This window comes from Paenibacillus sp. JT31N17 (assembly GCF_056269255.1).
The window spans coordinates 57,672-173,014 of the sequence record NZ_JBWDNP010000009.1 but is presented as its reverse complement, the minus strand read 5'-3'; the positions used below and the strand labels follow the sequence as shown (position 1 = coordinate 173,014).

Genomic DNA, 115,343 nt, shown 5'->3' with positions numbered 1-115,343 from the left:
TACTCGGCTGTAATCGTCGCCACATAGGTACCGGGAGAGGCAAATACGGACATGTCGGACACGAGCTGGCCATCCTCGATCCTATAGTAGACGACCGCTCCGATTCCTAGTTTGTCGAACCACATACCCGCATCGTCGTCATCGTACGTCTTCTCGATAGTCTTTCCGCCGATATCCAGTTTAACTTCCACCTTGTCACTGCTCCGTTTTATTTCCGCCGCTTGAGCCGCAGCTCTTGCCACCACCACCGGATCGGCCACCGGAATTTCGGTCATATGCCGCCGGAGAGCGTGAACCTCCGATTGCACGACCCCGGTTCCGGTGCCGATAACAAGCGCAACGACCGCTTCGTCCTCCCCGTCGCCGTCCAGATCGGTCATCGTCACCGCCGGAGAATAGCTCGGATTTGTCGATCCCGTCCAATAGAACTCCTTGCTCTCGCCGCCCCATTCCACCAGGTAACGCAGATAGATACCGCTATCCGAACGCGCCGCTTTTATCGTCAGACTTCCTTCCCGATACAGCTCGGTCCAGTCGGTATGCCGCACGTCCGGCGGGCTGTAGTAGCCGATCACTTTGCCCATTATCGCCTCCATGGCAAAAGCCCCGCGCAGTTGGCTGTCGTTATAGCTTCTCCACCATACGTCTCCAAGCAAATAATACTGCTCCGGCCCCAGCTTAACCTCCTGATCCGTCCCGGCAATCCTCTTCACGTCTTCGCGGCCTCTGTTCTCCGTGCCGTAGAAAGCTTCCAGCGGATGGCCGTCAATGTAAATTCGCCCTTTCACGATGCGAACCGTTTCTCCCGGCAGACCGATGATCCGCGCGATGTCATGAGGCTCCCGCGCCGCCGTTTCCGCATCTTCCGCGGCCGTCTCGTAATACACGATATCGCCGCGAGCGACCGGACGGTCGGAGGATTCAGAGCGGGTCCTGTAATAATCGCGATCGACGACAACCGGCTGGCCGAGGCCGAAATGGGCGCTCCATGCCATCGCGTCATTGGCAATCGTATGGACCAGCTGCAGCGCACCGATCGAAAAGACGGCCGGCAGCTCTTTCGGCGTCACGGTATCCGTAACGGGAGCCCTCGATTCAAACAGACCAGTGATTTTCTCCCCGGCAGAGCGCAGAAGTCCCGGCTCGAATCGAATCGCCGCCAACGAACCGGCGAGCAAAGCGGCGAGCATGACCAGAACGACGGTCGGGCGGTGGAAGAGGCGTTTTTCCGAACGTTGCGGCTCAGAAGCGACTCTCTTTTCCCACCGCTCCCACATGTCGGCCGTAAACATTGGCTTGCGAAACGGTTTTCCCTTCAGCCTCTTCTCCCAATCCGTCTCAATACTCATACCGTTCGCTCCCTTCATGGCCGCCGCTCTTCATCAGCTGCGACATCTTCCGTCTTGCCTTGTACAATCTGGACTTGACGGCCGATACGGACAGCCCGAGCGTTTGCCCGATCTCTTCCATCGACAGAACGTAATGGGCGCGCAACACCAGCACTTCGCGGTATTTGACGGGAAGCCGCAGCACCGTATTCCATATATCGTCCGTCATCAGGCTCCGCATGAACGCCTCCTCCGCGGATTCCGCCCTGCCGCCGGCGGGCTGCAGACCGACAAGCGCGATTTTGCGCATAAAGGCCGATCTGCGCCACGTATACCAGCTGTTTCGGGCGATAACCAGCAGCCACGTTTTCACCGAGCTTTCGCCGCGATAGGAGGTAAGCCGCCTGAACGCTTTAACGAATGTCTCCTGGGCAAGCTCGTCGGCGGTATCCTTGTTCCCGGTCAAAAAGTAGGCGTAGCTCCACACATCGTCTCCGTATTCCTCCATCACTCGCCGGAAATCGGCGGAGCAGAGCGAAGACACATATTTCAGCGTATCGCTATCTTCCGGCAAAACGTCCCCTCCCTCTTCCTCTACCTAATAGACTGCGCAGGACGACGAAAGTTGCCACTTTCCGAATCATGCCGGGCATAAAGGAAATACGGCGGAAACACGGCAGGAACAGGAATACGTTGCGGAGACTATGCGGAAAACAAGCGGAGAAAGCGAAGGCTAAACAGCCGATCCTCGGGGCACAGCAAAGAAGGTGTACCATGTATTTCAACTATTTTGCCAGTTCGTATTATAGCTCACGCCCCATTAGTACCTATAGATCAATTTTGCGAAGAAGCAAAGGAACTGCCGCGGCAGCTCCTTCGTCACATGACTTTTGTTAAGCTAGCGTAATCCGTTGGCTTAATCGACTTTCTGATCAATTTTAAATAAGCAATGAATCCTTTTCCCGCTAATATTTCGTCAGCATAACAGAGAATTACATGTAATGTGAATGAAAAATATGTTTCCCTCCTACATGGCCACAATTCCATCCAACGTTATAGCGATCTGGTTTGTAATTCCGATCCAAATACAACTTAACTTCTAAACGGCACCAAGACGCCATCGTTAAACTGACCGTTCGAAAGCTAGAGAACCTTGGATTTTCCGTAACACTGGCCACTCCAGAAGCATCCTGATTCAATCGCTGATTGGACAAGACGCAGCTTTTTTAAGCCCGTTAAAGCTGCGCCTAATTTTGGACCTACGCTATGGATAGCGGGGAGTCTGCCTGACATTCAAACGAAACAATTAACAGTCGGCGGATTGCTTCTCCAGAAACGCTCGAATGGATGGATCCATGCACAATCCGATGGCTCGGCTGTATGCAGCGCGAGCCTCCTCGAATCTCTTCATCTTTTTGAACAAATGGGCGCGCAGCGCCCAATAAGGCTGATAGCTCTTAACCGCTTCTGCCGGTATTTCATCCAACAGCGCCATCCCGGATTCAGCGCCGCGCGCTTCGGCAACAGCTGCCGCGCGGCCGACGATTGCGCCGATCGTTGGAGCGATGCCCACCAGCCCCTCGTACAGAAGAGCAATCTCTTCCCATTCCGTACGGCTAGTCCAGGCACGCTGAGCATGTACGGATTGAATCGCCGCTTCAAGCTGGAACCGCCCGATGTGCTTCCCTTGAGCGGCAGTGCGAAGGCAATGCTCCGCTTCCTCGATCATCCCGAACGACCAACGTGAATGATCCTGTTCGGATATTGGCACATAGCCGCCTGCCTCCCCGCGCCGCACATGGCGGCGCGCTTCGCAGTGCAACATCAGAGCCAGCAATCCGAGCGCTTCGGGTTCCCCCGGCATGAATCGCACAATCAGCCTTCCCATGAATATCGCTTCTTCGGCCAGACCCTTCCGGCGCGGATCTATGCCGGCTATATCATCCCAGCCGCTTCCATAGGCTGCATAGATGGCTTCAAGCACGGCATCAAGTCGCTCCGGCCATTCATCCTTACCGGGCAAGTCGAATCTAATGCCATCGCTCTTCAGTTTAGCTTTAGCCCGGGTAAGGCGCTGCCCCATCGTTGCAGGCTTAACGACAAAAGCCGAAGCAATGCGAGCCGCATCAAGGCCAAGCACGGACTGGAGCATAAGCGGCGTGCGCACAGCAGGATCGATTCCGGGATGAGCGCAAATAAACAGCATCTTGATCCGTTCATCCGGGAAAGATGTCCCGGTTCCAGCCCATTGCTGTGCGTCTTCTGTCATTGTGATCAAAGCTTGCTCCGCACCGGCTTGCACGCGGGCATGCCGGGTGCCGTCGATCAGCCGGCGCTGCGCAGCGGTGAGCAGCCATGCCTCTGGTTTGTCCGGCACTCCGGTCGCGGGCCATTTTTCCAGCGCGGCCAGAAAGGCGTCGGCAAGCGCATCCTCCGCCGCGGCCAGGTCGCGCCAACGAACGGCCAGAAATGCAACCAGACGGCCGTAGGATTCACGGGCCGTCTGTTCGATTATTTGACGAGTTTGCATGGCGCTCATTTCGAAATCGGATGCAAGTTGAGGCGGACCTCAACCGAGCTGCCGGGACAACGAGCCGCCCATTCCAATGCGGTGTCCAAATCTGGCACGTCGATGATCATCAAACCGCCAATTTGCTCCTTGGTTTCGGTGATCGGGCCATCCTGAACCAGCAGTTCACCACCCCTGAGGCTAAGCGTGGTCGCGGTCTCCGGGGGCTGGAGACCTGCACCGCTTACAACAATGCCGGAATCGAGCAGCGCTGTGACATAATGGGCCCAGCTTGCGGTATACGCCTCCTTGTGAACCGGATCGGTTCGTTTGGCGAAATCCTCTGTCGTTTCATACATTAACAATGTGTAATTCATGGTTATTGCTCCTCTCAACGTTCAAAGTGGGTTGTTTCACGATGTCTTCACAATAATGACGAGCCAGATTAATGGATTTCTACATCATGTGAAAATATTATTTTTTGAACGACGGGTAAAGCAATTCAAGGCCATCTCAAAACCCATGCTATCCAGGTAATAGCAGCCGGCAACTTGCTCCTTGGTTCGTTAAGCTATTTCTAAAAGAACACTTATAAAAGATTCTCAATCACCAGGGTTGATGAATTGCATGCGTTTAACATCCCGCTCAAACAATTCCTGTAATTGTCCAAGAGGAGTATACTATATCATATTAACGCGAAGACGTGTTAAATTAGATGGACATAGAAACGGCTGTCGAGACTTTCTCGACAGCCTGACAAGCAGAAACTGCTTGACTTTTACTTGTTTGAAAAAAAAGTATGACCGCAATTTCGTTAGCGTCCATTTATTATGGGTATTCATAAAATTAAAGATGAGGACACTTAGTCCGGGTCGTTACTCGCTCTGAAGATTCAGCTGTTTCCGGTACACGACCTTGGAAATCGCGATGCTGATTTCGTACAGCAAGAACAATGGTACCGTTACAACCAGATCGGATAAAATATCCGGAGGTGTAATCGCAACAGCGACGATTAGGAGCAAGAAGTAAGCGAGTTTACGCGCTTTGGCAAGGCGATTCGGATTCAGAATGCCAAGACGGGTCAGAAACATAACGACCGCAGGCATTTCAAACAGCAAACCAAACGGCACGGTCATATGAATCATGAACGTAAAGTACTTATCCGCTGTATACATCGCATTAAAATCAGCCGCTGCCATCTGATTCATGAAGGAGAGCACCATTGGAAATAAAATAAGATAACCGAAGCTGATGCCAATCATGAACAATATTGTCAATCCTGGAATGAACAAGAGAGTTGCTCGCCGAGCTTGCTCGGAAAGAGCCGGCTTCACAAACTTCCAGATTTGATAAGCGGCTATCGGGATGGTTACTGCGAGTGCAAACACGCCCGCTATCATAAAATAGACCCACATCACATCAGACGGTCCAAGAATAACCAGCTTCTTATCCATTCCGCGCACGAGCCATTGATAGATATCCCGCACATAGAGGAAAGAGGCAACCATTGCGACAAGAAACGCAAGCAAGGTTCGAATAAGCCTCTTCCGCATCTCTTCAAGGTGTTCCATTACATTCATCTGTTTATTGCTGTCCGTACCCATGCTACTTGCCAACCTCAATAGATGACTTCGAAGACTCAGTATCGCTCTTTCCTTCATCAGCAGTATCGCCATTAACGAGTCCGCGCGTAGCACCTTTAAACTCGTTTAGCGTTCTGCCGACAGCTCGTCCAAGCTCAGGAAGCTTGGAAGGCCCGAATATAATAAGCGCTATAACCAATATCAAGACAAGACCGCCAATTCCAATGTTTCCAAACGGCATAACCATTCATCTCCTCAGACTATTATAGGTCAGCCACAGCTTTTTTGGATGCTGTGGCTGACGGTTTTCTTTTCGGGCTTAAATCCAGTCGTTCTCTATACTGTGACCGCAGCATCGTAAATTTTCTGCAATCCCGGTTTGCCTTTTTCCATCAGGAAGGAAGCACGGGTGAAAATCCCGGCACCGGGACGGGTAACAAACGGAACAATCTGGTAATCCGCCTGAAAACTTTCATGCGTAGCGGTGCAGCGTACATAACCACGCTGGTTATTATAGAACTTGATATGCGGATTTTCCGCAAGTATGGCTTTTTGGGCATCGGTAATATCGGTACCGTCTCCTCCGGAGGTTATGGAAGTGCCGACAAATTCGGCTCCAAGGATGCCGGAATCCGGGTTGTTGAAATCCGCCTTGATATCGCAAGCCCAGTTTGAGTGAACATCCCCGGTCAGGACAACAAGATTGGAAAGGTTCTTCTGTTTGGCGAAGTTAAGAATCCGGTCACGATTGGCGGAATAGCCATCCCATCCGTCCATGCTGAACTCTTCCCCCTCTCCAATCAGGTAGTCCCTCTTACAGAAAAACACCTGCTGCGGAATAATGTTCCACTGCGCTTGCGATTGATTGAGCCCTGAAAGCAGCCATTGCTCCTGCTCTTCGCCCATAATCGAGCGTTCCACACTCGTGGATTCGGGTGTTGGGGGCTTGAGTCCGTCGCCACTCGCCTGATCATCACGGAATTGGCGGGTGTCAAGTACATGAACATTAGCCAGGTCACCGTAATTAAAATGTCTGTACAACTGCATGGTGAATCCGCTTGGCAGGGAAGCGCTTCTTAAAGGCATATTTTCATAATAAGCCTGGAATGCCGCAGCCTTGCGGGCCAGGAAAGGTTCGATCGGCTGATTGGCCTCAGGGATCAGACCGGCGTGGTTGTTCTCGACTTCATGGTCGTCCATCGCAACCACCCATGGGAACTTGGCGTGTGCAGCTTGCAGGTCGCTATCACTTTTGTACAACGCGTAGCGGTTGCGGTAATCGTCAAGTGTAATGATTTCGGGACCGTTATGGTACCGTGGGCTTGGAGTATTCTGGTTGGGGCCGGGACCCTCATAAATGTAATCGCCCAGATGAAAGACGAGGTCCAATTCATCCGCCGCCATATGCCGGTAAGGGGTAAAGTATCCCGTTGGGTAGTTTTGGCAGGAAGCAAAAGCAAATGTCATTTTCGAAACGTGAGATCCGTATGCCGGCAGCGTTTTCGTCCGGCCTGTGGGACTGATTTCCTTTCCGGCTTGAAAGCGGTAGTAATAGACTTGGTTCGGTTTCAGTCCATCCACCTCGACATGGACAGAATGCCCGAGCTGGGCTCTGGCAAAGCCTGCTCCTTCACGCACGACCTTGCGGAATTTGTCGTCGATGGCCACTTCCCATTTGACAGGAACGTCGCTGCCTGTCATGCCTCCGCCATTCAGCGGGTCTGGTGCAAGGCGGGTCCACAGCACAACGCTATCCTGCCAAGGGTCACCGGACGCCACCCCTAAAGTAAATGGATACGCTGAAAATTTCGGCGCTGCATCGACAAAACCCCCTTGAAGTGAAGCGGCGATCGTCAATCCAAGCGATGCGATTGCGACCTTTCCTGTTGCCTGGAGAAAATCGCGGCGATCCATCTTGCCTTCCCGAAAGCGTTGTTCCAGATCCTTGAATAGTTTATCCTTGCTCATTACATCGGCCCCTTTTCATTTGTATTCAATCTTCTTCCCTTGTCCACAACATCGACTCCTTGTGATTTCTTTTATCTGCTTCAAAAATATCGGTCACGCGTGTTGAACCTCTTTGGCGGTTTCTGCATGACGTATTTTGCCAATCTTTAGTACACGGTCCGGTTCCCGTCCATATCCTTTAATCTCTAACCTGTCTGGATATACCCTGACCATTGAATACGCATTAGTGTTGGCGGTCTCTACCATACCTTTGAAGTTTACGAAATAGATTCCGTTCTGCTCCGCATAGTTGCCTTCATGATTATGACCATTGAAGTAGGCAACTACATTTCCGGAGGACCCCAGCACCTTGACCAGAGCTTCGTAATTCCAAGCGTTGTGAACATTCAGTGGAGCGATCGGGTGATGACCGATAACGATTACCTTTTCTCCAGCCTTGACAGACTTTGCAAGTATATCCTGCAGCCAAGTCATTTGAACCGAATCCACACCACCGTTCCAAGTCTGGGCGTTTTCCGCCCCACTCCAGGTCAATACATCTAACACCGTCTTGGCCTGTTGGTGTTTCTCAGAATTTACAGGATTTGCGTATAAGCTGAGGTCATTCGTGTCAAGCACCACAAATCGCCAACCCTCATAGCTGAAATCATAATAAAAATTAGGCATGCCTAGCAGGTCGGCCACCTTTTTGGCATCCATTGCATAGTCATGATTTCCAAGCAAATGGTACTTTGGCCCTTTAGCCTGATTGTAGACAGGTAGAATTTTTGCAAAACTGGAAGCGTTTTGGTCAATGATGTCGCCAAGATGGATGGTGAAAGTGACATCGTTTTCGTTGAAGGTTCTAACCGCTTCCGCAAGCTTGCCAAGTGAAGCCCGGTAATAACGTGTTGAACCGGACGGCGTATCGATATCGGCATATTGAGCGTCCGCCACGAGACCAAACTGAAAAATAAACTTCTTTTGGGAAAGAGTATTGGAATGATCGGGATCGTCCGAAGCTGCCAATACACTTCCAATCGGGTTCAACATGGTTAAAGCGAAAGCAGCTCCAGCCAGCTTGGTTGTCTTTTGCAAAAAGGTACGGCGATCTATTTCTTGATCAAAGACAAAGATATTTTCAAGCTTTTGCTTTTTCTCTTCTTGTACTTCTCTATCATTTTTCATTTGTTCTCAACACTTCCTGTTCATCGTATTTTCAACAGACTCCCAGGACAAAAGAATAGAATATGCCATTTTATGGGCTCCTCGCCTATTCCGATTAAGCTATAAATTCCTCCCTTTCAATTATTTTGGTCATAAAAAATCAAGGCGAGTACAAAAAATACGCCCCCCTCCTTCCATCTGGGTAATATGGCTATTCTTTCCTGAGTCGGCTTAATAATAACGTCTGTTTATTTGTACAATTTCAACTCAACTTGTAGATTTTGTAAATATATGCACCAACCGCTTTTCATTTTTCTTTGCATCTATCAATTTCTGCCTGCCTTTTGAACATATGCAAGGACCGATTGTTTTTTTCACCGAACATTTGTCATGAAATAATTGATAGATTTCTGAAACAATTGTTATAGAGAGGCATCTCCGAACAAAATATAATGAATTTAATACAACGTTGTATGTTTCCAATTGACAAGGAGGGTGGTATTTTTGAAAACGTTATCACTATTAATTGTAACAATTGCTATGACGTTGGCTCTGGCGGCTTGCAGCAAAAATGGCAACAAGCCGGTAGACCAGCCTTCGGCAGCATCGGACGGCTCGGCGGTGGACGCGGACAACACGGCCTGGGATCCCTACACACCTTATAAAGAAACCGTTTCCTTTACGAAGGGGGTCATCAAAGGCTCGGAAAACTTCCCGGAAGGCGACGATTTCGCCAACAACGACTTCACCCGTTACGTCAAAGATCAGATGAACATTGAAACGAAGATCGCCTGGGAAGTGGATGCAAACAATTACGCTCAGAAGATCGCACTTTCGATCGCCTCGCAGAATATTCCCGACATGATGGTGGTGGATCGAAAAATATTCAAGCAGCTCATCGACAACGACCTGATTTGGGATATGACGAAAGCGTACAACACCAGCATTTCTCCATTTCTGAAGGAGCAATACGATACCTACGGCGACCGTCTGTTCGATGAAGTGACGGTAGACGGCAAGCTGATGGGCATACCGGCGACGAATATCGGCTATTGTCAAAATGTGCTCTGGATACGCAAGGACTGGCTGGACAAATTGCATCTCGACGCTCCCAGGACGCTGGATGACGTCATCAATGTTGCCAAACAGTTCGTAGAGCAGGATCCCGGGGGCAACGGGCCGGGCAAAACGATCGGCCTGTCCGCGGCAGGCAACGTTTACAGTGGCTACAATTCAAGGTTCGGCCTTGATACGGTCTTCTCCGTTTTCGGCGCTTATCCCGGTTCCTGGGTGAACGTGGACGGCAAGCCGGTTTACGGCTCGGTCATGGACGGCATGAAGCCGGCGCTGTCGCTGATGCGCGATCTGTACGCGCAAGGCATTCTGGACAAAGAATTCGCTATCCGCAAAGACAGCGATCGCGACGCCCTGCTCGCTTCCGGACAGCTTGGCATGTATTTCGGTGTCTGGTGGCCGGCGGGCGGGCAGACCGATGCGGTCAAGAACAATCCCGATGCGGATTGGATTGCGGTCTCCGCACCCGTCAACAACGATGGGAAGCTGACGACAATCGAGAACGATCCGCTGGCCGGCATAGTTGTCGTAAGCAAGAAGTTCGCTCATCCGGAAGCGATCGTGAAGGCGCTTAACGCCGGCTACGACAGTCTACGGGGCAACGGCGAGGCCGGCGCTGCATCCTATAAGCAATGGAACGAGCATTCTCCTGGCATGGGCTGGGGCACGATGTTGATTCCGATTGCTGTCGATTATCATAATTCCATCGGTATATTGCTGGCCGATTTGAACAAGGCGCTTAAAGCGGATGATCCCAGCCTCATTTCGCTCAAAGGCTTCGAGGGCGCCTTCGAACGGATCAAGGCAAATAGGGAACATCCGAAGAAGGATATTAACGCCTATATGGAAGAGCAGGCGCGCATTGTCGGCACGACGGCTGCGGTTGACAGTAACCTGGAAGTTATACCAGCGGCATTTTTCGGCCAAACGGAGACAATGGCAACCAAATGGTCCAACCTTCAGAAGATGGAAACTGAAATGCTGATCAAAATTATTATGGGTGAGCGGCCGGTCGAAGATTTTGACAGCTTTGTCGATCAATGGTACGCAGCGGGCGGCCGGGAAATTACAAACGAGGTCGCCTCCGAGATGAAGCCATAGGGAATGACCGAAGGAGGACCGTTATGACGAGACCGAATCGAAAAGCAAGAAATACAGAGGTGCTCAACTACAATTTGATGGTGCTTCCCGGAGTCGTCCTGCTGATCATCTTCAGCATCATTCCCTTGTTCGGGCTTGTTATCGCCTTTCAAAATTATATTCCCGCCAAGGGCATACTCGATTCGAGGTGGGTCGGTCTGGACAATATCCGGTACATGTTTCAAATTCCCGACGGCATACGCGTATTGAGAAATACCAGCATTATCGCCGCGGCGAAAATCGCAGCTGGCATTATCGTTCCCGTGGGCTTCGCGCTGCTGCTTAACGAGGTGCGGAACCGCACCTATAAGAAAACGATACAAACCATTGTCTATATGCCGCATTTTCTGTCTTGGGTCATTGTGGGAAGCATCTTCGTCTCGATGTTTTCGATGGACGGCGTCATCAATTCGGCTGTTGCCGCATTCGGCGCCGAGCCAGTTATGTTCATGGCTAGCAACTTCTGGTTCCGCCCCATTCTTGTGGCGACGGACGTCTGGAAGGAATTCGGCTACGGCGCGATTATTTATCTGGCGGCCCTGACTGCCGTCGATGCGAACCTGTACGAGGCTGCCGCCATGGACGGCGCCTCGCGGCTCAGGCAGCTAATGCATATTACGCTGCCCGCGCTTGTTCCGACCGTTATTCTGATGTCGGCACTCAGTCTCGGGAACATATTGAATGCCGGCTTCGACCAGGTATTCAATATGTACAACCCGCTCGTCTATGAGACCAGTGATATTATCGACACGTACGTCTACCGGATGGGACTGGTCGATATGCAGTTCAGCCTCGGTACGGCCGTCGGTTTACTGAAGTCGGTCGTCAGCTTCGTACTGATCTCCGTATCCTATTTTCTGGCAAACAGATTCGCTGGCTATAAAATCTTCTGAGGACAAGGGGGCCGTTCATATGGTGCATTCGGAATCGCTGTCAGAGAAGCTGATGAACGCCGTCGTCTATATCGTGCTGACGATTGTAACGGTGGCTTGCCTCTTCCCGATCGTTCATACGATAGCCGTTTCGTTCTCGGACAAGGCGGCGGCCGTTGCAGGCATGGTTACGGTCTGGCCGGTCCGGTTTACGACTGCCTCCTATCATGCCATCCTGGAGGACGAGCAGTTCTTTCGCTCGTTCGGCGTCTCAATCTTCCGGGTTTTGCTTGGAGGAAGCATCAATCTCATCCTGAGCATACTGATGGCTTATCCATTATCCCGAAGCAAGCGTTATTTTCCGCAGCGTAACCTTTATATCTGGTTTCTGGTGTTTGTCATGCTGTTTAATGGCGGCATCATTCCGAATTATTTGCTCATCGACAAGCTGAATATGCTGGACACGATCTGGGCGCTCGTTCTGCCTGGCGCCGTGCCGGTGTTCAGCGTCATTATCCTGATGAATTTCTTCAAAGGATTGCCCGGCGAGCTGGAAGAAGCGGGCCGCATCGATGGCGCCGGCCCGTGGAACATGATGATGAAGATTTTCGTTCCGTTGGCCGCGCCTTCGATCGCCACAATTACGCTGTTTTCCATCGTGGGGCATTGGAACGCCTTTTTCGACGGGATCATTTATATCAACACGTCGGCCAATTTGCCACTCCAGTCGTATATGCAGCAGCTCGTTGTCGAGCTCAGGGAAACGAGCATGCTGTCGATGGAAGAGCTGCAGCGCATGAATGAAATTTCCAACAAAACGTTTAATGCCGCCAAGGTGTTCGTGTCCATAATTCCGATCCTGCTCGTCTATCCGTTCCTGCAAAAATATTTTGTTACAGGCCTTGTAATGGGTGCTGTAAAAGGGTAGCGTTTCCCGACCGACCTGCCGGTCCAGCACCGCACCGCTTGCGGTTTGCGCAAAGCCGGCTGGATCCGGGAAAGCACGTCCCGGCGTTGGACGCTGCCCGCTATCTGTTTCATTTTTACAACAACCTTTAGCTGCAAAAAAAATGCAACTGCCGCGAAATTGCAGTACGCTGGTCTTGAGCGGATTTCGTCATTTTCTCCCGCTGTATGAAAGCGACTTCATTTTTGATTATGAAGTTAAACTATTTTCACAAGGGAGGATGTCTATGTATCGTGTTCTGGTTGTGGACGATGAATGGACGGAACGGGAAGGACTGGCATTTCTGATTAAGCAGCAGGAGCTTTGCTTCGAGATTGACAAGGCGTGCAACGGGCAGGAAGCGTTTGAGCTGCTGCAGCGGTGGCCGGCGGATGTCCTCATTACGGACATTCAAATGCCGCTGATGAACGGGCTGGAGCTGTCGGAGAGAATAAAGGAATTGTACCCGCAAATGATCATCCTGATCTCCAGCGCATACGACGAATTCGAATATATGCACAGAGCGATCAAGGTGAAGGTTGAAGATTATATTTTGAAGCCAGTTGACGTCAATCAATTTGTACCCATCATTTCCCGTGTACGCTCGAAGCTGGACGAACGCAGCCGGGAGCGCGAAAATCGGCGCAAGCTGTTCGAAGATTATAACGGCGCATCCTTCTTCATAAAAGAGAAGCTGATGCTGCAGCTGCTAGACGATCTCCCCCTATCGCAGCCATTCAATGATTCCGATACAGGAAAAAGCGAGAAAAAAGCGATTTCCCAGGCTGTTGCCTTAATCGAAAGTCACTATTGCGAAGAAATCGGCCTGGAATGGGTTGCTGGGCGAATTTACCTCTCCCCCGGCTATTTAAGCGGTCTGTTTAAGAAGGAAACCGGCAAAAGCATTATCCAATACATCACACTTTGCCGCATGGAGAACGCGAAGAAGCTGCTTCTGGAAACGAATATGAAGATTGTCGATGTGTGCCAGAAGGTCGGCTATAACAACCCCTCCTATTTTACGCTGATCTTTCGTAAATATTTTGGTGTTACGCCCAATCATATGAGAGAAAAAGGGGAACGGGCATGAATCCGTTTGTTCGTTTCTTCCTTAATCTCCGCTTCAAAAACAAATTGCTGCTGTCCTACCTCGTCGTTGTGCTCATTCCGGTCGTGACCTGGGTCATCTATTCGTTTATCCAGACGAATCGATTTATTATCGATCAGTCAGAAACAACCTTCCAGAATATTTCGGTCACGACCCGAAGCAATTTGGAGCAAAAGCTGAAAAAAATTGAAAACGCCTTCGAACTGATGACGTCGGACACGACGATGATGAGAATCATCAACGGGAAATATGCCAGTAATTACGATAAATATTATGATATCAACTTTAAATTCGATCCGATGGTCAACGCCTTGAAAATGATGAACAGCGAGATCTTGCAAATCAGCATCTTTACTAACGGCGACATTAAAAATGCCAGGGAAAACTTTATCGATCTGGAGGAATCGATCGACGAATTCGAGTTTTTGTCCGTCGTTGATACGATTGATGCCGTCTGGATTTTCAAGGACGGCCATCTGAGCGTGGCGCAGCAGGTGCTGTCGCTGGACGAGCCGGGCCAATCTGCCATCGTCTCTCTGGACATCGACGCGAACTATATTCTCAGCAACAATGTTTCTTCCGAGCTGAAAAATTACGGTATGCTGATTATGGACAGCGACAATGAGGTCGTCTATCGGGAAGACCGTCTGGAGCGTCCCGTCGCAAACGGCAATGCCACAGTTGCAGAATTAGAGAAAATGAGCCAACGCAATGATGATTTCCTTCTCTTTCATGAAAAGGTATATCCGGAAGGCTGGGAATTGTATATGTACACCGATACCCGCTCGTCGATGATCTCCTTCGGCAGCGCCTTCCGCTCCACCCTATCTATTACAATTGTTGTTGTTGCGCTGATCTTTATCGTCATCATGCTGTTCTCCCGTACGTTCGTCAGGCGCATCGCACGGCTCAACCGTCTGCTTGCCGGAGTCGTATCGGGCGGATTCGAAGCGAGTATCGCTTCCGGCTACCGGGATGAGATCGGAGAGATGACCAATAATATCGGCGCGATGGTGAAGCAGACGAGACAATTGATTGACGAATTGCACGTCAGCCATGCGCAGCAGCGGGAAGCCGAAATCAAAGCGCTGCAATCACAGATCAATCCTCATTTTTTATATAATACGTTGTCAACAATCAATTGGAAGGCGATACAAAGCGGAAACGAGGATATTTCCAAAATAGCCGTCTCGCTCTCGGCCTTTTACCGTTCGACGTTAAACCGCGGGCACATGGTGACAACGGTCGAGAACGAGCTGGCCCATGTCCGGGCTTATCTTGATATCCAGTTAAGTTCGTCTCACCATTCTTTCGATGTAGCTTACACCATCGAAGACAAGATACTGGAATATCACATGCCCGGCATTATCCTGCAGCCCATCGTCGAGAATGCCATCGAGCACGGTCTCGCGTCCAGGATCAGCAAGGGTGACCAGGGCGCTATCCTTATCAACATTTACGAGCAGGGAAACGATATTTTGCTCGAGGTGATCGACAACGGCAGCGGCATGAGTGACGAAACCGTGAGTGACGTGCTGGTGAACGGCAAAAAGGGGTACGGCCTCCAAAATGTCGATCATCGGTTGAAGCTGTTTTTTGACCGGCAATACGGTCTGACGTTCCATAGCTTGAAGCCGTACGGCACAAAGGCTGTCATTCGCATTCCGAAATATGTCCATTTCTAGAGAGATGCGGCAAGCCCGGCACGCAAAGAAATCCAATTATAACCCGAATACGAAAGGAATGGATCATTATGAACCCTCTATTGGCAGGAAACTCACTGGACACGCTGTTTCAATTGAAAGACTGCAAGAGCAAAAGAATTTCAAGCCATGACAAATCGGGCGGGAACAAGGACTGGATCGATATCGCTCCAGGTGAAACGCGAATCTTCGCCGAAATTGATGAGACAGCCATCATTCGTCATCTATGGTGCACAGTAGGAACGAGTGATCCGCTGTATACACGGAAAACGGTTTTGCGAATGTATTGGGATGATGAAGCCGCTCCCAGTGTTGAGGCTCCCTTGGGTGATTTCTTTGGAATCGGTCACGGTCTGATTAAAAATTTCGTCTCCGAGCCGCTGATGATGAGCCCCCAAGGAGGTAAAGGATTTAATTGCTTTTTCCCGATGCCGTTTAAAACATCCGCGCGGCTGGAATTGACGAACGAATGCAAATCATCCGTCAGCCTCTACTTCTATGTAGATTACGAAACTTACGACGACCTGAGCGGAGATGTGGGGTATTTCCATGCCCAGTGGCGTAGAGAGCGGGACACGCAGGGCTGGGCTGATCCCGGCGTCAATATTCTTACCCGGAAAGCGAACAAGCCCGGTTATCCGGACTGGTTCCCCGAGGCGTGGCTGACGCCGAATCTGGATGGCAAGGACAATTACGTCATTCTGGAAGCTGTGGGCAGAGGCCATTATGTCGGCTGCAATTTGAATATAGACTGTACCGAAATGCAGGCTAATGACTGGTACGGTGAAGGGGACGACATGATTTTTATCGACGGCGATTCGTATCCCACTATTGTCGGCACAGGGACGGAAGACTATTTCAATACGGCATTCGGTCCCAGCGAGGAATATAACGCTCCCTGGCATGGCATCACGGTAAACCAGGGCGATGCCGAATGGCGCTGGAGGGGAAAAAACGCCATGTACCGGTTTCATATCAAAGATCCCATCCGCTTCTCCTCATCCATTCGCGTCACCATAGAGCATGGACATGCCAACAAGCTTTCCCATGATTATTCCAGCACGGCTTACTGGTATCAGACGGAGCCGCATAAGCCTTTCGCTGCGTTCCCTCCCGCGGCACTACGGCTTCCCAAAGATGCGGAAGAAAAGTGAGAAGATTTCAGGAATGTGAAATCCTTAGCAGACTGGTATAGATACAATAAGCGGGAGTTGCGGTTCCCAGGGCCGCAGCAGCTAATTTATTCGAAACGTCGGCAAGTATGTGGGTCAGTTTGATTCACGAATCCTTTGGGTCGTTCGAAAAAGTAAAAGGAGCTGCCGCAGCAGCTCCTTCGTCAAATATCTTTTAACAAGCTATCGTGCTCGTTCGTGTTGCATTCCTGAGTCTTACGGCAAATTATTCCTGTATTTTCGCTGATTCGTAATCATCTACTATTTTATTAATTATTTTATATGATTCTTCTGCTATTGCCTTGCTTGTATTTTTATTGCCATTGTAGGTTATTAAAGCCTTCCATAAAGCCCATCCTCTTGCTCTGTTCCAGGTTTCTTCATCCATATTTAATACATTCTTGAATATTCTTCTACTATTAGCGTCAAAAAATGTCCATGCCATTGCCGCATCGCAAGCAGGGTCCCCTGCACCCAATATTCCAAAATCAATAACTGCACAGAGTTTCCCGTCCTTAACCAGCAGATTTCCCGGTGCTATATCGCCATGAACCCAAACTGGAGCTGATTCCCATTTAGAATCTAATGCCAGCTGCCATATTTCGTTCAATACGTGTTCATCAAAAATATCTCTATTATTCTCAATTGCATTTCCAGACTCTTCATCGTATACAGCTATAGCTCCACCTCTATAAAAATTATGCTGCCCGGCTAATGGACCTCCACTAGCATCAATAGATTGTAATTCAATTAAAAATGCCCCTAAGTCTCTGGCAAATTGATTTAAATCATTAATATTCTTTTGAGCTGCTGTCTCTCCCTCCAACCACTTGTTGATAGACCAAGGGTATGGATATTCTTCACTTGGATTACCTTTGGCTAAAGGTACAGGAATGGGTAAAGAGAGTTTTTCAGATAATATTGGCAGCCATATTTGTTCTTTCTCCACTTGAGGAACATAGGATACTGCACTTGGTAACCTTACACTCATATGTTCGCCCAAATGAAAAGTTCTATTATCATTCCCGCTAACTTTTACAGGCCTGATATCTAAACCAGCCCATTCCGGAAATTGATCATTAATTAATCTTACAACCAAATCAACGTTTATATTATTCATTGAACACCTCTCAACCCACCTGAAATTTGGTAAGAGTATAAAATTCTATGGAAAAACATCGTTTAATACATCCAATTAATTTGAAGGACAGACATATAGGAATGAGGCGCTACCGGTGATCCTTGTAACGGTTCGGTCTCGTCGCAGCCTGTATTGCTTCTCGTTCGTCGACGGACAGCGGCACAGCAGCGGCCGATACATTGTGCCGCAGCTGCTCCAGACTACTTGCGCCGGGAATTACCACACTCACCGCGGGATCGCTCAGCACATACCGAATGGCGGTCTGCGCCAGCGTTCGTGTATCGCCAGCGAGCCCTAGGAGACTCCTGCGCAGGGCGGGCAATTCCTCACGGCTGTAATCGAGATAATCCCGGTCCGCCTTGCCCTCCCCGCCCGCCGCGAGGATGCCGCCAGCGAGTGGTCCGCGTGCGATCAAGCCGATCCCGTGCCCTGCAAGCAGCGGAAGAACCTCCTCCTCGGCACGCCTGTCAAGCATGCTGTACTGGTTCATTACGCTTGCAATTCCGCTTCTCCGGACGTATTCCCTTATTACATTCGGACGTATGGACGATATCCCGTAGTGGCGGATCAGCCCGTCCCGCTTAAGCTCCTCAAACGCTTCAATCGTTTCCCCGATCGGATCCTCAATCGTTCCTCCATGCAGCTGGTACAGATCGATATAGTCAGTTCCAAGCCTTCTTAGGCTCTCTTTGACCGCTGATTGAATGTAAGCTTTGGAAGGGTCCCAGGACCAGCCCTCTTTGCCCGGCTCCCGCCGGTTGCCGACTTTGGTCGCCACGATGACATCGGCGCGGCGGTGCCGGATCGCCCTGCCAACAATCTCCTCATTGCGCCCCTCATCATAGAGGTCGGCGGTGTCAAGGAAATTCACGCCATGCTCCAATGCTTCGTGGATGATGGTGACGGCCTTGGCCTCGTCCGAACCCAGCGACATGCACCCGAGACCGATCTCACTAACGTATAGATCCGACTTTCCCAAGCGATTTCGTTTCATCTGCTTCCCCTCCTGTGTGCGGATATTTCAAGTATACCCATTCAATAGGCTTAACGCCGCTGCCTGGCTGAAATAATATTAAAAAATAGTCGGTACCATTCCCCCATCCATACGGATCGGAGAACCCTTGAACGCGGATGCATATGGACTACATACAAATGCAGCCAGTCTGCCTACTTCAACAGGCTTGATAAATCGCTGTATTTCAGATTGAGGCAGGTTTGCAGCCATAAAATGTTTTTCTTTTTCTGCAAAAGTCATATCTTTATCAGGGTATATACCCTCGATTATTTGATGCACATTTTCAGAGAGTGTTGGTCCCGGCATGATCGTATTGACTGTGACCTCTGTTCCTGTCGTTAATTTGGATAAGCTTTTTGACAATGATAACAGCATTGATTTTGTCATACCATACTGAGGCATTTGTCCTGAAGGCATAACTGCTTCTTCACTCGCAATAAAGATAATGCGGCCATAATCATTTTTCAACATTTTAGGCAAATAAAATTTAGATAATCCATTTGCAGCAAGAACATTGGTACGAAAGTATTTTTCCCATATCTCATCATCAACGTCCTCATATTTCATCATTTCATAAATCCCCATATTATTAACTAAAATATCGATATTGGGATATTTTTCAAATAATGCTTCTCTTTGCCCAATATCCACAATATCGGCTGCGGCATTTTGAGGAAAGGTAGCCGGAAAATCTGACTTCATTTCTTGTACAATTCGTTCTGTCTCTTCATAATTCCGTCCATTTATGAGTACATTAACGCCTTCTTTGGCAAGTTCAATGGCAATTGCTTTGCCTATCCCTTTTGTTGATCCTGTAACTAAAGCAGTTTTATTGGTTAATCCCATATCCATAATAGATTTCTCCTTTATTTGGTATTTACTGCTTTATTGCCCTTATTTTAATATAGGGTTAATACATTTACGTTGGACAGTGATTATATTACCTTCTCCGGATTGTTCAGTAACTAGCATACTGCGCCAAAGTTCTTGTTTGACCCGCCAAATGATAAAACTCAGTAAATACGGGTTCTCTGCCGTTTTGGTTAGGTTGTGAATTCTATATTAATGAATGGGCGGCCTTCCTTGCCGTCCTTCTGATATTGAGTTTGTACCCGAATGTTCAGTGCGATAATTTGAAGGAGTGTCACCTTCCCAAAGGCGGAAGGCGCGGTAGAACGAGTTCTGGTCTTCATATCCAATCAAGAAAGCCACTTCTTTAATATCGAGCGAGGGGTCTGCCAAGTACTCTCGTGCCTGCTCATGTCTGGCTTGTGTCAACAGCTGCTTGAAGCTCGTGTTTTCGTCAGCAAGCCGGCGCTGCAAGGTACGATCGCTCATATTGAGCTCCTTCGCAACAGCCTGAATGTCGGGGCACCCTCCTGTGAAGCTGCGTTTCATGATCCATTTGACCATCTCGGCAATTGAGCGGCTGCTCTGCTGTTCATTGAGCGACCGGTCCAGAACGGGAGTCAGGATCTCCAGCAGCTCTTCGTTGTACGAGACAAAAGGGCGGTCCAGATCTCTTCGATGCAGAGTCAACCGGTTACATTTTGCACCAATCCGGATTCGGCAGCCGAAGTAAGCTTCAAGAGCCTGCACATCGCCCATGGAGTGCGAAAATTCGACGGACTGAGCCGTCAAAGGCTGACCTGTGCCCCGGCGCCCAAGCTCCAGTAGATATGCCAGCGTGATACCAATCAGCATCGGTGGACCGGGTTGTCCGGTATGCAGCCATTCCAGTTCAATTGTACAGTGCTCGCCCTCCTCGGTGATACGCAAGCTTTCGGGGGGACATAGTTGTTTGTACCGGACCATTCGGTTTAGAGCGTCGCGGTAGTCACGAGCATGGTAAGTCGCCAAGACGGACGGCGGGTACTTTGCTGTTTCAAAGACAGTCGCAAGCTTGATAATTCCTTTGGCAGTGTCGCCGATAAGATCGGAATATGCCTGCCAGATCGCGAAATATTGGGCGGTGGTGACCAGCGGTTCAGTAATAATAGTGAGCGGCAGTCGTGCTTTGCGAGCTACGTCGTGCGCGGAAATCCCTAATTGTGATAATCCTGCCCAAAATCCCGGCGGGAATTTAATACGGTCAGAGGTATGAGACTTCATATATACGGCCCTCCTTTAGCTAGTCATTAGTCTTGCCCTTAAAATGAAAAAGCCGCGATTTCCGCGGCAATTAATAAGATAATGTTCTTGTTTCTTGCGGCGAAGCAACTTAACATCTTACATATTTGCGTTTGAAGCCAAGCTGTCCTTTATCAACTGCCTTTTGAATATTTTCGGAAGCGAGCAAAAACTTGCTTTTGGTCTTGTCCCGTTTTACTTCTACCGGACCTACTGCCTTTGCGGTCTCGAGCGCCTTATCATGAAGCGGCAAATAGGATACCCCGACTGTATAAATAAAATTATTCATAGCGTATTTTGTTCGTTCGGGAGAATCTTGAATCGCAGTTTGCGCGATTTCAAGCATATTGGCAAGCTTGCTCTCGGAAAATTCACCATCGGGTCGATTACCCAAAAGCCAGCAGTAACAGCTCCAGCCCGCTGACATTCTCAGCTCTTCGCCGCTTGCAATCCATTTATCGGCAACTTCTTGCGCAATATCTGTTTCCGCCAAGGTTACGGCCACCACGTAATCGGAAAGCATATAAAAATATGCCGCATCTATCCAACGCTCAAAGTCAGCTTCAGTCATTCCTTTTGGATCGGAAATTACGCCGGCGAAGTACATGGCGTCGTAATTCCCCGTGGCGTAAAGCTGCTCAGCCAAAGGTTGATTTTTTTTAATTTTCTTGGCGATGGGCTTCATTTCGCCTGTAGCCACACCAAAAAGCGGTTCGTGCGCGCCATTGGATACGTATATTTTCTTGGTTCGTTCCTTGCCGAGAGCTTCAAGCTCCTGCATAACCATTTCGATATTCATTGTTTGACACTTCCTTATTTTGAAGGATTTCATCAAGTTTATCATATTCACATACTGCACAGCTATAGTGAAGCACAACCGGTTGAATCCAATCCGATGAAGCAGGGAATAATTAGATTGGGTTAACGAAGATCTGTCTGCCTTATTTTGGACAGAAAGTAATATTTGGAAGAAGGGGATGATGTCAGTGCCAAATTATGTTTGGTACCTCTCTCTCGTCATTATAAGCATCATCATAGACGTATTTATGGTGATAAAAACAAAGAAAATCCAATTAATCAGTTTACTTTTCGGGATGATTGGAGTGGGTTTTTCAATCGAATTTTTTATCTGCATACTTTTTGACAGCTATCGTTACATCCCCGACATTCTAGATAATTCTTATGACGATAACATTCTTGGCGCAATTGTATCCAATGCGTTTTCTTTGCCTTCTGCTTCGATTGTAATAGCCGGTTTTTATTTAAACTTTGGATGGATTCTGCTGTTCTCCGGAATATTTTTTGGAATAGAGTGTCTTTTCCTCAAGCTGGGTATTTATGAGCATCACTGGTGGAAATCTATATATACACTTATTGGCCTCCCGTTTTATTTCGGGTTCGCAAAAATTTGGTTTCGTAAAATAGAAAAGTTCCTCCACCCTCCTCTATACTTTGCAACGCTATTCTTCATCATTTTCAGCCTTCGCGTATCAATGGATTATGTAATCTATGCAATCATAAAGAGTCACCTTTTTTTAACCGGATGGTTTGAGGACCCTTATCGCGATAATACCGTATTCGCTGCTGTTCAGTGTTTTTTCATTAGTATTTTAATCGTTATCCTATTTACCCTTAAACTGCATCTATCCGTTAAAATAGTCCTCCTCTGCCTGATAACTGGCCTTAATTCTTTAATATTGATTTCGTTGGGTATTTTACATATAAAGTCTTGGGATGTGTATTTTACATTTTCGGAGAACCTGATTGCATTCCTCATCCTGTTTCCGTTTAGTCGGTTATTATCATATTCTAAAAAAAAAGCTCCCGTAATCCGGCATCGGAAGACAAGAACCTGATGTCATTATTGAAATAAAGTGCATGCTCCCTGATCCAGAGAACGGACAATAAGACACTTTCTCACATAATGAGATTGTGTCTTATTCGGGTGTGCCGTCAGTTTCCCTTTGATTCTGCTAAGGCAGCTTCTCAAATCTATTTTCCTGGGCGTCAATCAACGCCATTTTATAGTTCAGCTTTTCTAATGTTTTCATTAACTTTTGTATTTGTTCTTCTACCTTGTGTTTCTGGTGAGCCAGCATGCTTTTCCTTTGCTGCAGCGTACTGTCCCCAGCCCTATATAACTCGTTATATTGTTTGATTTCCGCTAAAGGCAAACCTGTTGAACGCAGAGCTTGCACCGTTTCGATCCAATCGATGTTCGTGTCATTATATACCCGCCCCCCGTTCACATCCCGGTCAACATGGGGCAGCACGCCTTCTTTCTCATAAAAACGCAAGGTATGCGGAGTGATACCCGTTTTTTCTGAAACCTCTTTAACTGTATAGAGCATGCAATATTTTCACCATCCACATTAGAGTTACTTTAATGTATTTTACATTATGAAGGTCGTTTTTTCAACTAAATACCTGTAATTTATAGGGTTCAAAAAAAAGGTTGACTTAGAGTCACTTCTACCTAGTAAGCTTATATAGAGTTAAGACAAACGCTGCAGCGTTTTAACAAGGCGGGGTGATTTTAGTTTTCAATTGACACTTCCTTCATGGGAATTGAAGTTCTATTGTTTCGTCACATCATAACGATATTATACTGTTCTTGACAAGGAGATGCTTCAATGACAAAAACTGTATTCATCACGGGCTGCTCGACTGGATTGGGAAAAACAACGGCCAGGAAGTTTGCTTCCGAGGGATGGAATGTAATTGCGACCATGCGTAAGCCGGATGAAAGTATTGCGGCAGAAAATCCCGATCGGATTTTCGTAACAGCGCTGGACGTCACCGATCCTGTCAGCATTGAGACGGCAATTGCGGCGGGAGTCGCCCGGTTTGGGCGGATAGACGCCGTTGTGAACAACGCCGGTATCAGCGTTGTTTCGATTTTTGAAGCGACACCTATGAAGATGGTGCGCGACATTTTCGAAACCAACGTATTCGGCGTCATGAACGTGATTCAGGCGATCATACCGCATTTTCGCAAGCAGGGCGGCGGAGCTGTCGTCAATATCAGCTCCGGTGTGGGCTACGCGGCGAGCCCTCTGCTGACGGTCTATACGGCGAGCAAGCATGCGATCGAGGGGTTGTCGGAATCGCTGTCCTACGAGCTTGAATCGCAAAACATCACGGTAAAACTTGTTGAGCCGGGAGCCATTAGAACCACAAACTTTACCCCAAGCACTCTGTCCGCCTCCCAAGATGCTCCCACTCCTCCTGAATATAAGGTGTACGTTGACCGGATGATGAACGCAATGATGAATTATCCGTTCGAAGATGCGAATGAGGAACATGTTGCCGCCATTGTCTATGAAGCAGCAGGAGACGAGTCTGACCGGCTCCGGTATGTCTCAGGTCCCGACGCGGAAGAGATGGCGAGGCTGAGATGGTCGACGTCGGAAGAAAATTACATGACGGTCATGCGCGACTTGATGGGCCAGACCGCATGGCGCAACAGTCTTGGCAAGCAAAGCCTTGAACAGCCAAATACTTGAAAGATGTCTCTTAGATGATTTGGACCATTGCCCGATACAAACGCAATGTCCCATAACCAATTACAAGAATAAAGCTGAATCCAATTACAGGATTCAGCTTTATTACATAGAGCGCTTTGAGCTTTACAACAAATATTTCATATCCTTCCAATTATAAACCTTAACTTTTTCCAGTTGATTTTTAGCGGCATTACTCATGCTTTGGCAATGTTTTTTCCTTCGGTACCTTTATAACGATTCAGTTTCCCAAAGAAAAACGGATCAATTATCGCCAAAGGCATCGACAGCAAGCTGCACCGCAGTTTGAGCGGCTGTCGGATCTGTCACATCAAGCGTTGCCAGCTGGATGCGGTTTCCATAGCTTTCCTTAAGGTCGGCAAGTCGCTCGACATTTCTCGCTGTTGCCACCAGGCGGTCCCCATTCTCAAGAACCCTTTCCGCTATTGAACGTCCCAATCCACGATTAGCTCCCGTTACCAACCAAATCTTTTCCATATACATCTAACTCCTTTATTTTTAAGTGTGTTCTCACTCATTTAACGCGCTAAATTAGTTGTCAAGAATGTTGATGAGGCAAATAAAAAAACCGGCCCATTCAGGCCGGTTCATGAAAAGTTTTCTACCTGGCATGCCTTCCGGATTACCGGCGGTCGATCAGGACGCTTTGCTGCAGCAGCTGCTGCACGAAAGTCGCGGCTTCCGCTCTCTTCAAATCGCTCTGCGGCCTGAACATGCCGTCCGCTCCTTCTGCAAGACCACTGAGGACGACGGTGGCGACCGCTTGTCTGGCCCAGCCGCTGATCTGCGCGCTGTCCCCGAAGTCTGTAAGCGCAAAATCCCCGTCGGCTCCCGCTGAGTCCGTCTCCAGGCCAGTGAGCTTCATCGCTCTGGCCAGCGCTGTAACGGCTTCCTCGCGCGTTATCGTCTCTTCCGGCCGAAACAATCCGTCCAGGCCACCCTCCATGAGGCCGTACTGCCGCGCCATACTGACCGCCTCCGCGAACCAGTCGCTCTCTTGTACATCCTTGAAGCCGGGCGCGCCGGCCTGCCCGGTCAGCCCCAGCGCCCGGACGAGCATCTCCACATACTGGACGCGGGTTACGGCGGCTTCTGGATGAAACAATCCATCCGACATTCCGTTTACGACAAGACGCGAGCCTAGATCGCTGACGGCCAATTCGGCCCAATGCCCCGCCATATCGGGGAATGCGGCATCATGATGAATCAACGAATACGTGCTGCCCGTCATGCTGCTCACTACGGCGAAGGGTTGCCCATCGCGGATGATCTTGCGCGTTGGCGCAGGATGCGCGGAGCCGTCCGCAGCCAGTACGACAGCCGTCGACAGCAGGCTTGGATTCATCCAACCCGGCAGGGCGATTTCCCGCTCTACATAAGCGTCAAAGCTGTCCGCATCGACCGTTTTGCCGCCGTAGGAGGCGGTGACGCGGAAATCAAGCGGCTGGGCGATCGTCATAAAGTTCGCTTCCCCGCCCGCAGCGTTCAAGGCCGCGATTTTATCCGCGCTGCTTCTGATAATATCCAGCCGCAGGGCGAATTCCTCCGGCGGCGGCGTTTCCCCGAGCAGAGCGGTCAGCCGCTTGAATGACAGCTGCGCCGCCGGCAGCCGATAGCTGCCTTCCTGCGCCCGCAGTTCAAGGTCCGCCGCTTTGTCCTCCAACGCCTTAAGCCCTTCTCCCGACAGCTGCAAGGACGCTTGATCCGCTGCCGAATCCAACTCGACGGCCACGAGCGGATTCGCAGCCGTTTCTTTCGCCAAATCGGCGATGAGCTTGGCCGCGTCCAGCTTCACGGTGATGATCGCGCGGCCTTCCGAATCCTCGTTCGTTACGGTCGCCGCCCCGCTTGGCCGGCCGTTCACAGTCAGATACGGGAAGTCAGCGGAATTGTCCCCGTCCCTGCTCTCACCTCCTGCGCCTGCAGTATCCGGGCTTGCATCTTCAGGCGGCGGCTCTGCCGCTGGAACATCGTACACCGGTGCTCTTGTCACCGTGATGTTGTACGCTCGCGCCGTACCGTCCTCAGCCACGACGGTCAGCTCGATCCGGCTGCGGCCGACATCGACCGGCAGCGCTCCGCTTGCCTGCCCGTCGGCCAGCGGGAACGGGCCGCTGACAAGTCTGCTGGAATCGTCATACATACTGACGGTCATATCTGCACGACTCTCATACACCAATGCCGTAACCGTCAATCCGGCGACGGAATTCGGCAGGGAAACTGTATAATCCGTCGTATTTCGCCCAAACGCCGGGCTGATCGGCAGGAGTTCCGCTCCCGCGTAGACATCCAGCCCCTTGAGCGTGGCGTCGGCGCCAGGAACCGGGTCTACGGCTTCCCGGGCTGTCGTGAATGTCCACGCTCCCGGGCTGGTTATGCCCGCATAATCGTTGCCCGCCGCGTCCTTGAATGCTCCGGGAGCCACCTTAACGTTATAGGCCGTTCCGTAGGAGAGCCCGGAAGAGAGCCTTATCGTTGCCGTTAGGCCGGTTATTGTTACCCGGTCCGGGTTGGAGGCGTCAACGGCTTCCACTGGACTGCCGTCCTCTGCTCTGCTGACGACAATCGTCCTGCCCGCCACGGCGGAGATCGGCTCGTCGAATGTCAGCGACAGCTTTGTCCCGGCGCTTACTCCTTCGGCACTGCTGCCAGGCACCGTGGAGATCACCTTCGGCGGCTCCGTGTCGGCCGCAGTATTGGGCGTCCACTGCGCGTACAGAGTAATATCAACGGCTTCGAACGTCAGTTGGGCACCTGGCATATAGGGCGTGCCGCTGCCGTCCGCAGCTGTATTCCAGCCGGCAAACATATACCCGCTCCGGTACAGCAATCCCATATTTCCCTGTATGGTTGTCGACATGCCCTGCTCATAGCTGCTTCCGTCCGAAGGAGCGGCGCCCCCGGTATTCCCGTTGCCGTCATACGTCAGCGTATAGGCCGGAATAGAAGCGGTTTTCACTCGCAGCATCTTATAGGCGCTTTTGTTCCCTGCAAGATCCTCGGCAATGACATTGAAATAATAGGCCGTATCCGGCTGCAGGCCCGCCATCTCGAAGGAGCCGCTGTCTATTAGATAGGGGCCGGCCGCTTTTCCGTTGCTCTGGACATGGCTTGCGGTATCGATGTTGCCGCTGGCGGAGATGTAAGGGATATAGCGGATGCCGATCTGCTTCGTCATATTGTCGGCGGCTTTCGTCCAGCTCAGCGTCACTCCGGACGTACTAACTCCGGTTGCGGCAAGCATGCCGTCCGAAGGAGTCGGCGCCGTAAGGTCAAAATTGGCTTTGTTCTTGACGGGATAGGTTTTGGACGCAGAGGTTCCGTCGCCAAGCATCCCGCCGTCGTTGTAACCCCAGGCCCATCCCGATCCGCCACTGTCCATGGCGATGCTGTGAAATTGCCCCGCTGCTACCGCCGTTATACTGCTTAACCCGGGTATCTGGGTCGGGGCATTGCGCTTGACATTATCTCCGCCGCCAAGGCCGAGCTGATAGTAATTGTTCAGCCCCCAGCCCCACACCGTGCCGTCCGCTTTCAGCACAAGGTTGTGAAAGAAACCGGCGGAGATGGAGACGACGCCGTTTACTCCGGCGATTTTCACCGGACTTCTCCGTTCCGTATAGGTACCGTCGCCGACCGCGCCGTTCGTGTTCTGTCCCCAGGCCCACACGAAGCCGTCGGCATCGAGCGCAAGCGCATGGTTGTATCCGGCGGAAATCGCCACGATGCCGCTCAAGCCCGGGACCGCCGCAGGAGTCTCCCGCTGCTGGTCCGATGTCCCATTGCCCAGCTGGCCCTGCTTGTTCCAGCCCCATGACCATACTTTGCCATCCTCGGTTAACGCCAGACTGAAGGAGCCGCCCGTCGCAGCGGCTTTGATGCCGCTTAAGCCGGAAACCTGAACCGGCGTATTGCGCTGGTCTGTCGTACCGTCACCCAGCTGACCGCCGTCGTTCGCGCCCCAGGCCCATACGCTGCCGTCGGTACCGACGGCAAGCCCATGAAGACCCGGGCCTCCCGCCACCGCCTTGATATTTTGCAGTCCAGGCACCGTAACGGGCACAAGCCGGTTATTGGTTGTGCCGTCGCCCATCTGGCCGGTGTCGCCCATTCCCCAGGCGCGCACCGTTCCGTCGTTCATGACCGCATACGAGCTGTCGTACGTGGAGCCGATCGATTTGGCGGCGGATATGCCGGCGACCTGTACGGGAGAAGCATTGTTTTTGTCCTCTCCATTGCCGAGCTGGCCATCGGCGCCCCTGCCCCAGGACCACACCGTTCCATCGCTGGCAATACCTGCGCTGAAATAATCCCCTGCCGTCAGTTGGGGAATGACCGTCCCCGCTTCCGCTGCGGCCGCTTTTTCGCCGTAATACTCGAATGCGCCCGATAGCAGCAGCAACACGAGCAATAGGCTGACTCTCCGTTTCATCGTACACTTCCTTCCATATTGCCGATCTCACCTGCATCTTACCAAACCGGTGCAGTGCGATAAATTAACTAAAGTTAATCGGCGGCAAAATTTACGCAAGGACTTCAATGGTATACAACAAACAGTGAATCCTGCCCATTATTCGAATCAGCCTCAGTCTGACGGATTAACGAATTTATAATCGAGTCTGCGGCATCTGGGTACGAAAAATAAAAAAGCCGCAGAAGATATGCGGCTTTCGGCGTCTGCGGAGTCTGAGTCCTATCCCCTGATTGCATAGAACGACGATACCCCTGGTTCTTGCAGGCATCCTTAGGCTGAGGCTTGTCTATCGGCCAAAGCTTACCGACGGCAAAGACATGCTGTTATCCAGAAGTCAGGTATCAATTAATGTTGAATGTGACTGGAAGCAGAATGGTTATGCTCAGATATATTGCTCAGTGCCTCTCCGGCCTCGTTTACGAATATTTCGCGTATGGCCATGTCTCCCAATGAAATGACACCCAATAAATCTCCATTGGAAACGACCGGCAGCCGGCGAATTTGCTCAGCAGCCATAATCTCGGCTGCTTCATCGACAGTTGCGTCGGGCTTAATCGTTACAAAGTCTTTCGTCAACACTTCTGTAACCGGGATGGTACCGTCTTTTTTGGCTGCATAGCCGCGGATTACCAGGTCGCGGTCCGTAATGACCCCGATCAGTTTATTTTGATCAACGACCGGCAAGAAGCCGATATTATGTTGATCCATTAACCCGGCTGCTTCATAAATCGTATTATCCTTGGAAACGGTTATACAGCTTGTTGACATGATTTCGTTTATTTTGCGCATGTTAAACTCTCCTTTGAGATGTGGTGGAAAATGCGATATAATGCCGCCTTCTATCTGCTCATATCGATTAATCCTGGCATCGACGTCTCCCGCCCCATTCAGCAGTTGATTAATCGTAGTTTGGACAAGCTCGACATGCACGATTTCTTCAAGGAACACGCCCCGCAGCAAATCGCGAAGGAATGTTATCTCTCACGGTCGATATCGATTGACTGACCTAGTATTGCCTTGGACGGATTCATTATGTAAAAAAGCCCTTGAAATGAATAAGAAAAACTTGTCTGCTTCATAATACATGAGGAAGGTAGTTGTACATTGACAGGGATTTTGAGAATTTAAGGAAATTAGGGTCATTTGGCGGTTCCAACGCATGGACAGATAAGCTGCCGGACCGCAAAGGAGGCACAGGCATGAACGAACATCGTTCACACGATAAATATTCACGCAAGCAATCTCAAGCTCCCGGCAAGCTGCCGATTGGCAAGAACGAGGATGTCGAGTTCTCCGAGACACTTGCAGACGAGAACGACAAGGAAGCCCAGCAGCGTGCGGCAGAGGCGGATAAGAGGGCTGAACAGGAGTAGCTGGCGTCAACTGCATGACTTTTGTTGGGCACTACGGAAGGTTGGGGCGAAGTTTCCATTAATCCGCCTGTATTCCGGAAATGCCGATCGATCGAGATACTCCAAAGCGGCAGCAAAAAGGGCCGTTATTCTGCAGCCTGGCAGAATAACGGCCCTTTTCCAACTACGGATTGTTTGTATGCTGCACGTTCTGCAGCTTCTGTGAAGGCTTGCCTTTACCATTGTGTTCCTTGTTCTTCTGCTGCTTGGACTGCGTATCCTTGACCTTGTTTACGAATTCATTCGTCGATTCCATTCGCGCTTCAATCCTCCTTCGACTCTGTCTCCCTCAGATAGGCTTTCCCCACTTCTAACGCGTTATGCAGCCTGCGACCTCACAGTGGCTGGTCAGATGTTAAGTGATGAGCACACCATTCTATTATTTCATCGCCGAAACCACTTCTTCCGTTGTCCGGATCTTGCCCATTCTGGGGAAAATGGTCTTGACTACATAATCGTGTTCCTCTTGTGCCGCAGCTGTCATGGCTTCTTCCACAAAAACCTGGTTATATCCATGTTGAAAAGCTTCTCTTGCTGTTGTATCCACACCGATGGAAGTGGAAATTCCGCATAACACGACGGTGTCGATACCTCGGCGGCGCAGCTGCAGATCCAGGTCCGTACCGAAGAAGGCTCCCCACTGCCGTTTCGTCACCACATGGGCATTTTTAAAATCCGACAGTTCAGGGATCAGATTATCCCAGCCTTCCGGCCACTGCATGGCATTCGGTTTGGCGTCCGTTTTTGGCATTAGCATATCTTTGCCGTCGAAGGTGGAGACTCTGACGAGCACAACGAAAGCCCCTTTTTCCGTGAAAGCTTCAACCAGCTTTCTTGCCTTTCCGATCACCTGCTCAACCGGATTGGGAGCGCACTGGCGACCCGGGGCTGCAATTCCATTTTGCAGGTCTATAACGACCAGCGCTGTTTTCTCCGCATCCAGCACTTCAGTTTCCGCTGTTTTTACGTCTGTCATGTTTTTCTCTCCCATTCTGCTTAATTTTTGTATAAGGCCATGTTTATGTTAAGTTTCTTATACACTTTGAAATAAACCCACACCGCATTGAGCAATAACAGGGCGCTCGTAATAAAAAATACATAACGGATTCCGAGCCACGCAGCGACTTGTCCTCCAAACACCGAGCCTCCAAAGGCACCTAAATATAAGGCTGATATGTTAAACCCGAACACCCGCCCCGTTAGGGAATCCGGGGTGATTTTCTTAAGCAGGATGTTGATCGACGGGCTAAGCCCGGCCGCAGCAAGTCCAAACAAGAAACGCAGTCCTGTCAGCTGCCAGGGATTAGTAACGAAAGCTTGGGGAATAAAGACGATGCCAGCCACGATGAGTGCGACCAGTACGACCTTGTGAGCCCCCACTTTATCTGACAGTTTTCCAAGTCCGGGAGCGGCGAGAATATTGGCCAGACCCGAGGCGGAGAATGCGATCCCGGCGATGAGAGCCACATGGCTGGTGCTCCTGGACAGCTGGGTCACATAGACGGTGATGATCGGTTCAACGGAATACAACGCGACAGTCAGGACAAAAAAGGTGATGAAAAGAGTAATCGTCAAACTTTTTTCAGGTACGCTGGCCCAGATCTCTTTCATACGGAGTATTTTTTTATCTTGTCGGGTGAACGATTCCTTGACAAACAGAGCCGTTGTAACAAAGGCAATCAGCATCAGTCCGCCGGTTAAAAAAAATGAATTCTCCAAACCGAAATTTTCGGCTATAAAACCGCCGATTGTTGGCCCGATTAAAGAACCCGAAATATTGGCGGTCGAAAGGGTTCCCAGCGCCCAACCCGAATGCTCCTTATCTGTCTGGGTTGCAATCAAGGTCGTACAAGCGGTGCTGTAGCCCGTGATCACCCCCTGCAGCAGCCGAAGGCCGATCAATACGTAAACATTGTGCGCAAAACCCATGCAGCCTACAACGACCGCCATTCCCAGGCTCGCCCGGAGCAGCATCGGTTTGCGTCCATATTTATCTGCGGCGATCCCCCATATCGGTGAGAAGATAGCTGAGACGATAAAGGTAATCCCGAATGCAAGTCCTGCAAATTGGGCAATAGATCCGGAATCGTGCACGCCAAGCTGCTTGATGTAAAGCGGAAGGATCGGGGCGATCTGGCTCATCCCAATACCGGTGACGAACATTCCAAACCAGCAAAAGAACAAATTCCGTTTCCACATGGGCATAAAAATAGCCTTCCTTCTGTCATGGTTCCATTACTGTGTTTGTACAAAAGCACTTCACAATAACATCCTCATCATAGCTGCCGGAAAGGCTATATACCATGGAACATATTAATCTCCATGGACATTTTTGCTGTAGAATTCCGAGGGGCTGAGTCCCTCCGTTTTTTTAAATATGCGGCTAAAATAAAATTCATCCGTAAATCCAAGTGCTCCGGCAACTTCTTTGATTTTCCAGTTCCCTTCCAGAATCATCTCTTTGGCTTTGTCCGTCTTCATCTTATTAAAGAACTCGATAATGGAATAACCGGTAATTTCTTTAAATGCTCTGGATAAATAAGCTGGTGACAACTGCACAAGGTCAGACAATTTCGTCAGGGTGATCTTATCATGTACATGTTCATGCATATATTGAATAATTTTCTCTACTTTCAGCGAAGTTGAGAAATTTTGGTTTTCTTTTTTTATGTTTTGGGCAATGGCAATGAGCAGTTGCTGGAACAAGGTTTTGGACATAAACTCATAGCCCGGCAATTTTGCATCCCAGCTCTCCGCCAGTTTTTTGAACACATCCTCAATTTGATAATAATCCTTTAATCCTTGCGCAGCCTGGAGGGGGAGAATTTGCCGTTCCTCTTTAATATTCCATTGGCCTTCCTCTATATTCACACGCGCATAGCTGAAATGGACGGTAAAGCAGCTAACGGGAACCTCAGGATCCGTTTCGATTTCATGCAGCATGTCAGGCCCAATGTAGAGCAGCATGCCATCCTTCAGCTCATATTTCTTTTTATCCATTGTAAAGCTGCCCCTTGCATGGGCAATAAAAATAAGCTCATGATGCTGAAGGGTTCTCTTGATTTTTACGGGAAGGATTTCCGCTTTGTTGGACAGCCTGAAATTGCAGTAGTGTATGTGAAAGAAGAGATTTTTAAATTTCATGAGCGCCTCCAAGGTTTATATTGGGTTAATTATCTTCCAGGAAGGGCCAAAACTCAAATTTTGTGATGCAGGGGTTGTATGGGATAAGCTGCGAGGGGCAATAACAACCAAAAAAAGACCACATGGAGTGGTTTTACTCTCATGTGGCCAACATTTAAATATCAAGATCTCTTTGCCAACAGTCACAGATGTGGAAGCGTCAAATTTGAGCGGAACCGCCGTCTACCTGAATGTCGGCACCATTGATGAAGCTGGCTGCATCTGAAGCCAGGAAGGCGACCACCGCGGCGATTTCCGCCGGTTGGCCGTTCCTGCCGAGGGGAATCTGACTGCTGAGGAATTCGTAAAACCCGCTGACGTCTGCGTCAGAGCCCGCCAGGGTGGCAAGGCCCGGTGTTTCGGTAGATCCGGGGCTGATCGCATTCACCCGAATCTTCCTGCCCTTGAGATCAAGCACCCAGCTTCTTGCCAAATTACGGATAGCCGCTTTCGTAGCGGAGTAAATGCTTAGACCTGCCGTTCCCTTGATCCCGGATACAGAGGCCGTGAGGATAATGGTCGATCCCTCACCCATCAGAGGCAAAGCCTTCTGGACGGTGAACACCATCCCCTTCACATTAATGTCAAAATGGCGATCGAAGTGAGCTTCCGTGATTGCCTCCAGCGGAGTTCCTTCTGCGATGGCGGCGTTCGCAAAGAGAATATCAAGTTTGCCTTTCTCCTGCTTCACCACGGCATAGAGCCGGTCCAAATCGGCAAGGTTCGTAACGTCACCCTGGACTGCAATAACGTTCTTGCCAATCTCGGATATCGCCTGATCGAGCTCAGCCTTTCGCCGACCGGTGATATAAACAAACGCACCCTCAGCGACAAATTTCCTGGCGGTTGCCAGGCCGATGCCCGAACTCCCCCCAGTAATAACGGCGATTTTACCTTCCAATTGTTTTAGCATGTTTGGATGCTCCTTTCTCATTTCCGATCGGTCTAAACGATCCAGGATTACCCCCTTAAATCGTGAATATTTCTCTTGTTTGTAAAATCTTCAAGTTAACACGATTCCCGGCGCTATGGGTTAATCGATTCATCATCTCCGGTGTCTGCGTATAGATAGGCGGTTGATGCGCAGCCTTATAATGGATCGGAATAAGCGTTTTGGCCCCAAGGATCTCGGCTGCCGTAACCGCCTGTTCAGGCGTAAGACAAATAGGCTGGTCACTGTGCGGCGAAACTCCCGGAAATTGCGTTACGGCCCCATTCACAGGCAGACAGGCGGCATCAAACGTGCCGAAGGCTTTAACCAGCTTCCACCAATACCCATGCCATAACGTATCTCCGGCGTGAATCATCTGCTTGCCGCCGCCGCGTACGATCCAGGATACTTGCGGGTCACCCGAGCCGTCAACCGATTGTGCCGCAATAATCGTGAATGGTCCGATGGTGAAGGTGCTGCCGACCGCAGCGCCGGTTACGCGGCTTAATCCGTTGGAAGCCGCAAGATCAACGATTTCCTCGGGGACATATACCGGAACGTCAGAGCCGTAAGCCGAGATGATCGCTTCCGGGTCATAATGGTCCGCATGTTGGTGCGTGATCAGCACGGCTGCGACAGGCCCGTACGATTCTAAAGGAAAGAAAGGCTCATTAGGCTCACCTAATTTGGCAGGAAAATGATAAAGAGGGTCGATGACAATAGCGGAACTTTCTAATTCGACTCGAATGCCGGCCCAAGGAAGCTTCTGAATTTCCAAGAATATCAATCCCTTTCTCTTTTCAAATGACTTAACAATCTCCATCGCAATACCTGCGATTTAGCTGTGATTCCGAATTATACTCTTTGGACGAACTCGATCCATTCCTTCTCAGGTCCATAGATGAAAAAGTAGCGAATTCCGTTCGGCATGGTCGCGATCTCTTGATCGATGAACTCGACACCTTTTTGCTTGAGCCGGTCCCATTCTGCTTGAATATCAGTTACTGAGAGCGCAACGTGATGCACTTTACCTTCGGCTGGCAATTGATCCTTGAAGCCATGTATCAATTCAATTTCCGTCTCGCCCTCAAGGCCGTAGCCCAGAAAAGCCACTTCAAGTCCATTGTCATGCATGGTTCGATTTTTCACCACGAGTCCAGCCACCTCCGTGTAGAAGCGGATGGATGTGTCCATATCATTCACCATGATGCCCACATGATCGACCATTCTTTTCATGGTTATTTACGCCTCCTATATACTCAAGAAATCAATTGCCCGGCTTCAACGGGTACCATCAGGAGATGAAATCTCTAACGGATATTACAAATTCATTCGGTTTCTCGATATGGCTCATATGTCCGCTTTGTTCGAAGACAACAAGCCGCGATCCAGGAATCGCTGCCCGCATTTCCGCTGCCCATCTCGGACCGCAGATAAAATCGTACTCGCCGACAAGGACCAGCGTCGGAATGCCGATGGAATTCATAACATTCCGAATATCCCACAACTCGGGCTTTCGGTGTGGATCGATGGTTGCGTCCAAATTGGCTTTCCAGACCTCGAATTCCGCCGGAAGATTCTTATAGTCCCCGAAATAAGCAGGCAGCAACCGCTTCAGGACGGCAAGAAACGATTCTCTATCCCGAAGTGAGACGGCTCCCGTCGCCACATCCATCCAGGCTTGTCCGGCTTCCTGGGCTTCCGGCCGTTCAGGCCAGCGCTGTGTGAATCGCTCTATGCCCCGTGTTGCTTCCATCCCATGATCGGGTCCTGTGCATGGCGCGCCGTCATAGACGATCAGTCCTCCAAGTTCATCGGGGTAATCCAAAGCATACTGAAGTCCAACGAAGGCTCCGTGCGAGTGTCCCAGAAAATAAGGGCGCTCGGCTCCAATGTGCTGAAGCACCTTTCGGGCAAAGCCCGCATACCGCGAGACGCTATAATCTCCATCGGGCAGCATCCCCGATTGGCCAGTGCCAACCGGTTCCAGATAGACAGCAGTCATGAACTTTTCCAACAACGGCATGCGCAAATATTCCCAGTTAAATCCCGGGCCTCCGGGATGAATAAGGCAAATCGGTCCGCTGCCGGCAACGTGATAAATCTGCCGAACACCGTCGATCGTCATTTCATGCGCGCCTGGCGCAACCGGACCGAGAGTGTCAGCGCTTGGAAGCTTGGAGGATTTCTCGTTCAAGGTGGGTATGCCTTCTTCCTGTGTTCATAATAGTATTGCTGACAAAATGTTTTCCATCGGATGATCGTCCGATGATGCTCATGTTAAATCGAAAATTTCAGTCCGACCAGCTGCTCGGTTGCATGCCACAAACGCTGAGCCTGCCCGGAATTAACGGCCCACTCAAACACGCCTGGCGCAAACCTGGTATCCGTCAAGCCCGCGATATCCCCATTCTCGCAATAAACGCCGCCTTTGTCGTTCAGCTGAGGGCTAGTTGCGCACCATACGATCGTAGCTGCTCCTTCCGGGATAGTTTTGAACTCATCGTTGAATTCGGGAAAAACAAGTTCCCCTTGCTCGTTGAGCACACCCATGGCGCGCTTATCATCATCGGTCAGATAACGCGACAAATCCGTCAAGATCGATCCCGGATGAACCGAGAACGCACGTACGCCATACGCTCGGCCGCGCTTGTCCATCTCGACGGCGAATAAGACGTTGGCTGTCTTAGATTGTCCATAAGCGACAAATTTGTCATAGGGACGGTTATTGAAGTTGAGATCTTCGAAATCGATACCGCTCATTTGATGAGCGCGCGATGATACCGAAACGATCCTTGCCCCTTTTGCCTTCTCAAGCGCCGGCCACAGTCTGGCGGTCAACTGAAAATGCCCCAGATGATTTGTTGCCAGTTGGGATTCGTAACCGCGGTGGTCTCGGACGAGCGGATTCGCCATAATACCGGCAGCGTTAATCAGCATATGCAAGGGCCGATTCGACGCAAGGAACTTCTCGGCGAAGGCGTCGATCGACGCAGAATCCATGAGATCCATCCTTTCAAGCTCGACACCTGGAATTTCACTTAGTGCAGCTTGGGCTTTCTCCGCTGTCCGAACCGGCACAATGACCGTTGCTCCTGCAGCGGCCAGTACCCTCGTCGCTTCCAGGCCGAGTCCGGAGTATCCGCCTGTGATGATGGCAATTTTCCCGGTCAAATTTTGACCACCCAATACCTCCTGAGCTGTTGTACGCGGTCCGAAACCGGACAAAATAGGTTCTTGTGGCGTTGCATGGTTGTTCGTATTCATGATGAACCTCCGTCATAGTTGTGATTGTTTAATTGCTGCCCGAACAAGTCGTTCGTTAACTTTTAAGCCCTTCAAGGATATATGTTCTTGTCTTCCGACATAATGAGAAGAAGAAACATCAACAAACCGACAGCCATATAGATAAGACTGTTTGTATCATCTTTACAAACATCCCACATTATTGAGTGGACCTTGTTCATTTGTTATAATCCATTTATTGTTGCAGCCAATAGTTATGACTTCTGAAAAGCGAGGCGTTTAAATGATACATTTTAACAACAACACTTACCGCTGCACCTCTGAAATTTTCCTGCACTTGATTAGCGGAAAATGGAAGATACCGATCCTTAATCTGTTATCGAGCGGCACCTTGCGGTTTAATGAGCTGCAAAGACAGCTGCCCGAAGCCACCCAAAGAATGCTGACCATGCATTTAAGAGATCTCGAACGCGATGGCCTGATCATCCGTAAAGTCTATCCGGTTGCGCCTCCCAAGGTAGAGTATTACCTTTCTGATTTGGGGAATGAAACGATTCCCATATTGAAGATGCTCTATGATTTTGGCGCGACCTATGTGGAGCAATTCCAACCAGAAGAACAGGATTCGAAAATATAAGCGCCGATAATTTTCCTGAATTTCGTTATTGTCGTTACCCGGACCGGATACCAGTCTTAAAATACTTGTATGCCGACATATTCATTGCACCTCACTTTCTTCTTGTATAGACTAGCAATTCCTGATTGTTCTGAATAGTACGCACATTTATGTGCTGACGGATGCATTTTGTGCGATAGGATCAATTATGATCCTATATAAACCCGTCAAATTATCCAGCCTTTCCGTCCAATTCTTACATCGGGAATGGACCATGCTTTTGTCCCTAGATCCCATAAAAAAGAAAAAAGCCGCTATGCAAGCGGCTTTAAAGGGTACAAAGTTCTCGTTCATTAACGGATGAATGATGACAAATTGACAAAGAACATATAATTCCTATTTCGACCAGTTCACCGGTTTATCCAGAATGACACCATCAGTCATCACCCATTGGCGGAGACTGTCCGCCTGGACTTGAATAACAATGAAATACAAATCCCCAGGGCGGAGCGTGCGTTCGCCTTCTGGTCCTGCGCGAATTGCTGATCCTTCCTTGACTTCAAAAATCTGCCCATCCACTTGAAACTGACCGCTGCCGCCAATGAAAAGGTACAGCTCCTCATTCTCGCGATGTGTGTGGAGGAACGGAACTGCCCCTCCCTCCGGCATTTGGTTAAGAGAAACTTCCATGCCAGTCAGCCCAAGACTTGTCTTTCAGGAAGTACTTGCCTGCGGCAGGACCCTCCGTCACACTCAGAAGACCGCCAAAAGACCCCGCTTCCACAACACTGAAATTTGTTCCATCAACATAATTAAACAGCTCCTCTTGACTTTCTGTGGTCCATTTTAATTCAACATACAGAGGATGCTGCCGTTTCTTCCCGATTGCTAACATTCCGATAGTGGAAGGATGCCTCCCTCGTAACAACAGCTAGCTCTGATCAACTGCATTAGTCCGCCCTCCCGGTTGAGGCGCTGCCGGCCTACGCGCCATACTTCCCCTTTATGCGATCGATAAATGGCATTATTTCCGGACGAATTCTTAAAGTCCATTAAATTACAACTACGGAACAACATACTGTAACAGGAAAAACAGACGCCTCGTACTGAGCCGGCGTCTGTTTTGATTATCCCCGCTGTATCATAGGGTTATTTAGGGGATCATCTACTGCGGTCAAGCTGCTCATATTCCAGAAAAGGATCAGGAATCTCGATCTGATAGGCTTCGGCGTCGCTTGCCCCTGCATAGAAGTCGGCCAAACCATTGGCTTTGCGGATCAGCCCCCCGCTAAAGATCACATCCGTCAAATCGATCCTCTTGCTGGCTCCCTCAGGGAAATTACTGCGCAGCGCAATGATTTTCACCGGCGTCCGCTCCATGGTATCCGGATTGAAGGCAAATCCCATGGCATGATAGTGACGCAGCCCGTTCTCATCGAAAGAAGCAATATGGCCGAGTACGCCGACAAGACCGTTGGCAAGCAAATGCGGCTCGTTGGCCCCACCCCACTCCTCTTTGATGAACATGTCCGGAAATAGCGGAGCAAACGCGATATCTTTCACATTAATCTCTTCCAGGGACCTGACTTTATAAAATCCGATTTGGCCCCTTCCGCCTATAAATCCTTGCGGCCGCGTAAGCACGCCGATCTCGCCGCTTGCCAATTCTATCAACCGCAAATCCTTCATATGATAGGGTCCCATGAGAAATAACTCCAAGCTGGCAATATCCTTGCCGCGATAGAGCTGGGTAACCCACGACACGATATTCTCCGGGTAGAGAGGATCGGGAATAACCCGTACTCCTCCAAAAATAAGCTCCCCATTTATCCATGTAAAGAATGGATCCTGCATATCATATACCTGGTATTCGGGATGAGGAACCCACACGTCATCTTCCTGACGGAAAAACATGACTTGCGAAAATTCAGTATGGCGGACTTCCACGCGTCCGGCAATAATGAGTTCGCCCCGGTCCATGAAAGGAGCCGTAATATTATAAACGTCTCTGCCGTTCGTCCCTTCAAACCGGATACGCTGACCAGTTTGAAGGCTCTGACTATCAAATTGCTGCAATAATTCCGAAGAAGTTTGGATATGAGTTCGATCTAATAGCATAATATGCCTCCGTTACAGGTTTCTGACGAAACCCTTATTGTTGCCTCAGGACTGCCGGCATTCCGCTCATAGACAGATCATACCGGCTCCAGGCTGTCGAGAATATCCTGCAGGCTGAGCTCAGCACAGGCCATCGACGTATCGGACACGCCGTAATACATGGCTATCGTATCTCCGCGCACGAGGGCGCCGCAGGAGAATACAACCTCGCCGAAGAATCCCTTCTTTTCGTATTCCGCCTCCGGTTCGAGAACCGGCTGGCCGGATCGGGCAATAACCCTCGAAGGATCGTGCAGATCCAGCAGCACCGCTCCCATGCAGTAGCGGTGGTCTTTCGTCGCCCCGTGATACAGCTCCAGCCAGCCGCGTTCGGTCTTGATCGGCACGGCCCCGCCGCCGATTCTCCCGCTGTCCCACATATCTGGGCGCAATCCCATCAGATGCTTGTGGTTTCCCCAGTACAACAGATTGTCCGACTCGGCCAACCAGACTTCGGGACGGCCGCAGCTTTTTGTTGTCGGGCGGTGCAGCGCATAATATTTGCCGTCTATTTTTTCCGGGAAAATAAGCACGTCCTTGTTGTCGGGACCAAAAATCATGCCGTGATGCGTCAGGCTCCTGAAATCCGTCGTCGATACCAGCGATTCCCCGATGCCGACCGGGGATACCGCGGAGTAATAGATATAATACGTCTCCCCGATCTGCGTGATGCGGGGATCTTCGATGCCGAAGGTCTCCAGGCTTTGTGACGGATAAACAAACGGCTGCTCGTCCACCGTAAAATGATGGCCGTCCCGGCTGCGCGCAATTCGCAAATAAGACAGGCTTGTCAGGTATTCGAATGCCGGCGCGTTCTCTTTGCGTATAATGACGCGGGGATCGGAAAGATCGTAGCGGTCATCATCCCTGCGGATTTCGATCAGATCGAGATCGGCGTTTTCGACGTTGTAGACCGGAGCCAGCACGATGTCCGGATCGGGACTTATGGGGCGCTCCGCCACACGCAGCAGCATGATGACCTCGCCTTTGTATTCGGCAATGCCGGCGTTGAATGCGCCAATGACTTCAAATCCATCCCGGTGCGGCGTTACGTCAGCCGGTGTAATGAGCGGATTCTGTTCATATCGGTCTATCTTCATCTGAGCAGCTCCTTGCTTGTGTGAGTTTAGCATGATGTCATCCGTTATTTCAGGCTGAACTGCATGCCCTCCTGGAATTTTTTACTGAAAATCAGAAACACGATAATGATCGGCAGCGTCAGAATCGTCGAGGCCGCATAGAGCGGACCAGGATATGATCCATAAGGCCCGAACATTTGCGATAACAGCACGTTCAGCGTCAGCATGCCGTCGCTTTTGACTACGATCATATCCCAGAGCAGCTCCGTCCACCGTTCCATCAGCAGGAACAGGAAGATGACTGTCGTGATCGATCTGGACATTGGCAGCATAATCCGATACATGATCTTCAGGTCGCTCGCTCCATCCAGCCGCGCCGCTTCGATAAATACGGACGGCACGGCCTTGAAGAAGTTCGTATACATGAAGATCGCCCACAGGCTGACCGCCTTGGGGATGATCATCCCCAGATACGTATCGTACAGTCCCACCCGCTGAACGATCAGAAACGTCGGAATCAGCAATATAATCGCGGGAAAAAACATATGAAACAGCACGAAGTTATTCATGGCATTGCGTCCGAAGAAATTCAGCTTGGAGAGCGCGTACGCCACCATTATGCCGAAAATCATCATAAGCGCCGTAGAAGCCACCGATACGATAATGCTGTTCATAAACGCGTGCAGCCAGGGCCGCGTCACGCCGGTTTCGCCTCCGGTGAACAGCCATTGGTACGATTTTGCCGAAAACTTGGTTGGAAACAGGCTTTTATCAATTTGCGCCCAATCCGCGAACGAGCTGAGCACCATGTAAAGATAGGGATAAACCATAACCAGCAGCAGCGCAAGAGCCAGAACATAGCGGATCGCAATTCGCAGACGACGGTTCTGTTTAGACCCAACCATAGCGCTTCCCCCACAATTCCAGTAGTTTTCGAATAATAAAGATGGAGATGAACGTGGCAACCGATGCCAGCAGCGCTACCGCGGATGCATAACCCGCCTGCAGATTGGTGAAGGCCTGTTTGAAAATCTCCATCTGCCACGTATTCGTTGCGTTCTGGGGCCCTCCGCCCGTCAGCTGGTAGACCTCGGTGAAGATGCCGAACGTCACGCCGAACGCCAGAATAAGCGTCGTATAAAGCGCCGGATACAGCAGCGGCAGCGTCACGCGCCAGAAGCGCTGGCTGTCTCTGACGCCATCGATGGCTGCTGCTTCATATACTTCCTTGTCGATGCTGGCAAGGCCCGAGGTCAGAATAAGCGCATAATAGCCCGTAAATTTCCAGGCCAGTATCAGTCCCACAATGAACAGCGCCGAGAATGGCGTACCCAGCCAATCGATGTTAATGCCGATTCCCCGCAGGGAAGTATTGATCGGACTGTTGTAGGACAGAAGCCCCTTCACGATCAGCGAGGAGACGACGCCTGAAGACAGATACGGCAGAAAGAAGCCGATCAGAAACAAACTCTTGAAGCGTTTCAGTCCATTCACCAGCACGGCTACCGCTATCGCGAGCACGGTGACAAGCGGTACGAAGATCAGCATAAATTTGTATGTCACCCAGAATGCGGCATGCACCCCGGGCGAACGGATAGCATCCATAAAATTCTCTAATCCGACAAAGTTGAACGTAGGCGCAATCAGATTCCAGTCCGTTATGGACAGGAAGAACGACCAGATCAGCGGCCCGAAGAAGAAGATCAGCGAATATATCAGGTAAGGGCTGGTGAACAGCCAGCCCAGCTTGTTGTTTCTTTGATCCATAGGGGATAAGCCTCCCTTGCTGCGATTTTCCCGGCTATGGCTCCCTTATTTCAGGGCGCTCTCTATAGCCTTTTTCATATTGGCCCATCCTGCGTCGGGAGTAATGCCCCCCTTGACAACCTTGTTAAACGCCTGTTCCCCGATAATCGTCTGCAGATCATTGTACTTCGCGTTATCCATGGGAGGAATCGCGTTGGGTACATTTTCAGCATAGGGCTTCAACTCCGGATGCTGGTCCAAAATCGATGTGAAGGCCTCGTTGCTTGTCAGATCGTCGCGTGCCGGAGGCAGCATCGTTTGCTCGAACCAGGCCGCATCGTTCTTCGCGTCCGAATACACCCACTTGATAAAATCGACGGCCGCCGCCTGCTGCTCCTTCGTGGCGGAGGCGTAGATGACAAGCCCCTTTGTATCGGCAAATGTCTTGCTGTCCGCCGGGTTGACATCATCCGGTACAGGCGGCATCGTCAGCGTATAGTTGACATTGTACTTCAGCTCCGGATATTTCTCCGCCCAGGTTGTGAAGGTCCATGGTCCCACATCGACGAACGTACCAACTCCGTTCTCGAACGGATCCGTTACCTGACGGGCCAGCAGCCCGTTCTCTTTTCGTAGACTATCGACAAAGGTCAATACATCCAGACCTGCTTTATCATCGCCTGTAAACTTGTCGCCTTCAATGAATTTATTGCCGTTTGAGGCGGCGTCATACAGCATATAAAAGTCAAACCAACGTTTCCAGGCCGTCGGATCGGCCAGATCGGCCTTCGCCCACAGAAACTTCTTGTCCCCGTATTTGGCTTTCAGCTTCTTGGTCAGCTCCAGAATCTCGCTGTATGTCTTCGGAGGCTCGCTGTAGCCGAGCTCCTTCAGCGTATCCAGACGCCATCCGAACAGCATCGCATTGGAGTAGATGGGCAGCACATATTGATGGCTGTCAGCAAATCTCCATGGCTCTATCGTATTGGTCATACTGCGGCTTTTCACGATATCCTGAAAGCCGTCCAGTGTATCAAGAGGTACGAGCGCTTTACTGTCTGACAGCTGCGCCGCAAAGCCCCGGTTAATGTTCTCCGACATGGTCGGCGCGCTTTTGGCAGCGATCGCTGCCTGGATGCCCGCTTCGGAAGTCGGTGATTCCTTCATCGCACTGACGTTAACCTTAACCTTCGAATTAACCGCTTCGTAATCCTTGGCCATTGTCTGCCAGAACGCCTGCTGCGTCGGATTCGGCGCTGCCCAGAATTCGATTGTTGTAACGCCGCCGGCACCAGCGTTCGGGGCATTGTCGCCATTTTGTGTCGAGCTTTGGCCTGTCGAGCAAGCGGTGAGCACTCCTGCTGCCATGACAGCAGTCAGCAGCACCGAAATCATTTTCTTTTTCTTCATGATAAGCATGACCTCCAACTTGTATTGTAATCCCAATGAATCCGACAAATAGCTTTTTGTAACGTTACTTTGAACCAAAATCATAATTTGTAAGCGCTAGCTTCCTCATTATGCTCCTAATTCTTGTTTACTGTCAAGTGATCATTCAATACAATTTACAAGGTTTGCATTACAAAAATATTAGTTTATAATGTTTGTAACGTTACAATAATAGAAAAGATGGTTGTAAGCCCTATCCCGTCAAGGATTACTTGACAATGATAAGGGAAACATTAAAAATGAAGACAGTCCCATGTTTCGGGTATTTATAGGCCTGATCGTCTTCAAGCAATGACCGGAGGTTGAATGTTTATGAAAAATAAAGTGACGATGCAGGATATCGCCGACATGCTGAATGTATCCAAAAACTCCGTTTCCCAGGCACTAACGGGCAAGGATGGCGTCAGTGAGGAAACCCGCAGGTTGATTGCCGAAACGGCTGAACGTATGGGTTATGTATACGGAAATGGACGAAGGACCAGGATTGGCGAGACCTCAGGCTTCGGCACCATCGCCCTTATCGCTTCTGACTATGCCTTCTCGATGAAAAGCTTTTTTGGCGAAATCTATTTGAGTATTGAGAAAGAAGTAAAGAACCGCGGCTGCGAGCTGATTATCCAACCCATCGGCAGGGAGAATGCCCAGGCTCTCTATTTACCGCCTTTCTTACAGAAACAATCGGTTGATGGCGTTCTTATTCTTTCCCATATCACGACAAATTATATAAATGCTGTGATAGATACCGGTATCCCTACAGTGCTGATCGATCACCACGATCCCGCCATTCAGGCCGACAGCATATTGACCAACAACCGTTTCGCCACTTATGAAGCGGTGCGGCATTTAGCGGAGCTGGGCCACCTTTACATCGGCTTCATCGGAAATATCGATGTCTCACCCAGCTATTACGAGCGGTTGGAAGGCTTCCGGATGGCGGCTCGCCGGTTCGGCCTGGAGATAAGAGAGGAATGGATGCTGACCGATGCTCTGGAGGAAAGCGGCTTTGTCTTAGAGAAGATGACAAGCTTGAAGCAGCAGCCAACCGCTTGGCTCTGTGTCAATGATGGACTTGGTTTCATGGTCAATTCCGCACTTCAGCAGCTGGGTTTGAAGGTGCCGGACGACGCCTCGGTTGTCAGCTTTGACAACGGCTACCTCTCGCGTCTGGCAACCCCGCAAATAACCACGGTCGATATCGACCTGCGCCTGTTCGGCGTATACGCAGTCGAGCAGTTATTCAAGCGCATTGCCCAGCCGGAGCAGCTTTGTAAGGAGACGCTGCTGCCGACAAGGCTGCTCGTGCGGGATTCGTCAGCCCCGCCGAAGACTGCCGATAGAGCCGAAGCAGAGGATGAATCCATAGAAGCCGGAGTTGCGGATGATAGGAGCCGGCCTTGAGAAATTACAGGCTAAATGAGAGTGGATAAACTCCGAAAAAAGGTTAGGAGCGCCCCCTTTGGAACAGACAATGGTTAACCCCCAGGGACCCAGATGAATGTAGTCCAAACCCCTTTTAACGGACATTGGAAAAACACCCAGGCAGCAGCAAACTACTGACGCCGGTCATGAGCCGGCGTCAGGTTGCATGTTCTCTGGGTGTTAATTATGGTTATAAAATTCCACTGGTTAGAATACCCGATTCCGCCATCCGAGCAGTTTGCAGATCGTCTCTACATAAAAATAATCCCCATAAATCAGCGAGACATTGACATTCTGGTTGGCCGGCTTATTTCCGGTGCCTTCGCGCAGCAGCCCCTGATAGACAGGCTCATCCAAGGATGTGTAATGCTGCGTTAGCGATTTCAAGATATTCTCAGCCGCTTGGCGGTAGATCCTGCCCTCTTCGGCGGACAGAAGACCGGCGATTTCCAACAATCCGGAGGCGGCGCAGCTGGCGGCTGAGGTATCCCTCGGCTGGCTCTGCGGGTCCGGCGTGCGGAAGTCCCAATGCGGCACATGATCCTCCGGCAGGCAGCTGAGAAAATAATGCGCCGCCCGCTGTGCGGCGCGAAGATAACGGATATCGCCCGTGTACCGGCAGGCTATGGCCATGCCGTATAGTGCCCATGCCTGGCCTCTGCTCCATGAAGAATACGGCGCATACCCTTGACCGCCCAAATACTCGTCTACCTCACCGGACTCCGGATCGAAAGCCACGATATGATGGACAGAGCCGTCCTCGCGGATGAAATGCTTCAGCACGGTATCCGCGTGAGCGCAGGCGATTTGTCTGAACCGGGGATCGGCGATCTCCTCGGACGCCCAGAAGAGCAGGGATAAATTCATCATCGAATCGATAATGGCCCAACCGGTTTTTTCCTGGTTCCAGGCGCGGAGAAACCTTCCGTTCAGATTAAAGCGTCCCGCGAGAAAGTTGGCAGCGGCCAATGCCCTCCTGCGGGCGTCTTCATCTCCGGTCAATTTATGCTTGATTACCGCTGTGGGCAGGAACTGAAAGCCGACGTCATGATGGAGATTATTGTCAGCAACGAAACATTGCTCAATCCGAGCGTCCCATCCCCAAGCCGTATGGCGGTACCGGTCATTTCCGGTCATGTCGTGCAATACCCACAGCATTCCCGGCCAGAAGCCGGATGTCCACCAATCCACCCGCATATCGTCATATACGCCTGCCGCCGACACATGCGGCGATTTATCGCCGATCTCATAAATCATCCGGTCTACCTTGCTTACGGCCTTATTCAGCCATAATGTCAATTGTTCCTGCTGCAAATTAACGGAATCCGTCATTCGAATCTCCTCCTTTTTGCCCTGCGCGGCCGATAACGCGGTAAGACTTGCCGGGTTCCAGCCGGAATCCCGCCAACTCGGAGCGGGACGCTTCGGCGATCATTTCCTCTCCGGCGACAATAACGACCGGGACATTGCCGCATCTCAGAAGGCAGTCGACTTGTTTCTTCGCCGTGATGCGCGCCTCCTTCAGCAGTCCCTCCTCCCATTCGAGCTCGAAGGTTAGTCCCCCCCTCGCCCGCAGCCCCGTCACCTTCCCTCCGCTCCAGGCGGAAGGCAGCGCCGGAAGCAGGGCGATCTCCCCTCCATGAGACTGAAGCAGCATTTCGGTGATGCCGGCAGCGCCGCCAAAGTTGCCGTCGATCTGGAACGGCGGATGTGCGTCCAGCAGATTCGGATAGGTCGAGTGCGTAAGCAGCTGCTGAAGATGCGAATAGGCTTCATCCCCATCCTCAAGCCGTGCCCAGAAGTTTATGATCCATGCCCGGCTCCAGCCGGTATGCCCTCCGCCGTTTTCCAATCTGCGCACGATCGTCCGTCTCGCCGCTTCTGCGAGCTCCGGTGTCCGCCGCGCATGTATCCGTTCTCCGGGATGCAGAGCGAACAACTGCGAGATGTGACGATGCCCGGGATCGGCTTCGTCCCAATCCTCCAGCCACTCCATAATCTGCCCGTGCATGCCGATCTCTGGACGTGGCAGTTTGGCAAGCGCCTTCTCCAGCTCTTGACGGAACTCCTCTTCCCGCTCTAACGTCAGCAGCGCCTCGATGCAGGCGCTCCATAGGGCGTGAACAATCTGGCTATCAATCGACGGCCCCATGCACAGCGTGCCGGTTTCGCCGTTAGGTCGAACGAAACGGTTCTCCGGCGAGATTGACGGTCCGGATATCAAACGGCCGGAGTCGTCTTCTGTCATGTAGTCGAGTAAAAACAAGGCCGCCTCCTTCATAATCGGATATGCCCGCCTCTCCAGGAACTCCTCGTCCAGACTATACCGGTAATGCTCCCACAGATGCAGGCACAGCCATGCAGCCCCCATCGGCCATATGGAGGAAGAGAGCAGAATACCTTCAATGTTTGTATCGCCCCAAAGATTCGTATTGTGATGGGCCACGAATCCGCGGCAGCCGTATACCTGACGGGCTGTTGCGCGGCCTGCGGGAAGCATGCTCTCAACAAGACCGAACAGCGGCTCATGGCATTCCGGCAGGCTTCCTGTCTCAGCCGGCCAGTAATTCATCTGCGTATTAATATTGATCGTATACTTCGACTCCCATGGAGGCGTGAAGCTGGCGTTCCAGATGCCTTGCAGGTTGGCGGCAAGCGTGCCCGGCCGCGAGCACGACAGCAGCAAATATCGTCCGAATTGATAATACAGCGAGAATAACCCCGCATCCTCCGCGCCTTCCTCCAGCTTCCGCAAGCGGACGTCGGTCGGGAGCTTCACGGCTTCCGCCTCCTGCGCAGGGCCGCCTGATCCATGAAGCTCCAGATCTACTCTGCGGTAATAAACCGCATAATCGCTAATATGGCGTTCCCGAAGCGAGGCATAGGATAGTCGGCTTGCGGCTTGCAGCTGCTCCAGGGATGCCTGCTCCGGATCGGAATGTCTGAATGACGTATTGGCGGCCAGCAGCAAGGTCACCGCGTCGGCTCCTTCGATCGAGAGGAAATCCCCGATAATCCGTACGCTTCCTCCCTCGGCAACCGCTTGTATTCCGGCGGCGAATCGTACGCCCCCGGGGCCGCATTGCCCGCGCATCATGATCGTATGTTCTCCGGCAGCCGTTGTCCCCTCATCGAAAGGACGCCGCATCAGGTTCACGCCGACCGTAATCGCTCCGGGCGAGCCGGCCGTCAGGCGGACCGCCAGAACCTGATCGGCGGCGCTGCTGAAGTACTCTCTTTCATACATCGTATGATCCCGGACATAACGGACACGGGCAACGGCTTCTTCCAGACACAGCTCCCGCTCATACTCTTCGACCGCGCCTTCATGCTTTTGCATCCACAGCAGCATTTCGCCCAGGGGCTGATAGGGATGAAAGTACTTCGGGCTGGACATGAGCCCCATCCTGGCCAGATGTTCGGCCTCGGCCTGCCTGCCCTGCTGCAGCAGCCTCCGAATTTCCGGCATATAAGTCAGCGCGTCCGGATTATCCCCCCGGATTGGACCGCCGTACCAGAGCGAATCCTCGTTGAGCTGGATCGTCTCCTTCGCCACGCCGCCGAACACCATGCCGCCAATACGGCCGTTGCCAATGGGCAGCGCCTCCTCCCATTTGCTTGCGGGCGCTTCATACCACAGCCTGCGGTTCATTTTGTCGTTCTCCCTTCGGGTGCTGCCTGTTTTGTCGAACTCTCTTCCGATGCGGCTTGGCTACTTGTCATGGAGATTAACCCCCATTCTGGCAAAGCTCCAGCTCACGCTGCCATAAGAAGCCGGAAGCGCCGCAGGACCTGATAATTCGCCCTTATAGATGCCATCCTCCGACTTCGTCACGACTGCCTTCCACCACCCGCAGGCACCATGTTCATGATCCAGGCTTACCCCGTCGTCATCGTATAGCTCGCACTCCCCGGCGGCGGTGCCGAAATGAACAAATTCGAGAGGAGCCTGTTCGCCGGGACGAAGCGCATGCGGCAATGCGGCCGTCATCGGAATGACCGCTCCATCCCGCACGAATACCGGAATCGTCTCGATGCCCGCGCGTACCCGTATAATGCCTCCTACTTCGTACCGTTCTCCAGTCTCGAAGCCGATCCATGAGCCTGCTGGCAGCAGAACCTCCCGCTCCTCTTCGCCCTCTACGAGCGGGGCGACAAGCAGCTGATCCCCGATCATGAATTGATCGTCCCATTGCGGAATGCTCCGCTTACCATATGCGCCGTCCGTTGTGTTCAACGTCATCTCAGCCGACCGCCGCTCCTCGGCGCGGACAAGCTCTTCCGGCGAGACGACGAACGGCATTGCCCGGAAGGGAGGAACACCCGTCTCCCTATAGCGGGCGAAGGCCGTGTATAGATAGGGCAGCAATCGCATTCGCAGCTTGATGTAGCGGCGAATGACAGGCTCCGCTTCCGGGAACGACCAAGGCTTTGTCCCGTCTCCCCAAGCGTTCAGCATCGCCAGGGGAGAGAAGCAGACGGTCTGCATCCTTCTGATCCAGTCCTCGGCGCTGCGTGCCCGGCGCACCTCCGGCGACCATAGAAGCCCGCTGAACGAAGAATTGCACAGTGCCCTAATGAAATGCTTATGCTCGTACAGGTCCGAATAGAGCACATACGGAAGCGAAGAAGCCGCGGCATTGGACGCCCGCACCAGTCCGTAAGTTCTCCGATTGTCCGCGCGGTACAGGTCATTCGTCATCTTCTGAAACATCAGTCCGTACAGCTGTCTCATCTGCTCGCCGTCCAGCCCGGACGGGAAGCTCGCATGCTCGGGGAAAATCCAGGCGTTGTTCGTCAGCTCGCTGCCGTCGCATTCGTCCAGCTTATAGCCGGATATGCCGATATCAATATGCTTCTCCTTATGCTGCTTTGCGTACAGCTCGCGGGCTTCGGGCAGCGAATAGTCGGGGACGAGTCCGCCCCATACCGAATAATCGCCGGATAATGGCTTGAGCGGCGCATAAAGCCCGCTCTCGGGCGATACATATGGATGCTCCCACAAATTAACGCGGAAGCCGTTGTCCAACATCCCGCTTACGAAGCCCTCAGGATCCGGGAAGCGCTCCCGGTCCCATTCATATGTTGCCGGATAACTGCGGGTGTGCCAGCCGGGCTCAAGACCGATCACGTCGCAGGGGTAATCCCTATGGCGGAACTCCAGGGCTTCCGCCATCGCCTCCTCCGCACTGAACAAGGCCGGCACGCGATGCCAGAACCCAAGACCCCACTTCGGCGGAAGAACGCCTCCGCCGCAGAAGAGATTGTACCGGCTTACCGCATCGGCGAGCGCAGGACCGCCGAAGACATAGACGTCGGCGCCTTCCTCAGGCAGGCGGATCTCTACCCTTGACGAAGGAAGCGTCGCCTTCCAGCCTGCATCGCGATTGCGATCCCGCACATCTGCCTGGCATGTCTCATCCAGGCGCACGGCCGATCCGAGATGCATCGTAATCGCGCGCGCCGAATCAATGAGCACGCCATATCCGCGGTCACTGACATAGAAAGGAACCGGCGCGTGCGTCTCGCCGGTATCCTGCTTCGGATCGCTGTTTACGCGGAGATACCGGGTCCTTCCCCGCTGGTTCATGCGCATGAACTGCAACCCCGTACCGTGAAGCTTCTCGTCGGCCGCCAGCGGCAGCACGAGCAGGCGCCGTCCTCCTCCCGCCGCTTCCACGCGAATGTCATTCCACTGGAAGGGCGGAGCGGCCTGCGCCATTCGTTCCAATGCTTTCATCCGTGGAACAGCGCCAACCAGGGCCAGCGGCGAAAGCGCCTGCGGATCTCCAATTCTGGCGTGCCATACACCGGGCGTTGCTTCCGTCCATGTCAATGTCGTCATTAGCTGCTCCTTTCATCTTGAACATCATGTGACTTTACCCAAGTCCGGCAGTTCGACGGGCATTCTCCCGCCTGACTCACCAGACAGATTCGTATAATGCACCAGCGCCTGCGTCAGCAGGTAGTCGCTGCCGCTCGATTCGGCCTCGCGCCCCGTCTCAAGCGATATCAGGAAATCGGTCAGCGTATCCCGTTCAATCACATCGGCGCAGCTAGCGATCAAGCGTTCACCGTCATCATCATATAAACGTATTTCCTTTCCCGTCAATACCATCGCGCCGCGCGTGCCCTCGATACGCCAATCCCCGCTCCATAGCGTCTGCGGACCTCTTGACGCAATCGTCGCGGCATAGCCGGCGATTACCCCGCCATCCATCTCTATTATCGCGTTTGCGCTTTGAACTGCCCCTTCCTCTTCCCAGCAGCCAAGCGGATTATACAGCTTCGCCTGAACAGCCCTGCCTTCTTGTCCGGTCAAATAGCGCAGCATATCGAAGTGATGGACGCCGATATCGTCCAGAATCCGCACGGCATATTTTCGCTGCACCCGATGGTAGCGGCGGAACGAAATGTCTATCGACGAGATTGCGCCGATTGAGTCCTCATCGAGCAATTGCTTCATCTTGCGGACATAGGGAAAACGCCGGTAATTCTCGGCGATCATGAATGGGATGTTCTCCTTCGCCGCCCTTGCCACAATCCCGATTGATTCCGGATAGTCGAACGAAATCGGCTTCTCGCAGAGAACGGGAAGCCCTCTGTCGAACGCCGCATGGTTGACCTGCGTATGCGAGGCCGGCGACGTTACGTTAACGAGGAAGCCAACCTCCTCATGCGCGAGCGCCTCCTCCAAAGAAGTATAGAACGGAAAAGAATCGCCATCCATCTTGTCCTTCATCGCCGGATCCGCCTCAACGACAGCCGCGAGCAGTCCTCTGTCCCTCAGCCTTTTGTACCAGCTGTAACCCGCGCTTCCAAGGCCAACCAGTATCGCCTTCATCGCATTATTTTCCTCCCGTCTGTTCCAAAGGAATGACCATATTCCATGTATGGGCGGCATTGCGGAAGCCACCCGGCCCATCTGCTGCCGCCATGAAGAGATGCGTCGGCTTCCCGTCCTGGAACAGCAGAAATGGCCGTTCGAGGCTTCCCATCGTCTGCACCGTTCCATCGTCCCAGAGGATGGTGCGCGAGTAAGCCTGCGGTTCGTCGGCAAGCTCCCAATGTATGCCGTCCCTGGAGACGGCCTGAATGCCGCCGTGCTTCTCTCCGCCAAGCGTCCCGTCCATATCCTTGGCGATCAGCGCATATCCTTCCCCCATCCTCCAGATGAATGGATCCTCGATATGGAACAGCTCCGGCGGGAAGACCGGCTCCTCCGTCATCACCCGGTACGGACCGTCCCAATGCTCCGCGGCGGCGGCTCCGATCGTCATCCTGCCATAATCCCAGCCTTCGTAACGGCGGGCTTTGTAGATCAGCAGGACAGAGCCGTCATGATCCACGCAAGGAGCCGGATTGGACGTCAAATAGCTGTCGAATCGGCCCGGGCGGACCGGCAGCAGCGGCGCCTCGCGCCTCTTCCATGGACCGAAGACGCTGTCTGCGACCGCAAGTCCGACCCGCTTGTTCGAGCGGGCGACGATACAGCGCGCATCCTCGAGATTTAGGCCGCCGCCGGGAGCCGTCTCTGGCAGCGGATGCGTAGAGCCCATATAATAAAGCAGATAAATGCCGTTATGCTTGACGATATGCGGATTATGCGTGCTGCGTCCGTCCCAGTACTCGGCTCCCCTGGCCGGGAGCACGACCTCCTGGAAGATATAAGGTCCCTCCGGCGTATCGGATACCGCTCTTACGATTTCCGATGCTACCAGCCATCCCGGATGCATAGGCAAACTCTTCGGCCATCTTGAGGCGAACATATGGAAGCGGCCGTCCTCTCCCTGAATGACGGAGCCGCACCAGACCCAATAGCCTTCCATCCGGAAACCCCCGTTCCTCGGCGCCGGCAGCATCTTTCCCGCTAAGCCGCTTGCTGGCATCGCTGCTCACCCCTTTATGGTTTGGCGTACTTCCTCTACTCCGTATCGCTTAACCGCACTTCCGTACAGCCACTGCTGCGCAGTATGCAGAGCCGTCTCCCGGTCGATCCAGCCTGATTCGAGCCGCTCCCACAGAAATTCCGCCGCCAGCTTCTTTACGAGCAGAATCTTGCCGTAGCTCCATTCGATGCACCGGGCATCGGATACGATGACGGAGCTTTTGCTCGCAGGCAGCGCCTCCAGCCGGTACTGCATGCTGTCCCGGTAGGTGCTTGCACGGAAGTTGAACCACCACATACCCCCGATATGGACGTTCGGAAAGTTCCAGGCGGCCTGTACCGCATCGAGATTATTTAATTCCGAGGCGAGCACAAGCTCGAATTCGCAGGCGTAATTTTCGAATAAAGCCGTCAGCTTCAGAATCCGCTCCGTGTCGTTCGCCGGGAAGGCGGTCCCGCACCACGAGCGCTCTACGCCCAGGAAGAACTGGATAAGGAATCTGTTTCTCTCTGCCGCGGCGCATATGCTATGGAGCAGCTCCATCATGATATCGCCAGGCGTGCTGTCCGGACCGATTATTTGGCGGAGATGTGCGCTTGATTCGTAACGCGGCAGCGTTGTCATAATGCCGGGCAAGCCGGCCTCTCCATAACCGTTAAGAAGAAGGTCGGCTTCGTCCTTCACCTTCATGAATTCCCGGGCGGGATCCGCCGACTGGACAACCCGTTCGACCCACTGGCCAAGCGCCCCGTCAATCCTCGGTATGAGTACGGCATTCTCCCGCATACCCTCGAAGACGGCGTGCTCCGGACGATTCACGACGAATCGGCGGATGTTCATCCGGTCAGCCGTTCGCTGCGCCCAGCCCTCGTCGGCGCAGGAGCGTTTGACGGCTGCGTCCGCTTCCCTGACTGAAGCGGCATCCCGAATTTCAATGCCATACAGCTCGCGCATAATTGAAGTGAATACCCAGTTCATCAGAGTACTTCTCGTTGCCTTGTATGATTCCAGAAATGCAGCGATGCGCTCTTCTTCAGGAAGCTCCCCGGCATCTGCGGGATAGCCCCCGGCCTGAAGCTCCCGGAACAGCCAGAAGTAATGCGCAATTTCCCAGAAATCCCCTGCACAGAGCCGGTCGCCTACCAAGTGGGTATGGGTATCAAACACCGGCAAAGTCATGATGCGTTCGAAAAATTCGGCTTTTTCACCGCCATTGCCAATCATGCTCATTTGAACATCTCCTTCATTTGGCTCAAATTTGCCGCTTCCATTTCCTTATCCGGCGAGCCACCTTGAGTTCCCTGCCGCTTCATGCTCCTATCCCGCCTCTAGCTTGAAACGACTTCATGATACTCCGCTAGCCGCTTATTGACATGTCATTTCTTCAGATCAAAATGTGTTTTCCTGAGCTGCCGCGGGACGTTCCGTCTTATTCCCAGTAACCCGGGAGCTCTTCGGCATCAGCATCGTGACCTTCATACCCTGCTGCTCCTCGCTCTCGATACGAAGACCAAACCGGTCGCCGAATACCATCTGGATTCGCCTGTGTACGTTAAGCACGCCGATGCCGCCCTTGTGGCCGGCGTTGCCCTGGTCCTCCTCATCCGCCAACCGGTTTGCACGAAGCTTCTGCCGCAGCCTTGCCAGACTCTCAGGCGGCATGCCGCAGCCATTGTCCTCTACGCTGACCCAGAAGACGCCGTTCTCTTCACCGCAATCAATGCGGATAAAGTGGTACTCCTCCACACCTTCGGGGAACGCATGCTGGAATACATTCTCCACGAGCGGCTGCAGGGTAAGGCGGACCATGGCATGCAGCAGGTACTCGGGCCTGGCGGCGACTTCGATTTCGAACTCCCGGCCGATCCGGTGCTGCATGACCTTCATATAATACATGACGTGCTTCAATTCGTTAGCCACCGTAATCTCCTCCAGATTGGTCTGAACGGAGTACCGCAGCATATAAGCCAGCGCTGTGACGATTTCGGTAATATCCTCGGAATCCTGCACCGCAGCATAACAAACGATCGTTTCAAGCGTGTTGTACATGAAATGCGGATTAATCTGCAGCTGCAGGGACTGGAACTCGGCCCGCTGCCGTTCAAGCCGGATTTCCTGGTTGCTCAGCTCCACCTGTACAACCTTGTCCACGGCATCGGAAAGGCGCTTCACCATCAGATTGTACCGCAGAATGAGCTCGGCGACTTCGTCCCGATGCTTCGGCAGCGGTATCGGGGCCCAATTGCCCTTCTCCGTTTCCCGCATCCCCAGTTTCAGCGTCTGGATCGGCCTGGTGATCGATTTGCTGAAGCGGTACGCCAGCAGGATGGCGAGCAGCAATGTGAACATCCCGATGACGAGCGTCGAATTACGGATATTCGTAACCGGCTTTCTCACCTCGTCGACAGGCATGGAGACAATCAGCTTCCAGTGTGAATAGTCTGACGTTTCCGCCATATACATCCGCTTCTCTCCCTCGCTGTCGTCGAAGAACGCGGCATCTGCGGAATGTTCCAGCTTGGCGCGTACGGCATCCGGCAGCACCGTCCCTTCCTTCATCTCCTCCGGGTGATAAATGACGTTCCCGTTCGCGTCCGTAATGAACAGATAGCCGAATTTTCCAAGATCGACGCCTTTCCAGAGGGCTGAGAGATCTGCTGAGCGCAGCTCGATTGCAAGCAAACCGCTCAATTCGGGTGAACTGTATCCGCGGATGCGCCGGACGAGCGTTACCATCTGATTCTCCTGGCCCGTCAGAATGCTGTTCTTCAGGATGCTCAACTGGCCGTGCGGACTTGTATTGCCCATAAAGTAATCCCGCTGCCGGCGGATCTCCTCCGGCGAGAACGACTGCTCGCTTACCTCGTTGAAATAGTAGACGGCGTTGCCTTTGTCGCTGATCAGGTAGATGGAAGCGATTTTCGGATTGCGGATGAACAGCGGGTCCGCCACGACCTCGCGTATCATTTTCCGGTAATTATAATAATCGTATTCCTCCCTGTCGGTCGGCAAATCCATAAACTCCATCACGTAGCGGAATGTCAGCAAAGAAACCATGGACCGTTCGTAATCCTTCAAATACAGATCCGTATGATGGACCGCGTTGCGGACGATCTGCTGCATCTGTTTCTCGGCCAGCTCGTCAAGCTCGCGGGTGGAGGTCGTATAGGAGATGCCCACACCGCTCAGCGTAAGCCCGATTACGACAAGAAAATAGAAAGTCAGCTTTGCATATAGGCTGCGGAATCTCATTTGATTCCCAGCGCCGCCCGGTATTCCGATGGCGTGATGCCGACGAGCTTCTTGAACGTCTTTGTAAAATGCGGGTAATCGTCATAGCCCACTTCCAGCGCAATGTCGACGATGCGGAAATGCGGTACGGCCAGCAGTTCCTTGGAGCGGTCGATCCGCCTGTTGATCCGGTATTTTACGAACGTCTCGTTCGTCATCTTCTTGAATAGTGAGCTGAAGTACGTCGGTGTCAGACCGACCAGCGCCGCCACTTGGTCGAGCGTGATTTCCTGCGACAGCTTGCTGTCGATATAGCATTTTGCCTCTTCGATCATATCCCGGAAGTTGCCGCTGCGCATCGACGCAAGTCCGTCCCTGATATCGCGAAGTCCCGCTTCGAAGGCTTCGATCGCATCCTTCACGGATCCGGTCTGCATGAAGGAGAGGTTCGTCCTGGGAGAGAATTCCCGGGCCTGCAGCCGTTTCAACAGCATCTCATAGCAGTCATGAAGCAGCTCCTTCAATTGGGCCAGCGACAGATTGGCTGACTGGCAGTACTCCCGCAGCCGGCCGCTCAGCTCATCCAATCCGTCCGTCTGGAGGGACCAAATCTGCTGCTCCATATGATCGATCCATTCCACGTAACGGGAAGGCGCGACATATCCGGCCGTCTGCTTCTTGAGCAAACGGCCCAGCACCTCATGCACATCCACCCTTGTAATCGGTTTCAACAAATAATGCTTCACGCCGTAATCCACACACTTCTGCGCGTAGCTGAAGTCGTTGTAGCCGGAGATTACGACCGTTTTGATATGGGGGTACGCCTCCTGCAGAATCCTGCACAGCTCCAGGCCGTCCAGCTTTGGCATACGGATATCCGTAAGCACGATATCGGGTTCCATCGCCCCTATTCTCTCGAGAGCGGCTTGCCCGTTCTCTGCAGTCGACACTTTGGCGAAGGCGGGCATATATTGCTCTGCCATCCTGGAGATTCCTCTGCGGATGACGGGTTCATCGTCTACGATAAGCACATGCATGAACGTTCCTCCTGCTCGATAGTGGGTTATGCCTGCAACCTACATCTTACCGTGTAGAAGCGCTTTCATCAATGGACGAATAGAACTGCTGCCTTATCCTCATCATTGCGCATAATGAGCGATCCCGATAGGATTAATTTCCGGTCTCCTGTGTTTTTTTACGATTTCACACCCATTCGTATTCCACAAGAAGAAGCGGCCGCAGCCGTCCTTTGGCGGCAAAGTTAGCTTCTTCCCTTAAACCCTATATAAATGTACGGGAGCGAAACTTATACATGCTATCAGGTTAACGAAAGAAAAGCTCGCCTCTATTCGGAGGAGAGCTTTTTCGTTTCAAGTTTCGGAGAGCCTACTCTCTGTCGATCATGACAGCGCCCTGCTTGTTATTCCAGCGTTCCGTCGCTTCCTTGACAATCTCGTCGCCGCCCTTGGCTTTGTATTCCTCAACAACCTTCGGCCAGTCGGAGATGGGTTCCTTGCCGTAGATCATTCTGACCATATGGTCGATAACAAGCTTTGGTCCCACATCCGGCTGGGGAGCGGCCAGATCGGGATACTTGCTGAAGGTACTCAATTCCGGATAAAAACCGATTCCAGACAGACCTTCCTGGGACAACACATTATCGAAAGCGTCCAGTGTTGCCTGGCCGTCTTCATTAAGCTCCAGCCGCAGTTTATTGTATGTGGAGTCATGAACGGCCCACAGTGTACCGCTCCTCCAGCCCTCTTCCTCCTGCTGCTCCTTGGTCTCCGGGAATTTATAGCTCACCACACCGGCCGCATCCTTCGTGTAGGTATCGCCTTCGACGCCGAACGTGAAGAACTCCTCTGCTTCCGGGGTGACCATCCAGTCGAAAAATTTCACGATCTCGGCGGCTCTTTCTTCCTCGACATTCTTGTTGATGTAGAACGTGCGGACAACCGGCGAATAGAAGAAGTAACCGCCTTTGCCCTCAGGTCCCTTCGGGGAAGGAATAATGTCGATCTGCGCATCCGGAACGGCTAGCTTCACATTCGCCCTGTAGCCCGGCATTCCGGCTGCGTTCTGCGACCAAATGCCCGGCTTGCCGGCATCAATGCTCTTCGTAAAATCAGTCGATGATATGGTGGCGAACTCCTTCGGAATCAGCCCCTCTTCATACATCGTCTTGTACACCTCAAGTGCCTTCTGCATATTCTCGCTGTCGAAAAACTTGGGGACCACCTGGCCATCGACCAGTTCGAACTGGTCTTTGTAAGGCAGGACATCAAAGGCGCCAAGAACGATATCCGCATACTTGAAGTTCTCGCGCATTTGGTACGGCGTCTCGACTCCAAGCTTCTTGAAGGCGCGGAGCACGTTCAGAAATTCATCGACCGTCTTTGGCGCCTGCAGTCCGGTCTTCTCTAGCAGATCGGTGCGGATGTATGTGGCCCGGCGCGAGGGGCTCTTCAGAAATTCCGGAATGCCGTAGATCTTGCCTTCATAAGAGGCCGTCTCCCATGCGGCTTTCGGAATCAGCTTCATCAGATTTGGCGCGTACTTCTGCAGCAAATCGTCCAGAGGCATGAAGATGCCGCTCTCGATCGAGCCAGACATCGACTTGCTGCCGGGGCCGCCTATGCTCCCGACCACGTCAGGAATGTCGTTGCTTGCAAACATGACGCCATATTTCGCGTCCTCCATCACCTTGATGTCCAGATCGGTGTTCGTTAATTCTTCCAGCTTCAGCACCCATTTGTCCTTGTTCAGATCCGGCACCCGGGTATGATAGCCCGAGCTCACTGTCGTCGGCAGCAGGAAGGAGAACTTCGCCCGCTCCTTCTGGCCTTCCGCCGTCTGCTGATTTCCGCCGTTATCCGCCTGCTGATCTGCCGGCTGCTGCTCGGCCGGCTTGTTTGCCGAGCATCCCGCCATCAGGCTCGCCGCCAGCACCAGCGACAATCCCATACCTGTCCATTTCTTCATACGACAACCCTTCTTCCCTCATGATTTGTAAGCGTTTTAGTGTTGAGAGCTGCTTCTTCCGCGTAATGTCTGGTTGTTATACGTTACGACTTGATGGAGCCCACCAGCATGCCCTGAATGAAATGCTTCTGCAGGAATGGATAAACGAGCATGATCGGAAGCGTCGCGACGACGATGACCGCCATCTTGATGCCTTCCGGCGACAGCATGACGAGCAGCTCCGAGGTGACGTCCGATTGGCCGTATTGATCGGTAAAGACAATTTCGCGCAGGCGGACCTGCAGCGGGATCCACTGCCTGTCGCTAATATAGAACACCGCCTCCGCATACCGGTTCCAGTGTGCGACGGCATAGATGATCCCCATGGTCGCCAGCGCCGGCTTGGAAAGCGGAAGCACGATTTTCCAGAATATCCTGAACTCGCCGCAGCCGTCGATCTTCGCCGAATCGATGAGCTCCCCTGGCAGATTCATGAAGAATGAGCGCATGACAAACAGGTTGAACGCGCTGATCGCCATCGGCAGCATGAGTGCCCACAGCGTATCAAGAAGTCCCAACTGCTTTACCAGCAGATAGTTCGGAATAAGCGGAGCACTGAACACCAATGTAATCAAAATAAGGATCAGCACGAACTTGCGGTACAGATATTCCGGCCGGGAAAGCGGATAAGCGAGGCTTGACGTCATGATCAGGTTGATAAGCGTACCGAATAAGGTAATGATTACGCTATTGCGAAAGCCCAACCAGATGGACGGGTCCTGCAGAATGAGCTTATAACTGCCGAATGTGAAACCGACAGGCCAGAAGCTCACCTCTCCCGCGTTGATGGCGACCGAGTTGCTGAGCGACTGCGCGATAATATGAATCAGCGGCAGCACCATACTCAGGCCGATAGCGCCGAGAAATACGATATTGCATGCGTTGAATATTTTCTGGCCTCTCGTCATTATCATATCGATTTTCACCCCGTTTCTCCAATGCCTTAGTACAGCCCGTTGCCGGTTACCTTCTTGCTGAATATGTTGCCGATCATGATGAGCGCAAGTCCCACGATCGACTTGAATAAGCCGATGGCGGTCGTGTAGCTGTATTGACGGTCAACAAGCCCCGCCCGATACACATAGGTATCAATAATTTCCCCATTCTCGCTGTTGAGCGGATTAAGGAACACGAATACCCGCTCGAAGCCGAAGTCCAGGAAGTTGCCGATTTGAAGCAGAAACAAGATCGCAATGGTCGGCAGAATAATGGGGACCGTTATGGAGAATACCTGCCGCAGCCGGCTTGCGCCATCCACCTGTGCCGCTTCGTACAAGTCGGGATTGATTCCGGCGATCGCAGCCAGATAGATAATCGTTCCCCAGCCGCTATCCTTCCATATGCCCGAACTGATGAGGATCGTGCGGATATATGAATTTTCGCCCAAGAAGTAGATGGGCTCGACGCCAAACAGCGCCAGCAAATGGTTGACGATGCCGGTAGAGGGTGACAATACGCCAACCACGATCCCTCCGACAATGACCCATGAGAGAAAGTGCGGCATATAGACGACCGTCTGAACAATCCGCTTATAGGCCATGATGCGCAGCTCATTGAGCAGAAGCGCCAGAATGATCGGCACCGGGAAAGCGAAGCACAAATCATAGATACCGATCAGAATGGTGTTCTTCAATATCGGAACAAACTCCGCATATTCGATCATTCTCTTGAAATTATCAAGCCCAACCCACGGACTGCCCTTGATGCCTTTGAAGATGTTGTACTCCTGAAACGCGATAACCGATCCGAACATCGGAATGTACCGGAAGATCAAAAAAAAGATAATGCCCGGAATCGACAAGACGTAAAGCGGCCAATACTTCCGCATAAACTTCACTTTGTGGCCTGACGTCGCGAACTGATACATCATCCGGTCGGAACTCTCCACCTTGCCTGCCATGCTCTCCTCCCCTTTCCGCGCCAGACACAAAAACGGTACATAAGCGCATATCCTCTACGATTGTTTATGGTGGCGGTGCGGACCGGCGTGACACCAGAGCGTGACGATCGGATCCTCGGCGTCCGAGCAAAGATGATGATTCTCGCCAGGCTCGACGATGACGATATCGCCCGCTCTGACGGGATGATGCTCGCCGTTGATCTCCATCGTTCCAATCCCCTGCAGAATAAGGAACGCTTCCCGATCGTCATGGACGTGAAAATCTCTGCCGTCCGGACCGTCGTTCGTATGGCTGCGTTCGCTTCGCCCGGCGAAAGCGAGTCCGCCGGAAGAGAGATAGGCGCCGGGCAGAAGTTCCCCGAACACATGCCCGTTCTGCTCCGGGTTCACCCGCATCTCTTCTATTCGTGTACGGATCATGGCGCCGCCCCTTCCCTGTAATCGTTCTTATTGGCTTCGCCGGTATACACAATCTGTATCCCGCTCAACTTGCCATTAGCAGCCCTCATGAGATTCCTCCCCTTCACCTCACCATTATAGAATTCGGACATCAGTCCCGGTATGGCAAAACTTTGGTTGGGTTGTTGTTTTTTATTATCGCTCCCGTAACATAATCCTGCCGTCTTAATCCATACTCATCAGAATAGCTGTTCATCTCAACTTAAAAAGGGAAAAGTTCAATTTCTTCGCCTTTCTGCGTATCGAATTCCAGCAAAGAGCCTTTTAGTGCTATATTCTTGCCACCCGCTTTGCGCAATGCGACCTCAGCCTCGCCCCAGGGATTCCTTATTCTGCATGCTCCTCCCAGCGTTGAGCTGATTTTGACAAACGGAATGCTTCCCGACCGAATGGCGGAGGTGACATTGAATCCGCCATGGCACCATAGGGATATCTCTGCATTCCAGTCAGCCGGACACGCAGGGAAGACACGAATGACGGATTCTTTGCCCGGACCCGGAGGCCCGCTTTGGCAAAGCGCTGCCTGCAGTGCAGAGGCGGCATTGCCTAAACGCTGCACGCTCATGCAGTTGACTCCCTCTCTGACTGTCAGCCTGTTTTCAAAAAATTTCACTCTTCCCGTGTCCGCGAAATAACAATATTCCCGTTCCGCATTCACGCATTCCAATTGTGCCGATACGGCCTGCTTGAACGGTTCCGCGAGTCCCATGTGGGCATGCACACGCGCCGTACTCGACATTTCGGATGCTGCACGGCTCCAGTCATGGTCAAGCATCGCTTCCTGGTACCTGATCGTGGCCATGGTCGTTTCGAACATTTCCGGATTGTCATATGCCGTTTCCAGCGAGCACAGGCTGCCAAACCTCCCCGGCTTCAAATCGACATTGCTCTTGTTATCCAAAACAGGGCCGAGAGCGCCCACCCACACTGCGGGCTCATTTTCCGGAGTTCTCAACACGGCATCGGGATGATCGCTTCGCGGCAGCGGGGCAAGATTATCGTAAAGCTCCTGCCACACAGGCCGGATATCTTCATCCGCTTCCAATATTTCCGAAGCCTTCAGGACAATCGGGAATATGGTGTGCATGCCTGCCATCGAATCCATCGTATTTTTGCCGCCGTAATATTTTTCGTCGCTGGTTGTTTGGTAAATGTGATAGCGGCCGTCCTCGTCCTTTTTCAGATTCGGGAAATGGCGGAAAAACTCGGCGACTCCCTTCATAATCGAATATGCCCGTTCCCGCAGCCATTCTTCGTCCTGGGTGTACTCATAGTACATCCAGAAATGACTGGCAATCCCGACCTGGGATGCGAACATATGCGTCGTGAAGCCGAATGACCCGAAGCCTCTCTCTACATATACTAATTTGCCGTCCACGTATTGTTCGTGATACTTCCAATTCCATCTGCTTTCATGCGGACGCTTGGAGAAAGCGAAATCGCGGAAACGGCCGGACATTTGATCCCACGGCTTGCGCACCAGATATAAATCTCTCATTTCCGCCGCGATATCCTCCGGCAGCTTCTCCATACCGTCAAACGTCACGACCTCGGGTATGAAGATACCCTGACTTCCCCATTGCTGCCTGGCAGCTTCAGCACAAGATTCGTACATGGACGAGTACATGCTGAAATACGGATGAAACAGCTCATGATGACCGGAAGGAAGCACAGCGTTGTAGTACAGGCTCATGTTATTCCACCAGTGCATGGCTCCCCAGTGTCTGAGATCTCCCCGCGGGCTGAGCAGCATGCCTCCGAAGTTAGGCGGGAACTGCCCTCCCCTGGAGCTTGACGCCATCAGGTACAAATAATACGTGTAATGAAGCTCCACAAACTCTGCGGTTCCATCTTCGCTGCTTAAGCGGATATAGGATTTTTCCCAAAACCGATTCCACCAGGACTTGTGCTCCTGAAGCAGGAGGTCGAATCCCGCTGCTGCTGCCTGCTCTACGATGTTGACAGCGGCAGCGGCAATATCTTCATTTTCGTCAAAACTGGCTGCGCTTCCTATAAAAACGTCGAATACTCCCTGACCCGGCTTTACGCACAAACGCATCTCGGTTTCATTCGGCTGACCGATCACTTTGCTCTCCCTGAAGCTGCCTACAGGCGCCCGTCCGCCAAGCTCATCATTCATTCTCGCTTTGGACTCCCGTCCGGAAATTCCAATTGCGACGGCTGAGCTGCAGTAATAGCTGCCCTCCCTGAATTCCTGTGTTAATACAATCATCCCGCTGCGCATGCTTAAACGCGATACAGCCGAATGATTCTTGCTTACGACCTCCGCAGGTCGGAGCATCTTCAGTCTGATGTTGATCACCTGGGGAGCTTCTCTGTCATCCTGTGCTCTGACTGCGAAAACATCCTCGTTGGCCGAAGCGAAAGCCCGGGCTTGCACCCCATCGCCCGAGACCAACGCCGTCCCGTCAAATAAGCTTAAATGCTGCTTTATTCCGCCGTCATGAAAGACGTCTTCGCCATAATCGACAAAATCGATATCGACAAAGCCGCATGCATACGCATAATCCGAATGTCTCTCGTTGAAGCTGTTCGTGCTGCAGTCATTTGCAAATACATCAACCCGGTTGATCTGAAATTTAATGGCGGAAGGGGAAGTCCACAGCAAGCTGCCCATTCTCCCGTTGCCCAGCGGCAGTCCGCCTTCACTTCGTTTGACCGTATGCTCATAGTGCAGATCCGCACGCGACACAAGCCCGGCATAATCCATTTTTGATTCGGCAGCCGTGTTTCCATGATCCATCAGAAGCTCTCCTCCCAAGACTGTTGATTTAATAATTGTATAGAACAAATCCGCTTCCAGGGATGTTGAAATTTATGATAGAACTTGTTTTTTTTTATTATTTGCGGTCTCTTATCCAGAGAAGGTCAGCACAGCAAAACAACCCTATGAAGCACTCACTCGCATAGGGTTGTTTGGTTTGGTTAAATAATTTCCAGGCTGTTCTTTATTTTCCGGACCAGGCTTTGATCAAGGCGGCCGCATCAGCCTTGAGGACGGACTTCGCGGCTTTGGAGATTTTATCAGCCACCAGTTTATTATCCAGATGCTTCAGGAAATCCTGCATATGCTTGACCGCTTTGCCTTTGTCGCCTTTGTCCAATTGATGCTGCGCCTGCTTCAGGCTGCTGCGCAGCTGGTCAACCAGCGGTTTCTTCAATTCGCCTGCTTGGACATAACGGTCCATCAAGCTGGATATCCCTTCAAGGGTGGCGTTAATTGTAAAGCGGACAGACTCATCCGTTGTGTTGCCCGCCAGGTCGGTGATGACGATCTTCAGGGTATGCAGGCCAAGCTTGCCGGCCAAATCTACGGAAGCGCCGTTCTTCAAACGCATTCCGTCCAGGATGATTTCCTGGTTCGTTACGCCGGAGAGCGCATCGCTTGCGTTCAACTGGAGCGCAAGCGGACGGGCGTCGGAGAAGACAGCGCCTCCAGCAAGCGGTTTGCCGTTAGCCGCAAGCTCAAACACAGGCTTCGTCTTGTCAATACGGACGGTAATCTCCTTCGCGGGCTCGATGTTGCCTGCAGCGTCAATTGAGCGGAACTGGAGCCGGTATACACCGTCATTCGTGAAGGTAACCGGTCCGGTGTAGGTTTCCCACTCCGCAGCAGCATCCGATTTATATTCTGTTCTCGCTATTCCGGAAAGATCGTCATGAGCCGTCAATGCGGCAGACGCAGCCGTGTTCAGCCAGCCATTCCGCGGAGCTGGTTCGATCTTTGCCTCTGTCTCCGGCGGAGCCGTGTCCTTCAATTCTTCCGGAAAGGCCGGTGCCGAAATCATAAACTTGCGGGAGTACGGGTCTGTTCCCTTCGACCTTACGGCGACTTTGGATAAATTGGTCATGCCGCTCGGCAGGGTATACCTTGCTGCGCCCGCCGGTAGTTCGGCAAGCACCGCTGAGCCATCATACACAATGTAGCCCTCGCTGGAATTATTGGAATCCCACTTCAGTTTTTTTACCGGACCGCCGGCTTCAACCATCAGATTCTGCGGAGGAGTCGGCGCATTGAACACCTGAACCTGCGTAAGGCGCGGAGGCCCTGTCAGATCCGTGCCTGTATTGCCGCCGGATGCGTTCTCAACCGTTACTTTGACATATCTTGAATGATAGGTCCTGCCAAGATCTATCGGATGCGAGCTATCCTCCGAATCGGTACCGCCATTATCGTTTCCGGTCGCATACGTAAAGCCTTGGTCTGTTCGTTTATCCACTTGTTTAAATGCCACATCGTCAAAATCGGCTGCCGATGTGTAGTTTCCAAAATCATCGGATACATAAACGGTTGCGCCTTTTAGCCGGGTGGACTTCGCAAACAGCCTTATTTGGCTGAAATCCATTGCCTGGCCAAGGTCCAGTATGAAGCTGCCTTTCCTCTCTCCGTCCGTACCCAGCCAGGAATACTGCCCAATTTGATCCAGACTGGTAACATTCGTTACATCCCATTTTGTCGGATCCTCCAGCACGCCGCTCGTCAGTTTGTTCGCATTGCCGAATTCATTCGCCGCAGCGGATTGCAGCTGAATCGGGTTGGCGCCTTCTGTCCTACCTGCGTTATACGCTTTTTTATGAAGGGCCAGATTTACGGACGGTATACCGGTCGCCACCTTGCTTATGGTGATGTCGGCAAGTTGAAGCCTGGCGTCATATGCGGAATTGGTGCCACCCGCAGAACTGCGGTAGATGCCCCACTTGGGGCGCAGGTATTGATCGAACACAGCGGGATACTCTGTCTCGAAGCCGCCGCTTCTTTCCGGTCTTCTCCACAGGTCCTTGACACCGTCGCTTGCGCCTTGATTGGAGAACATCTGATAAACATCCGGGCTGTCAAACGAGTATACCTTGCCGGTTACCATATCCGTGATCTTAATGGTGAGCCAGCCGGAATCCGAAATAAGCGCGTCTAGCTCTACCTTGATCCAGTGGCCGTCGATTTCCTTTAATGGAATTCTCATCAAGTTCTTATCCCCGTCATACCGGTTATGATTGACAACAAGATCTCTGCTGGTTGTTCCGGAAATGGACATCGCAATGATATATGCGCCGTTTTCACCGCCGCTGTTGCCCCCAGGCAGTGTATCTGCCCCTTGTGCATTCACAGCCTTCAACTGAAAGATATGCCGGAAGTTCGGCTGATTCCACTGGTCGCCGTCCGGTATATTCCAGAGCCATTCGTAGGAAACCTGGTCGCCCTCGTAGGCTGTAAAGTCGCCGGTTGAGTCCTCGCTAGGGCGAATTTCGATTCTTTGCCTGTCCGTAATGGCCGCCCCGCCAACCACGTAGCCCAAATTCCGGTCAAAAACCCCCTTGTGGCCGTACTCGCCGTCGCGAACCTTATCCATGAATTCATTATTCAAGCCTCTGCCGTTGGCGGTAATCTCGAATACATCCTTTTGCAGTGTGCTGTCCCAAACGCTCTTGATATGGTCATCGGCGGCAGCCGCTTGGGGCTGATCGCCGTAAAACTCGTGGTACGCGTCTCTTATCCGTTTAGTCACGCCTTCTACCGGTTCATCGGTACCCATTGCGCCGCCCAGGATGTTATAAGGTGATACGCCTTCAATGGCATTCATCCTGATTGTCTTGTCATTCCCGCCATAGCCGCGTGCCGTTACGTCCAGTGCAAATATGGACGGGTCGCCGCTGTTGAAACGAAGCATAAATTCGTTTGTGCCCAGAGGCAGCTTGGCAAGGTATGCAGGTGCAAATATAACCGTATTTCCTGATAGCGAGTAATCTAAATACGGACGAAGCGCAGCAGCGCCTTTGCTTATGCCTGCGAGCGTCTGCCCGCTGGCAAGGTTTATATCCACCGATACGGGCTCGGCCTGATCCCAGGTGCTGTAGGTACCCTTGGCCGGCGCCAGTTCAGTCGCGTTGAATACCGGATCTTTGCCGTAAACAGCCAATCCGGACAAGCCCATCATGGAATTGTTATCATCCGCTCGCCTGTCGCCAGGGCCGACCAGAATCATGTTTATCATCACGTACCGGGCTGTAAACGGATACAGGAATGTCTTGGTATCATAACCCCATTGTTGTCCGTTGTACGTTACATAAGACCACAAGCCTTCCGTTTCCGTACCTCCGGCCAGTGTCCAGCCATTCGACTTCCAGTCGTAATCGGATGCCGAATCGGATGCCGCAGGCGCAGTTGCCCAGGAATTGGGGTCATTGGAGTAATAGATCTCGAATCTTCTCGCATTGCTTTGGATATTCGAGATCGTGTTGGGTATTTCGAGGTACAGCTTATCAATTGTTTTTGGAGCGCCCAAATCAAGGGATAATGCCAATGATGATGGAGAAAAGCCGTTCATATATACATTCGGGCTTGAATTGCGCCAATACCCGCTGCCGCCCGACCGTAAGGCGTCTACACCCGGATGATCGGGCGCTTCCGAGCTTGCCTTGAGATTCACGCCTGCCTGCGGCGAGAAACGGGTTGGGTCCAGCAGATTGACAGAACCTGCTGCTGCTGGAGGATAAACCGTATCCGTTACTGCCGGCTTCCCAGACTCATCGCCAGTCGAAACGGCATGAACGGTTGGCACAGGAAGAGCGGATAGACCAACAAATGAAAGTAAAAGCGCTGCTATAAGAACGGTGCTGAATGCCTTTTTTAGAACCTGCTGCGTGATCATCGTTAAACCTCCTCGGATCTCATAGAAACTTGTATATGAATACTTATTTGTTATTTCACAGACCAGGCTGTGATCAAGGCATTTGCATCAGCCGTGAGGACGAGCTTCGCGGCATCGGATACGTTGTCCGCCATCGGATTATTGTTCAGATGCTTCAGGAAATCCCGCATATGTTTGGCCGCTTTGTCATTGTCGCCTTTGTCCAATTGATGCCGTGCCTGGTTCAGGCTGCTGCGGAGCTGGTTAACCAGCGCTCCCGTCAATTCTCCGGCTTCGGCATAGCGGTCAATCAAGCTGGATACCCCTTCGGGGTGACGGCAATTGTAAAACCGGCAGACTCATCTGCCATATTGCCGGCCAGGTCGGTGACTACGCTCTTCAGGGTATGGGGGCCAAGCTTTCCGGCCAAATCAACGGAAGCGCCATTTTCCACATGAATTCCATCCAGGAAGAGTTCCTGGCTCGTTATGCCGGATAGGGCATCGCTTGCATTCAAGAGCAGCGCAAGCGGGCGGTCGTCGGAGAAGGCTGCGCCATCCGCAAGCGGCTTCCCATTTGCCGTCATTGCCAGGACCGGCTTCGTCTTGTCTATCCGGACGGTCAGCTCCTTCGTCTGCTCAGTCCGGCCTGAAGCGTCTACAGAACGGAATTGCAGCAGGTAAACGCCGTCTTGCGTAAAAGCGACCGGTCCGGTATAGGTTTGCCATTGCGCGTTATCTTCCAGCCGATATTCCGTTTTCGCGATACCGGAGGGCTCGCCTTGGGCTGTCAGTGCGACGGTCGCGTCCGTGTTCAACCATCCGTTCCGCGGCGCCGGTTCGATCCGTGCCTCCGTCTCCGGCGGAGCCGCATCCTTTCGCGACAGCTTGATATAATCGAAGGTAAGATGATAGCCGGAGCTGCCGGCATTCTTCCCGGTCACCACAAACCGGAACTTATGGCTGCCGGCTTCGAGATTGCTGCTGCCCATAGCAATCGCCGGAAAAGTTTGAGCGGTATGATACTCGTCTACGGGGCTGCCCTGGGAAACCCCATCCACATACAGCTGGGCGATTCCTCTATTGTTGTACGACTTGTAGCCAAATTCGATATCATAGTTTCCAGTCTCGGGAACATCAACGGTTACTTCAACCCAGTCGCCGGCCACGGGGGCCGAGGAGGTCTGCAAATACCTTCCTGCAGGCGTATTACCGCCTGCCGCCGTATTGATCGACGGTCCGCCGGGGTTGACGGTATAACTGGCGGTCGAAACCGGGATTATCGTAACAGAAGATGAATCTGTCAGCGAAACTTCAATATAGGGCTTGATGTTTTTGGAGTTCGTAATACCCGGACCGGCAAATTCGCCAAAAATCTTATAAGTCCCCATGTTATCGGGATTGTAGCCTTCCGGGCTCCATGATACGTTCACCTTCTCTGTCTTGCCGGTGCTCAAGGTGACATCAAGCTGTGCAGGCAGCAGCAATTGACTAAACGGAGTACCTTTGGAAGCTCTAATCTCTTGCGGCCTTGCCCATGCTGCCATATCCTTAGGCTGCACATTGGGATTCCAGCCATCAGGAAATATATAGCTGTTTTCATCCCTTTTGATTAAGTGCACATCAGCCAGATACATGGTTGCAGACTGGAATTCATCTGCATAAGCCGCATCTGCCGGGCTGTTGTACATCCCCCTGTAAAGACCCCATTTGGAGCGGTTCTGTTGACCCGGCTCTACAGGCAGATCACCTCTTTCGTCTCTGCCGGTAGCCGGATTGTTTACTTCAGGGCGTCTGTATGTTTCGGCTGTCATACCGCCTTCGAAAAGCACCTCGCCAGTCTCCAGATCGACAAGCTTGCCGTACAAATAACCTTTATCGGCTGTTAAAATCGTTACTTCAAAATCAAGCCAGCGGTCAACGACCCTGTCAAAGGGTATCGTGAACAACGGCTTGATTCTGTCCGCGTAGCTGCCATCGGGGTTGTTCCTGAATTCAAGCTGGCCTTGGCCTCCGCTTGAAACCAGCGAGAGGGTAGCCACGGGCTGGCCGGCCGCATTGCCTGCTACTTCTTTCAGTTGGAATATGTGCCAAAACCTGTGGGGAACGATAAAATCACCGGCATGCTTATCACCGGTATCCTTCTGATATCTTAACGTTTCCGAAGGGAGCATCAGCCTCCAGTGATGGGTCATAATGTCGCCGCCAAAACTATTTGCCTCCATATTGGCTGCGCTGGTGCTGCTTTTAATCTCCAGTCTCTGGCGGTCGCTGTTGACTGCGCCGCGATCGCCGTCGTCCCGGCTCATGCCTCCCGGGGCAACAAAAGGCGAAAATTCGTGAAAACGCAAAATGTCGGAGTTAAGCTTCCCGGCGCCGGGAATATTTGCAATCCCGTACTTTCCAAGCGCATCCACATTACTTTTGCCAATGGTCTGCAAATACATATTGTCTCCCAGCCATGATTCATCAACAATCGAAGCCATCGGGTAGTCTCCCGAACGGTCGTAGACTGACTCCGGCCATGATTTCCCGCTGTACGACGAAGGCGTGCCCGGGCCTTCTATAGAACCCGTAGTACTGCCATTGCCAATTTTGGATGCGCCCATAACATCCCATGCGTGTTCACGCGCCTGAATATTGAGCGGCAGATATTTGTCATTAGATCCCATAGGGCCTGTAATTGGAGGCAAAGACATACCCACGGTGACCGTAATTGTATATCTTCGGATGCTGCTGCTGTCATTCTTATCGGTTACTGCCAAATAATATAACGTGGTTCCGCTTGTTGAAAACTGGTCCATTTTTGCATCGCCTTTGTTCATGCCGCTGGCGGCAAAAGAAACGGCAGTCGTTCCATCGCTTCTGTACAGCGCTGCGGAAGCGCCGGGATTCATTGTTACATTCAGCATCTGGTATAAGGTGCCGTAGGGCAATGATATATGAATGGTTGCATGATCAAGATCAACTTCTGCGTTTACCGGCTTGTTCACTTCAATGTCCAATAGTCCCAGGCTGTTTGCCGGCGCTGCATGAACCGTTGAAGCTGGAAGCCCGGACAGATTAATAAATGGAAGGACAAGTGCAAATAAAAGAACGGAGCTTAATGCCTTTTTCAGGACTTGCGGCTTAAACATCTTTAAACCTCCTTTAATTTCGTAAACTTTAGCTTTTAAATAATAAATCCGGATCCCTTCTTTCCGTTTTTTTTTTGGATTTGAATACATGCCTCAAACTACCTTCATCATAATTAACAATGATATTTCCTGTATTGGTTAATTTATGGCTCTATGGAATTTTTTACGATTGCATGATTCTTACGCGGTAATCGGCTAATAATTAAAAAAAAGACCAACGGGATCTCTGCAGTCAGAAGATCACCGTGGTCTTTTTCTCACGAACTGAATTTCAATACTTTCTCCTGTAACAGGCTTACGAACGGCCTGCTAGTTGCTGTTCAGCAATTTGTACAAGTGTACGGGTGATGTTGCCGCCAATTGTACCCGCTTCACGGGTAAGAAGTTGTCCGTTGTAGCCATTCGGTTGAAGTTGAATTCCGAATTGCTGTGCAATTTCATATTTCATTTGATCCAGTGCTGCATTTGCTTGGGGAACGACCAATTGGTTGGTTGAAGAAGATTTGCGGCTCATATTGTAAAACCTCCTTTGTAATGTGAGGTTATTATGTGTCGCCAAAATGCTATTATACCCCGATAAAAAATGTAATTATTTCCAATTGTTTCGGCACCCGCTGCCTTCTATATCACTTATGGGAATAGGCTCTCATCCGGGAAAACACATTCCGAAAGCGGCCGGTCCACAAATGCTTGAATGCTTGGCTGACGCAGGGATCGGCCTTCCTGCAGACGCCATTCGGTGAACATCACTTTAACGGCGAGCGAGGGCTTCACCCATATTGCGTCTTTATGCCGTTCCGGTGTATTGACAAAAGGACACTCCTTTACCGCATCGGGAGCCAGCCGTTCCGTCAAATCCCGCCAATCCGCCCTGCTAAGGCGGCCGGTGCCGGTGTGGCCTATATACCAAAAGCGTCCTTCCCTGTCATATAACCCCAAAATTATTGCATTGATAATGCCGCCGTTCATGGTAAAACCACCAATCGCGGCAATGACGTCACCGTAATTCTTGACTTTGACCCAACTTGCGGTTTTACCTCCAATTATGTAGGGGTTGTCGAGCCTTTTGCATACAATGCCTTCCATCCCCTGCTGCTTCATTAATTGAAATAGCGCCTGGCCGTCGGGATGACAGGTAACGGGCTGAACAGTCTGATTGGGGGTCAGTATGCCATGAAGCAGATCGGTCCGTTCTCGAAACGGTAGGTCATGCACCCAATTCCCGTTTAGAAACAGCAGATCGAATACCATGTAGTAGATTGGAACTTCCTTCTGCACTTGAGGAACCCGTTCCATTCTCCGCAGCCCGTCTCTGCGCATGACTTCATGAAAGGACGGTTTACCGTCCGGGGCGAGTGCCACGATTTCCCCATCCATGATAAATGATTTCGCTTTGCAGTAAGACGGCACATCGAGAAGCTCCGGATAATGGTGCGTCCTCTCATTCAAACGCCTATTATAGAGGAATATCCCGCTTTCGTCGGCGTACGTTAACACTCTCACCCCATCCCATTTAATTTGGTACACCCAAGGATCTCCAACAGGTATGGTGTCTTGCCTTACAGGTTCGAAGGGCACAATTGGTTTCAACGTTAGGCTTCTCCCGACTCTTGTTTTTACATAGTGTTGCCGATCTTCAGGAAGAATATGACATCTCCATTAAAACAAGCGTCCCTTCTTCCTTTCGCCAAGGCCAAAGCTTCAAAGCGATGAACAGGAGTCACCTTCAATTATTTTGCTGCTTATGATCATATGTTCCGGAAACTCTCCTTCAATGATACCCAGCTTATGCATAAGCAATCTGACGGAATGAACTCCGAGCTCCGAAGACTGCAAGTCCATGCCCGTCAATGAAGGCGTTGCCTTATGCATCATGGACAGATCGCCGCAAATAACAAATAAAGAGAGATCTTCCGGCACGCTCAGACCCAGATCCTTGATGGCATTCATAACACTGAATGCGGTGCGGTCATCATCCGCAATAATTGCCGTTACCTGCTCCTTCAATTCGCTCAGCACATGGACCGTCTCATCGTACCCGTAATTCATATATTTGCTTGAAGTTAAGGCGGGTTTATAGCGAATCATATGTTCCTGCACGTCGATCCGGTGATTTGTCAGCACCTCGATGAAAGCCTCTCTTCTTTCGATGGCAACGGTCATAAGCTCATTGGCATTTAGAAACATCATGCGGCGATGGCCCTTGTCTATCAGATAGCCGCATATATCACTGATAATCTGGAAGTTATCGTTGTTTACGGTCGATGCATCCTTGACCTTCGCATTAAAGATTTTACCGATTGTGACGAAGGGGATTTGGTTCAGATGCAGCAAATTGATACGCTCATCCTCTTCTGTAGGACCAAGCACAATGGCTCCGTCAATCGGATAACTAGCCAAAGAAGGAGTTTTCACCTTCTCTACCGGGATCATATCGAGCAGTACCCTATACCCGTAATGAGAAGCCTCCAAAATAACTCCATTGATAAACTGATTATGGAAAGTATTGAAAAAGAAGTTTCCATGCGGGATCGTAAGCCCGATGGCCATTGTTTTTTTGGTCACCAGGCTTCTTGCGATATGATTCGGAACGTAATTTAGTTCTCTGGAAGCTTCCAGGACTTTATCCGTTACTTTTTCGCTGGTAGGTCTCTTTTGGCTGAAAACATTGGATACGGTTCCTTTTGAGACACCGGCAAGACGTGCAACATCGTCGATTTTCGCCATTTTTTGTTACATCCTCTCAAAAAACGCAGCATCCATAATGGAGCCAAGCGCTAATTGACATTCACTGTTATTCAACGGCTGCCGGTTCATTCGCTGCACCCCTCAGATTTAGTTGTTCCGCATAATGACAAGCCGCATATTGGTTGTCTCCTACCAGGCGCAGCTGTGGTGCCTCCTGCATGCATTTATCGGTCTTGTACGCACATCTTGGGTGGAAATGGCATCCGCTTGGCGGATTCGCAGGATTCGGAACCTCCCCTACCAAGATAATTCTATCTTTCTTCTGATCCGGATCAGGCTGGGGCACCGCTGACATGAGCGCTTCTGTATAGGGATGTTTGGGTTGACCGAACAACGAATCCACGGTTGCCAATTCTACAATTTTGCCCAGGTGCATCACTGCTACCCTGTCGGAAATATTCTGAACGATCGATAAGTCATGCGAGATGAAAATATACGTAATTTGAAATTGCTCCTGCAGGTCCTTTAAAAGATTTATAATTTGGGCTTGAATTGAAACGTCCAGCGCCGATACCGCTTCATCGCACACAATTAGCCTCGGTTGGGTAATGAGCGCCCTCGCAATGGCGATACGCTGTCTTTGTCCGCCGGAGAAGGCATGAGGGTATCGTTTAAGGTAACTGACATTTAAGCCGGTTTTTTCTGCAATTGCCGCTACTTTTTCTTCCACTTCCGATTTATTCAGCTTGAAATTGGCGGTCAGCGGCTCGGAAATAATGTCGAATACGCTCATCCGCGGACTGAGAGAGGAATAAGGGTCCTGAAAGATCATTTGAACATCTCTTCGCAATCTCTTCGATTCTTTACCCTTCAGCTTTAAAAAATCAACGCTCTCTCCGTCCTCGGTATGATAGATGACCTCGCCGGATGAGGCATTCATCCCCCTTACGATGCACCGTCCCAAGGTCGTTTTTCCGCAGCCCGATTCTCCGACAATGCTTAAGGTTTCGCCTTCGAGCAGCTCAAATGAAATATCGCTTAATACTCGAACGGGCGTAGGCTTTGCAAATAAAGCTTTTTTGGATCTGACTTTGAAATCCTTATTCAGCTTAATGACATCCAGAATTGGTTTGGACATGGCTATTCTCCTTCATGCTGATCCGAATACAGAAAACACCTGACCATATGTTTGTCGGATAGACGGGTTTTTGGTACGGCCTGCACATTGCATACCCCTTCAATCCGATCCTTGCAGCGATCGTAAAATCCGCACATAGGAGGCATATTGATGGGAATGGGCACGGATCCTTCAATTGAGTCCAGGCGCTTGCTCTTATTTCCGCCTAATCTTGGCATCGATTTGAGCAAACCCTTCGTATAGGGGTGTTTAGGATTATGAAAAATTTCCTTTACGGGTGCCTGCTCAACAATTTTGCCAAGATACATGACCGCTACTTCATCACACATTTCCGCAATGATGCCAAGATCATGAGTAACCAGCAGAATGGCCATACCGAACTCTTGCTGGAGCGACTTCATCAATTCCAGCACCTGGGCCTGAATCGTCACATCCAGTGCTGTTGTTGGCTCATCGGCAATTAATAATTCCGGATTGCAAGATAAGGCCATCGATATCATCGCCCGCTGCCGCATACCACCGGAGAATTCATGCGGATATTGGTCAAATCGCTTCTCCTGATCCGATATTCCCACTTTACTCAGCATTTCGAGCGTGATTTTCTTGGCTTCCTTCTTGTTCTTGGTGCGATGGATTAAGATCGCTTCCATGATCTGATTCCCGATGGTATACATCGGTGAGAAAGCCGTCATGGGCTCCTGAAAGATCATGGCGATTTTCCGACCGCGAATGGAACGAATCTGTTTGCCGCCCGGATCCATGGACAACAGATTCAGCGGATTTGCGGACTCCCCGGATGAGGATTGGTACATAATGCTTCCTGTCGTTTCGCACTCTTTCGGATTAATGCTGATAATGGCTCTGCTTGTCAGACTTTTCCCACAACCGGACTCGCCTACAAGGCCTAACGTTTTTCCTTTTTGAATGTCAAAGTCTACCCCGTCCACTGCGTTCATTTCCCCGTTATCCATCTGAATCCGGATTTTAAGGTCTTGAACAGAGAGAAGGGGCTGCTGAGCTTGAACAGCCTGAGCCGTCATATTATCCCCTCGCTATGGCCTCAATTTATTGGATTATTTCTTGTAAGGGTCCGCGGCATCGCGCAAGCCATCGCCCAGAAAGTTAAAGGTTAATACTGTTAAGATAACCGCACCAAGCGGAATCAGCTTCCATGGATACAATGCTATATTCTGAATCTGCTGGGCTTCCTGAAGAAGAACACCCCAGCTGGTAGCCGGAGAGCGAATCCCTAAGCCGAGAAAGCTCATCGCCGTCTCGCCAAGAATCATACCTGGAATCGCCAACGTCGTGGCTACAACCAAATAACTGATAAAACCCGGCAACAGATGCCTTGTTATAATTCTCGCATCGCCAACGCCTGCAATCTTGGCCGCAAGAACATAATCTTCATTTTTCATAGAGATGAACTTGCCTCTCACGACCCTTGCCAGACCGGTCCACTCGATAAAAGCAAATATAATAACAATGTAAAGATACATTCGGACCACAGGTATTCGCGGAGGAATAGCAGCGGATAACGCCATCCATAACGGAAGAGTCGGGAATGAGCGTATGATGTCGATAATCCGTTGAATCAAGGCATCCAGTCCGCCTCCGAAATATCCGGATATGCCGCCGATAATCAATCCCAATATAAAGCTGATGCCAACCCCTACGAGAGGGATGCTAAGCGATACTTGACTTCCCAGCAAAATTCGGGAGAACATGTCTCTGCCAAGCGCATCGGTGCCTAACAGAAATATTCGTCCGGGTTGCTCAACTCCGAATAAATGCGTTTTTGTTGGAATGAATCCGAGAAATTTATAGCTTTCACCTTTGGCAAACAGCTCGAGCGAATACCGTTTTTCTTTGTTCGGCTCGAATATTTTACGCATCGTTTCCGGGTCTCTGCCTGACTTCAATTCATATACGAACGGTCTAATATGAAATTTTCCAGACGCGTCTACGAATCGCAGGGTCATTGGAGGCGCATTCACATATTTGCTGTCGTAGCTTTGCAGCCCGTAAGGTGCCAGAAACTGGGCGAACAGAGCGCCTGCGTAGAGAATAGCCAGAACCATTAAGCTGATCCGAGCTAATTTATGCTTCTTGAATCTCAAATACATGAGCCGCCATTGCGAGCTATATTGAACATCCTTATTTTCAAGCGGCTTGGATAGGCGCACTTTCTGTTTTCTGAAAATCGGCAATGTTCTCATAGGCTAGTTACCCCTGAACTCTGTACGAATTTTTGGATCTAGCCACGCCAGTAAAATATCCGACAGCAAAGTTCCGAGTACCGTTAACAATGCCATGAACAACAACCAACTGCCAGCCAGATACATGTCCTGACCCAGTAAGGCATTAAACATTACCGGCCCCTGTATGGGCAAATTCAATACGATAGCGGTAATTGTGGAGCCGGTGAAGATGTGGGTCAATGACCAGCCGAACGTACTGACAATAGGATTTAAAGCTGCGCGCGTCGGATACTTAAAGAGGATTTTTCTCTCCGACAGCCCCTTGGACCTGGCCGTTACCACATTGGGCTTATTCAGTTCGTCCAGCATTTGTCCTCTCATAACCCGAATGAGGTCCGCTGTGCCCGACAGTCCGATGACAATTACGGGGATAATCATATGCTTTGCCAAGTCCATTGCCTTGTCCATCGACCATGGCGCATTCACGTACTCGCCCGAAAATAAACCGAGCAACGGATCGCCGAACCAGGTGTAGGAAAGGAACATTAATATAACGGCGAGCAGGAAGTGAGGCGTGGCCATTCCCAGAAAACTTAAGCCCGAGAAGAAATAATCTCCTTTGGAATATTGCTTTACGGCACAATAGATGCCGACTGGAATCGCCACGGCGTATTGAAAAACCATTGTCACCAGTGAGACGACCAGCGTCAATCCCATGTACTGCTCGATCACGGCTGTAACGGGCTTGTTATAGTTGAAGGAGTATCCGAAATCCCAATGCACAACAATATCTCTAGCCCAAATAAAATATTGTTCGTAAATCGGACGGTTCAAGCCCAAATCCGCCCGCATAGCCTCCATGTCCTCCTGTGTAAACACTTCGCCCGCAACGGACATTTGCGCCGAATAATTGGATACATAATCGCCGGGCGGAAGCTGAATGATGTAGAAAACGATAAATGAGATCAATATCACGACAGGTATGGTCAACACGATTCTTTTCAAAGTGTACTGGAGCATCTCTTGTCCTACCCTCTCCTTGACAATTCAGAGATATGAATGCCTTCAAAATCTTTGGAATAGAACCGATAATGGAGAGATCTTCCCCCATTATCGGTTTTACGGTATAATCCGGCTGCTATTGCTTGATATAGAATTGTGCAGGATGGCCTGCGCCCAAGGAGCGGAACTCATCGGCCCATATCATGGATTGCGGTATGTTGCGCATATTGTTCGATGCTGCAATCAACGTTGGCGTCGGGCCTGCATAACCGATCACCCACTGATTTTTCATATGCAATTTCATAATTTCATTACCCCATTGGGTAATTTCCTCCTTGGAGCTGGCCGCCTTAAGCTTATCCCAGTCCTCCAGGAGCAATGCAACATCGCCTTCCGGCTTAACTCCCTCTTTGCCGCCCGATGAGGCATATAGTCCGTATTGGCCATACCACGGGGTAAGTACACGGAGCGGTACCAGCGCATCAGGACGGAATGCCACATTAACAACAGATATGTTTTCTATGTTCGCGGGGACTTGATTCGAATACTTCAACTCCTGCAGAGTTGCCTGGTCGACAACCTTCAGATTGGTCTTAATCCCCATCTCCTCATAATACTTCTTGAGTAACTCCAGGTATTTCGCCGAATCTTCGGAGGAATCCATAATCGTGATCGTCACATCCGAACCGTCCGGGAATAACCGGAAATTGTCCTTGTCCCGTTTCGTTAATCCGAGCTCATCCAACAGCTTATTGGCCTGGTCTGGATCATATTTAGCCCATTGATCTGCCCAGCCCTCCTGATATCCGACGAGACCTTCCGGTACTGAAGCCTGAATCGGGTCGGCAATTCCGTTAGTCACGATCTCTGTGATCTCTGTACGGTCTACCCCGAGGGAAAGCGCCTCCCTAAATTTGATGTCCTGGAACAGCTTTCGCAGATTAGGATCCTCGATCGTCTGATTTAACTGAATTCCCGAAGTTGACCATGCTGGCTGCTGCCATGCAATAACCCGGTAATCCCCCTTCTCCTCATTTTCCTTCAAGACAGTGAAGTCCTGTGCGCCAAACGTGGAGAGATTGAAATCTCCCGCCAATGTGCCGAGCACTCTTTGACTGGGATCCTGAATTTTCGTCGCGATGAGATTATTCATATAGGGGAGCTGGTGACCGTCGACATCCGTTTTCCAGTAATAAGGGTTGCGTTCCATAACGAACTGGTCACTCTCGGGATCATTCTTGGCTACCCAAGCCCGAAGTGTCGGGATCTGCGGATATATCCAGTAATAATAACCCGTTTCCTTCAGGAAAGATGCCGTATCCGCGAAGCCCCACTGTTTGGCGATTTCGAGTGCTTTATCTTCGCCTACAAATTCCGGCAGGATTGTCTTCTGGAAATGTGCCGGTGCAAAGAACCACTTATTGTCGATTGCAACCCGCTCAAGGAACTGGACGCTGGGATATTTATGAGTAATCTTGAACGTGAAATCATCAATCTTTTCCACTTTGGCCAATGCTTTTTCTCCACTTACCGGATCAATCGAGTAATAAGCATCATATATTTTTTTGCCGAAGGTTTCTTTGGTCAGCATATGCTCCCAGTAGAACAGGACATCATCCGCTGTAAACGGCACGCCATCCGACCACTTCATGCCTTTCCTGAGGTGAATGGTAAATTCCGTGGAATCTGCATTCACTTCATAGCTTTTGGCTACATTAGGTTCAACCCCGCTGCCGTCCTTGTTGAAGCGGAACAGCGCTTCTTCGGTTGGCTGCCCAACAGCCCATTTGTCACTGGAACCCATCCAGGCCATTTTCCAATCTCCGCCGTATTGTCCGACCTCATCAACAACAGGTTCAATCATGATATCTGCCGGAGCCGGCATACGATCTGCCAAAGCAGGCAGTTTGCCTGCGGTTACAAGGTCAGTCAGCATAGGAGCCTCTTTGGCATCCGATTCCGTGGTTCCGACCGGTGTATCCTTGACCACTGCCGTTTCGTTGGTTTCTTTAACAACATCAGGTTCCGATGCATTATTTGTGCATCCTGCAACAATAATGGCAAAAACGACTAGCAGAACAATAAGGAACCTCTGTTTTTTCAAGTTAACCCCTCCAAAAATCTATTCATTTTCATTCCGCTGCCCTGGCTGTTACCATTGCCGTTATCTTCTTCACTGGGTTCAATGCAAGCCCCGCTGACTCACCTCCACCATTTATTAAACCGGTTTAATTCATAACAGTCTGTTTGTTTTCTTGAAGTAAAATAATAGTATGTATCCTGCATTAAACCGGTTTAATTACACAAGGAATTGTAAGCGCTTTTATTGTATTCGATATATAAACAAAACACAATAATTATTTAGCAGTCCTTCCAGTTGCTGTGAAGTCACATGCCAGGCTCTTAGACCTCGGGAGAGCTTGTTCCTTTGCCCCCATTGCTTGCTGGCGCCGCAAAGAGACAAAAAAAAGATCACTCCCGCTAAGAGGAATGACCTTCTTCTCTGTTCCTTGCTGCTGATAGCTTGGCGTTTGCGCCAAATACTTCCCTTTAACCGACCTGCTGAATCGACTCCAAGTGCTCGACCAGTCTGTCCCAGGTATCCGTGATGCCCTCCAGCATGCCCATATCCAGAACCTGCTGCAGTCCTTCGGCCGTTGCGTATTCAGAACGGCTAATGACCTTTGTCCCGCCATCCGTCTCGATAAAAGTCATGTCTACGGCCGTCGCCGGCATATTTTCCGCTACGTTTCCTTCCGCATCGGAGAAATAATCCACATACCCGATCTTCTCCGGTACGATGATCTCACTATACACACCTTTTCCCCATGATTCCATGCCGTAGTATTCGCCCTGGTTCTTGTCCTCGCATTTCATGCAATAATGCCAAACCCCGCCAACGCGGAAATCAATATGGCATACCGGAAGCGACCAGCCTCTTGGCCCCCACCAATGCTTCAGATGCTCTGCCTGCGAGAACGCCTCGAAAACGAGCTCCCGAGGTGCCTTGAATTCACGCTCCAGAACAAGCACCTTTTCCTCTACCTTGGATACCATTTGATTTGTCATTTTAACATCCTCCTCGATTAGAATAGTTGATCGAAATAGTCCTGCCGCAGCTCTTCTCAAAACTGATCCATCATTCCAAGCTCAGTCCTGCTGCCCTCTCCGTGTTTCCTTGCCCTGCAGCTTCAGCAAATAGTCATCCAGGCGGCCGAACCGCTCCTCCCAAATGACACGATAGCCCTCCAGCCAATCGTCCAGCTCCCGGAAAGGATCCGGCCGCAGCCTGTAAATCCGGCGATTCGCGTCCACATGGGCCACCACGATGCCAGCCTCGCTCAAAACACGCAAATGCTTGGATGCTTGAGGCTGGTGCAGCTGCAGCCGTTCAGCGATTTCCCCTACAGTGAGCGGACGTTCGCGTAAAAGCTCAACAATTTTCAGGCGGTGTGGCTCTGCCAAGGCTCTCATGACGTCAGCATTCATCGTCATCATCCATTAGTTACTGGAGTTTTTTTTTGCTGAAATAAATATACCACGACAGGAATATTCCTGTAAAGGAATATTTGAGAAAAATGTTCATTGATTTTTAAACGAAAGATTTAACCCTTTATAGGAACCCTGACTCGGAATACAAGACAAGCTGACTTTGTGTTTTTTACATTTTCCTCAAAATCGGGACGCCTTCAGCTCTTGATGAGGAGTGGCATGAAGCTATTCCCTTTCAATTAGACGAAAATAACCAATTATGGTTGCGCTTTCGCTTTTCCAATAAAATTAAAAAAAAGAGACCTGGAGTCTCTTTTTTTTGGTATCCGTATCCTGTCGTGCGGAAGTCTACTCTGCAGATCCGGCACCCGCCGCCGCTCGCTTGGAGCCTGAACGAGAGTGTCTTCCAGCTGCAGCTGCTGGTTCGCGGAAACTACTTATTTCTTCCCTTCCCGCTTCTCGAAATAGTGGATAGGGCGGACCTCAATGCGCCAGCCGAATTGCTCGCCCGCACCTACTTGCGTGGCTGGATGCAGCGAAGCAATCCGGATGGCATCCTCCATGTCACTTGCTTCAATGAGAAACGCGCTGCCAATCATCTCCTTGGTTTCGATAAAAGGACCGTCGGTAACCTTCACTTTCCCCTTTTCACGTCGCAAGACTTTGGTCTCATGGGCGAGGCCTGCATCGATGATCACTTGGCCGCTCTTGTAGAGTTCCTCGAGATGGGACCCGCATTCGCGCATGACAGCATCGATCTCCTCCTTGGGGCGGGAATCCATTTTCTCTCGATCGAAGTAACCCAAGCACAGGTATTTCATTTTAATTCTCCTTTACATGGGGATTTTGGCATTCAATCATTCTAGTACAATTAACGAGCGCCTCCACACTTTCAGCAGCAAGGTTCCCTGGTCGATTCGACTGGTTTTATTATTGCCTCTATATAAGACGACGAACAGCATACAGCAAAGTCGACAGATCCTGATATAATTTTTAAGCACCCTCTCCAAAATCTTCTGGTCATGGCCATCAACACCTGAGCACCGCAGCAATGCATCATCCCGCGGACTGACACAATGCAGAACCTAAATCATAAGTAGGTTATTCCATGCGGGTTATCGTTGAATTATATAGGTTCGGTATGTACTTTTTACGAACGACATTCAGGTGATGAAGAGCATGTCCGATAATGAAGTATACGATTGCAGCGGCTGTGGTTGTGGTATTGTTGATCACCCCGGCACGGCGTAATTCTTCCTCGTTCAATCCCTGTACCAGTGATAGGGTAGCTGCCCGCACGGCTTGAAAATCGGCGATCAGCTCGGTGTGAGGACGGCGGTCGAAGCTCGTGCCGTTCACGAACAAGTCCTGATGGCGCGGCAGAGGCGTCTGGTCTCCCCTGGCGACACAGAGAAGCCGATAACTCATAATCCGTTCAGTGTCGTTAATGTGGCCAAGCACCTCTTTAAGGCTCCATTTCCCCTCGTCGTATCGGTACAAACTTTGCTCTTCAGTGATGGAGCTGTATAATGATTCAAGGTCCTGCTCTTGGTCTTTGAGCAGCTGCGCCAGGTCGCCTTCCGGCACTCCGTGGATGTAATTGCCCCAGTGCGGGTTGAAGTCTCCATCTTTCGGTTTGAGTATATGCATGTTTGTGTGCCTCCTGATAGATTCAGATCCCAATAACCACATAAAGAAATAACATAAGCCCGATTGTGATGAACTGAACTTCCCTGTCGTTCAATAATACCTATTTTCCCCTGCGCCGTGAATAGGGCCTTTTGACCGGTGGGGCTGAGTTCCGAACGTGTAAAAAATCTGCTGCCAAGGTAGTCTTCCTTACTGGCAGCAGATTATGGGCTTTATACATATATTCAAATTGGCCTTATTCGCCGTTTTGGTGTTTTTCAAGAGCGATCCCTATTCTGAGATGGAGCATGCTGTCTCATCAAATGCTGTAAATCTCCAGTTTATTCAGACTCACTATCCTACTTCCCCATCATCCTGCTCAAATCTAAATTCAAAATATAGTTGTACTTGCTTGCATGTTTCAGTTCATCCGTCAATATTTCAAATGCCATATCCCTGTAAAACCGGTCCGGTAGACCGGCGCGTATATCACGGTAGCGTTCAACTGCCGCAAGCTCTCCAAATAACGCTTTCCTGATTCCGTCTACGTACGATTTTGGTTTCTCGAACATGATATCGGTCGGAGCCATTATTGCTTGACCCGTAAGATCCTGATAAATCCTCCGAAACATTTGATTATGTTTTCGTTCATCGTTGCGGATACTTTGAATAATATCCTTTTCTTCCTGGGACGGCGCCACTGAAATCAAATAATCATAAAATAATTCGTCTTCTCTTTCGCCTGCGACAGCCTGCTTAATGAGAGTAAGAGCTTCTTGCAGCGATTTATAGGACATCGGCTGTTGCCTCATATTTCCGTATTGATAATACTGTCTTGCTGGATAGTTTAAAGGTTTATAAGGAATGGACATGCTATATGCCGATTTATACAAATGATTCGCCTCCGTTATGGTTACTGCTTCATTAACATATTCAGAATAAATCCTTTTGTATCGCGTCCAATCCAAATATCTTGGTTCAAGAAATATTTAATTTGATCCCCAGCCTTCAACCCGAAACAGCCTTTGCCATCCAGTGGACAGCAGAGGCTGTTTTGTTTCTGCATCTATTACTGAATGGCAAAAAATTATCGTTTATTATTCAAATGGCATGTTTCATAAATCAGCAGAGATCCGCGATCGTCATCCGGCACGGCATAAAGCCGCAGCTCTTGGCCCGCATTCTCAAGGAATACCGGATTTCGGGTAATCACATGCCCTTGAGGAGAAAACTCAGTGATGGGTACTTCATGAATCGTATTCAACGTATTCATATCGATCAGAGCTAATCCGCCCAGCTCGTACGGCTTGGAATTGCCGCTTGAAGAATGGGCCAGCTCAGAGATGCCACTCAAAATCATTTTCCCTTCGCCTGCATATTGACCATCTTGATAATCAACAAAGTGACTCGAATTTTCTTTCACAAGCAGCAGCTGTCCATTTTGGTCCCATTTATAGAACTTGCGCGAACCCCAGCTGTTACCTGTAAGCTTTCCGTCTTGGCCATCGCGGACCATCCCCCCGATATGATCTGGGACTCGAAAGAACTCTTCTGCTTTCAGAGTCGTGGGATCCACTTTGTAAACTATGGACTCGCTGTCAGGCCGGTATTCGGCAACTGGCACCCAAATCTTATCGCCATCAAAATCAATACCGCCCGGGTGATAGATATCCCCCTCCCCAAGAAGAATATCCTGGACAAGCTTCCCCTGTATATCAAAGACAAACAGATGACCGATTCCTTTTCCTGGAGTGCGGTCGTAACCGAGCCGAGGCTTGTCAAATCCAGCGGGCTTTTCAATAAGTTCTACCGAGGACAGATAGAAGAGGTCCCCGATCCGAACCATCCCTTGTGAATGGTGATTGTTGAACTGCAGATCAATCTTATTGGTTAGCTCCCATTTCGTGCTTCGTGCAAGACTTTGGAATTGGGCAATGAGCTTCTGATTATTCATAACATTTCATTCCCCATTCCTCAATTATATAACGCATCGAATCTTCACTGCCTTCCATTATATAAATCGACTCTGACTGAAACGGTGATGGGTGGGTTATTCTTTAGATTGAGCCAAACGGATGACATTCCACGATTGATGCGGAAGCTCGGATATCAGGACGCCGTCGCTCAACCGCGAACCCGTATAAGACACCGGACTTACCTGTTCGTCCTTCGCTGTGTTCACCGCCTTCAAATCGTCATGCCGGACAACGAGATGCTCGATTATACGATAGCCTTCGAAATGGCGAAGATCGCACTCCAATGGGAGTCTTTCTTGCAAATGACGGTTCACGGCGAAGATCGTAAGCTCGTCCTTCTCTTCATTCCAGACGACGGCGGTCTCAAGATACGGCACATCCGTAAACTCCTTGCTGTCATATTTGGGAGAGGAAACCATTGGTCTTAGCGCGATACCCCGGCCATAGACGGAAGCATGCAAATACGGATAGAATATCGTTTGCCTCCAGGCTTTCCCATTGTTCTCCGTCATAATCGGTGCGATGACATTCACTAATTGTGCCATGCAGGCAACCTTGACCCGATCTGAATGTTTCAGAAGCGTAATCAGAATACAGCCGACAAGCAGCGCATCTTCGAGATTGTACTCGTCTTCCAGAATAGGAGGCGCAATCTTCCAGGGCTCGCGCCGTATCCAGCTTTTATCCTGCTCTTTGGAATGGTACCATACATTCCACTCGTCAAAGCAGAGATTGATCGTTTTTTTGCTTCTTTTTTTGGCTTTTATATAATCGCATGTAGAAATAATGGTATGGATAAAATCATCCATATTCATCGATTTCGCCAGGAAATTGGCGGAGTCCTCCTCGTAATTCCCATAATATTGATGCAATGAAAGATAATCCGCATGCTCGTAAGTATGGTCCAGTGTTGTCGCTTCCCACTCCGGGAAAGTAGGCATCTTGGAGTTCGAGCTGCCGCAAGCGATCAGCTCGATGCCGGGGTCCACAATTTTCATCACTTTTGCCGTTTCTGCCGCCAGCCGGCCATATTCTTCTGCCGTTTTATGACCGATCTGCCAAGGTCCGTCCATTTCATTGCCCAGACACCACATCTTAATGCCGTGCGGCGTCTCGCAGCCATGCTGCTTCCTTAAGTCACTCCAGTAGGTTCCTCCCGGATGATTGCAGTATTCGAGCAAATTTCTGGCGGCATCGATACCGCGTGTACCCAAATTTACAGCCATCATGACATCCACATTTGCTTTCCTTGACCAGCTGACAAACTCATTCGTCCCAACCTGATTCGTCTCCACTGATCTCCAGGCCAGATCAAGCCGGCGGGGACGGGTTTCTTGAGGTCCGACACCGTCCTCCCAATTATACCCGGAGACCATATTCCCGCCAGGGTAACGTACGACAGGGACATTCAACTCCCTGACCAATTCGATGACATCACTACGGAATCCCGACTCGTCGGCCAGCGGGTGATCCGGTTCGTAAATCCCTCCATAAACCGCTCTTCCCAAATGCTCGATGAAGGATCCGTATATTCTCGGATCTACCTCTGATATACGAAATTCCTTGTCAACGATCATAACCGCCTTAAACTGAGTCATCCTCTCGCCTCCATGGTTAATATAAATGTTATTTAATTAACATTTCAACAGTATGATAGACGACTTTACTTTGTCAATTCATGAACATAAACAATTTCGGAACACGGATCAACATGATTCCACTCAACGCGGGATTTCCGAAATTGTGCATCAAGTCATTATTGCTGCTGCAGGCCGATTTTTAGTTTCCTATGCGAAATGAACGAAAGCGGTTCGTCATTGTACATATGGTGCATGCAAGGGAATCTTGTTTGTTGAACAATAGATCCAGATTCCTTATCGTAATGGAAGTACGGAACAACTAGCGAAGGAGGGAAGCCTTGTATGGAGAAGGCAGACATGGATTTGGATCTCCTCAGTACGGACCGGGTGAGCCGGTCCAAGGGGCGGTCGGACTCCTCGTCATTATGGAAAGCTTGCGTTAAGAATAAAACCTTATATTTGTTCTTGCTGCCGGCCATCATCTGGTATATCGTGTTCTATTACGTCCCCATGTACGGAATTACAATCGCTTTCAAGGACTTCACGATTGATAAAGGAATTTTGGGCAGTCCCTGGGTGGGCATGGAACATTTCAAGACGATGTGGAGCTCGCCTGAGTTTACCAGGGTACTTAGAAACACGCTTGTCATCAGCGGATTAAAGTTACTTTTTGTGTATACTTCCGGAATTGTATTGGCGCTGGCCCTGAATGAAATTTTCCATGAGAAGTTCAAGAAGCTCGTACAAAGTGTCACTTACCTGCCGCATTTTCTGTCCTGGGTCATAATCGGCAGCATCATGGTTGAGCTCCTCTCTCCTTCCAGCGGACTGATCAATAAAATCATCATGCTTTTTGGAGGGAATCCCATTTATTTTCTGGCGGAAGAGAAGTGGTTTGTGCCGATTCTGATTCTGTCGGACATCTGGCAGAGCTGCGGCTGGGGCTCCATTATTTATTTGGCCGCTATTGCAGGCATCGATCAGCAGCTTTACGAAGCGGCTACCATGGATGGCGCAGGCAGATTGAGAAAGATGGTCAGCATCACGCTGCCGTCCATTGCCAACGTTATCGTAATTATGATGATCTTCAATATCGGCTATATCATGAACAGCGGCTTCGATCAAATCTTCAACCTGTACAACCCGCGCGTCTACGAGGTGGGCGATATCCTCGATACGTATGTCTACCGGGTCGGGCTCGTCCAGATGAATTACAGCTTCTCGGCGGCAGTAGGCGTCTTCAAGAATGTCATCGGTCTGGTGCTGGTTCTGTTAGCCAATCGATTGGCTCGACGTTTCGGGCAAAAGGGATTATGGTGAGGGGGATATGACATGTCAACTGCCGGACAGCGGCAACGCATGAATGTGCTGGATTATCTGAATTATGCGCTGCTTATTTTTTTATCACTTTCCGTCTTATATCCGATCCTGTATTTGTTCTTCCTGTCACTCAGCTCGCGGGAAGCGATGGCGGGTTCAGGCGGCAGCGTATGGTTCTGGCCGCAAGGCTTCACTCTTGAAGCGTATAAGGGTTTCTTGCGGCAATCGTTTATCTACTCCGGTTATTTCTATACAATTTTCAGGACGGTGGTCGGAACCTTCCTGTCCGTGCTGCTCATGTCGTTTGCCGGTTACGCCATCTCCAAGGCCATTCCTTTCCAGAAATCCGTTACACTGTTTTTCGTATTTACAATGTTCTTTACCGGAGGGCTTATCCCCACTTATCTCGTTATTAAAAGTCTGGGATTGATCAACAATCCATTGGTTTATATCTTGGCGCCCCCCTTTCTGTACAATACGTTCTATATACTGATTCTGAGAAATTTCTTCATGACGATTCCGGATAGTCTGGAGGAATCAGCCCGGATAGATGGAGCTAGCGATACACGTATTTTCTTCAGCCTGATCGTCCCGCTGGCAGCTCCGGCCATCGCAACCATTAGCTTGTGGGTAGGCGTTAATCACTGGAACTCCTGGTTCGATTCCCTGATCTATGTCCAGAACCCGGACCTTCAGGTTATCCAGGTTCATATCCGTAAGCTTGTCATCGAACAAAGCGCCTTGCTCATGAGCGACGCCTTGAGTTCCATAGACAAAAAGAATGTCCCCTCGCCGGAAAGCATGCGGGCAGCAGCTATATTGATCACCATGCTTCCGATCTTGTGCATTTATCCGTTCATCCAGCGTTTCTTTGTCAAAGGGGTTGTCATGGGAGCGGTCAAAGGGTAGACACGCACCGTCCCGCCGCTTTCGCATGAACTGAAGGAGGTGATGCTTGGCAGGATAGACGCAGCGCTGCGTTGAAGCAGATGTACAGATTGAAAAAGGAGGGGAACAAGCCGCGGCTAAACTGATTTTATCCTTTCGGATCTTTCAGGAAAAGCCGGTCTGCAGCACAATAAACAAGGCGTTCCATGCGGACAATGCGGCTGTTTCAAATCGAAAGCACCACTGTTGCTCCCAGCAAGAATATCGACAAGGTATAAAAATTCAGTCAACACCAAAACGGAGGAATCACGATGCCGAAAATGACAAAAAAATCAATGATGATGCTGTCGTTAGTCGTGTTCTTAATCTTCCCCGCCCTGATCGGCTGCTCCAACAGCCCGGGTTCCAACACCGGCTCCGGCAGCACCGACAGCGGGGCGGAAGCAGCGCCGGATGCAGAAGCCAAAGACCCCTCAGATCCGCTCTCCGAAGCGGCCGACAACAAAATCATAGAAGCCGATCTGGCGAAGGTCGAGACGCCCGAATATTTTGCAAATAGCCCGCAATATGAATATACGATTCAGCTGGGGCCTACCCCGCTCAGCGAAGGAACGTATGGGCAGCGCTACTTTGAGAAGAAATTTAATGTGAAGCTCAAGTTCGTCAATATTGACGAATCCAACCGGAAGGAACAATTGAATTTGATGTTTGCGACAGGCACGATACCGGATATCGTTCAAGTCGCGCTTCCGGATGTATCCGATTACAGCAAGCAAGGTCTGTTGGCCGAAATTCCGGTTGAGATGACCAAGGAAAATATGCCGAACTATTACAAAGTCATAGAGAAGTACGACCCGCAGCTGCTCTCGATCACCAATGTCGACGGGAAGAACATGGGACTTGCCCGCTTTAATCCCAACGGCGGAGTTCCGCGTCCTGCGAGCATCCGGGCGGATTGGCTCAAGAATGTCGGAATTACCAAAGTGCCGCAGACCATTCAGGAGCTTGAAGATGCCTTTGTGAAATTCCGCAACGACGACCCGGATCAAAACGGAGCAATGGACACGTATGGGATGTCCAATCCCAGCGATTTCGCCGGAAACCAATGGTTTCAATCGATATTCGGCGCCTATAATACCAATCCGTTCAACTGGGTGGAACGGGATGGCAAGCTGCAGTTCGGTCTGACCACGCCCGAAACCAAAGAAGCGCTGAAGCTGCTCAACAAATGGTATAAGCTGGGCTTAATTGATCCGGAATTTATCACGGATAAGGGACGAAGCAGCGATGCTCTGGATCTGGCCACCAAGTTCGCACAAGGAAAGCTCGGATACATCGATAATCTGAATTTCGACGACGTTCAGTGGGATAACGACGGACACCTCAGCTTCCGCTGGGTAGCCAATCAATCGGAATGGCAGAAATGGTTCGAAGCGAATAAAGACGATAAAGCCAAACTGTATTCAACCAAAATCTACACCGATTTTGACGAAAATGCTCCAGGACCGATCTACATTACCATGCCTCCGGTCAAAGGGCCAAGCGGAGCAAGCGGATATCAGCGGGAAGGATATCAAAACTCCGTCCTCGTATTCGGCAAGCAGCTGGCAACGGATCAGGACAAGTTTGTGAAGCTGCTGAAAATCATGGAATACCAGCATACGGACGCGGACGCTTATCTGCATCTAGGCTATGGTCCCGAGGGCTTGATGTGGGTAACCGACGATAAAGGCAATAAACTGTTGAATACCGATTGGCCCAAGCACGAGCTGTTCCACCCGCAATTCAAGAAGCTGGGCGTCAACTGGATCACCAACATCATGACGTGGACCAATCCGGATTTCATGGCGATCTGGGGTCCCCAAACAGAGCAGCGCTACAAGCTGACAGGCGACATCATCCGCGAATTCCCTTATTACGAGAACCAGCTGAAGGTCGTTCTGCCTTCTCAGGGAAAATATACGGAGCTGCTCGACACGAGAGTCAAGGAATACGTGATCAAAACGGTTACCGGCGATCTGGATATCGACAGCACCTTCGACAAGACCGTGGAACAATGGTTCAAGGACGGCGGAGAGACGCTTACGAAAGAAGCAAATGATTGGTACAGCACGGTCAAATAATCCGATTAGTGAGGTGGGAAGCAGTGAAAGATACGCTAAGCCCCGAGGAGTTCAAAAAAAAATATCCGAACATTCATATCACAACCAAGGATCACAAGCCCTATGCGGGTACTCATGTACTGGATGATCCGCCGAGATTTCACGAGAAGCTGCTCGATTACGGTGAACGGCCCTACTGGTCTCCGGACGGCAAAAGAATAGCTTTCGTCGGAAGCAATTACGGGGACATATGCGAGATTGATTTCGAAACAAGGGAAGTCCGCAACCTCACCAGGGACCTGGGAGAGCATCACTCCTTTCTGCGTGTTCTCTTCCTGCCCAACGGAGATTACCTGCTGATCGGACCGAAGAAATTTAAAAACCGCAGCATCAGCAGACATGTGGAATCGGAGCTCTGGATTATGGATAAGGACGCATCGTCTCCGCCAAAAGCACTCGGGAGAGCCATGTATGAAGGCTGCGGCGTCTCCGCCTTGTCCAACAAAATCACATACTCAATGAATGGCAATCATGATCCCCGGCTCAAATCGCCGCTGGACTTCGAGGTTCATGTAACCGAGATCGAATATGGGCCGAACGGCCCTGAGCTTGGCCTTGATAAGATCATCCACCGAACCGACAGCGGAGGCCGGCCCGAGCCGCAGGATTTCCGCCATAACGATACGGAGGTGATAATGGCCGAGTATTATAATAACGCTTCCACTTCACCCGAGGACTGGAACGCCAAGGTAAAGGGTATCAACATAGCAACGGGGGAAGTGCGGACCTATATAGACGAAGCGTTGACCCACAATGAGTGCGAAGGAATCTTCCCGGATAACGAGCATATCTGTCTGGAAAGCTCACGGGATTTCGAGAACTCCTTCCCTCCCATCGATCTCTGGAAAATGAAGCTTGACGGAACGGGGCGCCGGGTGAGGATGACACGCATGTTCGAGCACCCGCCATGGCGTATGAACAACTCCAACGTGAGCCCGGATGGAAAATGGCTGGCTTACATGGTCAATACGCTGACCGATGAACCCGGCTATGGCAGAGGACTGGGACTGTTGAATCTGGAGGAATGGGAGAAGAGCGATTGGGCTCAGCAGTGGGAGCTGCCCATTCCGAGAAAATAGCCATCATAATCGCATCATTTTTAACGGGCTGTCCCCTGTTGGAGCAGCCCTTTTCTTTATTTCCGGTAATCCCCGGGCGTGATGCCCTCGTTGTTCTTAAACATCCGGATGAAGGAAAAGGCATGGATATATCCAACCTTCAAGGCCACCTCATGAACGGGATCTTTGGTTTCCCGGAGCAATTCTTTGGCCTTCTCGAGGCGAACCCTGACAAGATAATCCACAAATTTTTCGCCGAACTCATCTTTGAACAGACGGCTCAAATACCGGGTGCTCAGATTAAATTCATCGCTCAGCTGGTTGAGCGAAAGATCAGGATTTGCATAATTATCTTTGACGTACTGCTTGACTTTGTGGATGATTTGGTGCGTGCTTCTGTGCTCCCTGAGCTTTCCGATTTCCTGAAAGCTCATGTTCAATACCAGCCTGGCGCTGGCTTGAAATTCTTCCAGCGTATCGAGATTATCGAGCAGCTTGTTCAGCTCAGGCAGGCTGTCCTTTCTCCAGTAATCGCAGATGGATTCGGACAATCCCATTACCTCACGATCTAAATTATAAATAAGGTTGTGCAGGATATTCGTCACATCGTCACGAGAGATCATGCTGATCTGGATCGTGTGAAACAGCTCCTCGTAACGGGCTTCCCATTCCGGTTCGCCCAGCTTGAAGGAAAGAGACACGGTCCTGATCAACTGAATGGACTGAAACATATCCGTTCTGCGTCTGGAAGGCATCTCCTGGCTGAGAATAACGCGGGAACTGCCCAGAACAGCTTTATATTTCAGTGCCTCCACCGCATCCTCGTAAAGGAGGGGAATATCATCGACCAGATCTGAAGTCCCTCCCATTCCGATTGTAACGGTAAATTTCAAATGACCGGTCACCCAATGAATAAAGGCAGTGCAGGCCGCCTCGATACTTTCTTCTTCGATTTGCTGGTCATTCTCACCGGCATGCTCCAGGAGAAATACAATTCCGAGACGGGAGCTGCCGATATATTGGGTCCATGCCCTGATTCTCCGCTCCTCTGCAAGCTCGGTAAGGACACTGCTTATGACAAATTTAAGCAAATACTGGTCGCGTTCAGAATAAGAGCTGCAGAAATCGGCATACTTGTCGATCTCCATCACGGCGACCTTCGCCCGTTTGAACTCATAATTTAGTCCCAGCCGCTCCATCCCCAATTTCCATTCTTCAGCACCAATCTGTCTGGTTCCGTCAAGAAGCTCATTAAAAAAATGCCGCCGCATGCTGACTTGATCCTCTTCAACCCTGCTCTGCAGCTTGACTGACTGCTCCAGCAGCTTGTCGATGGCCGTAGATATGAACCGCATTTCATCATCATTGTTTCTGGATAAAAGCTCGCTGCTCTTATTGACGAATATTTCATTGATATGCCCGACAATCGATTCAATCGGTTTATAGTTCCTTCTGGTTACATACACGATAAATACTGATCCGGCCGCTATGGATAAGAACCCCAAGGTTACCCAAATATACGGAAATGAAGAGAAAAACTCAAAGGCGTGGCTTTGCTTCAAACCGCTTTGTATATTCCATCCCAAATAAGGGGAATGAGTGAGCGAAACTTTATTACGCGGATTATCCTGTGCGCTTCCTTCTTCTGTACTGACAATCAGATGCTCCTGAGCATCGATAAAATCCACGTAATTGATTTTCAGACTTGACATATTCATTGTAAAATCACGAATCGAATTTGTACGTATGTTGACTACAAACAATCCCTGCTGGCCGGAAATGATCGGAACTCTTCGGACAAGCGAGACGACATCCTTGGTGGTAAAGGTTCTCGGATCCTGGTAGGACCTTTTTCCCGTCCAGGAAACAATGCTGGAGGTTTCCAGCTGACCCAGCAGAAATTCGCGGTCTGCGAACGTATCCGCATGTGTGAACATATTATTGGTCAGAACCAGTTGGTCCGATAAGCGGTACACATAGATGGAATCAATTATGGGGTAGCTCGCAATCATATTATTGAGAGCCTGAATGCTTTGATAAATCATATACGAGCTGTTTTCATCTTCAAAAAATTGGCCGATCGTATCATTCGTCATAATTTCTTTTATGATCAGTTTATCAACGGGCTTCAGGAGGTTTTCAACGGATTGGGCGATTTGTACATTAAAAGCCTGTGTAGCTTTATTGGTGGACTCCTTGACGTATTGGCTGAAAGCCAGAAAGAACAGCAGGAACAAAATCGAGGTTATGACAAAAAATATAGGAAGATATGACAATAAGGAGCGATAAAACCAGGTTCTGCTATTGCGCATTCTGTTATCTCCTCTTATTTAACATCCCAATCCTGGCCACTCAATCCTCAAGCCGGAGAAGAAGATCATTGTATATCTTTTATTTTCGACGGAAAGTTTTGGAATCCTCCATTCCGGGGCCGTGAGTCTTGACTACTTAACGGCGGAAACTAGAAGAAACGGCTGTGCCATCCTTTTGGCGGCAGAGCGAGTTTCTTCCATTAGAAATAGAAGCAAAGTATAGGTTAAATTTTATACTTCTTCTATTATTTCAAAAAAAGGCGGCAACCGGCTCCTTGCAGCACGGTTGTCGCCTTTTACTTTAACGGGCCGAATCGTCCGCCCTCACCTGAGCTTGATTTCGCAATCGGCCATCCCCGCTTTGATCGCCTCCAGTCTTTCTATCGTTGCGCCATCGTAAAAGCCGTACGCCAGACCGTCTGCCCCGCCCAGCGCAACCGTGCGTATTCCTTTGCGGATCAGGTCCGGGGTTGCCTTGGCGCGGGGAGCGATGCTGTCGATGATGATCTTCTCCTCGCCCACCTGACGTCTGACATTGGCAAGCCATCTGCCTTTGTTCAGCACACGCTCTTCATCGCCGGTCTGCTCGGCATAGTCCATGATCCGGATCGAATCCACATATTTGCCGATCTGCGTCAGATCCTGTCCGATGAATTCAGCCTCTGGCCAGCAGGTGTTGAAGCGGAAGTCGACCTTCGCGTTGGCGGCATGGATGGCCTCCGATAATTCCTTGAAGTAGCGGGTAATCGAATCGCAGCGGAATTTAAGCCATTGGTACAGCTCCGGGCTTTCCAGCAGGAACATGACCGCTGACGAGCTGCCCCTCTGCAGCAGAAGCCAATCTTCATTCGCCTCCAGGGTCGCTCTTTTCATAATATCCGCATAATGCCGGACCGTGGCCCTGATTTTGTCCCAGTCCAGCCCCGCCTTGCGGGCTTCCCGCCCGCAGTTCTCACAGAAGCAGCCGCCAAGCGTAACGCCAAGGAAGGGATGGATGGATAGCTGCCCTTGATTGAGCAGGAACGAGCATGTCTGAATCATGTCGATATCGTAATGGGTGACCAGGTCGGTCGCAATCGCACACATGTACGCCCTGGCATCCGGGCTGTTCCAGCAAAGCTGCTGGTTCGAGAAATAGCCGTGGCCCGGCGGATTTCCGTAGATGTCGCGCTGGATGCAGTCGGCGAACTCTCCCGCTCCCCGCACAGAATCAAGCGGCGTATGGGAAATTTCGGCTCCGGGGCTCATCCCCCGTTTGCGAAGCGCCGTAGTGAAGATTTCCAGCCAATCCGTTCCCTGCAGAAATTCGCGCTCGCTTGGCAGCGGCTTGATCCGGGAATTTGTGTACGATTCCGGGTGAATGGTGAAATAGCTCCGGCTATCCTCGGCCAGATAGCGCTTGCGCACGGGGTTGTGATGATAATAATTGTCATGAAGCGGACGTTTCTCATGATGCATGACGGCGAGCATATACGCTGCGTTGTTGCCTGCATGGTTTTGTAAATTATCTAAGATATTTTCAATCCCTTCGTCGTGCATATCCCATGGATAAATTCCGGTTGTCAGTTCCTTCCAATACATGCCGATTACCTCCGATGGATGATCTGGATTTTCTTGGCCCATTGACTCCTCAAGGTCTATTTCGCATTAAACTTGGACGGCGTAATCCCGTAGAATCTTTTGAAAATTTTACAAAAATAATAGTAATCGTGATAACCCGTCATATCGCTGATCCTGTCGACCGAATATTTGCCGGATTGAATCAGCTCTGCAGCCGTCTCCATCCGCAGCTTTGTTACATAGTAACGGAATGTATAGCCGGTCGCTTTTTTGAACAGCTCGCTGCAGTAGCTCATGTTCAGGAAGAATTTGTCGGCCAGCTCGCTTAGCGAAAGCTCCTTGGCATAATTTTGATTCACATGCTCAAGCAGCGCCATAAAGTTGCCGTTGTAGCTCGTATGACGGTCCGGCGCTTCCGCCGGATGGCAGACGTTTCTGATCATACCCGCAATGGCAGCGCACAGGGAGGACAGGCTCCCAAACCGGCTGACCAACTCCTCATAGTCAAGAAAATCATTGACAGCGGCAGCCTGGCCGCATTCCTGCTTCTGGCTGATCATGACGGCGAACTGATTCCATAAGCAGGCGGCGTGATAGATGCCATAATTCTCATCCCGGAAGAGACGGGGAAGACTCTCCATGATTGAGCTGATCTCCTCATCGTTTTTAGCCAGCATCAATCTTTCCGTCTTCCTGACCACTTTATCGAGTCCGGCGCTGCCGGCTGCGGTGAATTTGACGGCACCCGGCTGCCCGCCGACAAAGTAATGGGATGCCGCCATATCAGCCTCTTTGATCAGCCTTCCCAGATTCCCGATGTCATCCGCGGCGCTGCTGATTCCGACATACCTGCTTATCCCCCTGGCCCAGCTGTCCATAATCGGGATCAGCTCCTCTTCATCCTCCAGCCTGTCGCCATTGAGGATCAGCAGGGTCCTGGCATCCCCGACCGCAACGGCAAGATGATGGACAGACGTAATGAATGGCGGCAGCTTGCCGTTGTCATCGGGCGATTTCCCTGAAACCATGATAACCTGCCAGTATTCCCCCTTCGGCGTAAAACCTCTTGTCTTCAATACCTCCAGCGGGCTGCCCGAACCGGAAGTCAGCTCTTTCATCATGTTCGCACCGGCGCTCCGCTCCTGCTCCAGATTCTGATCGAGCTGCTCCTTCAGCTTCTGAAGCAGCAGGCCGGCTTCATCCGGATCGATTGGCTTGAGCTGATAGTCGAAAGCGCCTCGACGCAGCGCTTCCTGCGCATATTCGAATTCGGCAAAGCCGCTTACGATCACAAATTCACTTTGTATTCCAGCCTTTCTCGTCTTGGTAAGCAGTTCAATGCCCGATATCTCAGGCATTCGGATATCGGTAAATACGACATCCGGTTTGGTGCTGCATATGAGATCGTAAGCTTCTGACGCATCGGTTACCTGAGCTGTCACTGTAAAGCCTTGTTTCTCCCAGTCAAACAGCTTTCTTATTCCTTCCAGGGACCATATCTCATCGTCAACCAACAGAACGCTATACATATGCACCCCCCAATTTATTTTCTGATTTCGATTCCCGCCTCCTGCATGCCCTGCTTCACCGCATCCAGCAGCTCGAAGGTTGCGCCGTCATAGTGTCCCAGCGACAGCCCGTCGACGCCGAGCGTACTCAGAATCTTGATGCTTTCCCGCACCAGCTCCGGCGTCGCGTTCGGTCTTGGGGCGAATGCCGCGATCAGATCCTTGTCGTAGCCGATGCCGCGTCTGATCTTGAGGATCGTATTCTTTTTTCTCTTGAAATTGTCGGGAGCGCCGTACTGCTCCGTATAATCGGAATCCCGCACCGAATCCAGACTGTCCTTCACCGAAGCGAAATCGAGTCCGGCAAGCTCGGGATACTTCAGGTAATTGTTGTAGCGGAAATCGGCATTTTTGTTGGCTGATTTAATCGATGCGTTAATTTCGGTGAACAGAGCCGCAATGGACTTCATCCTGAACTCCAGGAATTGATAGAGGGACGGATATTCAAGCAGCAGGCCTGTTTCCAGCAAATCGCTTCCCATCAGCACATGAGCGTCCATGACCGCATCGAGGTTGTTATAGGCGCTTGCATGTACAAAACGCTCCAGTTCCTTCAAGTCGCTCACGATCTTATCCCAATCGTAGCCCATATGGATGGCTTTTGCCTTGCAGTGGCCGCAGAAGCATCCGCCTTTCAGCACGCCGAGCAGGGAGCCGACCTTGTTCTCGGGATCGTTCTCCATGAACCAGGGGGCTTTGACGGGTTCGCCTGTCGCGAACAGCATCATGCAGGTCTGGATAAAATCGATATCATGATTCTTGACCGTATCGTAAAAGATAGCTTTCATGTAGGCTTTGACATGGTCGTTATTGCAGCAGAAATGGCGTTCAATAATGCCGCCGTGTATATTTTTTTGCAGCACATCGGGAAAATCGGTCTTCGCTTTCTCGCAATCATAGAAAGTATGGGAAATTTCGGCCCCGGTTTTCAGGTTATTTTTTCTTCCGTATGCGGTAAGCTCGTCAAGCCAGTCTTTCTCCTTCAGAAAATCCCTCGTCGAATACAGCGGCTTCAGCGGTGTATCCGCAAAATTAGTCTCATCCATTCTGTAATAAATGCGGCTGTCCTCGGGCAGATAGAATTTCCGCTTCGGATTATGCGTGTAGAACAGGCTGGTGAGCGGTCTCTTCTCCTTATGCATGATGCCTACCAGATAGACACTGTTGACAAGGCTGTGTTCCATTACATTGTTCACGCAGGTCTCGACTCCTTCGTCGGCGAGGTCCCACGGATAGAGGCTGGATGCTACTTCTTTGATATACATAACGCATTTCTCCTGTCTGTTTTTATTTTTGTCCGTCCGGGAAGAATTGATCGTAGCTGGCGGCAAATTCGGATGCGGACTTGATTACATCGGGATCCTGCAGCAATTTCTCTTGATAGGCCCTGAATTCATCCATGGAAATCGCGCCGGTGATTGCCTTTGCCTCCATGGATTCAAACTCATCCTGCACTCTGGACCATGCGCTGCTCCACGAATCGGATTGCAGCACATTGAACAGCTCCACCTTTGCATCGATATCGTAAAGCGCCTTCATCTCTTCCCGGGTCTGCAGATTGTAGGACATCGGGGCAAGTGGGCTGTCGACTTTGGCGAATTCGGCTGTGGAGAAAATAAACGGCGCGTTAAACGAGCTGTTGACTTCTTTCTTGCCCAGATCAGTCAGCGAAGGGAAGCCATCCTGCATGGTGTAGTTGACGCCTTCAATTCCGAAATTGACGAAATTATAATATTTCTCGTCCGTCGTCGCATTGAAAAATTGCAAAATCCGCTGCATTTTCTTCTCGTCCACTTTCTTGGAGATCACCATCCCGCCGAAGTAACCCAGATCGTAGATGTGCGCGTAGCCCTTGGGCCCTTTCAGATAAGGAATCAGCGTCAGCTTCGCTCCCGGCTGGGTTTTCTGCAGATCCTGCTCCATATCGTATTTATGCCAGGCGTTCTTGACAAAAGCAGCCGAACGGCCTGTCGTGAACATCTCCTGCTGCTGCGTGCCGTTGATCAGAGCAAATTCCTTGGGAATGGCCCCGTCCGCATAGAGCTCTCTCATGTACTGAACATAGTCCGCATAATTAGAGGTTAAATTCGCATGGATGATGCCGCCGTTGCTGTCCCGAAAGGGATCTCGCGTGCCGAAGGCGGCTGCGAAGAAGCCCGAAACCGGTATCGTGCCGATCGTATCGATCTTCCCGTTGCCGTCCGGATCGCTCTGTCCAATAATCTTCATCACATTCTCGAACTCTTCGATGGTGGTCGGTACCTGCAGATTCAACTTATCGAGCCAGTCCTGCCGGATAAACAGGGCGGAATCGAGATTTCCGCGGGTCCGCGGGATAAAATAATTCTCCCCGTTCACCTTGCTGAGCACCCAGGCATTCTGATTGGTGTACTGCTTGAAGTTCGGATACTTGCTAAAATCGCCTAATTCCGTGGTCAAATCCCAGAATGCGCCTGCTTTAACCGCTTTCAATACACTTGGCGCCGTAATGCTGGTGACCTGCATAATATCGGGTATGTCGCCCGATGCCAGCACCAGATCCAGCTTCTGCTGATAATTGTCCGCCGGTACCCAGTCCACCGAGTAATCCACATTAAACTCCTTCTCCATGCTCTTCCAGAAGTCGCTGTCCTTGGCAGGCGCCTGCTGGTAGAGATTGGCCATTCCTTTGAGCACGAGCGGAGCCTCCTGCCCGCCGTTCTCCGCTGCCGAGCCTGGCGCATTCGTTTCCTTCGGGTTGTTGTCCGGGGCGCTTGGCGTGTTCGTCGATGTCGAGCTGCAGGCCGCCAGGATGGACAACGTAATCGTGATGCATGTCACAAGCAATAACCTTTGCCGCTTCTTCCCCATTTCGTTTTCTCCCTTCATACTTGAGATGAAATTCATATCGAACTCAGCCCTTGATAGAGCCAAGCATGACACCTTTAATGAAATACCGCTGCACGAAAGGATATACCGCCATAATCGGCAGCATGGCCAGCACCACTGTCGCCATCCGCACCGTCTCGGAAGGAAGATTCAGCATATCCACCGAACCGGTGCTGCCCGCGCCGCTTGTCGAAGCGTCGACCAGGATGGATTTGACGTAAAGCTGCAGCGTAGTTTTCTGGGAGTCGGTCAGATAGATAAGCGCACTGAAATAGGTATTCCAATGGCCGACCGCGAAGAAGAGCGTAAGGGTGGCGATGGAGGCCTTGGACAGCGGAATAATAATGCGGAAGAACGTCCCGATCTCGGTGCACCCGTCGATCTTCGCGGAGTCCTCAAGCTCCTCCGGCAGGGCATCGATGAAGCTCTTGGCGACGATCAGGCTCCATGAGTTCGTCAGCACCGGGAGAATCAGCGACCAGAGACTGTTCATTAATCCAAGATTTTTGATCAGCAGATAATTCGGAATAATCCCCGCGCTGAACAGCAGTGTGAAAATAACAATGCCCATGAACAAATTCCGGTGCGGCATCTCCTTCTTCGTCAGCGCATAGGCCATCGTGTAGGTAAACGCAATATTGAGCGCCGTTCCCACTACCGTTATGAACAGGGTGTTCTTCACCGAATTGATGAAATTCGACGTCGAGAGAATATACGAATAGGATGCGAGCGATAATTTTTCCGGGATAATATACAGCTTAAACGGCACATAGATCGATGGATCGGTTAACGACACGCTGACAATGTAGAAAAAGGGAGCGATACAAATCAATGAGATCAGGCCGGACACGATATAAATGACGACATCCGCAACCGACATTTTTTTGGAATGCATATCACCTCATCTCCTTCAAATCCATTATCGCTTTTCAATAGATACCGGTATGCCCCATTCTTTTGACAATGCGGTTGGAGATGATGACCATGATGAGTCCGGCGAGGCTCTTGAATATGCCGACTGTTACCGCAATGCTGAAATTCCCTTGATTGATCCCCTGATTGTACGAATAAGTATCAAATACTTCCGCAACGTCTCTTACGAACGGATTGCCCATCAGCAGCACCTGCTCGAAGCCTACATCCATGACCTGCCCGAGCCTCAGAATAAAGAGCACGATAATGGTGGGCAGTATCGATGGCAGCGTAATCCTCAGCAGCCTCTGCATGCGGGAAGCCCCGTCAATGGTCGCCGCTTCGTACTGGGAGGGGTCGATCTGTGTGATAGCCGCCAGAAAGAGGATCGTTCCCCATCCAACCTCCTTCCAGGTGTTCTGAACCAGCAGCACCCACCAGAAAAGCTTCGGATTGGAAAGGAAGGCCACGGGCTCGCCGCCCGCATGTACAATAAACTTGTTCACCAGCCCGATATCGGAGCTGAGCATGAAGAAGGTAATCCCTGTAATCACTACCCAGGATAGAAAATGGGGCATATAAATAATGGTTTGATTCAGCCGTTTGAACTTGGCGGAGCGAATTTCATTGATGAGCAGTGCAAGAATAATGGGAGCCGGGAAGTAGAAAATAATATTCATCAGGCTGATGACCAGCGTATTGCGGAACATCATATAAAAATAAGCGCTGGAAAAGAAATCTGCAAAATATTTAAAACCAACCCACGGACTGCCCCATATCCCTGCGAAGGGACTGTAATCCTTGAAGGCGATAATCAGGCCCCACATCGGCGCAATTTTAAAAATCAGGAAATAGATTAATCCGGGCATGACTAAAAGATAGACATAGCGGTATTTGTAGTACAATCCTTTTCGTTTATCCCATTTATTCTTCAAGATGCGCTTTTCGCTGCCTGCACGTAACGGATACACCTATACTTGTCACCTCCATTCATCTATGGTCATGCCATCAACGTATGAAACCGCTTTATTAACAATCTAATCCAATCCGGGCAGCATTAAAATGTACGGTTTTCGGAACTATTGGACAGATTTCGGTTTTCGGTTTTGGCAGGCAGCTCGATCACCACTTTGGTCCCCTCCAGCTGGATGCTATTGATCGACAGTCCGTAACGAGTGCCATACAACAATTTAATCCTCCTGTCGATGTTAATAATGCCGATGCTTTTCTTTTTCATGGCGGCAGGCATCTCATCCAGCATGTCTTTTTCAAAGAAGCTGCTTCTTATCTGCTCCAGCACCTCCGCGGACATTCCTTTTCCGTCATCCTCGATAGTAAACCGGATCGTGCCGCTGCCGTCCGCATGCCCTCGTATAATCAGAGTCCCTGCTCCCTTCTTCTGCTCGAGTCCGTGGAATACGGCATTCTCCACAATGGGCTGCAAAATCATCTTTGGGATGATGCAGTCCATAATCGCTTCATCTACCTCATAGATGATCGTAAACCGGTTCCTCTGGCGGATCTGAATGATTTTAAAGTACTCCTTGATACAGCCGATTTCATCTCCTACCCGCACATCGTTGTTTTCCTTGATGCTGTACCGGAAGATCTTCGCCATGGCGGTAGTAATTTCGATAATCTCCGGCACCTCCCGGGTTAAAGCAATACCTCGGATGCAATCCAGCGTGTTGTACAGAAAATGCGGATTGACCTGACTCTGGAAAGCCGAGAACTGCGCATTCTTCTTGGCCAGCTCCGCTTTATACAGCTTCTCCTGCGAGGTTACCACCGCTCCGGTCATCGTATCGATATTATCCAGCATTTTATTCAGCGCTCTGGCCAGCAGGCTTATTTCATTGGCCGTATGGATGGTCAGCCGCTGACTGCTGTACCTGTGCCCGATCGAATTCATGAAGCGGGCCATTTTTATGATCGGCGTGGCAATGCTTTTATTTATCGCAAGTCCGAATCCCGTCAGGACGATGACAATCACAACTCCCATGAGGAGCGCAAACTGCTTCAGCGCGAACAGATCCTTGTCAATCTCGACATTCGGAATAATCCCGATAACCCGCCAGTTCAAATTGCTGACCGATCTTTGGTATACCAGTGAATTTTTACTGCCGTTAAATCCTCCGTCGAGGCTGGCCGTCTTCTTGTCGGCCAACGCGGCGCGGATCAGCTCCATGTCCTTCTGCTTCAACTGCTTGTGGTTGGAGGCCACAATGTTATCTTCGGCATCTGCAATAATGAACAGCGAATTATAATTGGGCTGCAGGCTTGAGACGGTGCTGATGAAGCTGTCCGCATTATAAATGACGACGGTAATAAACTTGTCGTTTGTTGCCTCCGAGATGAACGACTTTGTTATACATACATAAAATGCTCTGCCGTTCTCGCGGTCGTTCAGCAAATAATGGGTAGGCTGCTCTAACTGGATAGTGCCGTTATTGAAGCGTCTCTTGATTTCATTCAGCACCCGGAAGTCCTCGCTTCGATTGGCGCCGATATTGATCATATCGAGATCACTAATAATAATGCCGCTGATACTCCTGTTGGAGAGCATGATGGATTCGATCATGAGCTGCATGTCATTGCTGAATTTGAGCAGCTCATCGATACGCTGGGTGTTTATAAATTGGTAGGTAATATTGTTATAAGAGGTGATATTGGCAATATTGTTAATATCCGTTGTAAATGTAACCGCTTTCGAAACTAATTGGTTTGAGGCTTCTTTCAGAAATTCCGAATAGTTTCTTCTGTTGATCGAGTCAAACCAGCTTAGCGATACCGCCTGGAGCATGATAATAATGCCGATGGATATGCATATCAGAATCAGCAGCTGAGACTTCAACTTGATCTTGCTAAACATTCATGCGCTCCCTCCTCTAACGCTGACACCAGTTTGCTGACGGGGACAAGCGGGAATTTAATCATCTCCATTCCGGGATTTGGCTGTAGAGACGGGCCGGGCAGGCAGTGAAGCCGGCAGCACGCCTCTATCCCTTGGCTGCATTTGACAGGGGTCAGACTGATGTGAGGCCAAAAAAGAAAAAGCTCCCGGCCTTTGTGAAGGATCCCGGGAGCATGAACAATTTGACAAGACCAAAATACTATCTTTCGAATATTCTTGCAACACTTATTTTCCATGTTCGTATTCCGCGACTGCCGGCTGCGCCGTTATTCCAATCAGAATTCCACCTGCGCTTTAAGTCCAGTCGCCCAGAAGGTCCCGATAAGCCTCCATATAATCCCCGACAAGCCCCTTTGCAAGCGAGTACGAGTTGACCAGCGGATGAACGGTGAGCGCCTGAACCGCCAGCTCGCGCGAGCGCCTGGCCACAGCTTCGACAGTCAGCCGCTCGAACAGCTTCACGTTTTTCATCAGCAGCGTCATATCCTCCGGTACCGATCCTATGAACACGGGCCTCGCCCCATCCTTCGTGATCGTACAGGAAATCTCCACTACATCGTCGTCTGCGAATCCCTCGATAGCGCCTTCATTCGGCACCGACAATACGATATTATTCTCTCTCCCCGTCTGAAGCGATTCGACAAAATCCAGCATGACGCCGGCATAGCCCAGCGAATCCGGCAGCTCCAGCTTCTCTGCCGCGGGAATGGCCCTGGCTTGCGAATTGGTCTCGATTGCCATATAAGACGCTTCCCGTTTCTGCGTATAGTACAAATAAGTTTGAATGGCGGCGTCGGGATCAGCCCCGATATCCATGTGGCGAAGCTGCTCCAGCATGGCTCTGTTGTTCTCGGCAATCATTCCGCCCCGCGTCATCTCCGCGTCCCGGATATTCGCAAAAGCCTTCTCGCGATGATAGTAATAGTACAAATATTCGTTGGGCAAATACGGCAGCGTATGCAGCAGATCGGGATCGAACATCGCAAATTCGCTGACCCGGCTTGTGAACCCGATATCGTTCTTCAGCTCCGGCAGCAGATCCCGGCCGCGGTACACAGCCTTGCTCATCCATGACAGATGATTCAGCCCGAAAAACTCAACATGCAGCTCCCGCGGATCGACTCCGAGGGTTTCCGCCATTCGCAGTTTGGTATGGCTGGGCGTATCGCAGATGCCGATAACCCGGTCGCAACCGGCACTTCGCAGCGCCTGGGTTACAAGCCCGGAAGGGTTGGAGAAGTTGAAGATCCAGGCGTGCGGAGCAAGCTGTTTGGCAATTTCACAATACTCCATCAACACGGGAATCGTCCGGATGGCCATCGAGAAACCGGCCGGACCGGTCGTCTCCTGCCCGATGACGCCGTGCTTCAGCGCAATCCGCTCATCGGTGTAACGGGACTGCTCTTTGCCGACACGGACGGTCGTTACGATATAATCGGCACCGCGAATCGCCTGCCGGCTGTCGGTCGTCATCGTCAGCTTCAGTGCGGTGCCGCTCCTGTCGATCACGATCCGGCACAGCTTGCCGATAATGCCGAGCTGCTCTTCATCTGTATCGTGCAGCGTCAGCTCGGTAATTCCGGCAGCCTCGGCTTTGAGCGTCAGACTTTTTGTGAAAAGAACAGCCCGCACACCCCCTCCGCCTATCAATGTCAGCTTCATGACGAGACCTCCTGGTTTACCGAATGATCCTGGTTTGCGCGGATGAAAGCCTCCAGCTCCGCCCGGTCGGGCGCCCCCCCGCTTCCTCCGTAAGCAGCGACCGAAAGCGCACCGCATGAATTGCCATAGCTGAGACAGGTGCCCGTGTCCAGCCCGTTAAGGTATCCGTACAAATACCCGGCGTTGAACGAGTCTCCCGCACCCGTGGTATCTACCGCTGTTACCGGATATGCGGGACGGTGCATTCTGATCCCGTCCTTATGTGCAATCGCGCCCTTGGGTCCGAGCTTGACTACAATATGATTGCTGAATGCCGCCATATGCTCCAGGCTGTCTTCAACCTGTTCAAGACCCGTATAGTGCAGCGCTTCGGTCTCGTTCATCAGAAAAACATCCATATAGGTCATCAGCTCAAATACGCCCTTATTCCATTCGCCCGTATCGTCCCAGCCAACGTCGCAGGACAGCGTTACGCCCTTCGCCTTCAGCGCCCTTGCCAGCGCAATGACCGCAGCATGGTTGCGCGTTCCTTTATAGCAGGTCAAATGAACGTGCTTGCCCTCCGTAATCCGGTCGAGATCAAGCTTGCCGACGTCGAGCTCCTGGTTCGAGCCTGCGTAAGTGATGAACGACCGGTCCACCTGTGGATTGATGGCGATCGTAACGCCGGTATTGTAAATTTGACTGGTTCCCAATAAGCTGGTATCGATACCATACTGAACGAACTGATCTCTGATAAAGTGTCCGTAGCCATCATCTCCGAGAATCCCGTTGAAAGCAACCTTCATGCCGAGCTTGGCGAAGGAGATGGAGAACAATGCAGCTCCCCCGCCAACGTGCATCATCATATTGTCCACGAATATTTCCTGCCCCGGCTGGGGGATTTCATTGCATCCCACTACTACCAGGTCGATATTGGCATCGCCGATCACAACCGCATCGAATTTTTTCACTGCACTCTCCCTCTTCCACTCCAGGTCTTTGTATGACCCCAGTTTTTCATGTCTCTTGCTGTTTGACGACGGGTCTGCAGCTGTCCCGGACAACCAGGCGGTGCTTTAAAATCAGATCCTTCTTGAAGCCCGTTTGTTGTTGCGTCATGAAGTCGATCAGGGAAAGAACCGTCACCTTGCCCATTTCCTCAATCGGCTGCTCCATGGAAGACAATCGCGGTCTTACCAGCTCGGTCAATTGAGAACCGTCAAATCCGATCACGGAAATATCGTCAGGGACCGAGAGCAAATGGTCGTTGATACAGTTCATCGCGCCTGCCGCCATATCATCGCTGACCGCGAATACCGCCGTCGGACGGACGCGGCTCGCCAGCAGCTCCTTCATCCGCTCGTAGCCGCTCTGCGGCTTGTAATCGCCGAACCGGATGTAATCGTCCTCAATGGGAATATGGTTGTCTTCCAGAGCTTTCCGGTATCCGGCATATCTGCTTTGCCCTGACGTTACGTCCCGCATATCGCCTCCGATAAAAGCAATCCGCTCATGGCCAAGGCCGATCAGATAGCAGGTCGCCTCGTATGCCGCGCTGTAATCGTCGATTATGACCGACATAAACTTCTGGTCCGCCGGTCGGACGCTGGAAAAAATAACGGGTATATCCAGCTTGTCGAGGAACGCGCGGATCTCGTCGTCCAGCTTCTCGTGCATGATGACGATCCCTTCCACGCGCATTTCCTTGAATATGTTCAAATATTTCAATTCTTTGCCGGTGTCCTCATGAATATCGCATACGAGCAGAAAGTAGCCCGCTTTGCTCGCCGTCTGTTCGACGCTGCTCAGAATGGTGGCGTAGAAGCTCGAAGTCAGATCCGGAACGATGATCCCGATCAGGTTTGTCTTCTGGCGGACAAGGCTTCTGGCGATATGGCTAGGTGAATAGCCCAGCTCGTCAATAACGCGCTGCACCTTTGCTTTCAGATCATCCTTGACATATTTTTCACCGTTCAGCACTCTTGAGACCGTCGTGGTCGATACTCCAGCCTGCTTGGCGACATCCTTGATTTTCGGTTTCAACCCTCTCATCCTTCCCGTCTAAGCACTACTGACAAACAAACTATATTTTACTCCAGATTATTCCTTTATGGAACCAATCATTGCGCCTTTGGCAAAATACTTTTGAATAAACGGATACACGCAAATGATAGGCGCAACGACGACCATAATGGTCGCCATCTTGAGCGAATCGCCCGTAAGCTGGATTTTGGCAAGCAAATCCTGTTGATTGGATCCCGCCGCCGTCATCAAATATTCACGGATCGCATCCTGTTTGGTCAGCATCTCCTGCAGCAGGGTGGATAACGGCCGGAGATCGGCTTTTCGTACGAAGAAAGAGCCCGTAAACCAATCATTCCAGTGGCCCACCGCCGTAAATAGGGAAATCGTGGCAAGAACCGGCTTGCTGAGGGGCAGGATGATGCGCCAAAATATGCTGAAATCGTTGCAGCCGTCAATTCTGGCCGCTTCTTCGAGACTTATGCCGATCTGCTGAAAGAACGTCCGCATAATGATGATATTCCATGCGCTGTACAAGCTGGGGATGACATAAACCCATATCGTATTTGTCAGATGCAGACTGCTGAGCAGCATATAATACGGAATAATTCCACCGGAGAACAGCATGGTGAAGAAAATCATCAGCGTGATAAATCTCACGCCCGGCAGCGTCCTGCTCTTCAGGGCGTACGCCGCCATGGCCGTCAGGAAAACGCCCGCTGCTGTACCCAGCACCGTCCGGAACAGGGAGATGGCAAAAGCCCTGCCGATGTTCGCGGAGGTGAATACCTCCTGGTAGTTCTCAAGCGTCCAGACCCGCGGCCAGAATGAGATGCCTCCGCGTTCCGCATCTTTGCCCGCATTAAAGGAAAGCGCCAGAATGTTGAAGAAAGGAAGCACAATTGACAGGCACAGGAGAATGATCAGCGCGTAATTGACGAACTTGAACAGCTTCTCTCCGGTTGTGAGCTTGTAAAATTCGTTGCCCACGTCTTTCCCTCCTCATGCGATCGGCTGCGTTCCCGGCGTTGCCCGGACAGGAACGCAGCCCTCTTTAGGCTTTTATGATGAACCGGTTACTGCAAAATGAGCTTTGTTTTCGGATCGGAATCTTTTTGATCCAGCAGCTTCTCGTAATCTTCCAGTCCGGCCGCCTTCAGCTGCTTCGCTGCCGAGTCCATGATTTCCCTGGCTTTATCCATGCCTTTCGCATAGAAAGCACGGATCATGCTGTCATTGTAGTTGTCCAGCGCCGTCTGCAGATCGGTTCCCGAAGGGAATTCGTTGATAAATGAGAGCGGACGGTAGCCATCGACCACGACCTCCTGTTTCTTCTTCTCGTCATAGCCCCAGTAATCCGCGATTTTATTTTGCGACTCGTAGAGATTCGGCATAACCGACAATCCGTATTCCGCCTCGCCGAAGTCATCGAACCGATTGGCGTCGGTCAAGCCCAGGTATTGCCCCCAGTTGTTTCCCGCTCCCTCAAACCCCAAGGCCTTGGCCGCTTCCGGATCCTTTGCCTTCAAGTCGAGTACCTCCTGCTTTACAACCGGATTGCCCTTGTCATCAAGCGTATAGTCTCTGCCTTCAAGGCCGTATTGCCAAAGCAGCTTGCCTTCGCGGCTTGCAAGGAAATCGGCGAAGTCCATCACCTCTTGCGGTTTTTTCGTCGTGCTCGGAATCGCCCATATGAAGGAACCTTCCTTGTACGTCCTCGTCATCTGGAACGGACCGTCGACGTAATTGATCGGTCCAAGCGGAAGATAGGTCATATCTTTATTGAAGTCCAGGTTATTGTGCATTTCGCTGATGATGCCGAACGACCCGTTGATCGCGCCTTCTGTCGCCTTGCTGCCTTCCATGGCGTAATAATCGGGCGCCATCAGCTTCTCGCCCAGCATCTTCTGAACCAGCTCGATGCGTTTCATCATATAATCGGTCTGGCTTTCGTGAATGATCTTGCCGTCCTTGTCCTTATAAAACTTCTGGTCAACCTTGCCCCAGGTAACATCCCGGAAGAGCGTGCCGACCTCATGGTTGCCATTCCCCCAGTACTGCGGACCGACCGGAATGACAGCCTTTCCGTTTGCATCCTTGAAATTGCCGGCTTTGATTTTCTGTGCCAGCTCGTAAACTTGATCAGTCGTCGTAATCGTGCGCGGGTCGATGCCAAGCGCATCGGCGATATCTTTCCGGATAAAGGGACCGCCGAAAAATTTGAGGCCGTCATGGGGCTCGCCCTTGGCTATGCGCATATGGATGAAGTAGCTCGAGCCATTGAACTCGGGGCGGAACATGATTCCATATTTCGTATCCAGCGGCAAGTAGTCGTCTTCCAGATAATTCTTGTAAACCTCGGTGTTTTTCATCAGGGGCGTCAGGTCGGTGAGAACGCCTTCCTTGGCTGCCTTCGCAAGGACCGGCATTTCCGGACGGGCGCTGTTGTCCAGGTAGGAGACGATAAAGTCCGGCAAATCGCCGGAAGCGAATCCGGCAATCATCCCGTCAACCGCGCTGCTCGCATTTACGGCTTCCAGCTTGAGGGTAATGCCGGTCTTCTCTTTGATGACCTTCGCAATGTCCGGATTGATGTCTTTGCTCACATCGTCGCTGTCGATGAACAGCAGCCCCGTTACCGTCCGGTCGGCAATCCATGTCGCCGGCTTCCCGGCATTGTTCTCGGCCGTTTGACCCTCATTGTTTGCCGGCTTTGCCTTGTCCGTACAGCCGGCCAGCAGTATGACGGCCGTCAGCGGCAATGCAATCCATTTGCCCCATTTTGTAAGCATACTCATCCTCTTTTCTGTCATTTTTTTATGATGATTCGGAATGGTATCGCTACCATATCGATTCGTCAAGAAATTTTTTGGAGGCACGATTGGCTGAAATAACGAGAATCAGTCCGATTACCCCCTGCATGAGACCAACTGCCGTGGCATAGCCGTATTGTCCATTTTGCAGACCAACCCGGATAATATATGTATCGAGGATATCCGCCACTTCCATATTGCCCGGCGTTCTCATGAGATAAATCTGGTCGAAGCCCGCCTGCAGAATGCTGCCCAACCCGAGAATGAACAGGATCGCAATCGTCAGACGTATGCCCGGCAGCGTAATATGCCAGATTTCATGCCATTTGTTGGCTCCATCTATCTTGGCTGCTTCGTACTGCTCCGGGCTGATGCCGGCAATGGCAGCCAGATAAATGATCGAATCCCAGCCGATGCTCTGCCAGATATGGCTGCCGAACATGAGCGGATAGAAATAGCTGCTTTCCATCATGAAGAAAGTGCTGCCCTCTCCGCCGAAATATTTGATCACTTCGTTGACAATGCCGGTATCCGGAGCGAACACGCGCTGCATCAAGCCGATCACGATAACCCAGGAAAGGAAATGCGGCAGATAAGCGATGCTCTGCGTGATGCCCCGGAACCGCTTGCTCCGTATTTCGTTGAACATGAGTGCGAGAAGGATGGGAAACGGCAAGCCCAGGAACATTTTGACGCAGCTTATAATAAGGGTATTGCGGATCAGGGCTCCACTTTGATAGTTGTCGAAGAAGGATTTGAAGTAAGTGAACCCGACCCATGGACTTCCCAGAATCCCCTTATTGAATTGGTACTCCTTGAAGGCCAGAATAACGCCGCCCATCGGGATGTAGGAGAAGATAATGAAGAACGCGATACAAGGCAGCAGCATGAAGTATAGAATTCTATGCTCAAAGATTCGTTTCATCAGCTTCGACTGCATCTTCATCTCCGCTTTTCTTCTGCCCCTAACCGGCAGCCCGGTTTGCATGGTTGATCACCGTCCCTTTTTTCGTCCGCCTTGGCATGGTAGCGATTTCATAACGCTAAGCAGCTGCCCGGCTTTTGTGAATCTGTCATTATTCTGATCGAAATCCGTATCCTTCCGTCTCTATCGTTGACTCCCCCAGGATGGGACAAACGCTTTAACCCTTCATGGACAACACCTCCCCAATAAAGTAAATTACGCAGTCCGACAGGATAGAAGGATACTGGAATCGATACCAAAAAAAGCGGCAGCTGGTTATATCTTAGATCACATGGGCTGTAAGGCTGCGGCTGTGGAAATTGAACACGAATGTTACAACAGTATTCTCGCGTTCGATTTCCAGTGTTGACCGGGTTTCCGATCCGCTGCGCGGATAAGTGTCGATCGAATAGAGCTGGGACAGCGTTCCGTATGGCGCAACCGCATATTCGAAGGATCCCCGGAATGGAAAGACGAAGGAGCGTTTATAGATGCCGTCCCCAACGTAGTACATCCGTGTTGTTTCACTGTTGGAGTCGTGGTTGATCGCTCCCAGATGATGCTGGAAGCTGCCGAACAGGATGACGCGGGCAGGCAGCTTGATGCCGGTTTCCGGGTCATAGCTGTCCTCGGCTCCATAGGAAGTGTTTGGCAACGGGTTGCCAGCCCTCTGCCGCAGGTCGGATTCCGATTGCCACAGTCGTCTAATCGTCTCTTCCTGTCCAAAACCGAGCGGACATCCTTCACCTGGCGTATTAGCCTGATAGCAGCTGCTTGAGCTCTCTTCTCCCGTACCCCAAGCGGTCATCCGGATCCGGCAGCTGCCCAGTGTCCTTCGCACGGGCATTTGCAAATACGCGTTGGTATTGTTCACAGCCGTCCATTTCAGGGCATATTCGAGAAACCGGTTGCGGCTCTCTTCATCCTGTGAAGCAAACCATGAGATCTGATCATAACCCCACCATTCCATCCATGCCCGGCGTTCGTCAGGAATGCCTTCCTTCTCATCGAAGAATTGTCCGCCCCAGTTGTCGAGCTCCATTATCACCGGCAATGCATCGCAGCTCCAGCCGCTTGGCGTTAACCCGCCTTCGCTGAATCCTTCCTGCACCAGCGCCAGCTTGTCGCCCGGCGTATCGAGGATCGGCATCCGCGAATACGGCATGGAGTGGAAATCAAACAGAAGTCTGCCCTTCACATTCACCCCGTGCGTATGCGCGTCGAGCAGCACAATGCCGCGTCTCGCGTTGGATTTGGCATAGTCCCGTATTTTTTCGAATAACGCCATTGTTTTCGTGAATCCGGTATCCTCGGCGGTGTACAGGTGAATCTGTCCCATATGAATGGCCTCGAAACCGGCATCGATATAGCTCGCGGCCCTATAGAAGAACCACAGTCTCGTCTCCTGCTTGTCTATATTCGGTATTCCGCCGTTATCGTCCCAGACGTATCCATGCGGCTTCCCATCAAATAACATATCTGCAAAACGGAATGTCCGGCGTTCAACCGGCAGCTGGAATGCCTTGAACACCCACTCCGGTATTTCAATGTTTTCTACCCCTTTGAATATGGCCTCAAAAATGCATGTCTGCAGCATAATGTCCGGATCAACCTCGTGTACGCGTTCCGCCAGTGTCCTGGACTTTCTGAAATGCGCTTCATCATCGGGCTCCAGCGTCCATACACCGGAAGCGCGGCCGAGAAACTTGGCTCCGATGTTCCTGATCATTCTCAAGTCATCGTCCAATGTCTCGCTGTTGACCAGATCTGCGGCCGTAATCGCTCTGGAGAGATATCGTTCCAGAGCTTCCCGGCTGATACTGCCGTTAAAATTAGAGTGGTTCATAGATGCCTCCGTATTATCGAATTGTTAATCATTCTATATGGTATCGATACCATATAGAGCAATATAAGAACATTTTACCTTAGATTCAGGTTGAAAAGAAGAGATGGATAGGAAGTTGGTATCGATACCATAAAAGCGTTTTCAGTGGGAATTGATTTTAGTATAGGTCACCTTTATACGCTTGTAAACATTTTTTTTCTATGCATTTTACGATGCTTATAATAATACTGGCATGCAGCTGCCGGGCGACCTTCGACGCCCTCTGCTTGCGTCATTGAGCAAGGCGGTCGTCTTTAAATATATTCATCATTTTGCCGGACAAGAAGAAGCTGCAGTCGCCGTCCTGTGGCGGCACAGCAAGTTCCCTCCCTTAGAAATATAGGCAAAGCAGCGGATAAATTCTTTATCGTTTAAAAAAAAGCGGACAGC

94 protein-coding genes (1 of these 94 only partly in view) are annotated in these 115,343 nt (G+C 50.8%); 16 read left to right on the top strand and 78 right to left on the bottom strand.

Annotation, left to right across the window (positions count from 1 at the left end; all coding sequences use genetic code 11):
- The 8 genes from lepB to AC0YOB_RS25025 all read right to left on the bottom strand — a co-directional run.
- On the bottom strand, positions 1-1,349 hold the 5' portion of the coding sequence (gene lepB, locus AC0YOB_RS25060) for a signal peptidase I (protein ID WP_475795081.1). 58 nt of this gene lie to the left of the window's left edge; only the first 1,349 of its 1,407 coding nucleotides appear in the window; it begins with the start codon at positions 1,347-1,349; the stop codon falls past the left edge of the window.
- On the bottom strand, positions 1,339-1,902 hold the full coding sequence (locus AC0YOB_RS25055) for an RNA polymerase sigma factor (protein WP_475795080.1): 564 nt from the start codon (positions 1,900-1,902) through the stop codon (positions 1,339-1,341). Before AC0YOB_RS25055 ends, lepB begins: the two co-directional genes overlap by 11 nt.
- Before the next feature lie 732 nt (positions 1,903-2,634).
- Positions 2,635-3,858 carry an RNA polymerase sigma factor gene (locus AC0YOB_RS25050; RefSeq protein WP_475795079.1) on the bottom strand — a complete coding sequence of 408 codons (1,224 nt, stop codon included), beginning with the start codon at positions 3,856-3,858 and terminating at the stop codon, positions 2,635-2,637.
- Positions 3,859-3,863: 5 nt separating this feature from the next.
- Entirely contained in the window at positions 3,864-4,214 is a 351-nt protein-coding gene (locus AC0YOB_RS25045) for a YciI family protein (RefSeq protein ID WP_475795078.1), read from the bottom strand.
- A 498-nt stretch (positions 4,215-4,712) separates the two neighbouring features.
- Positions 4,713-5,441, bottom strand: a complete 729-nt coding sequence (gene tatC / locus AC0YOB_RS25040) for a twin-arginine translocase subunit TatC (RefSeq protein ID WP_475795077.1) — start codon at positions 5,439-5,441, stop codon at positions 4,713-4,715.
- Between the two features lies 1 nt (position 5,442).
- On the bottom strand, positions 5,443-5,661 hold the full coding sequence (locus AC0YOB_RS25035; protein ID WP_475795076.1) for a twin-arginine translocase TatA/TatE family subunit: 219 nt from the start codon (positions 5,659-5,661) through the stop codon (positions 5,443-5,445).
- A 95-nt stretch (positions 5,662-5,756) separates the two neighbouring features.
- A complete protein-coding gene (locus AC0YOB_RS25030; RefSeq protein WP_475795075.1) occupies positions 5,757-7,388 on the bottom strand; it encodes an alkaline phosphatase D family protein in 1,632 nt (543 codons plus the stop codon).
- A 93-nt stretch (positions 7,389-7,481) separates the two neighbouring features.
- Positions 7,482-8,555 carry a metallophosphoesterase gene (locus AC0YOB_RS25025; protein ID WP_475795074.1) on the bottom strand — a complete coding sequence of 358 codons (1,074 nt, stop codon included), beginning with the start codon at positions 8,553-8,555 and terminating at the stop codon, positions 7,482-7,484.
- A 483-nt stretch (positions 8,556-9,038) separates the two neighbouring features.
- Here AC0YOB_RS25025 and AC0YOB_RS25020 point away from each other — a divergent pair, with 483 nt between their 5' ends.
- The 6 genes from AC0YOB_RS25020 to AC0YOB_RS24995 all read left to right on the top strand — a co-directional run bounded on the left by AC0YOB_RS25020 (position 9,039) and on the right by AC0YOB_RS24995 (position 16,531).
- On the top strand, positions 9,039-10,709 hold the full coding sequence (locus AC0YOB_RS25020) for a type 2 periplasmic-binding domain-containing protein (RefSeq protein WP_475795073.1): 1,671 nt from the start codon (positions 9,039-9,041) through the stop codon (positions 10,707-10,709).
- Positions 10,710-10,732: 23 nt separating this feature from the next.
- The gene (locus tag AC0YOB_RS25015) at positions 10,733-11,641 is read left to right on the top strand and encodes an ABC transporter permease (RefSeq protein WP_475795072.1); all 909 of its coding nucleotides are present in this window, start codon (positions 10,733-10,735) and stop codon (positions 11,639-11,641) included.
- Positions 11,642-11,660: 19 nt separating this feature from the next.
- The gene (locus AC0YOB_RS25010) at positions 11,661-12,548 is read left to right on the top strand and encodes a carbohydrate ABC transporter permease (RefSeq protein ID WP_475770378.1); all 888 of its coding nucleotides are present in this window, start codon (positions 11,661-11,663) and stop codon (positions 12,546-12,548) included.
- 265 nt (positions 12,549-12,813) lie between these two features.
- Complete coding sequence (locus AC0YOB_RS25005) at positions 12,814-13,656, top strand: response regulator transcription factor (RefSeq protein ID WP_475795071.1); 843 nt, start codon at positions 12,814-12,816, stop codon at positions 13,654-13,656.
- Positions 13,653-15,359, top strand: coding sequence for a sensor histidine kinase (locus AC0YOB_RS25000; RefSeq protein ID WP_475795070.1), 1,707 nt, complete (start codon positions 13,653-13,655; stop codon positions 15,357-15,359). Before AC0YOB_RS25005 ends, AC0YOB_RS25000 begins: the two co-directional genes overlap by 4 nt.
- 68 nt (positions 15,360-15,427) lie before the next feature.
- The gene (locus AC0YOB_RS24995; protein WP_475795069.1) at positions 15,428-16,531 is read left to right on the top strand and encodes a glycoside hydrolase family 172 protein; all 1,104 of its coding nucleotides are present in this window, start codon (positions 15,428-15,430) and stop codon (positions 16,529-16,531) included.
- Between the two features lie 244 nt (positions 16,532-16,775).
- Here the strand turns inward: AC0YOB_RS24995 and AC0YOB_RS24990 are convergent, their stop codons facing one another.
- From AC0YOB_RS24990 to AC0YOB_RS24965, 6 genes are all read right to left on the bottom strand, one after another.
- Positions 16,776-17,669, bottom strand: coding sequence for an aminoglycoside phosphotransferase family protein (locus AC0YOB_RS24990; RefSeq protein ID WP_475795068.1), 894 nt, complete (start codon positions 17,667-17,669; stop codon positions 16,776-16,778).
- 109 nt (positions 17,670-17,778) lie between these two features.
- Positions 17,779-18,684, bottom strand: coding sequence for an aldo/keto reductase (locus tag AC0YOB_RS24985; RefSeq protein ID WP_475795067.1), 906 nt, complete (start codon positions 18,682-18,684; stop codon positions 17,779-17,781).
- A gap of 78 nt (positions 18,685-18,762) precedes the next feature.
- Complete coding sequence (locus AC0YOB_RS24980) at positions 18,763-19,557, bottom strand: SDR family NAD(P)-dependent oxidoreductase (protein ID WP_475795066.1); 795 nt, start codon at positions 19,555-19,557, stop codon at positions 18,763-18,765.
- Between the two features lie 210 nt (positions 19,558-19,767).
- Entirely contained in the window at positions 19,768-20,817 is a 1,050-nt protein-coding gene (locus tag AC0YOB_RS24975) for a helix-turn-helix transcriptional regulator (RefSeq protein ID WP_475795065.1), read from the bottom strand.
- A gap of 109 nt (positions 20,818-20,926) precedes the next feature.
- Positions 20,927-21,634 (bottom strand): DNA alkylation repair protein, encoded by a 708-nt coding sequence (locus AC0YOB_RS24970; RefSeq protein ID WP_475795064.1) that lies wholly within the window; start codon positions 21,632-21,634, stop codon positions 20,927-20,929.
- A 1,174-nt stretch (positions 21,635-22,808) separates the two neighbouring features.
- A complete protein-coding gene (locus AC0YOB_RS24965) occupies positions 22,809-23,186 on the bottom strand; it encodes a MerR family transcriptional regulator (RefSeq protein ID WP_475795063.1) in 378 nt (125 codons plus the stop codon).
- Positions 23,187-23,468: 282 nt separating this feature from the next.
- Between AC0YOB_RS24965 and AC0YOB_RS24960 the strand changes: the two genes are divergently transcribed.
- Positions 23,469-24,341 carry an SDR family oxidoreductase gene (locus AC0YOB_RS24960; RefSeq protein WP_475795062.1) on the top strand — a complete coding sequence of 291 codons (873 nt, stop codon included), beginning with the start codon at positions 23,469-23,471 and terminating at the stop codon, positions 24,339-24,341.
- A 261-nt stretch (positions 24,342-24,602) separates the two neighbouring features.
- Here the strand turns inward: AC0YOB_RS24960 and AC0YOB_RS24955 are convergent, their stop codons facing one another.
- From AC0YOB_RS24955 to AC0YOB_RS24945, 3 genes are all read right to left on the bottom strand, one after another.
- Complete coding sequence (locus AC0YOB_RS24955; protein ID WP_475795061.1) at positions 24,603-24,836, bottom strand: SDR family NAD(P)-dependent oxidoreductase; 234 nt, start codon at positions 24,834-24,836, stop codon at positions 24,603-24,605.
- A 145-nt stretch (positions 24,837-24,981) separates the two neighbouring features.
- Positions 24,982-28,791 (bottom strand): RCC1 domain-containing protein, encoded by a 3,810-nt coding sequence (locus AC0YOB_RS24950; RefSeq protein ID WP_475795060.1) that lies wholly within the window; start codon positions 28,789-28,791, stop codon positions 24,982-24,984.
- 387 nt (positions 28,792-29,178) lie between these two features.
- Positions 29,179-29,622, bottom strand: coding sequence for a CBS domain-containing protein (locus AC0YOB_RS24945; protein WP_475795059.1), 444 nt, complete (start codon positions 29,620-29,622; stop codon positions 29,179-29,181).
- Between the two features lie 30 nt (positions 29,623-29,652).
- Here AC0YOB_RS24945 and AC0YOB_RS24940 point away from each other — a divergent pair, with 30 nt between their 5' ends.
- Together AC0YOB_RS24940 and AC0YOB_RS24935 are read left to right on the top strand one after the other, a co-directional pair.
- Entirely contained in the window at positions 29,653-29,838 is a 186-nt protein-coding gene (locus tag AC0YOB_RS24940; protein WP_475795058.1) for a hypothetical protein, read from the top strand.
- 194 nt (positions 29,839-30,032) lie between these two features.
- Positions 30,033-30,206 (top strand): YfhD family protein, encoded by a 174-nt coding sequence (locus tag AC0YOB_RS24935; RefSeq protein ID WP_475795057.1) that lies wholly within the window; start codon positions 30,033-30,035, stop codon positions 30,204-30,206.
- A gap of 163 nt (positions 30,207-30,369) precedes the next feature.
- Here the strand turns inward: AC0YOB_RS24935 and AC0YOB_RS24930 are convergent, their stop codons facing one another.
- The 4 genes from AC0YOB_RS24930 to AC0YOB_RS24915 form a co-directional block, all read right to left on the bottom strand.
- Positions 30,370-30,501, bottom strand: a complete 132-nt coding sequence (locus AC0YOB_RS24930; RefSeq protein WP_210040941.1) for a DUF4023 domain-containing protein — start codon at positions 30,499-30,501, stop codon at positions 30,370-30,372.
- A 123-nt stretch (positions 30,502-30,624) separates the two neighbouring features.
- Entirely contained in the window at positions 30,625-31,221 is a 597-nt protein-coding gene (locus AC0YOB_RS24925) for an isochorismatase family protein (RefSeq protein ID WP_475795056.1), read from the bottom strand.
- Positions 31,222-31,241: 20 nt separating this feature from the next.
- A complete protein-coding gene (locus tag AC0YOB_RS24920; RefSeq protein ID WP_475795055.1) occupies positions 31,242-32,450 on the bottom strand; it encodes a multidrug efflux MFS transporter in 1,209 nt (402 codons plus the stop codon).
- 108 nt (positions 32,451-32,558) lie between these two features.
- Positions 32,559-33,245: a helix-turn-helix domain-containing protein gene (locus AC0YOB_RS24915; RefSeq protein WP_475795164.1), complete on the bottom strand. Its 687-nt coding sequence runs from the start codon at positions 33,243-33,245 to the stop codon at positions 32,559-32,561.
- Between AC0YOB_RS24915 and AC0YOB_RS24910 the strand changes: the two genes are divergently transcribed.
- Positions 33,180-33,455: a hypothetical protein gene (locus AC0YOB_RS24910; RefSeq protein WP_475795174.1), complete on the top strand. Its 276-nt coding sequence runs from the start codon at positions 33,180-33,182 to the stop codon at positions 33,453-33,455. The two genes, AC0YOB_RS24915 and AC0YOB_RS24910, sit on opposite strands and share 66 nt — an antisense overlap.
- A gap of 133 nt (positions 33,456-33,588) precedes the next feature.
- Here AC0YOB_RS24910 and AC0YOB_RS24905 read toward each other — a convergent pair whose 3' ends face one another.
- The 5 genes from AC0YOB_RS24905 to AC0YOB_RS24885 form a co-directional block, all read right to left on the bottom strand.
- On the bottom strand, positions 33,589-34,341 hold the full coding sequence (locus tag AC0YOB_RS24905) for an SDR family NAD(P)-dependent oxidoreductase (protein ID WP_475795054.1): 753 nt from the start codon (positions 34,339-34,341) through the stop codon (positions 33,589-33,591).
- Between the two features lie 55 nt (positions 34,342-34,396).
- A complete protein-coding gene (locus tag AC0YOB_RS24900; RefSeq protein ID WP_475795053.1) occupies positions 34,397-35,137 on the bottom strand; it encodes an MBL fold metallo-hydrolase in 741 nt (246 codons plus the stop codon).
- 77 nt (positions 35,138-35,214) lie between these two features.
- Positions 35,215-35,601 (bottom strand): VOC family protein, encoded by a 387-nt coding sequence (locus AC0YOB_RS24895; protein ID WP_475795163.1) that lies wholly within the window; start codon positions 35,599-35,601, stop codon positions 35,215-35,217.
- A 52-nt stretch (positions 35,602-35,653) separates the two neighbouring features.
- The gene (locus tag AC0YOB_RS24890) at positions 35,654-36,556 is read right to left on the bottom strand and encodes an alpha/beta fold hydrolase (RefSeq protein WP_475795052.1); all 903 of its coding nucleotides are present in this window, start codon (positions 36,554-36,556) and stop codon (positions 35,654-35,656) included.
- A gap of 83 nt (positions 36,557-36,639) precedes the next feature.
- Positions 36,640-37,626: an oxidoreductase gene (locus AC0YOB_RS24885; protein WP_475795051.1), complete on the bottom strand. Its 987-nt coding sequence runs from the start codon at positions 37,624-37,626 to the stop codon at positions 36,640-36,642.
- 262 nt (positions 37,627-37,888) lie between these two features.
- On the opposite strand from AC0YOB_RS24885, the gene AC0YOB_RS24880 reads away from it, so the two are divergent.
- Positions 37,889-38,242: a winged helix-turn-helix transcriptional regulator gene (locus tag AC0YOB_RS24880; RefSeq protein ID WP_475787007.1), complete on the top strand. Its 354-nt coding sequence runs from the start codon at positions 37,889-37,891 to the stop codon at positions 38,240-38,242.
- A 375-nt stretch (positions 38,243-38,617) separates the two neighbouring features.
- Here AC0YOB_RS24880 and AC0YOB_RS24875 read toward each other — a convergent pair whose 3' ends face one another.
- The 6 genes from AC0YOB_RS24875 to AC0YOB_RS24850 form a co-directional block, all read right to left on the bottom strand.
- The gene (locus tag AC0YOB_RS24875; RefSeq protein WP_475795050.1) at positions 38,618-38,911 is read right to left on the bottom strand and encodes a cupin domain-containing protein; all 294 of its coding nucleotides are present in this window, start codon (positions 38,909-38,911) and stop codon (positions 38,618-38,620) included.
- Positions 38,912-39,382: 471 nt separating this feature from the next.
- Complete coding sequence (locus AC0YOB_RS24870; protein ID WP_475795049.1) at positions 39,383-40,339, bottom strand: DUF1861 family protein; 957 nt, start codon at positions 40,337-40,339, stop codon at positions 39,383-39,385.
- A 77-nt stretch (positions 40,340-40,416) separates the two neighbouring features.
- Positions 40,417-41,478, bottom strand: coding sequence for a BtaManbiosPhlase (locus tag AC0YOB_RS24865; RefSeq protein WP_475795048.1), 1,062 nt, complete (start codon positions 41,476-41,478; stop codon positions 40,417-40,419).
- 44 nt (positions 41,479-41,522) lie between these two features.
- Positions 41,523-42,362 (bottom strand): carbohydrate ABC transporter permease, encoded by an 840-nt coding sequence (locus AC0YOB_RS24860; protein WP_210040919.1) that lies wholly within the window; start codon positions 42,360-42,362, stop codon positions 41,523-41,525.
- The gene (locus AC0YOB_RS24855; RefSeq protein WP_475795047.1) at positions 42,349-43,224 is read right to left on the bottom strand and encodes a carbohydrate ABC transporter permease; all 876 of its coding nucleotides are present in this window, start codon (positions 43,222-43,224) and stop codon (positions 42,349-42,351) included. The genes AC0YOB_RS24860 and AC0YOB_RS24855 overlap by 14 nt, the downstream gene beginning before the upstream one ends.
- Positions 43,225-43,269: 45 nt before the next feature.
- Positions 43,270-44,613, bottom strand: a complete 1,344-nt coding sequence (locus AC0YOB_RS24850; protein WP_475795046.1) for an ABC transporter substrate-binding protein — start codon at positions 44,611-44,613, stop codon at positions 43,270-43,272.
- A gap of 351 nt (positions 44,614-44,964) precedes the next feature.
- Here AC0YOB_RS24850 and AC0YOB_RS24845 point away from each other — a divergent pair, with 351 nt between their 5' ends.
- On the top strand, positions 44,965-46,050 hold the full coding sequence (locus tag AC0YOB_RS24845; RefSeq protein ID WP_475795045.1) for a LacI family DNA-binding transcriptional regulator: 1,086 nt from the start codon (positions 44,965-44,967) through the stop codon (positions 46,048-46,050).
- 228 nt (positions 46,051-46,278) lie between these two features.
- Here AC0YOB_RS24845 and AC0YOB_RS24840 read toward each other — a convergent pair whose 3' ends face one another.
- From AC0YOB_RS24840 to arfA, 31 genes are all read right to left on the bottom strand, one after another.
- On the bottom strand, positions 46,279-47,403 hold the full coding sequence (locus AC0YOB_RS24840; protein WP_475795044.1) for a glycoside hydrolase family 88 protein: 1,125 nt from the start codon (positions 47,401-47,403) through the stop codon (positions 46,279-46,281).
- Positions 47,387-49,723, bottom strand: coding sequence for a glycoside hydrolase family 95 protein (locus tag AC0YOB_RS24835; protein WP_475795043.1), 2,337 nt, complete (start codon positions 49,721-49,723; stop codon positions 47,387-47,389). Before AC0YOB_RS24835 ends, AC0YOB_RS24840 begins: the two co-directional genes overlap by 17 nt.
- 60 nt (positions 49,724-49,783) lie before the next feature.
- Positions 49,784-51,916: a TIM-barrel domain-containing protein gene (locus AC0YOB_RS24830; protein ID WP_475795042.1), complete on the bottom strand. Its 2,133-nt coding sequence runs from the start codon at positions 51,914-51,916 to the stop codon at positions 49,784-49,786.
- Between the two features lie 24 nt (positions 51,917-51,940).
- A complete protein-coding gene (locus AC0YOB_RS24825) occupies positions 51,941-52,915 on the bottom strand; it encodes a Gfo/Idh/MocA family protein (protein ID WP_475795041.1) in 975 nt (324 codons plus the stop codon).
- A 4-nt stretch (positions 52,916-52,919) separates the two neighbouring features.
- Positions 52,920-53,960, bottom strand: coding sequence for a glycoside hydrolase family protein (locus AC0YOB_RS24820; RefSeq protein WP_475795040.1), 1,041 nt, complete (start codon positions 53,958-53,960; stop codon positions 52,920-52,922).
- 6 nt (positions 53,961-53,966) lie between these two features.
- Positions 53,967-55,190: a glucuronate isomerase gene (locus AC0YOB_RS24815; protein WP_475795039.1), complete on the bottom strand. Its 1,224-nt coding sequence runs from the start codon at positions 55,188-55,190 to the stop codon at positions 53,967-53,969.
- A gap of 159 nt (positions 55,191-55,349) precedes the next feature.
- Entirely contained in the window at positions 55,350-57,212 is a 1,863-nt protein-coding gene (locus AC0YOB_RS24810) for a cache domain-containing sensor histidine kinase (RefSeq protein WP_475787020.1), read from the bottom strand.
- Complete coding sequence (locus tag AC0YOB_RS24805) at positions 57,209-58,228, bottom strand: response regulator transcription factor (RefSeq protein ID WP_475787021.1); 1,020 nt, start codon at positions 58,226-58,228, stop codon at positions 57,209-57,211. The genes AC0YOB_RS24810 and AC0YOB_RS24805 overlap by 4 nt, the downstream gene beginning before the upstream one ends.
- A gap of 349 nt (positions 58,229-58,577) precedes the next feature.
- Entirely contained in the window at positions 58,578-60,176 is a 1,599-nt protein-coding gene (locus tag AC0YOB_RS24800) for an extracellular solute-binding protein (RefSeq protein ID WP_475795038.1), read from the bottom strand.
- 83 nt (positions 60,177-60,259) lie between these two features.
- The gene (locus AC0YOB_RS24795) at positions 60,260-61,129 is read right to left on the bottom strand and encodes a carbohydrate ABC transporter permease (RefSeq protein ID WP_475795037.1); all 870 of its coding nucleotides are present in this window, start codon (positions 61,127-61,129) and stop codon (positions 60,260-60,262) included.
- A 29-nt stretch (positions 61,130-61,158) separates the two neighbouring features.
- On the bottom strand, positions 61,159-62,115 hold the full coding sequence (locus tag AC0YOB_RS24790) for an ABC transporter permease (RefSeq protein WP_475795036.1): 957 nt from the start codon (positions 62,113-62,115) through the stop codon (positions 61,159-61,161).
- A gap of 54 nt (positions 62,116-62,169) precedes the next feature.
- Positions 62,170-62,535: a cupin domain-containing protein gene (locus AC0YOB_RS24785; protein ID WP_475787025.1), complete on the bottom strand. Its 366-nt coding sequence runs from the start codon at positions 62,533-62,535 to the stop codon at positions 62,170-62,172.
- Between the two features lie 241 nt (positions 62,536-62,776).
- A complete protein-coding gene (locus AC0YOB_RS24780) occupies positions 62,777-65,338 on the bottom strand; it encodes a glycosyl hydrolase family 95 catalytic domain-containing protein (protein WP_475795035.1) in 2,562 nt (853 codons plus the stop codon).
- Positions 65,339-65,543: 205 nt separating this feature from the next.
- Positions 65,544-69,242, bottom strand: a complete 3,699-nt coding sequence (locus tag AC0YOB_RS24775) for an OmpL47-type beta-barrel domain-containing protein (RefSeq protein ID WP_475795034.1) — start codon at positions 69,240-69,242, stop codon at positions 65,544-65,546.
- Positions 69,243-69,292: 50 nt separating this feature from the next.
- A complete protein-coding gene (locus AC0YOB_RS24770) occupies positions 69,293-69,535 on the bottom strand; it encodes an FIMAH domain-containing protein (protein WP_475795033.1) in 243 nt (80 codons plus the stop codon).
- Positions 69,532-72,357 (bottom strand): OmpL47-type beta-barrel domain-containing protein, encoded by a 2,826-nt coding sequence (locus AC0YOB_RS24765; protein WP_475795032.1) that lies wholly within the window; start codon positions 72,355-72,357, stop codon positions 69,532-69,534. The genes AC0YOB_RS24770 and AC0YOB_RS24765 overlap by 4 nt, the downstream gene beginning before the upstream one ends.
- Before the next feature lie 295 nt (positions 72,358-72,652).
- Complete coding sequence (locus tag AC0YOB_RS24760; RefSeq protein WP_210040882.1) at positions 72,653-72,871, bottom strand: alpha/beta-type small acid-soluble spore protein; 219 nt, start codon at positions 72,869-72,871, stop codon at positions 72,653-72,655.
- Positions 72,872-72,987: 116 nt separating this feature from the next.
- Positions 72,988-73,947, bottom strand: a complete 960-nt coding sequence (locus AC0YOB_RS24755) for an ATP-dependent DNA ligase (protein WP_475795031.1) — start codon at positions 73,945-73,947, stop codon at positions 72,988-72,990.
- A 111-nt stretch (positions 73,948-74,058) separates the two neighbouring features.
- Positions 74,059-75,084 (bottom strand): LacI family DNA-binding transcriptional regulator, encoded by a 1,026-nt coding sequence (locus tag AC0YOB_RS24750; RefSeq protein WP_475795030.1) that lies wholly within the window; start codon positions 75,082-75,084, stop codon positions 74,059-74,061.
- A 67-nt stretch (positions 75,085-75,151) separates the two neighbouring features.
- Complete coding sequence (locus AC0YOB_RS24745) at positions 75,152-76,183, bottom strand: ABC transporter ATP-binding protein (RefSeq protein ID WP_475795029.1); 1,032 nt, start codon at positions 76,181-76,183, stop codon at positions 75,152-75,154.
- Between the two features lie 2 nt (positions 76,184-76,185).
- The gene (locus AC0YOB_RS24740; protein WP_475795028.1) at positions 76,186-77,223 is read right to left on the bottom strand and encodes an ABC transporter ATP-binding protein; all 1,038 of its coding nucleotides are present in this window, start codon (positions 77,221-77,223) and stop codon (positions 76,186-76,188) included.
- A gap of 33 nt (positions 77,224-77,256) precedes the next feature.
- The gene (locus AC0YOB_RS24735) at positions 77,257-78,402 is read right to left on the bottom strand and encodes an ABC transporter permease (protein ID WP_475770430.1); all 1,146 of its coding nucleotides are present in this window, start codon (positions 78,400-78,402) and stop codon (positions 77,257-77,259) included.
- 3 nt (positions 78,403-78,405) lie between these two features.
- A complete protein-coding gene (locus AC0YOB_RS24730; RefSeq protein WP_475795027.1) occupies positions 78,406-79,404 on the bottom strand; it encodes an ABC transporter permease in 999 nt (332 codons plus the stop codon).
- A 118-nt stretch (positions 79,405-79,522) separates the two neighbouring features.
- Positions 79,523-81,490, bottom strand: a complete 1,968-nt coding sequence (locus AC0YOB_RS24725) for an ABC transporter substrate-binding protein (protein ID WP_475795026.1) — start codon at positions 81,488-81,490, stop codon at positions 79,523-79,525.
- A gap of 446 nt (positions 81,491-81,936) precedes the next feature.
- The gene (locus AC0YOB_RS24720; protein ID WP_475795025.1) at positions 81,937-82,455 is read right to left on the bottom strand and encodes an SRPBCC domain-containing protein; all 519 of its coding nucleotides are present in this window, start codon (positions 82,453-82,455) and stop codon (positions 81,937-81,939) included.
- Positions 82,456-82,536: 81 nt separating this feature from the next.
- A complete protein-coding gene (locus AC0YOB_RS24715; protein WP_475795024.1) occupies positions 82,537-82,875 on the bottom strand; it encodes an ArsR/SmtB family transcription factor in 339 nt (112 codons plus the stop codon).
- 440 nt (positions 82,876-83,315) lie between these two features.
- Positions 83,316-83,699 carry a YciI family protein gene (locus AC0YOB_RS24710; protein WP_475795023.1) on the bottom strand — a complete coding sequence of 128 codons (384 nt, stop codon included), beginning with the start codon at positions 83,697-83,699 and terminating at the stop codon, positions 83,316-83,318.
- Positions 83,700-83,979: 280 nt separating this feature from the next.
- A complete protein-coding gene (locus tag AC0YOB_RS24705) occupies positions 83,980-84,528 on the bottom strand; it encodes a DinB family protein (RefSeq protein WP_475795022.1) in 549 nt (182 codons plus the stop codon).
- Between the two features lie 338 nt (positions 84,529-84,866).
- Entirely contained in the window at positions 84,867-85,379 is a 513-nt protein-coding gene (locus tag AC0YOB_RS24700; RefSeq protein WP_475795021.1) for a ferritin-like domain-containing protein, read from the bottom strand.
- A gap of 215 nt (positions 85,380-85,594) precedes the next feature.
- Positions 85,595-86,461 carry a DUF6454 family protein gene (locus AC0YOB_RS24695; RefSeq protein WP_475795020.1) on the bottom strand — a complete coding sequence of 289 codons (867 nt, stop codon included), beginning with the start codon at positions 86,459-86,461 and terminating at the stop codon, positions 85,595-85,597.
- A gap of 96 nt (positions 86,462-86,557) precedes the next feature.
- Positions 86,558-88,081: an arabinosylfuranosidase ArfA gene (gene arfA / locus AC0YOB_RS24690; protein WP_475795019.1), complete on the bottom strand. Its 1,524-nt coding sequence runs from the start codon at positions 88,079-88,081 to the stop codon at positions 86,558-86,560.
- Positions 88,082-88,405: 324 nt separating this feature from the next.
- Between arfA and AC0YOB_RS24685 the strand changes: the two genes are divergently transcribed.
- From AC0YOB_RS24685 to AC0YOB_RS24670, 4 genes are all read left to right on the top strand, one after another.
- Positions 88,406-89,383, top strand: a complete 978-nt coding sequence (locus tag AC0YOB_RS24685; protein WP_475795018.1) for an ABC transporter permease — start codon at positions 88,406-88,408, stop codon at positions 89,381-89,383.
- A 12-nt stretch (positions 89,384-89,395) separates the two neighbouring features.
- Entirely contained in the window at positions 89,396-90,292 is an 897-nt protein-coding gene (locus AC0YOB_RS24680; protein ID WP_475795017.1) for a carbohydrate ABC transporter permease, read from the top strand.
- 290 nt (positions 90,293-90,582) lie between these two features.
- Positions 90,583-92,394 (top strand): extracellular solute-binding protein, encoded by a 1,812-nt coding sequence (locus AC0YOB_RS24675; RefSeq protein WP_475795016.1) that lies wholly within the window; start codon positions 90,583-90,585, stop codon positions 92,392-92,394.
- Between the two features lie 23 nt (positions 92,395-92,417).
- Positions 92,418-93,512: a hypothetical protein gene (locus AC0YOB_RS24670; RefSeq protein WP_475795015.1), complete on the top strand. Its 1,095-nt coding sequence runs from the start codon at positions 92,418-92,420 to the stop codon at positions 93,510-93,512.
- A 56-nt stretch (positions 93,513-93,568) separates the two neighbouring features.
- On the opposite strand, the gene AC0YOB_RS24665 is transcribed toward AC0YOB_RS24670, so the two are convergent.
- From AC0YOB_RS24665 to AC0YOB_RS24595, 15 genes are all read right to left on the bottom strand, one after another.
- Entirely contained in the window at positions 93,569-95,803 is a 2,235-nt protein-coding gene (locus AC0YOB_RS24665; protein ID WP_475795014.1) for a helix-turn-helix domain-containing protein, read from the bottom strand.
- Between the two features lie 324 nt (positions 95,804-96,127).
- Positions 96,128-97,384, bottom strand: coding sequence for a hypothetical protein (locus AC0YOB_RS24660; protein WP_475795013.1), 1,257 nt, complete (start codon positions 97,382-97,384; stop codon positions 96,128-96,130).
- 56 nt (positions 97,385-97,440) lie between these two features.
- Positions 97,441-98,892 carry a response regulator gene (locus AC0YOB_RS24655; protein ID WP_475795012.1) on the bottom strand — a complete coding sequence of 484 codons (1,452 nt, stop codon included), beginning with the start codon at positions 98,890-98,892 and terminating at the stop codon, positions 97,441-97,443.
- 14 nt (positions 98,893-98,906) lie between these two features.
- Positions 98,907-100,196 (bottom strand): hypothetical protein, encoded by a 1,290-nt coding sequence (locus AC0YOB_RS24650; RefSeq protein ID WP_475795011.1) that lies wholly within the window; start codon positions 100,194-100,196, stop codon positions 98,907-98,909.
- 22 nt (positions 100,197-100,218) lie between these two features.
- A complete protein-coding gene (locus tag AC0YOB_RS24645) occupies positions 100,219-101,781 on the bottom strand; it encodes an extracellular solute-binding protein (RefSeq protein ID WP_475795010.1) in 1,563 nt (520 codons plus the stop codon).
- A 43-nt stretch (positions 101,782-101,824) separates the two neighbouring features.
- The gene (locus AC0YOB_RS24640) at positions 101,825-102,694 is read right to left on the bottom strand and encodes a carbohydrate ABC transporter permease (protein WP_210040838.1); all 870 of its coding nucleotides are present in this window, start codon (positions 102,692-102,694) and stop codon (positions 101,825-101,827) included.
- Positions 102,695-102,728: 34 nt separating this feature from the next.
- Positions 102,729-103,682, bottom strand: a complete 954-nt coding sequence (locus tag AC0YOB_RS24635) for an ABC transporter permease (protein ID WP_475795009.1) — start codon at positions 103,680-103,682, stop codon at positions 102,729-102,731.
- Between the two features lie 86 nt (positions 103,683-103,768).
- Positions 103,769-105,583 carry a sensor histidine kinase gene (locus AC0YOB_RS24630; protein WP_475795008.1) on the bottom strand — a complete coding sequence of 605 codons (1,815 nt, stop codon included), beginning with the start codon at positions 105,581-105,583 and terminating at the stop codon, positions 103,769-103,771.
- Positions 105,584-105,919: 336 nt separating this feature from the next.
- Entirely contained in the window at positions 105,920-107,287 is a 1,368-nt protein-coding gene (locus AC0YOB_RS24625) for a family 4 glycosyl hydrolase (protein ID WP_475795007.1), read from the bottom strand.
- Positions 107,284-108,240, bottom strand: a complete 957-nt coding sequence (locus AC0YOB_RS24620) for a carbohydrate kinase family protein (RefSeq protein WP_475795006.1) — start codon at positions 108,238-108,240, stop codon at positions 107,284-107,286. Before AC0YOB_RS24620 ends, AC0YOB_RS24625 begins: the two co-directional genes overlap by 4 nt.
- 46 nt (positions 108,241-108,286) lie before the next feature.
- Positions 108,287-109,312: a LacI family DNA-binding transcriptional regulator gene (locus tag AC0YOB_RS24615; protein WP_475795005.1), complete on the bottom strand. Its 1,026-nt coding sequence runs from the start codon at positions 109,310-109,312 to the stop codon at positions 108,287-108,289.
- Between the two features lie 57 nt (positions 109,313-109,369).
- Positions 109,370-110,281, bottom strand: a complete 912-nt coding sequence (locus AC0YOB_RS24610; protein WP_210040828.1) for a carbohydrate ABC transporter permease — start codon at positions 110,279-110,281, stop codon at positions 109,370-109,372.
- Between the two features lie 86 nt (positions 110,282-110,367).
- Positions 110,368-112,083, bottom strand: a complete 1,716-nt coding sequence (locus AC0YOB_RS24605) for an extracellular solute-binding protein (protein WP_475795004.1) — start codon at positions 112,081-112,083, stop codon at positions 110,368-110,370.
- A gap of 49 nt (positions 112,084-112,132) precedes the next feature.
- The gene (locus tag AC0YOB_RS24600) at positions 112,133-113,050 is read right to left on the bottom strand and encodes an ABC transporter permease (RefSeq protein WP_475795003.1); all 918 of its coding nucleotides are present in this window, start codon (positions 113,048-113,050) and stop codon (positions 112,133-112,135) included.
- A 301-nt stretch (positions 113,051-113,351) separates the two neighbouring features.
- Positions 113,352-114,914, bottom strand: coding sequence for a hypothetical protein (locus AC0YOB_RS24595; protein ID WP_475795002.1), 1,563 nt, complete (start codon positions 114,912-114,914; stop codon positions 113,352-113,354).
- Positions 114,915-115,343 lie beyond the last annotated feature (429 nt).

Bases quoted from the DNA above. Each gene is read 5' to 3' on its own strand.
- AC0YOB_RS24685 (WP_475795018.1), top strand. From the start codon at position 88,406: ATGGAGAAGGCAGACATGGATTTGGATCTCCTCAGTACGGACCGGGTG.
- AC0YOB_RS24745 (WP_475795029.1), bottom strand. From the start codon at position 76,183: ATGTCCAAACCAATTCTGGATGTCATTAAGCTGAATAAGGATTTCAAA.
- AC0YOB_RS24805 (WP_475787021.1), bottom strand. From the start codon at position 58,228: ATGCATGTGCTTATCGTAGACGATGAACCCGTCATCCGCAGAGGAATC.
- AC0YOB_RS24675 (WP_475795016.1), top strand. From the start codon at position 90,583: ATGCCGAAAATGACAAAAAAATCAATGATGATGCTGTCGTTAGTCGTG.
- AC0YOB_RS24920 (WP_475795055.1), bottom strand. From the start codon at position 32,450: ATGCCCATGTGGAAACGGAATTTGTTCTTTTGCTGGTTTGGAATGTTC.
- AC0YOB_RS24845 (WP_475795045.1), top strand. From the start codon at position 44,965: ATGAAAAATAAAGTGACGATGCAGGATATCGCCGACATGCTGAATGTA.
- AC0YOB_RS24985 (WP_475795067.1), bottom strand. From the start codon at position 18,684: ATGAAACGAAATCGCTTGGGAAAGTCGGATCTATACGTTAGTGAGATC.
- tatC (WP_475795077.1), bottom strand. From the start codon at position 5,441: ATGGGTACGGACAGCAATAAACAGATGAATGTAATGGAACACCTTGAA.
- AC0YOB_RS24680 (WP_475795017.1), top strand. From the start codon at position 89,396: ATGTCAACTGCCGGACAGCGGCAACGCATGAATGTGCTGGATTATCTG.
- AC0YOB_RS24865 (WP_475795048.1), bottom strand. From the start codon at position 41,478: ATGAAGATAGACCGATATGAACAGAATCCGCTCATTACACCGGCTGAC.
- AC0YOB_RS24605 (WP_475795004.1), bottom strand. From the start codon at position 112,083: ATGCTTACAAAATGGGGCAAATGGATTGCATTGCCGCTGACGGCCGTC.
- AC0YOB_RS24630 (WP_475795008.1), bottom strand. From the start codon at position 105,583: ATGTTTAGCAAGATCAAGTTGAAGTCTCAGCTGCTGATTCTGATATGC.
- AC0YOB_RS24735 (WP_475770430.1), bottom strand. From the start codon at position 78,402: ATGAGAACATTGCCGATTTTCAGAAAACAGAAAGTGCGCCTATCCAAG.
- AC0YOB_RS25025 (WP_475795074.1), bottom strand. From the start codon at position 8,555: ATGAAAAATGATAGAGAAGTACAAGAAGAGAAAAAGCAAAAGCTTGAA.
- AC0YOB_RS24650 (WP_475795011.1), bottom strand. From the start codon at position 100,196: ATGTATATCAAAGAAGTAGCATCCAGCCTCTATCCGTGGGACCTCGCC.
- AC0YOB_RS25030 (WP_475795075.1), bottom strand. From the start codon at position 7,388: ATGAGCAAGGATAAACTATTCAAGGATCTGGAACAACGCTTTCGGGAA.
- AC0YOB_RS24645 (WP_475795010.1), bottom strand. From the start codon at position 101,781: ATGGGGAAGAAGCGGCAAAGGTTATTGCTTGTGACATGCATCACGATT.
- AC0YOB_RS24740 (WP_475795028.1), bottom strand. From the start codon at position 77,223: ATGACGGCTCAGGCTGTTCAAGCTCAGCAGCCCCTTCTCTCTGTTCAA.
- AC0YOB_RS24850 (WP_475795046.1), bottom strand. From the start codon at position 44,613: ATGAAGAAAAAGAAAATGATTTCGGTGCTGCTGACTGCTGTCATGGCA.
- AC0YOB_RS24910 (WP_475795174.1), top strand. From the start codon at position 33,180: ATGCAGCATGTCAGGCCCAATGTAGAGCAGCATGCCATCCTTCAGCTC.
- AC0YOB_RS24730 (WP_475795027.1), bottom strand. From the start codon at position 79,404: ATGCTCCAGTACACTTTGAAAAGAATCGTGTTGACCATACCTGTCGTG.
- AC0YOB_RS24760 (WP_210040882.1), bottom strand. From the start codon at position 72,871: ATGAGCCGCAAATCTTCTTCAACCAACCAATTGGTCGTTCCCCAAGCA.
- AC0YOB_RS24695 (WP_475795020.1), bottom strand. From the start codon at position 86,461: ATGAATAATCAGAAGCTCATTGCCCAATTCCAAAGTCTTGCACGAAGC.
- AC0YOB_RS24930 (WP_210040941.1), bottom strand. From the start codon at position 30,501: ATGGAATCGACGAATGAATTCGTAAACAAGGTCAAGGATACGCAGTCC.
- AC0YOB_RS24720 (WP_475795025.1), bottom strand. From the start codon at position 82,455: ATGACAAATCAAATGGTATCCAAGGTAGAGGAAAAGGTGCTTGTTCTG.
- AC0YOB_RS24820 (WP_475795040.1), bottom strand. From the start codon at position 53,960: ATGCCAGCAAGCGGCTTAGCGGGAAAGATGCTGCCGGCGCCGAGGAAC.
- AC0YOB_RS24710 (WP_475795023.1), bottom strand. From the start codon at position 83,699: ATGAAATACCTGTGCTTGGGTTACTTCGATCGAGAGAAAATGGATTCC.
- AC0YOB_RS24935 (WP_475795057.1), top strand. From the start codon at position 30,033: ATGAACGAACATCGTTCACACGATAAATATTCACGCAAGCAATCTCAA.
- AC0YOB_RS24625 (WP_475795007.1), bottom strand. From the start codon at position 107,287: ATGAAGCTGACATTGATAGGCGGAGGGGGTGTGCGGGCTGTTCTTTTC.
- AC0YOB_RS24885 (WP_475795051.1), bottom strand. From the start codon at position 37,626: ATGAATACGAACAACCATGCAACGCCACAAGAACCTATTTTGTCCGGT.
- AC0YOB_RS24815 (WP_475795039.1), bottom strand. From the start codon at position 55,190: ATGAGCATGATTGGCAATGGCGGTGAAAAAGCCGAATTTTTCGAACGC.
- AC0YOB_RS24860 (WP_210040919.1), bottom strand. From the start codon at position 42,362: ATGGTTGGGTCTAAACAGAACCGTCGTCTGCGAATTGCGATCCGCTAT.
- AC0YOB_RS24640 (WP_210040838.1), bottom strand. From the start codon at position 102,694: ATGCATTCCAAAAAAATGTCGGTTGCGGATGTCGTCATTTATATCGTG.
- AC0YOB_RS24775 (WP_475795034.1), bottom strand. From the start codon at position 69,242: ATGATCACGCAGCAGGTTCTAAAAAAGGCATTCAGCACCGTTCTTATA.
- AC0YOB_RS24870 (WP_475795049.1), bottom strand. From the start codon at position 40,339: ATGCTATTAGATCGAACTCATATCCAAACTTCTTCGGAATTATTGCAG.
- AC0YOB_RS24925 (WP_475795056.1), bottom strand. From the start codon at position 31,221: ATGACAGACGTAAAAACAGCGGAAACTGAAGTGCTGGATGCGGAGAAA.
- AC0YOB_RS24795 (WP_475795037.1), bottom strand. From the start codon at position 61,129: ATGATAATGACGAGAGGCCAGAAAATATTCAACGCATGCAATATCGTA.
- AC0YOB_RS24830 (WP_475795042.1), bottom strand. From the start codon at position 51,916: ATGACGACATTGACATGGACGGAAGCAACGCCCGGTGTATGGCACGCC.
- AC0YOB_RS24600 (WP_475795003.1), bottom strand. From the start codon at position 113,050: ATGAAGATGCAGTCGAAGCTGATGAAACGAATCTTTGAGCATAGAATT.
- AC0YOB_RS24915 (WP_475795164.1), bottom strand. From the start codon at position 33,245: ATGGATAAAAAGAAATATGAGCTGAAGGATGGCATGCTGCTCTACATT.
- AC0YOB_RS24705 (WP_475795022.1), bottom strand. From the start codon at position 84,528: ATGCATATACTCAAACCGAAAGATGGAGACTTCAACCCGCACTGGGGC.
- AC0YOB_RS24810 (WP_475787020.1), bottom strand. From the start codon at position 57,212: ATGAGATTCCGCAGCCTATATGCAAAGCTGACTTTCTATTTTCTTGTC.
- AC0YOB_RS25015 (WP_475795072.1), top strand. From the start codon at position 10,733: ATGACGAGACCGAATCGAAAAGCAAGAAATACAGAGGTGCTCAACTAC.
- AC0YOB_RS24825 (WP_475795041.1), bottom strand. From the start codon at position 52,915: ATGAAGGCGATACTGGTTGGCCTTGGAAGCGCGGGTTACAGCTGGTAC.
- AC0YOB_RS24955 (WP_475795061.1), bottom strand. From the start codon at position 24,836: ATGGAAAAGATTTGGTTGGTAACGGGAGCTAATCGTGGATTGGGACGT.
- arfA (WP_475795019.1), bottom strand. From the start codon at position 88,081: ATGACTCAGTTTAAGGCGGTTATGATCGTTGACAAGGAATTTCGTATA.
- AC0YOB_RS25035 (WP_475795076.1), bottom strand. From the start codon at position 5,661: ATGCCGTTTGGAAACATTGGAATTGGCGGTCTTGTCTTGATATTGGTT.
- AC0YOB_RS24655 (WP_475795012.1), bottom strand. From the start codon at position 98,892: ATGTATAGCGTTCTGTTGGTTGACGATGAGATATGGTCCCTGGAAGGA.
- AC0YOB_RS24970 (WP_475795064.1), bottom strand. From the start codon at position 21,634: ATGAATATCGAAATGGTTATGCAGGAGCTTGAAGCTCTCGGCAAGGAA.
- AC0YOB_RS24990 (WP_475795068.1), bottom strand. From the start codon at position 17,669: ATGAATAATATAAACGTTGATTTGGTTGTAAGATTAATTAATGATCAA.
- AC0YOB_RS24715 (WP_475795024.1), bottom strand. From the start codon at position 82,875: ATGAATGCTGACGTCATGAGAGCCTTGGCAGAGCCACACCGCCTGAAA.
- AC0YOB_RS24665 (WP_475795014.1), bottom strand. From the start codon at position 95,803: ATGCGCAATAGCAGAACCTGGTTTTATCGCTCCTTATTGTCATATCTT.
- AC0YOB_RS25050 (WP_475795079.1), bottom strand. From the start codon at position 3,858: ATGCAAACTCGTCAAATAATCGAACAGACGGCCCGTGAATCCTACGGC.
- AC0YOB_RS24965 (WP_475795063.1), bottom strand. From the start codon at position 23,186: ATGCTCTATACAGTTAAAGAGGTTTCAGAAAAAACGGGTATCACTCCG.
- AC0YOB_RS24980 (WP_475795066.1), bottom strand. From the start codon at position 19,557: ATGGATATGGGATTAACCAATAAAACTGCTTTAGTTACAGGATCAACA.
- AC0YOB_RS24855 (WP_475795047.1), bottom strand. From the start codon at position 43,224: ATGGATCAAAGAAACAACAAGCTGGGCTGGCTGTTCACCAGCCCTTAC.
- AC0YOB_RS24800 (WP_475795038.1), bottom strand. From the start codon at position 60,176: ATGAAGAAATGGACAGGTATGGGATTGTCGCTGGTGCTGGCGGCGAGC.
- AC0YOB_RS24660 (WP_475795013.1), bottom strand. From the start codon at position 97,384: ATGTATTGGAAGGAACTGACAACCGGAATTTATCCATGGGATATGCAC.
- AC0YOB_RS24950 (WP_475795060.1), bottom strand. From the start codon at position 28,791: ATGAAACGGAGAGTCAGCCTATTGCTCGTGTTGCTGCTGCTATCGGGC.
- AC0YOB_RS24880 (WP_475787007.1), top strand. From the start codon at position 37,889: ATGATACATTTTAACAACAACACTTACCGCTGCACCTCTGAAATTTTC.
- AC0YOB_RS24995 (WP_475795069.1), top strand. From the start codon at position 15,428: ATGAACCCTCTATTGGCAGGAAACTCACTGGACACGCTGTTTCAATTG.
- AC0YOB_RS24780 (WP_475795035.1), bottom strand. From the start codon at position 65,338: ATGGATCATGGAAACACGGCTGCCGAATCAAAAATGGATTATGCCGGG.
- AC0YOB_RS24940 (WP_475795058.1), top strand. From the start codon at position 29,653: ATGCGATATAATGCCGCCTTCTATCTGCTCATATCGATTAATCCTGGC.
- AC0YOB_RS24765 (WP_475795032.1), bottom strand. From the start codon at position 72,357: ATGTTTAAGCCGCAAGTCCTGAAAAAGGCATTAAGCTCCGTTCTTTTA.
- AC0YOB_RS24595 (WP_475795002.1), bottom strand. From the start codon at position 114,914: ATGAACCACTCTAATTTTAACGGCAGTATCAGCCGGGAAGCTCTGGAA.
- AC0YOB_RS25045 (WP_475795078.1), bottom strand. From the start codon at position 4,214: ATGAATTACACATTGTTAATGTATGAAACGACAGAGGATTTCGCCAAA.
- AC0YOB_RS24975 (WP_475795065.1), bottom strand. From the start codon at position 20,817: ATGAAGTCTCATACCTCTGACCGTATTAAATTCCCGCCGGGATTTTGG.
- AC0YOB_RS24700 (WP_475795021.1), bottom strand. From the start codon at position 85,379: ATGTCCATTCCTTATAAACCTTTAAACTATCCAGCAAGACAGTATTAT.
- AC0YOB_RS24875 (WP_475795050.1), bottom strand. From the start codon at position 38,911: ATGGAAGTTTCTCTTAACCAAATGCCGGAGGGAGGGGCAGTTCCGTTC.
- AC0YOB_RS24945 (WP_475795059.1), bottom strand. From the start codon at position 29,622: ATGCGCAAAATAAACGAAATCATGTCAACAAGCTGTATAACCGTTTCC.
- AC0YOB_RS25005 (WP_475795071.1), top strand. From the start codon at position 12,814: ATGTATCGTGTTCTGGTTGTGGACGATGAATGGACGGAACGGGAAGGA.
- AC0YOB_RS24960 (WP_475795062.1), top strand. From the start codon at position 23,469: ATGACAAAAACTGTATTCATCACGGGCTGCTCGACTGGATTGGGAAAA.
- AC0YOB_RS25010 (WP_475770378.1), top strand. From the start codon at position 11,661: ATGGTGCATTCGGAATCGCTGTCAGAGAAGCTGATGAACGCCGTCGTC.
- AC0YOB_RS24785 (WP_475787025.1), bottom strand. From the start codon at position 62,535: ATGATCCGTACACGAATAGAAGAGATGCGGGTGAACCCGGAGCAGAAC.
- AC0YOB_RS24905 (WP_475795054.1), bottom strand. From the start codon at position 34,341: ATGCTAAAACAATTGGAAGGTAAAATCGCCGTTATTACTGGGGGGAGT.
- AC0YOB_RS25000 (WP_475795070.1), top strand. From the start codon at position 13,653: ATGAATCCGTTTGTTCGTTTCTTCCTTAATCTCCGCTTCAAAAACAAA.
- AC0YOB_RS24840 (WP_475795044.1), bottom strand. From the start codon at position 47,403: ATGACGGATTCCGTTAATTTGCAGCAGGAACAATTGACATTATGGCTG.
- AC0YOB_RS24750 (WP_475795030.1), bottom strand. From the start codon at position 75,084: ATGGCGAAAATCGACGATGTTGCACGTCTTGCCGGTGTCTCAAAAGGA.
- AC0YOB_RS24835 (WP_475795043.1), bottom strand. From the start codon at position 49,723: ATGAACCGCAGGCTGTGGTATGAAGCGCCCGCAAGCAAATGGGAGGAG.
- AC0YOB_RS24790 (WP_475795036.1), bottom strand. From the start codon at position 62,115: ATGGCAGGCAAGGTGGAGAGTTCCGACCGGATGATGTATCAGTTCGCG.